The organism is Pseudomonas sp. P1_F7 (assembly GCF_056405655.1).
In genome coordinates, this window is sequence record NZ_JBFUBR010000012.1 from 227,499 (window position 1) to 311,110 (window position 83,612).

The window sequence follows — 83,612 nt, forward strand, 5'->3', positions numbered from 1 at the left end:
ACAAGTGGGCCGGTCATTAGTCCAGCCGCGCAGTCTGGAGTTTAGGCACGATCACCGGGCTCCGTGATTTTTTACAAAACATTCATGGGAAACCGCGGCGCAAGCCCGGCCCGCCTGGGGTTGGCGGATTGACGATGCTCAGGCCTGCGGCGCTCCTTGCCAGTCGGGCATGGGCAGCGCCAGAATGCTGCCATCTGCCCCGCCTGATTGTTAAGGAAGCCCGATGCCTGATCCTGTTGCTGCCAGCTTGCGTCTGTCGCCCGAAGCGCTGACCCGTCCGTTTTCCGCTGAACAGTTCAGCTTCTCTACCACCAATGATCTGGAGCCCTTTCGCGGTGTGCTTGGCCAGGAACGTGCGGTCGAAGCCTTGCAGTTCGGTGTGGCCATGCCACGCCCCGGTTACAACGTATTCGTCATGGGCGAGCCCGGCACTGGCCGGTTCTCGTTCGTCAAACGCTACCTCAAGGCCGAAGGCAAGCGCCTGCAGACCCCGGCGGACTGGGTCTATGTCAACAATTTCGATGAGCCGCGCGAACCACGTGCCCTGGAATTGCCATCGGGCACTGCCGGTAACTTCATTGGTGATATCAACGGTCTGATCGACAACCTGCTGGCGACCTTTCCGGCAGTCTTCGAGCATCCGTCTTACCAGCAGAAGAAAAGCGCCATTGACCGCGCCTTCAACCAGCGCTACGACAAGGCGCTGGACGTCATCGAGCGTCTGGCACTGGAAAAGGACGTCGCGCTCTACCGCGACGCCAGCAATATCGCCTTCACCCCAATGGGCGACGGCAAGGCGTTGGACGAAGCTGAATTCGCACAACTGCCGGAAGCCGAGCGCGATCGCTTCCACGAGGATATTTCCGTGCTGGAGGAACGCCTGAACGAAGAGCTCGCCAGCCTGCCGCAATGGAAGCGCGAATCGAGTAACCAACTGCGTCATCTGAACGAAGAAACCATCACCCTGGCCTTGCAGCCATTGTTGTCACCATTGTCGGAGAAGTACGCCGAGAACGCCGCGGTATGTGGTTATCTGCAAGCCATGCAGGTGTACTTGCTCAAGACCGTGGTCGAGCAACTGGTGGACGACAGCAAGACCGACGCTGTCGCCCGCAAGTTGCTGGAAGAACAATACGCGCCGAGCCTGGTGGTCGGTCATTCGGCCAGCGGCGGTGCGCCGGTGGTGTTCGAGCCGCACCCGACCTATGAAAACCTCTTCGGTCGTATCGAATACAGCACCGACCAGGGCGCTCTGTACACCACCTACCGCCAACTGCGGCCGGGTGCCTTGCATCGGGCCAACGGTGGTTTCCTGATCCTTGAAGCGGACAAGATGCTCAGCGAGCCATTCGTGTGGGATGCGCTGAAACGTGCCCTGCAATCGCGCAAGCTGAAAATGGAATCGCCGCTGGGCGAGATGGGGCGTTTCGCGACCGTCACCCTTACGCCGCAGCATATTCCGTTGCAGGTCAAAGTCGTCATCATCGGCGCCCGTCAGCTGTATTACACGCTGCAAGACCTCGATCCGGACTTCCAGGAAATGTTCCGCGTCCTGGTGGATTTCGATGAAGACATCCCGATGGTCGACGAGAGCCTGGAGCAGTTCGCCCAGTTGCTCAAAACCCGTACTTCCGAAGAAGGCATGGCGCCGCTCACTGCCGATGCGGTGGCACGCCTGGCGACTTACAGTGCGCGTCTGGCCGAACACCAGGGGCGCTTGTCGGCCCGTATCGGTGACTTGTTCCAACTGGTCAGCGAGGCGGATTTCATTCGTCACCTGGCTGGTGATGAAATGACCGACGCCGGGCACATCGAGCGTGCACTCAAGGCCAAGGCCACGCGGACTGGGCGGGTTTCGGCGCGGATTCTCGATGACATGCTGGCCGGGATCATCCTGATCGACACCGCGGGCGCGGCGGTCGGCAAGTGCAACGGCTTGACGGTGCTGGAAGTCGGTGATTCGGCCTTTGGTATACCTGCGCGGATTTCCGCCACGGTGTACCCCGGCGGCAGCGGCATTGTCGACATCGAGCGCGAGGTCAACCTCGGCCAGCCTATCCACTCCAAAGGCGTGATGATCCTAACCGGTTATCTGGGCAGTCGTTACGCCCAGGAGTTTCCGCTGGCGATTTCCGCGAGCATCGCCCTGGAGCAATCCTACGGTTATGTCGATGGCGACAGTGCTTCCCTGGGCGAGGCCTGCACCCTGATCTCGGCCTTGTCGAAAACCCCGCTCAAGCAGTGCTTTGCCATCACCGGTTCGATCAACCAGTTCGGCGAAGTGCAGGCGGTCGGCGGAGTCAACGAGAAGATCGAGGGCTTCTTCCGTCTGTGCGAAGCCCGCGGGTTGACCGGCGAGCAGGGAGCAATCATTCCTCATGCCAACGTCGCCACGCTGATGCTCGACGAGAAGGTGCTGGCGGCGGTGCGTGCGGGGCAGTTCCATGTCTACGCGGTCCGTCAGGCCGACGAAGCCTTGAGTTTGCTGGTCGGCGAGCCGGCCGGCGAGCCGAACGAGAATGGCGAATTCCCTGAAGGCAGCGTGAACGCACGGGTCGTGGAGCGCCTACGGGTTATCGCGGAAATGATCAGCGAAGATGATCTGAAGGAAGCCGAGAAAGAGTTGGCGCAAGAGGCGTTGGCGGAAACCAAGCCGGCCTGATGCATCGTTGATCTGAAACTATGCAATCCCCTGTGGGAGCGAGCTTGCTCGCGATAGCGGACTTTCATTCGACCAATAGGTTGAATGTTCGACCGCCATCGCGAGCAAGCTCGCTCCCACATTTTTTTTGTGGTGAGCGTCGAAAAGCGTCATCGAAATGGCGTCAATATTCACACCGTGACCATTCGGCGCCTTTCGGTCTCACCCGGCCTGCAAGGCAGACTTTTCTTCTATTCTCAGCTCAAGGATATCGACAGTAATCACAGGATCGAAACAGCCTTCACATGGGGGCTGAATACCGGATCTACCGAGGGTCGCCGCCATGTCGCGCAACCTCTGCCTCACCCGTCAATGCCTGGGCCTTGAGACCCGTATAGAGTGTGCCATCCGTCCGTTGGCGGGAGATACGGGCATGTGGACTCTGCTGTTCGCCGCCGGAATGGCCGGCGAACAACCTTCGGCCATCAAGGCCCAAGGCCCGTTTCACGGTCCGTTCGTCGCTGAATCAATCCTCGACACCATCGTTGAAAGCCTGACTTTGCACGGCTACGAGTTGGCCAACGATCCGCAAATCTGGTGCCTGCACCTGCAAGCCCAGTTGCGGGAAATCAACGGTGGTCGCTGCCGAAACATGGGCGGCTTCGAGTTTCACCCCGAGCACTGAGTCGTACTATTGATCAAGGCGTGTGATGTCGGCCTTGTCGAGTTTGACCTCGAAACCATATTGCACGGTGGCGAGGTCAATGCGCTGATAGGTTTCCAGGCACGTAGGCTGCCCGTAGTAGTAATGCACGGCAAACTGCGCCGGACCCTGTGCGCTTGCGCCATGGCTGACCGATAGAATTTCCTTCAAGTAATTGCCGCTGTCGTCCTTGGCGAAAAAGCGCCAGTCCTGGGCGGGAAACGCCTTCAAATCAACCACCAGAGCATTGGCTTTGAGCTCAAGGCCTTTGGGCAGTTGGCGGGCATCGACGTTTTTTTGCTCGACTGTGGCCAGGAACAGCGGCATCGAGCCCACTGCATAGGCCGGCGTTTCCGGAAACAGATTCAGATCGTAAGTGATGGTGCCGCGCAGGGGATCGATCTGGTACGCCTCAGGCGGCAGCTCGATCGGCTCGTCGCGTTTGCCGCGAGCGTCTTCGGTGAAGAAACTCACCGGACTTTCACCGGGGTTGAACGATGTGCCGAGCAGTTCATCGTTGAAGCTGCGCAGATGAGTGAATTCGATTCGCGCAGCGCTGGGGTCGTCGACCGATTGACTGATGCTGACGTTCTTTTTCAGTTGCTCCTTGCTCAGCGTCGCACCTTTGAGCCAGCCCGGCGCCTGGTCGTCATAGACCACCACGGGCAGGTTCAAGGGCTGGATGGACTTGTCCGTGGTATTGGCATCGAAGCGCCGGATCGGCAGGTCGAGGTCCTTGCGGGTGACCGTGACGGCGGAAAAATCCAGCATGCTGACTTCGAGAGTTTCGATCGTCCCGTTTAAGTACACCTTCGAATAATGTCGAGCCTGCTGTTTCTCAAAGTTGCGTTGTTCTTCGTCGAGCTGTTTTTCCAGGGACTCGCTCCAGCTCTTTTGCTGCTGCATCTTGGCCAGTTGCTGCTGATAGAAGGCAATTTGTACCGCGGTTTCGTTGATTGAGCCGGCGCGCGAGATGAATTGCCCGGTGCTGTCCCTTGCCTGGATGATCAGCGGGTTCAGCGGCGTTTCACTGACTTCCGGGGCCAGGGGCGCGCTGTTGTTGTATTCGATTTCCGCGTAGTTGTTCGTCAGTGTGAGCAGGGTGACGCTCAGGTTGTCATTGGTGCGAGTCTGGCCAACGTCCTTTTTCGTCAGCTCGAAGCTATAGAGGCGGCGTGGCGCGATGACTTCGACTTTACCTTGCAGGCTCACCGGTTGTGGTTGCTGCTTTCTGTCGATGTCGAGACCTTCGATGAAGGGGTAGGCCACGGTCAGGTCATCGGGGTTGGTCAGGTTGGAACTCGATGGGCTGAGTTGAATGCCGGGGTCGGTTTCCGACCATTCCGGCTGGAATGGAATCACTCGTTTATTGCTTAGGGTGACCGACTGCCATTCCAGGCCATGGGGAAACAAGAACGCGGCAGGAACGCTGAACGTGAACGGGAACACCGGTTGCAGATCGGTCAGGTAGTCGGAACTGGAGTCCTTTTGCAGCACGAACAACCCGTTGATGTAGGTATCGACCAGGGCCTGCGGGGTCGGGTAGTGCTTGAGTATGGCGAGGGCGTCTTCGCCGTATTCGGTTTCCACCGGTTTGCTGTCGAGCTTGAGTTGCGCGCGTTCGAGCAGCAGCAGTGAGCCGCCCAGCTCCGACACGGCATCCTTGCGTTTCGGATCCTGGATGGCGTCCAGCGACTTTTCGAACTGCGCGGTTTTTTCTTCGAGGCTGACCTGGCGTTTTTCATCGCTGGGTGAGCAGCCGCTTAGCAGCAGCGCCAGGCAAATTCCGGCGCTCGTCAAAGGCCATCGCACATCCATTTCCAGTCTTCCTGTCCGACATCATTGAGCAGTCAATGATTTGGACACTAGCAGAAAAACTTTGATACACAGGCGCAGGTGGCGGATTTTTCGACGGTTTCTGGCTGCTTCTGGGTATAGACGGGTGGCTGGTATACTCGCGGCCGTTTTTAGTCCACATGTGAGATTCAATGGAACGCTTTATCGAAAATACAATGTACGCCTCGCGCTGGCTGCTGGCGCCGATCTATTTCGGTCTGTCCCTCGGGCTGTTGGCGCTGGCACTGAAATTCTTCCAGGAAGTCTTCCACGTCATCCCGAACGTGTTTTCGATGGCCGAATCGGACTTGATCCTGGTGCTGCTGTCGCTGATCGACATGGCGCTGGTGGGCGGTTTGCTGGTGATGGTGATGATTTCCGGCTACGAGAACTTCGTCTCGCAACTGGACATCGACGATTCCAAGGAAAAGCTCAACTGGCTGGGCACCATGGACTCTTCGTCGCTGAAAATGAAGGTGGCGGCGTCGATCGTGGCGATTTCGTCCATTCACCTGCTGCGCATCTTCATGGACGCCAAGAACGTCGACCCTGAACATTTGCAGTGGTACGTGATCATCCACATGACTTTCGTGGTATCGGCGTTCGCCATGGGTTACCTGGATAAACTCACCAAGCACTGATCCATTGCTGGCCCCATGAAACACGCCGCCCGTCTGTTGCAAAACAGACGGGCGGCGTCGTTTGTGGCTTGTGCTTTGATGCGCCGAGGCCTATCCCTGTAAGTATGTTGGCTCGCCACTGCGTGAGGTGCGTTCATGACCCTGCATGAGTTGAATGCGTATGCCGTCGCCGGAAAGGTCGATGAGCTGAACCTGATCTCCATGGAGGGGGGCATCTACCTGCTGGAAGCACGGATGCATGGCGCGGCGTACCCCCTGAGCGATACGCACGGCCATATGATGAGCCTGCGTTCGGTGGAGCATGCCCGTGATGTGCTGCGTTCCTTTCCCAAGTTGCACTTCAACCTCGTGCACACGGTCGTGCATGACGAAATGTGCGGGTTGGTTGCCGATGTCGAGGAAAACCTGAAGGTGCCGATCGCCTGACGTCCCTCATCAATGGCATGACATCTGTGCTAGTCTGCTGGCCCTTTTGGTTCCGGGCGCTCCGGGACGCGCTGTGCACGCATGGCAAGTTCCCGAGCCGTCCGCACAGCGGAGCAGTGTCATGTCCGAAGTAAATCTGTCCACCGACGAAACCCGCGTCAGCTACGGTATTGGCCGTCAGCTGGGCGACCAACTGCGCGACAACCCGCCACCGGGTGTAAGCCTGGACGCGATCCTGGCAGGTCTGACCGACGCATTCGCCGGCAAGCCAAGCCGTGTGGGTCAGGAAGAAATGTCCGCCAGCTTCAAAGTCATCCGCGAAATCATGCAGGCCGAAGCTGCAGCCAAGGCTGAAGCGGCTGCTGGCGAAGGCCTGGCCTTCCTGGCTGAAAACGCCAAGCGTGACGGCATCACCACTCTGGCTTCCGGCCTGCAGTTCGAAGTGCTGACCGCTGGCGAAGGCGCCAAGCCATCCCGGGAAGACTCCGTGCGTACTCACTACCACGGCACCCTGATCGACGGCACTGTTTTCGACAGCTCCTATGATCGCGGCCAGCCTGCAGAATTCCCGGTTGGCGGCGTGATCGCCGGCTGGACCGAAGCCCTGCAACTGATGAACGCCGGCAGCAAATGGCGCCTGTACGTGCCGAGCGAACTGGCATACGGCGCTCAAGGCGTTGGCAGCATCCCGCCGCACAGCGTACTGGTGTTCGACGTCGAGTTGCTCGACGTTCTGTAATACCCGCTGATTACCTGTACCTGTAGGAGCGAGCTTGCTCGCGATGGGCGTCAACGATAACGCGGCCATCCTGAATGAACGCGGTGTGTTTGAGTTCTTCGCGAGCAAGCTCGCTCCTACAAAGTTTTGCAGCGTTTTTCATATCTCGATCTTATGGTTCAGATCGTGCGACGGGCGCAACGCCCGGGCATAGCAGAACAAGAACAGATTACGCACCAGTTCCTTGAGTACTACAGGCTCGCTGGAACTCAGGCCGCTGACGTCCAGGTCACCCTGATCCTGCAGTTCACTCAGGGCTTCCTCTTCCAGCACGGCACAGACTTCCCCGGTTTCCCGATGCAGGATCCTGAGGTAAGGGTGTGGGCGGTCCAGCCAGGCATCGATCAAATAAGTCATGGTTCTCATCTCCACTGAAGGTTTTATGAGAATAATTCTTATTCACTAAATAGCAAGGGCCTATTGGCGGTTTGCGTTTTTTTCCGGGTAAAGATTGCGTCAGGTCAAAACGACTGGCGTTTGGCTATTGCGAGGATTTACTGGGCGAAACGGGGGAGGGTGAGGCGCCATCCCGCGTCGGGCGCGGGATGGATAACAGCAGGTTCAGACTTTTCTGACGAACTCGGATTTGAGTTTCATCGGGCCGATGCCGTCGATCTTGCAATCGATGTCGTGATCGCCATCACACAGGCGGATGTTCTTGACCTTGGTGCCGACCTTGACCACCAAAGACGTACCCTTGACCTTGAGGTCCTTGATTACGGTGATGGTATCGCCGTCCTGAAGAACATTGCCGACCGAATCCTTTTTCACTGCGTCATCGGACGCTGCTTCGGCTTCACCGCTGGCGGACCATTCGTGGGCGCACTCGGGGCAGATTAGCTGGGCGCCGTCTTCATAGGTGTATTCGGAATTGCATTTTGGGCAGGGTGGCAACGTGCTCACTAAGGCTCCTTGGATTCAGGATCGCTAAAAAACGCACATTATATAGGGTTTTTCATGCGCGGGGAGCTGAAAGCAAAAGATCGCAGCCTTCGGCAGCTCCTACAGAGTTTGTGTAGGAGCTGCCGAAGGCTGCGATCTCTTGATCCTGCTTTAGAATCAGTGCGTACGTGCGACCGCGAACTCGCTCAGTTCAACCAGTGCATCGCGGTATTCGCTGGCGGGCAGCGTTTCGAGGCACTTGATCGCACGGGCCACATAATCGCGGGCCAGTTGCGCGGTGTACTCCAGCGAGCCCGAGGCTTCCACGGCTTCGCGGATGCTTTCCAGGTCTTCGATTCCGCCTTTCTGGATCGCCTTGCGCACCAGGGCGGCCTGCTCCGGCGTACCTTCACGCATGGTATAGATCAGCGGCAGGGTCGGCTTGCCTTCGGCCAGATCGTCACCGACGTTCTTGCCCAGGGTTTCGGCGTCGCCTTTGTAATCGAGCAGGTCGTCGACCAGCTGGAAGGCCACGCCCAAGTGATCACCGAATGTACGCAGGGCTTCGGCTTGTTCCGCCGTGGCTTCGCACAGGGCGGCGGCGCTGTGGGTCGAGGCTTCGAAGAGCATCGCGGTCTTGCCGCGGATGACTTCCATGTAGGTTTCTTCGCTGGTGCTGGCGTCACGCACCTTCGAAAGCTGCAACACTTCGCCTTCGGCGATGATGCGCGTGGCTTGCGAAAGGATCTTCATCACTGGCATGGAGCCCAGCTCGACCATCATTTCGAAGGAGCGCGAATACAGGAAGTCACCCACCAGCACGCTTGGCGCGTTGCCCCACATGGCGTTGGCGGTCGAGCGGCCACGGCGCATGCCGGACATGTCGACCACGTCGTCATGCAACAGGGTAGCGGTGTGCAGGAATTCGATGGTGGCGGCCAGCAGGCGCAGTTCGTCGCCTTCACGGCCCAGGGCCTTGCCACACAGCAACACTAATAATGGACGCAGGCGTTTGCCTCCGGCCGAGGTGATGTAATCGCCGATTTTCGATACAAGCGGCACGCGCGAAGTCAGCTGTTTCTTTATGATGCCGTCGACGGCGCTAAAATCGTCGGCCACCGCGCGGTAGAAAGCTTGGGGTTGCATCAGCGACAGTCGCTCCAGAAGGGTTGCGCGGCATGCTAGGACCCACGCTTGCAGGTGTCAAGGCGCGATGGATGGCCCCTTGCAAGGCGCTCGTGGCTTGCGTACAATCGCGCACCCTGAACTTCCTGGGCAGCACCTGCCTTACGCAATTGCAAACGGGCCTCCAGCCCCATGCAGCCATGCCAGCCAATACCTCTTCTTATAAAGAGCTGGGTGAGCAGGATTATCGGAGAAATACCATGTCTTATGCAGTAATCGTTACTGGCGGCAAGCAGTACAAAGTCGCCCCAGGTGAATACCTGAAGATCGAAAAACTGGAAATCGCTACCGGCGAATCCGTTACCTTTGATCGCGTTCTGTTGGTTGCCAACGGTGACGACGTGAATATCGGCGCTCCAGTTGTTGCTGGCGCTACCGTTGTGGCTGAAGTGATCTCCCAAGGTCGTCACGATAAAGTCCGCATCATCAAGTTCCGTCGCCGTAAGCATCACATGAAGCGTATGGGCCACCGCCAGTGGTACACCGAGATCAAAATCACCGGTATTCAGGCTTAATTTCAGCCTAATTCCTCACTAGGAGAATTGAACTCATGGCACACAAAAAAGCTGGTGGTAGTACCCGTAACGGTCGCGACTCAGAAGCCAAACGCCTTGGCGTGAAGATGTATGGCGGCCAGGCTATCAAAGCAGGCAACATCATCGTGCGTCAGCGCGGCACCCAATTCCACGCTGGCTACGGCGTTGGCATGGGTAAAGATCACACCCTCTTCGCTAAAGTCGAAGGCGTGATCAAGTTTGAAGTAAAAGGCGCCTTCGGTCGTCGTTACGTGAGCGTAGTCGCAGCTTAATTGCGCGATCGCTGGAAAAGCCCTGTCTCGCGACGGGGCTTTTTCGTTTGTGGGGTGAGTCTCTTGCAAAGCTGTTTGTATGGGCTGTCGGCGTACGATGTGGTAATCGTGGTTTGGGGTCGCTGCGCTCATTTTTGCAAGAGTCTTATGTCTTGATTGTTTTTCGGCTCGTCCGTATGGCGAGAGGCGTTTGTTATGAAGTTTGTTGATGAAGTATCGATTCGAGTAAAAGCCGGTGACGGCGGCAATGGCGCCATGAGTTTCCGTCGGGAAAAATTTATCGAGAACGGTGGCCCGAACGGCGGTGATGGCGGTGACGGCGGTTCCATCTACATGATGGCCGACGAAAACCTCAACACCCTGGTGGACTACCGTTACACCCGGCACTTCGATGCCGAGCGTGGCTCCAACGGCGGCAGCACCGACTGCACCGGCAAGAAGGGTGAAGACCTGATCCTGCGCGTTCCGGTCGGCACCACGGTGATCGACTCCGCGACTCAGGAAGTCATCGGCGACCTGACCAAGGCCGGTCAGAAATTGATGGTAGTGCAGGGCGGCTGGCACGGTCTGGGTAACACCCGTTTCAAATCCAGTACTAACCGTGCGCCGCGCCAGACCACTCCGGGCAAGCCGGGTGAGCAGCGCGACCTGAAGCTGGAAATGAAAGTACTGGCTGACGTAGGTCTGCTGGGTTTGCCGAATGCCGGTAAAAGTACCTTTATCCGTTCGGTTTCGGCTGCCAAGCCGAAAGTTGCCGACTACCCGTTCACCACGCTGGTGCCGAACCTGGGTGTGGTCAGCGTCGATCGCTGGAAGAGCTTCGTCATTGCCGATATTCCGGGTTTGATCGAAGGCGCTTCCGAAGGTGCTGGTCTGGGCATTCGCTTCCTCAAGCACTTGGCGCGTACGCGTCTGCTGCTGCACCTCGTGGACATGGCGCCGCTGGATGACGCCAGCGCACCGGATGCCGCTGAAGTGATCGTCAACGAGCTGATCAAGTTCAGCCCGTCCCTGGCGGAGCGTGATCGCTGGCTGGTCCTGAACAAATGCGACCAGATCCTTGATGAGGAGCACGATGCTCGCGTCAAGGAAATCGTTGATCGCCTGGAATGGACTGGTCCGGTCTATGTGATCTCGGCCATCTCCAAGCTCGGTACCGAGCGTCTGTGCCACGACATCATGCGTTACATGGAAGATCGTGCTGATCGCCTGGCCAATGACCCGGCTTACAAGGAAGAGCTGGCCGATCTCGATCAGCGCATCGAAGACGAAGCTCGTGCGCAACTGCAGGCGCTGGATGACAAGCGTGCCCTGCGTCGCAGCGGCGTGAAGTCGGTCCACGACATCGGCGACGATGATTGGGACGAAGAAGATGTGGATGACGAAGACGGTCCGGAAATCATTTACGTGCGTGACTGATTCGTTGCGATAAACTTAAGCGCCGCTCAATCGAGCGGCGTTTTAGTATCTGGAAATCGGCAGTCACGAATAACGTCACGGGCAGCGCTGGGTCGCGCTGCCCTCAAGCTAAGGTTGAAGATGATGCGGAGCAAGGTGACAGGTGCGCAGCGTTGGGTCGTGAAGATCGGCAGCGCTTTGCTGACGGCGGACGGCAAAGGCCTGGATCGCGCGGCAATGGGTGTCTGGGTTGAGCAGATGGTGGCCTTGCATGAGGCGGGTGTCGAGCTGGTGCTGGTGTCCTCCGGGGCGGTGGCGGCCGGTATGAGCCGTTTGGGCTGGACCTCGCGACCCAGTGCGATGCACGAGCTTCAGGCTGCTGCCGCAATCGGCCAGATGGGGTTGGTGCAGGCCTGGGAGTCGAGCTTTGCCGAGCATGGCCGGCATACCGCGCAGATTCTCCTGACTCACGACGACTTGTCCGATCGCAAGCGCTACCTGAACGCCCGCAGCACCTTGCGTGCGCTGGTCGAGCTGAAGGTTATCCCGGTGATCAACGAGAATGACACCGTGGTCACCGACGAAATCCGTTTTGGCGACAACGACACCCTGGCGGCACTGGTGGCGAACCTGGTCGAGGCTGATTTGCTGGTGATCCTGACGGATCGCGACGGCATGTTCGACGCCGACCCGCGCAACAATCCGGATGCCCAGCTGATTTACGAGGCGCGTGCCGATGATCCGGCGCTCGACGCGGTGGCGGGCGGTACTGGTGGTGCGCTGGGTCGTGGTGGCATGCAGACCAAATTGCGTGCTGCGCGTCTGGCGGCCCGCTCCGGTGCTCACACCATCATCGTTGGTGGGCGCATCGAGCGTGTGCTGGATCGCCTCAAGGCGGGCGAACGCATCGGCACCTTGCTGTCGCCGGAGCGCGGCATGCTGGCGGCACGCAAGCAGTGGCTGGCCGGTCATCTGCAAACCCGTGGCACCCTGGTGCTGGATGCTGGTGCGGTGATCGCGTTGTCCCAAGGCAACAAGAGCTTGCTACCGGTGGGCGTCAAATTGGTGCAGGGCAGCTTCCGTCGCGGTGAGATGGTGGTCTGCGTGGCGCCGGACGGTCGTGAGATTGCCCGTGGCCTGGCCAACTACAGTGCGCTGGAAGCGCAAAAAATCATCGGTCAGTCGTCTGAGGCGATTGTCGGTCTGTTGGGTTACATGGCGGAGCCGGAACTGGTTCACCGCGATAACCTGATCCTGGTCTGAAGGAATACCTGAATGCGTGTGGCAAAAGGGTTGTTGGGGTTGCTGATGGCGATGCCGCTGCTGGCTTCGGCGGAGGAAATTGGCCAGGTCTCGACGGTGTTCAAGTTTGTCGGGCCGAATGACCGGATCGTGGTCGAGGCCTTTGATGATCCCAAGGTCGATGGCGTGACTTGCTATCTGTCGCGCGCCAAGACTGGTGGGGTGAAGGGTGGTCTTGGTTTGGCCGAGGATCGTGCTGAAGCGTCTATCGCTTGCCGGCAGGTCGGGCCCATCAGCTTCAAGGGTGAGCTCAAGGATGGTGACGAGGTGTTCAAGGAGCGCACGTCCCTGGTATTCAAGACCATGCAGGTGGTGCGCTTCCTCGACAAGAAGCGCAATACGCTGGTGTATCTGGTGTATAGCGATCGCCTGATCGAGGGTAGTCCGCAGAATGCGGTAACGGCGATTCCGATTTTGCCGTGGGCGCACGCTCAGTAATCTGACGTAAATCGAACTGTGGGAGCGAGCCTTGCTCGCGATTGCGGACTGTCAGTCAACGATGATGTTGAATGTGATGGCCCCTTCGCGAGCAGGCTCGCTCCCACATTTTTTGCGTCGAATTCACTGAATCGCAGGCAATAAAAAACCGACCCTGAGGTCGGTTTTTTAATGAGCGAGTCGCTTAGGCAGCAGCGGCAACGTTCAGGGCCTTGACGTGGCCATTCAGGCGGCTCTTATGACGAGCGGCCTTGTTCTTGTGGATGATGCCTTTATCGGCCATACGGTCGATAACTGGCACAGCCAGAACGTAAGCGGCTTGAGCTTTGGCAGCGTCTTTTGCGTCGATGGCTTTAACTACATTCTTGATGTAGGTACGAACCATGGAACGCAGGCTGGCGTTGTGGCTGCGACGCTTCTCAGCCTGTTTTGCACGTTTTTTGGCGGAAGGTGAGTTGGCCACCGTCGAGCTCCTCGAAAGACTTTTTAGGAAATAGCAAACAAAATAGGCCGCGAATCATGCCGATGAGTTGAGGTCTTGTCAAGGGCGGTTGAGACGTTCCGCTAAGTGGTAGGTGAAGCAAGCTTGGAGATTTCTTTCCAGCGTGCGACCTGTAAACTCGCGAGCTTTGGCTCTGTGCTGTTGCGGCGCGGAGTATCGCACAAGTAGGCGCGTAGTTCGCCTGCTGTTTATCGACAGGCACAAACTCTTTCCATGAATCTGCTCAAATCGTTGGCCGCCGTCAGCTCTATCACAATGCTTTCCCGGATTCTGGGATTTGTTCGTGACACCCTCATCGCGCGTGCATTTGGCGCGGGAATGGCGACCGACGCCTTTTTTATCGCCTTCAAATTGCCCAATCTGCTGCGGCGGATATTTGCCGAAGGGGCGTTTTCCCAGGCGTTCGTGCCGATTCTTGCCGAATATAAAAGCCAGAAGGGTGAGGAGGCGACGCGTACGTTCATTGCCTACGTCTCGGGCCTGCTGACGCTGGTGCTGGCACTGGTCACGGTGTTGGGCATGATCGCCGCGCCGTGGGTCATCTGGGTGACCGCACCGGGTTTCACCGACACGCCGGAAAAATTCGAACTGACGTCCAGCCTGCTGCGGGTGACCTTTCCCTACATCCTGCTGATTTCCCTGTCGTCGTTGGCCGGCGCGATCCTCAATACCTGGAACCGCTTTTCGGTGCCAGCCTTCGTGCCGACCCTGCTCAACGTCAGCATGATCATCTTTTCGGTGTTTTTGACGCCGTACTTCGATCCACCCGTAATGGCGCTCGGCTGGGCGGTTCTGGCGGGCGGCCTGGCGCAGTTGCTCTATCAGCTGCCGCACCTGAAAAAGATCGGCATGCTGGTGCTGCCACGCCTGAACCTGCGCGACACCGGCGTCTGGCGCGTAATGAAGCAAATGCTGCCAGCAATCCTCGGTGTCTCGGTTAGCCAGATTTCGCTGATCATCAACACCATCTTCGCTTCGTTCCTGGTTGCCGGTTCCGTGTCGTGGATGTACTACGCCGACCGTTTGATGGAGCTGCCGTCCGGCGTGTTGGGCGTGGCGCTGGGGACGATACTGCTGCCGACCCTGGCCAAGACCTATGCCAACAAGGATCGTCACGAGTATTCGCGCATCCTCGACTGGGGCCTGCGCCTGTGCTTCGTATTGGTGCTGCCTTGCTCGCTGGCATTGGGGATTCTGGCGGAGCCGCTGACGGTTTCTTTGTTTCAGTACGGCCAGTTCAATGCATTTGATGCATCGATGACCCAGCGTGCCCTGATCGCTTATTCGGTCGGTTTACTCGGAATTATCGTGATCAAAGTGCTGGCCCCCGGCTTCTATGCGCAACAAAACATCCGTACACCGGTAAAAATTGCGATTTTCACCCTGGTGGTCACTCAGCTGTTCAACTTGATGCTGATCGGGCCGCTGGCTCACGCGGGCCTGGCTTTGGCGATCAGTGCCGGCGCCTGTCTCAATGCCGGGTTGCTGTTCTATCAACTGCGCAAGCAGCAGATGTACCAGCCGCAGCCGGGCTGGGCCAAGTTCGCGTTTAAGCTGCTGGTCGCGGTGGCGGTGATGTCCGCGGTACTGTTGGGGGTAATGCATTTCATGCCAGCCTGGGATCAGGGGCATATGCTCGAACGTTTCTTGCGTCTGGGGGCGTTGGTGGCGGCGGGTGTGGTGGCTTATTTCGGCATGTTAGTGTTGATGGGCTTCCGTTTGCGCGACTTCAATCGCAAGACGCTGGGCTGAGGTTCTGGCCTCGATAAACACGGGCGAGCTGGCGGTTTTGTCGGCTTGATCACTTTGGGTTACGGTGTTGCCTGTCGTCGGCCGCCGGGTGTGGTTATAATCGACCACTTTATGAGCAAGAAGCGCGTTATGCAGCTGGTTCGAGGCCTCCACAATCTGCGCCCCCAGCATCGGGGCTGTGTCGCCACTATTGGCAACTTTGACGGTGTTCACCGTGGTCACCAGGCTATCCTGGCGAGGCTGCGTGAGCGTGCGCTCGAGTTGGGCGTGCCCAGCTGTGTGGTGATTTTTGAGCCGCAGCCGCGAGAATTTTTCGCCCCGGACACGGCCCCGGCCCGTCTGGCCCGGCTGCGGGACAAACTGCAGCTGCTGGCCGACGAAGGTGTCGACCGCGTTCTGTGCCTGGCCTTCAACCAGCGGCTGAGCAAGCTCAGCGCCAGCGAATTCGTTGATACCATCCTGGTGGACGGCCTTGGCGTACAGCACCTTGAAGTCGGTGACGACTTCCGGTTCGGCTGCGACCGCGTAGGGGATTTCGATTTCCTGCAACAAGCCGGCATCGTTCAGGGCTTTACCGTCGAGGCAGCGCAAACCGTTGAGCTGGACGGTATTCGCGTCAGCAGCACTCAGGTCCGCAATGCCCTGGCCGCAGCTGATTTTGCCTTGGCCGAGCGACTGCTAGGTCGGCCGTTCCAGATTACCGGGCGGGTGCTGCACGGCCAGAAGCTGGCTCGCCAGTTGGGTACGCCCACGGCCAACATTCAACTCAAGCGCCGTCGCGTTCCGCTTTCCGGGGTTTACCTGGTCAACGTCGACATCGACGGCAAGACCTGGCCAGGCGTCGCCAATATTGGCGTGCGGCCAACGGTACAAGGTGATGGCAAGGCCCACCTCGAAATACATCTTTTAGATTTTGCCGGCGATCTATATGACCGGCGTTTAACGGTGGTTTTCCACCACAAGCTGCGTGAAGAGCAGCGTTTCGCCTCTCTGGAGGCGTTGAAAACGGCGATCAACGCGGATGTCGCCGCCGCCCGTGCACTAGCCGCACCTAGCGCCCATCGCTAATGAAGAGCCTTAAATGACCGACTATAAAGCCACGCTAAACCTTCCGGACACCGCCTTCCCAATGAAGGCCGGCCTGCCTCAGCGCGAACCGCAGATTCTGCAGCGCTGGGACAGCATTGGCCTGTACGGAAAGTTGCGCGAGATTGGCAAGGATCGTCCGAAGTTCGTCCTGCACGACGGCCCTCCGTACGCCAACGGCTCGATTCACATCGGTCATGCGCTGAACAAGATTCTCAAGGACATGATCATCCGCTCGAAGACCCTGTCGGGCTTCGATGCGCCTTATGTCCCGGGCTGGGACTGCCACGGCCTGCCGATCGAGCACAAGGTCGAAGTGACCCACGGCAAGAACCTGGGCGCGGACAAGACCCGCGAACTGTGCCGGGCCTATGCCACCGAGCAGATCGAAGGGCAGAAGTCCGAATTCATCCGTCTGGGTGTGCTGGGTGACTTCGCCAATCCGTACAAAACCATGGACTTCAAGAATGAGGCCGGTGAAATCCGTGCCCTCGCCGAAATCGTCAAGGGCGGTTTCGTGTTCAAGGGCCTCAAGCCTGTGAACTGGTGCTTCGACTGCGGTTCGGCCCTGGCCGAGGCGGAAGTCGAGTACGAGAACAAGAAGTCCTCCACCATCGACGTGGCCTTCCCGATTGCCGATGAAGCCAAACTGGCTGCCGCCTTCGGTCTGCCAACCCTGAGCAAACCGGCTTCGATCGTGATCTGGACCACCACCCCGTGGACCATCCCGGCCAACCAGGCGCTGAACGTCCACCCGGAGTTCAACTACGCCCTGGTCGACGTCGGCGACAAGGTGCTGGTGCTGGCTGAAGAGCTGGTCGAGTCGTGCCTGGCGCGCTATTCGCTGGAAGGCTCGGTCATTGCGACCACCACCGGTAAAGCGCTGGAACTGATCAACTTCCGTCACCCGTTCTACGACCGCCTGTCGCCGGTTTACCTGGCCGACTACGTTGAGCTGGGCGCCGGCACCGGTGTGGTTCACTCCGCTCCGGCCTACGGCGTGGACGACTTCGTGACCTGCAAGAAATACGGCATGGTCAACGATGACATCCTCAACCCGGTACAAAGCAACGGCGTTTACGTGCCGTCGCTGGAATTCTTCGGCGGCCAGTTCATCTGGAAGGCCAACCCGGCCATCGTCGACAAGCTGACCGAAGTCGGTGCGCTGCTGCACACCACCATCATCGAACACAGCTACATGCACTGCTGGCGCCACAAGACCCCGCTGATCTATCGCGCCACCGCGCAGTGGTTCATCGGCATGGACAAGCAGCCGACCACCGGCGACACCCTGCGCCAGCGCTCACTCAAAGCCATCGAAGAGACCGAGTTCGTTCCGGCCTGGGGCCAGGCGCGCCTGCACTCGATGATCGCCAACCGTCCGGACTGGTGCATCTCCCGTCAGCGCAACTGGGGCGTGCCGATCCCGTTCTTCCTGAACAAGGAAAGCGGCGAACTGCACCCGCGCACTGTCGAGCTGATGGAAGAAGTCGCCAAGCGCGTCGAAGTCGAAGGCATCGAAGCCTGGTTCAAGCTGGACGCCGCCGAGCTGCTGGGCGCTGAAGCGCCGCAGTACGACAAGATCAGCGACACCCTGGACGTCTGGTTCGACTCGGGCACCACGCACTGGCACGTCCTGCGCGGTTCGCATCCGATGGGCCACGAAACCGGACCGCGCGCCGACCTGTACCTGGAAGGCTCGGACCAGCACCGTGGCTGGTTCCACTCGTCGCTGCTGACCGGTTGCGCCATCGACAATCATGCACCGTATCGCGAACTGCTGACCCACGGCTTCACTGTCGACGAGTCCGGCCGCAAGATGTCCAAGTCTTTGGGCAACGTGATTGCGCCACAGAAAGTCAACGACACCCTGGGCGCCGACATCATGCGTCTGTGGGTTGCCTCGACCGATTACTCGGGTGAAATGGCAGTTTCCGAGCAGATCCTGCAACGCAGTGCGGACGCCTACCGGCGTATCCGTAACACCGCGCGCTTCCTGCTTTCGAACCTGACCGGCTTCAACCCGGCCACTGACCTGCTGCCGGCCGAAGAAATGCTGGCTCTGGACCGTTGGGCCGTAGACCGTACCCTGCTGCTGCAACGCGAGCTGCAAGAGCACTACGGCGAATACCGCTTCTGGAACGTGTACTCGAAGATCCACAACTTCTGCGTGCAGGAGCTGGGCGGCTTCTACCTCGACATCATCAAGGATCGCCAGTACACCACCGGCGCCGACAGCAAGGCCCGCCGTTCGTGCCAGACCGCGCTGTTCCACATCTCCGAAGCGCTGGTGCGCTGGATCGCGCCGATCCTGGCGTTCACCGCCGACGAACTGTGGCAGTACCTGCCGGGCGAGCGTAACGAGTCGGTCATGCTCAACACCTGGTACGAAGGCCTGAGCGAACTGCCGGAAGGCTTCGAGCTGGATCGCGCTTACTGGGACCGGATCATGGCGGTCAAGGTCGCGGTCAACAAGGAAATGGAAATCCAGCGTGCAGCCAAGGCTGTCGGTGGCAACCTGCAGGCCGAAGTGACGCTGTTCGCCGAAGACGCACTGACCGCCGACCTGGCCAAGCTGAGCAACGAACTGCGCTTCGTACTGATCACTTCGACCGCCAGTGTTGCACCATTGGTGCAGGCACCGGCCGATGCCGTGGTCACCGAAGTCAGCGGCCTGAAGCTGAAGATCGTCAAGTCGAGCCACGCCAAGTGCGCCCGTTGCTGGCACTGCCGTGAAGACGTCGGCGTGAACCCGGAGCATCCGGAAATCTGCGGCCGTTGCGTGGATAACATCAGCGGCGCTGGCGAGGTCCGTCACTATGCCTAATGCCGTTGGCCGTTTCGGACGGCTGAGCTGGCTCTGGTTGAGTTTGCTGGTCCTGGTCATCGACCAGGCCAGCAAGTTCTACTTCGAAGGCAAGCTCCAGATGTACCAGCAGATCGTAATCATCCCCGATTACTTCAGCTGGACCCTGGCCTACAACACTGGCGCGGCGTTCAGCTTCCTGGCTGACAGCTCCGGCTGGCAGCGCTGGCTGTTCGCGTTGATCGCTGTCGTGGTCAGTGCGGTGCTGGTGGTGTGGCTCAAGCGTCTGGGGCGCAACGATACCTGGCTGGCGGTTGCGCTGGCACTGGTGCTCGGCGGCGCACTGGGCAATCTGTATGACCGCATTGCCCTGGGCCATGTGATCGATTTCATTCTGGTGCATTGGCAGAACCGCTGGTATTTCCCGGCGTTCAACTTTGCCGACAGTGCCATCACTGTTGGTGCTGTCATGCTGGCACTGGATATGTTCAAAAGTAAAAAGACCGGAGAAGCCGTTCATGACTGAACAGGTATTGGCTGAGCAACGCATCGGCCAGAACACGGAAGTCACCTTGCATTTCGCATTGCGCCTGGAGAACGGCGACACGGTGGACAGCACTTTCGATAAAGCCCCGGCGACCTTCAAGGTCGGTGACGGCAACCTGTTGCCAGGTTTCGAAGCGGCCCTGTTCGGTTTCAAGGCCGGTGACAAGCGTACGCTGAGCATCGAGCCGGAAAACGCTTTCGGCCAGCCCAACCCGCAAAACGTACAGATCATCCCGCGCTCACAGTTTCAGGACATGGAACTGTCGCCTGGCTTGCTGGTGATCTTCAACGATGCGGCCAATACTGAATTGCCCGGCGTGGTTAAAGAGTTCGATGATGCGCAAGTGACCATTGACTTCAACCATCCGCTGGCTGGCAAGACGCTGACCTTTGACGTGGAAATCATTTCCGTCAAAGCGCAGTAACTGCTTTTCTGTAGGAGCGAGCTTGCTCGCGATGATCGTTAACGAATACGCGTTCTTCTGAATTAACGCGGTGTCCTTTAGTTTTTCGCGAGCAAGCTCGCTCCTACAGGGCAAGACACGAGGCACAGCATGCAAATCAAACTCGCCAATCCCCGTGGCTTCTGCGCCGGTGTGGACCGGGCGATCGAAATCGTCAACCGCGCCCTGGAAGTCTTCGGGCCGCCGATCTACGTGCGCCACGAAGTGGTCCACAACAAATTTGTCGTCGAAGACCTGCGCTCCCGTGGTGCGATTTTCGTCGAAGAACTGGACCAGGTGCCGGACGATGTCATCGTGATCTTCAGTGCCCACGGCGTTTCCCAGGCCGTGCGCAGCGAAGCGGCTGGTCGTGGGCTGAAAGTGTTCGACGCCACCTGCCCGCTGGTGACCAAAGTCCACATCGAAGTTGCGCGCTACAGCCGTGACGGCCGAGAGTGCATTCTCATCGGCCACGCCGGTCACCCGGAAGTTGAAGGCACCATGGGCCAGTACGATGCCAGCAGTGGTGGCGCGATCTACCTGGTCGAAGACGAGAAAGATGTCGCGGCATTGCAGGTGAGGAACCCTGAAAAGCTTGCCTTCGTGACCCAGACCACATTGTCGATGGACGATACCAGCCGTGTTATCGACGCTCTGCGTTCGCGCTTCCCGGCCATCGGTGGGCCGCGCAAGGACGACATTTGCTACGCCACGCAAAACCGTCAGGACGCGGTCAAGCAACTGGCCGACGAGTGCGACGTGGTGCTGGTGGTCGGCAGCCCGAACAGCTCCAACTCCAATCGCTTGCGCGAATTGGCAGAACGCATGTCCACGCCGGCCTACCTGATCGACGGTGCCGAAGACCTGCAAAAGAGCTGGTTCGACGGCGTCGAGCGTATCGGCATCACCGCTGGCGCATCTGCCCCGGAAGTCCTGGTGCGCGGCGTGATCCAGCAGTTGCAGGCCTGGGGTGCCACTGGTGCCGATGAACTGGCCGGTCGCGAGGAGAACATCACGTTCTCGATGCCTAAAGAACTGCGCGTTCGCTCGTTGCTCTGAGTTTTTCCCTTTCTTCGCATAATGCCTGCGCAGCTTTGTCGTTGCGCAGGCTGACGCGACCGGTCCGTGCCAACACCACTTGATGTTGGCTCACCGGTTCGCGAACCGCGCAAATGTATAATGTCCCTCCAATCATTGGCTCGCCCAGACCTCTGAATCGTATAAAGCTTTCGACCGAACGTTTCCCCACTATCGACACTCGTGCGCCGCTCTGGCGTTCGGCCAACAGTGGATTGTTGCTGTCCATATGCCCCTTGCCGCTGATATCCAGAATGATTCGCCAGCCCTGGCTCCAGTCGCCATTGATGCCGTGAATCACCACGGCCTGGTTGCGGACGATGGCTTCGGTCCGGGCGGTGCGAATACCACTGAAAAGAGCCTGTGCCGCTTGCTCTCTTTGGTTCGACTCAATCAGCGTTGCGAACGCCGGAGTGACCAGATGTAGAACAATTCCTGTAATTGCCAGTCCCATGAGCAGTTCGATCAGGCTGAAGCCTTGTTGCCGCATGACATTTCCCTCCGTGGCGTGCTGTGGCTCGCGCAATCCCTGCGCGAGAAATGGCAACGCAAACGCACCGCGTCGCTCAAGTGTTGTGCTGCGCAAGAGCAGGTATAGCCGAAGGAAGCAGAAGGCCCCGATGGATCATCCTACAAAAGGTTTCACGCTGATCGAGTTGCTGGTTGCGATCGCGATCCTTCTGATTCTGCTGACTATAGCCGTCCCGGCGTTTACCCGCTCGACGCAAACAACCAGGGCTGATACTGAAATAGCTGACCTGCGACGAGCCTTGAATTTTGCCCGGCTCGAAGCCATCGATCGGGGCAATACCACACGGGTGCGCCCGACGGCCGGTAGGGATGTCTGGAGTGGGGAGCTGGCGATTTACGACGGTACTGGCGCTTTGGCCAATGTATTACGGGTTGTTCCTGCGATGAGCAGCGGCGCAACTCTGGCGCTAACCTCTGGCGTCACTGCCATCGATTTCAACAGTATGGGCGGATTGTCATCACCGTCCTCAGAGGTGGTGATCAGCTATGGACGGGGAGCACAAAGCAGGACGCTGACAGTGTGTTTGAACGGACGAATTCTATTGGGTGGAAGTTGCGGATGAGGGCATGGAGCAAATGCACGCAGGAGGGCATGACGCTGGTCGAAGTCCTGGTGGCGTTAGTCATTCTGGGAGTAGGGTTGCTGGGGGCAGCGGCGTTACAACTCAATGCGCTGAAGTACACGGACAGCGCGCGTATGACCAGTCAGGCCAGTTTCATTGCCTACGACATGATGGACCGCATTCGCGCCAATGCCACGGCGGACTACACCATTGCGCCGCCGGCTTCGGGCAATCCAGACGTTACCCGGGATCAGGACCTGTTTGACTTCAATGCCAACATTGTCAGTTCACTGGGTGCCAGTGCGACGGGCGGTGTCACCGTCATTCAGCATGTCTACACCATCACGATTACCTGGGACGACTCACGGGCTGCGAATGCTGCCGACTCGCGGCGCAGCTTTGTCCTGACCAGTCGCACGGCCATTGATCCGGTGGTGATCCCGTGAGTCGCCGCAGCAGAGGTTTTGGTCTGGTCGAGTTGCTGATCGCCCTGGCATTGAGCCTGATCGTGGTGCTGGGCGTGGTGCAGGTTTTCATCGCGGCCAAGAACACCTATCTCAGCCAGAATGCGGCCGCGAACATGCAGGAGGACGCACGTTTCGTGTTGAGCAAAGTGATTCAGGAAGTCCGCATGGTCGGGATGTTCGGTTGTCTGGAAACGATCACCGATTCAAGTGAGAAAGGTGATTTCCATGCCAGTCAGCTAACGCCGATTCGTTGGGACAACGGCGGCCGCAAGTTGACGCTGGTTACGGCGGATGTCGGCGGCAATGGCAGCAAGCCGGACTGGACCGTGCTTTCCGATTGTCGAACCCATTCGACGGCCTACAGTGAAGGTCGGACGCCAGTGGCAGGGCAACTGGCCTTTCCGATCCGGCGGCTGACTTACAGCTTCAGCAACAACCAACTACTGATGAAAGACGGGGCCGCAGCAGGCCAGGTATTGGTGGACAACGTCAGCGCTTTCGAAGTGAGCTTCGGCTTGGCCAGCACGGCCACTGATCTGGCTGCTTCCCGCTACAGCAGCAACCCCCCGGAGCCCGCGCTGATTCGTAGCGTTCGCCTGAGCCTGACCCTCTTCGATCCAAACCACCGGGTGAGTGATCAAACCTTCAACGTGGTTGCCGCTCTGCGCAACCGCTTGCCATGAGGGGGTACCAATGAATCGTGCTCCCAAGACGTATTACACCCAACGCGGCATGGCACTATTGGTCAGCCTGGTGTTCTTGCTCTTGCTGACGTTGATTGGCCTTTCATCGATACAGAGCGCCACCCTGCAGGAAAAAATGGCTGGTAGCGTCGTCTTGCGCAATCAGTCGTTTCAGAGTGCAGAAGCCGCATTGCGGGTCGGCGAGGGTACGGTGCAGCGGGACAGTTATGCGCTACCTGTTTGCAGTGGCATCGTTCAATGTGCACCACCGTCCGAGTCTTCGACGATTATCGCTGCCGGTTTCAACGCCTCTTCCGGCGTGACCTGGATTGCATCGGACAAAGGTTTTTATGGCGTGCAAAACATCGGTGTCAGCCGAAATGCGGTGAATGTGCCAATCAATACCCCGGCAACGTTGTATCGGGTAACGGCAGTCGGCATCGCGGGTCATTCGCGCAGTGTGGTGGAGAGCATCTATGCGAAATACTGAGCGACCTGTCAGGTTGTGGTCACAACTGTTCGCAGTCGTAGTCGCGCTTGACCTGTCGGTGTCGGCGCACGCTGCCACGCCACCGGATTCGCCGGCGCTGAACCGGCCAACCTGTCTGGCCAATGGCAACTGGTACGGTTTCTACCACAGCAATCAGGGGTTGAAAGCCGTCTGCCTGAAGCTGCCCGAGGCGATCAGCGTTAAGATGCTCGACAGCAACGCCGATGGCGTGGTCGACAACAGCGACACGCTATCCGATGGCGTGATCTTTATCGGCGAGCATTCGACCCAGGACGCCAGCGACAATGGCGGGGGCGTGAACGATTCAAGTGGCGACGGTACTGCGGGGATGGAAAAGACCGGCGGTAGCCGTCGCATCATGTGGCGACAAATACAGTGAGTGAGAATTGAGGCATGCGTAGTTCCAACCGCGGTTTTACCCTGATCGAAATCATGATCGTGATTGCGATCATCGGTATTGTCATGACCATTGCTGCCCCGAGTTTCACCGAGTACCTGAACAAGGGCCGTCGCGCAGAAGTGGCCGGTCTGCTCTCGGAGCAGGCGCAGATCCTGGAGCGCTTCTACTCGCAGAAAAATGCCTACACCGATGCGACGGGCCTCAGAGCCGGCAATGATTACTACAGCATCACACCGACCCTGACCGACCAGACCTTTCTGCTGACGGCGGTGCGCAAGGCTGACTCGAGCATGGCCACTGACAAGTGCGGTGATCTGACCATCACCAACACCGGTGTGCTCGGTATGGTCAACGCGAAATCCGGCCTGACCAGCAAAGACTGCTGGGGGCGCTGAGTTTCTTTTTCGGGTGCCTTTTGCACCCTCTGTCTATTTAACGATGGGATCAGAACATGACCAGGCAACAGCAAGTGGTGATTGTCGGCGGTGGGGTAATTGGATTGCTGACGGCCTTCAATCTCGCCTCCGAAGTGCAAAGCGTTGTGCTGCTGGATCGCTCGAGTGTCGGCCAGGAATCGTCCTGGGCTGGCGGCGGCATCGTTTCGCCGCTTTACCCGTGGCGCTACAGCCCGGCGGTCACCGAATTGGCTCACTGGTCCCAGGACTTTTATCCACAGCTGGGCGAGCGCTTGTTTGCCGCCACTGGCGTTGATCCTGAAGTACACACCACCGGTCTGTACTGGCTGGATCTGGAGGACGAGGCTGAAGCGCTGGCATGGGCCGCCCGGGAAAATCGTCCGCTTAGCGCGGTGGATATTTCGGCAGCACACGACGCCGTGCCGGTGCTGGGCAGTGGTTTTTCCCGGGCGATCTACATGGCCGACGTCGCCAACGTGCGTAATCCGCGCCTGGTGAAGTCACTCAAGGCCGCGTTGCTGGCGCTGCCGAACGTGACGATCCATGAGCAGTGCGAAGTCAGCGGATTTGTTCGTGACGGCAACAAAGTGGTCGGCGTACAGACCTCCACAGGTACTGTCCTGGGCGATCAAGTCGTCCTGACGGCGGGGGCCTGGAGCGGTGATTTGCTCAAGAGTCTTGATCTGACGCTACCGGTCGAGCCGGTGAAAGGGCAGATGATTCTCTACAAGTGTGCGGCGGATTTCCTGCCGAGCATGGTCCTGGCAAAGGGCCGTTATGCGATTCCCCGGCGCGATGGACACATACTGATCGGCAGTACGCTGGAGCATGAAGGCTTTGACAAGACGCCGACCGGGTCGGCACTGGAAAGCCTGAAGGCGTCTGCGGTGGAATTGATCCCGGCGCTGGCCGATGCCGAAGTGGTGGGGCATTGGGCCGGACTGCGCCCGGGATCACCCGAGGGCATTCCTTATATCGGCCCGGTGCCGGGGTTTGACGGCCTCTGGCTCAACTGCGGGCATTACCGTAACGGGCTGGTGCTGGCGCCGGCGTCATGCCAGCTGTTTGCCGACGTGATGCTGGGCCGTGCGCCGATTATCGATCCGGCGCCTTATGCGCCTGTCGGAAGACTTTGACAAGATCGCAGCCTGCGGCAGCTCCTACAGTAGGTACGCTCCGATGTAGGAGCTGCCGCAGGCTGCGATCTTTTTAAAGCATCAATCCAGTCCTAGCTTCTTGAGCCGGTAACGCATCGATCTGAATGAAAGGTTCAACCGTTGAGCCGCCGCTGTGCGGTTCCAGCGGGTTTCCTCCAGGGCCTGGAGCAGCAGTTGGCGTTCGACGTTTTCCAGATAGGTTTCCAGATTGTCGATCCGGGTCAGGTCCGGCACGCCACCTTCAGCCCCACAGTTGCCTTCAGCCAGGCGCAGGTCTCCGGCTTCGATCTGTTTGTTCTCACACAAGGTGTGCGCCCGTTCGAGCATGTTTTCCAGTTCCCGCACATTGCCCGGGAAGCGATAGCTTTTCAGCGCATCGAGGGCTTGGGGGTGGAGTCTCGCGGCAGGTTGACCGGTATCGGCGGCCAGACGCTTGAGTATGTGGCTGGCTAGCATTTCGATGTCATCACGACGCTCGCGCAAGGGCGGCACCGGGAGTTCGATCACGTTCAAACGGTAGTAAAGATCATGACGAAATCGTCCGGCGGCAACTTCGGCGCCAAGGTCCTTGTGCGTGGCGCAGAGAATGCGCACATCCACTGCCACTTCGTGCTGCCCGCCGACGCTGCGTACGGCTTTCTCCTGAATCGCGCGCAGCAGTTTGACTTGCATGGTCAGCGGCAGGTCAGCCACTTCGTCGAGGAGCAGGGTGCCGCCGTGAGCTGTCTGGAACAGACCGGGTTTGTCTTCGATGGCGCCGCTGAAACTGCCTTTGCGATGGCCGAAAAACTCGCTCTCCAACAGTTCCGAAGGAATCGCCGCGCAGTTGATCGCAATGAACGGTTGATTGGCGCGGGGGCTTTGATCATGGATCAGGCGCGCGACCAACTCCTTGCCGCTGCCGGATTCTCCGCTGATGTATACCGTCGCATGGCTGCTGGCCAGTTTGGTGATGTGTTTGCGCAGGTTGCGCATGGGCAATGAGTCGCCCAGCAAACATCGATCGATGCCGACCCCGCGGGCAGGAACCAGCAGGGCGCTGGTGACCAGCTCACGCAGGCGCGTAAGGTCCACCGGTTTGGTCAGGAAGTCGAATGCCCCGGCCTTGAGCACATTGATCGCGGTTTCGAGACTGGCATAAGCGGTGATCATTGCCACCTGGACCTGAGGGTGGCTTTGCTGGATGTGCTGCACCAACTCCAGGCCGGTACCATCCGGCAACTGCATGTCGGTCAGGCATAGATCGAAGGTTTCGCGTTTTAGCAGGAATTGCGCTTCGCCGATGTTGCGGGCGTTGAACGTCTCCAGTTTCATCCTTCCCAGGGTGATCTCCAGGAGTTCGCGAATGTCCGGTTCGTCATCGACGATCAAGACTTTTTGTCGTGGTCTCGTGTTCAACGTGGGGTTCGTCCGTGAGCATAGGTAATGCAAAAGCAGCCACTTTCCTGGCGTGCCTTGAAGTCTAGGCGGGACAGAATGCTTTCGCCCGGCTGGCCAGACCGATAAAGCCCCAGGCCCTTGATATGGGGGGCTGGGGCTTCATTATCGAGTATTTCCAGTGATTTCAGGTCGAGCCGTAGCGGCGACATTTGCTCGCGGCACAGCAAGTGGAGGACGTTTTCGATTACCCGGTTCATTCGCAGAGAGTGATCTTGAATAATCTGCGTCAGACGTCGATCGATGCCTTTCAGTTCCTTGGGGGCGCGCGATAGTTCTCAATCGGCCGCCATTTCGGGTGACGTATCAGTGGCCTCTGGAACCCTTGTCTTGCTCGAGATGAGCCTGGCTGCAATACCATTGCTGGTCGTGGCTCAGCGCGCGGTCACGGGGTAGGTGAACGCCGCAATGGGCACAACGGACCATGGGCGCCGCTTCCCGTTCGGCAGGGGGCTTGGGGGTGGAAGCCTGCCCTTTGAATTTGCGCCAGAACCATACTGCAGCGGCAATCAGGGCAATCCAGAACAATAAACGAAGCATGGTGAGCTGCTTTTTGATTGATGAAGCGGCAGTTTAGCCAAGGACCTGACAGGCGCACAGTGTAATAAAGCGCTGAAATAAAAAAGGGAGACTCGAAAGTCTCCCTTTTTGCACAACCCGAGGTGTCAGTCGAACACGCCGAAAGTCATGTAGCTGAACCACGAGCGGTCGCTGTTGTTGCCTTGCGCTTCGTGATTTTCTTCTTCGATCGCGTCGCCATTGCCGTCCTTAGGCTTGAGCTCGGCCGGGATCGCGTCCTTGGCGTCCTGGAACTGCCTCTGTACGTCCTGGTTGGCGCGGGTTTCGCCCGGTGGCAGTGGCGGACGGGACTCGATCAGGCCCAGGGTCGCCTTGCTCAGCCACGAACGGTTGTCGGCTTCGGCTACGGTCGGCACGAACTGACCGTCCACCAGCGTCGGGTGGTTCGGGTAGTTGAGCTTCAGGGTTTCCAGGCTGGTGGCAGCCAGTTCGTCCAGGTGCAGGCGCTGGTAGGCCTCGGTCATCACCGCCAGGCCGTCGCCGACCGAAGGGGTTTCCTGGAAGTTTTCCACCACGTAACGACCGCGGTTCGCAGCGGCGACATAGGCCTGGCGGGTCAGGTAGTAGTCGGCCACGTGAATTTCGTAGGCCGCCAGCAGGTTGCGCAGATAGATCATGCGCTGCTTGGCATCTGGTGCGTAACGGCTGTTCGGGAAGCGGCTGGTCAGCTGGGCGAACTCGTTATAGGAGTCGCGGGCGGCGCCCGGGTCACGCTTGGTCATGTCCAGCGGCAGGAAGCGCGCCAGCAGGCCGACGTCCTGGTCGAAAGAAGTCAGGCCCTTGAGGTAGTAGGCGTAATCGACGTTCGGATGCTGTGGGTGCAGACGAATGAAGCGTTCAGCAGCGGACTTGGCCGCTTCTGGCTCGGTGTTCTTGTAGTTGGCGTAGATGAGTTCGAGTTGCGCCTGATCGGCATAGCGACCGAACGGATAACGCGATTCCAGAGCCTTCAGCTTGGCGATGGCACTGGTGTAGCTACTGTTGTCCAGGTCATTTTGAGCCTGTTGGTACAGCTCGACTTCACTGAGGTTTTCGTCTACGACTTCCTTCGATGAGCAAGCAGCGGTCAATGCGAGGATGGCGATCAGCAGCAGGTGTTTCACTTGCATGGCGGCTTGCGTCCCTATGACGGCCGCTGTCTTGGGCGTGGCCGTCCTGTTATGATGAGCGCCCCGTTGAATAGCCTCGGGGCAAAAGACGCAGTATTTAACCACAAGCGCGCAGCCGAAACCAAAGGCTGTGCCGACGCCTAGTCTGAGCATGTCCGATAAAATTGAACTTCGCGCAGAGGTGCCGTCCGAATTGGGCGGCCAACGCCTCGATCAAGTCGCCGCACAATTATTCGCTGAGCACTCGCGCTCGCGCCTTTCCGCCTGGATCAAAGACGGCCGCCTGACTGTGGATGGGGCGGTTATCCGCCCGCGAGACATCGTCCACGGCGGCGCCATCCTTGAGTTGACTGCCGAGCAGGAAGCTCAGGGCGAATGGGTCGCTCAAGACATTGCCCTGGACATCGTCTACGAAGACGACGACATCCTGGTGATCAACAAACCTGCGGGCCTGGTGGTGCATCCGGCTGCCGGTCATGCCGACGGCACCCTGCTCAACGCCTTGCTGCACCACGTGCCGGACATCATCAATGTGCCCCGCGCCGGTATCGTGCATCGCCTGGACAAGGACACCACCGGTCTGATGGTGGTGGCCAAGACCATTCAAGCGCAGACGCAGCTGGTTACACAGTTGCAGAGCCGCAGCGTCAGCCGGATCTACGAGTGCATCGTGATCGGTGTGGTCACTGCCGGTGGCAAGATCAATGCGCCGATCGGTCGTCACGGCCAGCAACGCCAGCGCATGGCCGTGATGGAAGGTGGCAAGCAAGCCGTCAGCCATTACCGTGTGCTCGAGCGTTTCCGCTCCCACACCCATGTGCGGGTGAAGCTGGAAACCGGTCGTACGCACCAGATTCGCGTGCACATGGCGCACATCAACTACCCGTTGGTCGGAGATCCTGCCTACGGTGGTCGTTTCCGCATTCCGCCGGCCGCCAACCCGACCATGGTCGAATCCCTGAAAAACTTCCCGCGTCAGGCGCTGCATGCGCGTTTCCTGGAACTGGATCATCCGACCACCGGTAAGCGCATGAGCTGGGAATCGCCGTTGCCGGAAGATTTCGTCTGGTTGCTGACCCTGCTCAAGCAAGACCGCGAGGCGTTCATCGGATGAGTGACTGGCTGATTCCTGACTGGCCCGCGCCGGCCGGGGTCAAAGCCTGTGTGACCACCCGTGCGGGCGGCGTCAGTGTGGCGCCGTTCGACAGCCTCAACCTCGGCGATCACGTCGATGACAGCCCTGAAGCTGTTGCCGAGAATCGCCGTCGTCTTACCGATCACTTCTCCATTCAACCGGCCTGGCTGCAGCAGGTCCATGGCATTGTCGTGGCCCATGCCGACCCAAGCCAGGTAGTCACTGCCGATGCCAGTTGGACGTCGACACCCGGTATTGCCTGCGCGGCGATGACGGCCGATTGCCTGCCGGCATTGTTTTGCGACCGTGCCGGCACCCGCGTTGCGGCAGCCCATGCCGGTTGGCGCGGGTTGGCGGCAGGTGTGCTGGAAGCCACCCTCGACAGTCTGGCGGTGCCGCCTGCCGAGGTATTGGTCTGGCTCGGTCCGGCCATCGGCCCGCAAGCCTTTGAAGTCGGCCCGGAAGTACGCGAAACCTTTGTGCAGCAGTTGCCTCAAGCGGCAGACGCCTTTGTACCGAGCCAAAAACCCGGCAAGTTCATGGCCGACATCTATATGCTGGCCCGCTTGCGTCTGGCAGCTCGTGGTGTAACGGCTGTCTATGGTGGTGGTTTCTGCACCGTAACCGACCCTCACTTCTTTTCTTATCGCCGTGCGTCCCGCACCGGTCGATTCGCCTCCCTGATCTGGCTCGCCCGCTAAGCTTCCCTGACCTGCATCAACGTCACGAAGCTTGAAACTCCCAGAATCGACCACATCTATTGTGCTATCTGGCAGGTTTCTTCATTCAGGATGTTTTATAGGTCCGGCCTGCTCAAAAGGAAGGTGACCCATGCGTATAGACCGTTTAACCAGCAAATTGCAGTTAGCGTTGTCCGATGCCCAATCCCTGGCTGTCGGCCACGATCATCCGGCCATTGAGCCGGCGCACTTGATGCAAGCCTTGCTCGAACAGCAGGGCGGCTCGATCAAGCCCCTGCTGATGCAGGTGGGCTTCGACGTCAACAGCCTGCGTAAAGAGCTGACCAAAGAGCTCGACCAGCTACCAAAAATCCAGAATCCGACCGGCGACGTGAACATGTCGCAGGATCTGGCGCGCCTGCTCAATCAGGCTGATCGTCTGGCCCAACAGAAAGGCGACCAGTTCATCTCCAGCGAGCTGGTGCTGCTCGCCGCCATGGACGAGAACAGCAAGCTCGGCAAACTGTTGCTCGGCCAGGGCGTGAGCAAGAAAGCCCTGGAAAATGCGATCAACAACCTGCGCGGTGGTGAGGCCGTCAATGACCCTAACCACGAAGAAGCGCGACAGGCGCTGGATAAATACACGGTCGACCTGACCAAGCGCGCCGAAGACGGCAAGCTCGACCCGGTGATCGGCCGTGACGATGAAATTCGCCGGACCATCCAGGTGCTGCAACGTCGGACCAAGAACAACCCGGTGCTGATCGGTGAGCCTGGCGTGGGTAAAACCGCCATCGCCGAAGGACTGGCCCAGCGCATCATCAATGGTGAAGTGCCGGACGGTCTCAAGGGCAAGCGTCTGTTGTCCCTGGACATGGGGGCGCTGATTGCCGGTGCCAAGTATCGCGGTGAGTTCGAAGAGCGGCTCAAGGCATTGCTCAATGAACTGTCGAAGCAGGAAGGGCAGATCATTCTGTTCATCGACGAACTGCACACCATGGTCGGCGCCGGTAAAGGCGAGGGCTCGATGGATGCGGGCAACATGCTCAAGCCGGCCCTGGCCCGCGGTGAGCTGCACTGCGTAGGCGCCACCACGCTCAATGAGTACCGCCAATATATAGAGAAGGACGCCGCCCTCGAGCGACGTTTCCAGAAAGTGCTGGTGGATGAGCCGAGCGAAGAAGACACCATTGCCATCCTGCGTGGCCTCAAGGAGCGTTATGAGGTTCACCACAAGGTGGCGATCACCGACGGCGCGATCATTGCCGCAGCCAGGCTCAGTCATCGTTACATCACGGACCGACAGCTTCCGGACAAGGCCATCGACCTGATCGATGAGGCTGCCAGCCGCATCCGCATGGAGATCGACTCCAAGCCGGAAGTGCTGGACCGTCTGGAGCGTCGCCTGATTCAGCTGAAGGTGGAATCCCAGGCGCTGAAGAAAGAAAGCGACGACGCGGCGAAGAAGCGTCTGGAAAAATTGCAGGAAGAAATCGCTCGTCATGAGCGTGAATACTCGGATCTGGAAGAAATCTGGAATTCGGAGAAAGCCGAGGTTCAGGGTTCTGCGCAGATCCAGCAGAAAATCGAACAGTCCCGTCAGGAACTGGAAGCAGCCCGCCGTAAAGGCGACCTGAACCGCATGGCCGAGTTGCAGTACGGGGTGATCCCGGACCTGGAGCGCAGCCTGCAAATGGTCGACCAGCATGGCAAACCCGAAAACCAGTTGCTGCGCAGCAAGGTGACTGAAGAAGAGATCGCCGAAGTCGTGTCGAAGTGGACCGGTATTCCGGTGTCGAAGATGCTCGAAGGCGAGCGCGACAAACTGATGAAGATGGAAAGCCTGTTGCACCAGCGTGTGATCGGCCAGGACGAAGCGGTGGTTGCGGTTTCCAACGCTGTGCGGCGTTCCCGCGCCGGGTTGTCCGACCCGAATCGCCCGAGCGGCTCGTTCATGTTCCTTGGCCCGACTGGTGTCGGTAAAACCGAGCTGTGCAAGGCGCTGGCCGAATTCCTCTTTGATACTGAAGAGGCGATGGTGCGGATCGACATGTCCGAGTTCATGGAGAAACATTCCGTGGCTCGCCTGATCGGTGCGCCACCGGGCTACGTGGGCTATGAAGAGGGCGGTTACTTGACCGAGGCGGTGCGTCGCAAGCCGTATTCGGTGATCCTCATGGACGAAGTCGAGAAGGCGCACCCGGATGTGTTCAACATCTTGCTGCAAGTGCTCGAAGACGGTCGCCTGACCGACAGCCATGGTCGCACGGTGGATTTCAAGAACACCGTAATTGTCATGACCTCCAACCTGGGGTCGGTGCAGATCCAGGAACTGGTCGGTGATCGTGAGGCGCAGCGTGCAGCGGTGATGGATGCGATTTCCAGCCACTTCCGGCCGGAGTTCATCAACCGGGTCGACGAAGTGGTGATCTTCGAGCCATTGGCGCGAGATCAGATTGCCGGCATTACCGAGATCCAGTTGGGTCGTCTGCGCAGCCGCCTGACCGAGCGGGAGCTGAAGCTTGAGCTCAGCCCGGAAGCCATGGACAAGCTGATCGCGGTCGGTTACGACCCAGTGTATGGCGCACGGCCGCTCAAGCGCGCGATCCAGCGCTGGATCGAGAACCCGCTGGCGCAGCTGATCCTGTCCGGTCGATTCATGCCGGGCGATACCGCTCACGGTGTGGTGGAAAACGACGAAATCGTCTTCGTCTGATCCAAAGTGGCAGCAAAATCGAAAAGGCCTCGCATTGCGAGGCCTTTTTTTCGTTAGGCTGTTGAACTCAAAGGAAAATGCTTGTAAAGTGCGCCCCGCAGTAAGTCACCCGCCAGGGTTTCCGCTCCCCAAGCAGGAATCCAAAATAAGTTGCAAATCATTAACTTGAAAGCAATTTAGGGGGTTGACAGAGGTTCTGAAGATTGTAGAATAGCGCGCCTCAGACACACGAACGCAGCGATGCGAACGGGTCGAAGAGAACGCAGTAAAGCTTCAAAGTTGTAAATTGAAATGTGTAGTTCCGTGATAGCTCAGTCGGTAGAGCAAATGACTGTTAATCATTGGGTCCCAGGTTCGAGTCCTGGTCACGGAGCCAATTTCAAACCGGGGTATAGCGCAGTCCGGTAGCGCGCCTGCTTTGGGAGCAGGATGTCAGGAGTTCGAATCCCCTTACCCCGACCATTTTTGGGTCGTTAGCTCAGTTGGTAGAGCAGTTGGCTTTTAACCAATTGGTCGTAGGTTCGAATCCCACACGACCCACCATTTTTGAAACCAGTTAGCGCTGGAATCGAATCTTAAGATCAGAGGCCAAAAGCGCTGATCGAAGAAGGCGCCTTGCAAAGGTGCCTTTTTTTTACCGGGGTATAGCGCAGTCCGGTAGCGCGCCTGCTTTGGGAGCAGGATGTCAGGAGTTCGAATCCCCTTACCCCGACCATATTAAAAATCCTCGTATCGAAAGATACGGGGATTTTTTTTGCTTTCGAAAATACTGGGCGTGCCGCAAAACCCTGTGGGAGCGAGCTTGCTCGCGATGACGGTGTATCAGGCGACATTGATATCGACAGAAAGGACGCCATCGCGAGCAAGCTCGCTCCCACAGGTTTACATCAGTGCAGCTTGAGCCGTGGCTCAGTACCGCGCCCGATCTTGCTGCCCAGCATCAGCATCGCCGTGCGGAACGGCCCGTACAGCGCCATCTGGTGCATGCGGTACAGCGACACGTAGAACATCCGCGCCAGCCAGCCTTCGAGCATCACGCTGCCGGTGAGGTTGCCCATCAAGTTACCCACAGCCGAAAAACGCGACAGCGAGATCAGTGAGCCATAGTCGGTGTACTTGTACTCCGGCAGTGCCTTGCCTTCGATGCGCAGCTTCAGCGATTTGGCCAGCAACGAAGCCTGTTGGTGCGCGGCCTGGGCACGTGGCGGAACATTGCGGTCGCTGCCTGGTTGCGGGCAGGCGGCGCAGTCACCGAAGGCGAAAATGTTCTCGTCGCGGGTGGTTTGCAGGGTCGGCAGCACTTGCAGCTGATTGATGCGGTTGGTTTCCAGGCCATCGATGTCCTTGAGGAAACCCGGTGCGCGAATCCCCGCGGCCCAGACCTTCAGGCTAGCGTTGATCACTTTGCCGTCGGCGGTGATCAGGCTGTCGGCCGTCACTTCGCTCACCGCAGCATTGGTCATGACGTTGACCCCGAGTTTCTCCAGGGTTTTATGCACAGGTCCGCCAATCCGCTCTGGCAGCGCCGGCAGCACCCGTGGTCCGGCTTCGATCAGGGTGATGTGCATGTTTTCCGGTTTGATCCGGTCCAGGCCATAGGCTGCCAGTTCGTGGGCGGCGTTGTGCAGTTCGGCGGCCAGTTCGACTCCGGTGGCACCGGCGCCGACGATGGCCACGCTGATTTGCTCGATCGTATCGGTTTGACCGGCGTGAGCGCGCAAATAGTGATTGAGTAGTTGCTGGTGGAATCGCTCGGCCTGTTTGCGGGTGTCGAGGAACAGGCAGTGTTGCGCCGCACCCTGGGTGCCGAAATCGTTGGTGGTGCTGCCGACGGAGATCACCAGCGAGTCGTAAGGCACTTCGCGGGCCGGCACCAGCTCCAGACCGGATTCGTCATAGGTGGCGGCCAGCTGGATTTTTTTCTTCGCGCGATCGAGCCCGCTCATGCGCCCCAGCTGGAACTCGAAGTGGTTCCATTTGGCCTGGGCAACATAGTTGAGTTCGTCTTCGGAAGAGTTCAGAGAACCGGCCGCCACTTCGTGCAATAACGGTTTCCAGATGTGGGTCAGGTTCGCGTCGACCAGCATCACGCTGGCCGTACCGCGCTTGCCCAGAGTCTTACCCAGGCGGGTAGCCAACTCCAGGCCGCCGGCGCCGCCGCCGACAATGACAATACGATGGGACATAAGGATAACTCGCAAGGCTAAAGGAAATCGGTGTCAGTACCTTCGCGAGCGCAAGGCAGCTCATAACGTCAGGTAACTGATAAGTCGGCTCAACAGGCCCAGACCAATGGTCACTGCCAATACCAGTACAAGGAGCATCCACGGCCGGAAAGGCCGGCGCTCGACTTGGTGCTGGGACAACTGCAGGTACTCTTCGACATGCTTCTGGTCGTCGGGGTTCAGGCGGCTGGTCATATCGGGCCTCGTCAGGGGTAGACGTTGCTGAATGTGTAGAAGCTACAGGGAAATTATTCAGCTGTGAACGGAGCTTAGCTGCTGACCGGGAAAGGCTCGAGGCTCACAGGCTGATCCCGACGTCAAAAACAATGCTGCGCCCCAGGTTGCTGCGCAAGAAGTCCGGCGCATCCGGGTGAGCGAACAGCACGCGGGCGAATGTCGGCCCAACCAATGACAGCGAACGCCAGCCCTGGCGCAGGTATTCGGTCGGCGGCGGGAAATGGCTGTTGAGGTCCAGCACTTCGCGTTTGAGGCTGGCGAAGGCAATAATGTCCAGCTCACCCAGATCCATGCCGCGTTCTTTGTAGTTGTGCGCTTTTTTGCGCAAGGTCGGCGCCAATCGCAGCAAGAACTCGTTGGCGGGGATACGTCGTGGCTTGGCCTCGCGACGCACCAGTTGGCTCAGGGAGAACGCGCTACGTCGGCGTTGCAGTTCGTCGCGCCATTCATCATTGAGGCGCCGCCCCTCGTCGAGCACGAAGAACACCTCGAAACTGGCATCGCGAAACAACACATCCGGCGGCTCCCCGGCGGGGGCGAACTCGTCGGCGCGGTAGGGGATGTTCAAACCTTGCAGCAGGCGCTGGCAAACCCAACGCTCACGCTCCCATTTGCGGGCATTGGACAGGAACGCGTTGGCTTGCTCGGCCGCGATGGTCAGCAGGCGTAAATAATCTGAGTCATCCATAGGCCCAAGCTTAGCGTTCAAATGTGATCGCAAAGAAGACAATTTGTCGGAGAGGCTCAGTGCCTCCCGTTCCCATGCCCGTTTCAGGGCCCTGCACAAAATGGATAGTGGTCTGCGCGCACTGGCTATTGCCACGTATCGGGCGGCTCTACCCTCGTCTGTACGGACGTAAGCCGTGTTACCGCCGCTCTAAAAAAACAACAACAAGAGATATATGCCATGCGCAAGATCGACGTACATGAGGTTATCGACAACGCTCGCTTCAACCGCTTTCACTGGATGGTGCTGTTCTGGTGTGCCCTGATCATCATCTTCGACGGTTACGATCTGGTGATCTACGGCGTGGTCTTGCCGATGCTGATGAAAGAGTGGGGGCTCAGTCCTCTGCAAGCCGGTGCACTGGGCAGCTATGCACTGTTCGGCATGATGTTCGGCGCGCTGTTCTTCGGTCCGCTGTCGGACAGGATCGGCCGAAAAAAAGCCATCACGATCTGCGTGATGCTCTTCAGTGGTTTCACCGTGCTCAACGGTTTCGCCCGAAACCCCACCGAGTTCGGCCTCTGTCGCTTCATTGCCGGGCTCGGCATTGGCGGCGTGATGCCTAACGTCGTGGCGCTGATGAACGAGTACGCGCCAAAAAAAATCCGCAGCACGCTGGTCGCGATCATGTTCAGCGGTTACTCGGTGGGTGGCATGCTGTCCGCCGGGCTGGGCATCGTGCTGATCCCGAGCTTCGGCTGGCAGTCGGTGTTTTACGTGGCGGTCCTGCCGTTGCTGTTGTTGCCGCTGATCATGTATTTCCTGCCCGAATCGGTGGGCTTCATGTTGCGTCAGGGGCGTAATGAAGAGGCGCGCAATATTCTTCAGCGCATCGATCCGGCCTACGTCGCGCAAACGTCTGATCAATTGCACATGGCCGAAGTGAAAGGCACGGGCACCCCGGTGTTGCAGTTGTTCCGTGAAGGCCGTGCGCTGCGCACGCTGATGCTGTGGCTGGCGTTTTTCTGCTGTCTGTTGATGGTGTACGCGCTGAGTTCCTGGCTGCCGAAACTGATGGCCAATGCCGGTTACAGCCTGGGTTCGAGCCTGTCGTTCCTGCTGGTGTTGAACTTCGGGGCGATCTTCGGCGCGGTTGGTGGCGGGGTGCTGGGCGACAAACTCAACCTGCCGCGGGTGCTGTCGGTGTTTTTCGCCATGGCGGCGGTGTCGATAACCCTGTTGGGCTTCAACAGCCCGATGCCGGTGTTGTACTTGCTGATCGCCATTGCGGGTGCCACCACCATCGGCTCGCAGATTCTTTTGTACGCCTGCGCCGCACAGTTTTATTCCATGACGATTCGTTCTACCGGTCTGGGCTGGGCGTCGGGCATTGGGCGCAACGGGGCCATCGTCGGTCCGCTGCTGGGCGGTGCCTTGCTCGGGATCAGCCTGCCCCTGCAACTGAACTTCATGGCGTTTGCCTTGCCCGGTGCGGTGGCGGCCCTGGCCATGACCGTGTTCGCCATCAGCAGCCGACGCAGCGCTGCTGGCGTCAACCCAGCGTTGTCAGCGACCGGTGCCTGAATCATGAAAGCGTTTTTCCAGGACTTCTCGTTGTCAGCCGCCGTGGCTGGATTCATCGCCACGGTGATTTCCTATGCTGGCCCGTTGGTGATCATCTTTCAGGCGGCAGAAGCGGCACATCTTTCGCGGGAAGTGTTGTCGTCCTGGATCTGGGCGATCTCCATTGGCAGCGCCGTGCTCGGTATCGGTTTGAGCCTGCGCTACCGCGTTCCGGTGATCATCGCCTGGTCGGCGCCGGGCTCGGCGTTGCTGGTGACGCTGTTGCCGGACATCTCCATGGCAGAGGCGGTGGGGGCTTATCTGGTCAGCAGCCTGATCATTTTCGTGGTTGGCCTCTCGGGGGCTTTCGACCGGATCATCAGCAAGCTGCCCGCCGCCATCGCGGCGGCGATGCTGGCGGGGATCCTGTTCAGTTTCGGTACCGGCTTGTTCGTGTCGATGCAGCACAAGCCGTTGCTGGTCCTGGCGATGTTTGCCTGCTACCTGATCTGCAAGCGTGTGATGCCGCGTTATGCGGTGATGATGGTGCTGCTGGTGGGGTGTTCGATTGCCGCGTTCACCGGTGATTTGCATCGTGAAGCACTGGTGATCGGCCTGGCCACGCCGGTGTGGATCACGCCCGAGTTCAGCCTGGGCGCGATCCTGAACATCGCCTTGCCGCTGGTGATGGTGGCGCTGACCGGGCAGTTCGTGCCCGGCATGGCGGTGCTGCGCGCCAGTGGATATCCAACGCCGGCGAGCCCGATCATCGCCAGTAGCGCGCTGGGCACGGCACTGCTGGCACCGTTTGGTTGCCATGGACTGAATCTGGCGGCGATCACCGCGGCGATCTGCACCGGTCGCGAATCCCACGAAGATCCACGCAAACGCTACGTGGCCGGGGTCGTCGGCGGTCTGTGTTACCTGCTGTTCGGGATCTTCGGCGCCACGCTGGTTTCGCTTTTTTCCGCGTTCCCCAAAGAGCTGATCGCGGCGCTGGCCGGGCTGGCCTTGTTCGCCGCCATAGCCGGAGCGTTGACGGGCGCGATGGCTGTGTCGAGCGATCGTGAAGCCGCGCTGATGACCTTTCTGGTCACGGCTTCGGGCATGTCGTTGTTCGGTTTGTCCGCGGCGTTCTGGGGGCTGATTTTCGGCATGGTCACTCATGTGCTGTTGAGCGCCCGTCATCCCGTTCCCCGTCGCAAATCCACTGCAACTGAAGTCCTTCAACCAGTCGATCAATAACAATAAGAGAAAAACGATGAAACAGATTCTCCCAACAACCGGTTCGGCGTTGTCCCTGGCTGTCGTCTCGGGTTTTTCCACGGGGACGATGGCGGCTGAAACCGGCTTTGTCGAAGACACCACCGCGACGTTGCAGGCGCGCAATTACTACTTCAGCCGCGACTATTCCGACATCGTCGGCGCCAACCAGCAATCGAAGGCTGAAGAGTGGGCCCAGGGTTTCATCCTCAACGTGAAGTCCGGATACACCCAGGGCACCGTCGGGTTTGGGGTGGATGTCATCGGCTTGCTCGGCCTCAAGCTCGACAGCGCCCCGGACCGGACCAATACCGGTTTGCTGCCGGTGCAGAGCGACGGCCGCGCGGCGGACAACTACAGCCGCCTGGAAGGCGCGTTGAAGATGCGCTACTCCAAAACCGAGCTGAAAGTCGGTGAACTGCAACCCAATCTGCCGGTGTTGGCATTCAGCGATATTCGCCTGCTGCCACCGAGTTATCAGGGCGCAAGCATCACCTCCAACGAGATCAATGGCCTGACGGTGCAGGGTGGTCACTTGAGTTCAACCAGCCTGCGCAACGAGGCTGGCGACGAAAAGATGCAAGCGATGCTGGGTCACGTGCCGCAGCGCCAGGTCAGCAGTGACGGTTTCAATTTTGCCGGCGCTGATTATGTCTTCAACGACAAGCGCAGCTCGGTCAGCGCCTGGTACGGGCAACTGGAAGATATCTACAACCAGCGTTTTCTGGGTTTAAAGCACAGTGAGCCGGTGGGCGACTGGATCCTCGGCGCCAACCTCGGTTACTACGATTCGCGCGAGGACGGCAAAAAATTGCTGGGCAACATCGACAACCAGGCGTTCTTCTCGTTGCTGTCGGCCAAGCGTGGCGGCCATACGTTTTACGTCGGCTATCAGGGCATGTTCGGAGACAGTGCGTTCCCACGGGTGTTTGCCAACATCTCACCACTGGGCAACGAAGTGCCGACCTACGAGTTCGCCTTCACCGATGAGCGTTCCTGGCAGGCGCGCTACGACTACGACTTCGCGGCGCTCGGCGTACCGGGGCTGACCAGTACCGTGCGCTACATCAGCGGCAACAATGTCGATACCGGCAAGGGTTTTGAAGGCAAGGATCGCGAGCGTGACCTGGACATCGGCTATGTGCTGCAGAGCGGCAGCCTCAAAGGTTTGGGCATTCGCGTGCGCAATGCAATGGCGCGTTCCAACTACCGCAGTGATATCGACGAGAACCGCTTGATCATCAGCTACACGTGGACCTTGCTGTGAGCCCATTGATCACAGGTTGCTGGTGCAATCACCGATGACGTTGTAGGTCACGCGGTGGGTCTGGCCCTGATGATCGACATACTCCATGGTCGCCGGTACAACCCCGCACGCGGTCGCCGTGTCGGACACAGAAACCACCTTGGCGATGTCCAGTGGCTGCGCCGGGTTGTACAGGACCGCGAGGGGGTCGTTGTCAGCGGCCATGGCCGAGGTGGCGATGACGGTCAGCAACAGGCTGATCAACGTTTTCATGTTGGCGTGCTCCGTGTCGGTTTTGATGTCTGAATTTTAGTCTTTGCCACCGACGGATAAAGGGGCTAACGGCGGATGCAGCCTTACATAAAACGTAACAGTCATCGCCTGAGGGGGGCTTATGGATGTGCTTAACAACTTGCGTGTGTTCATCCGGGTGGTGGACTGCGCCAGTTTCACCGGGGCTGCTGATGCGCTGGATCTATCGACCGCGCAGGTATCCCGACTGGTGGCGGATCTGGAGGAACATGTACAGGCTCGACTGCTGCAACGCACCACGCGGCGCTTGAGTCTGACCGACGCCGGCGAGCGCTTCCTGCTGCGCAGCCGGCAAATCGTCGAAGCCATGGATGAGGCGACGGCCGAGGCCCGTGGCGCTCATATCAATCCGGCCGGACGCCTGCGGGTGCACAGCATGAACGGCCTGGGTGTGCTGCTCACGCCGTTGATCGCCCGCTACAGCGAGCTTTATCCCGATGTGGTGTTCGAGTTGACCTTGTCGCAGCGCAATCCCGATCCGCTGGAGGAGGGGCACGATGTGGTGATTTCGATAGCTCCCGAACTGGCCGACTCGCAAATGGTTGCGCAAGCCATCGGGCAGATCTACAGCGTGCCCTGTGCCTCCCCGGCTTACTTGCAACGCCGGGGTGTGCCGCAGCAGCCGCTGGCGCTGAGCGATCATCAATGCCTGCGCATGCTCGACCCGTTGTACGGCGATCAATGGCTTTTCCAGGACGAGCACGGCGAGCACGCCGTCAGCCCGGCCAAGACCTTTCAGTGCAATGTTGCCGAGTCGATGGTCAAGGCTTCGGAGGCGGGCATGGGCATCAGCCTGCTGCCGTTCTACACCGCGACGCGGCCCTTGAGCGACGGCACTTTGCTGCGCGTGCTACCTGCATGGCGCCTGCGCGAACGCAATGTGTATGCGTTGTATCCTTCGCGACGCTTTCTCGATGCCAAGGTGCGCACCTGGGTGGACTTTCTCAAGTCAGAGCTACCGAAGCTGTTCGCCGAACATGACGCGGTGATGAACGATCCGCGGCATTGGGCTTGAAGTCGAAGGGCAGGCGAGCGGCGGTGTAGACTGAGTGTCTGTTGTTCTTCGCCTGGGGGGCGCGCGTAGCCATGATCGGTGCAGAGTTGCTGTCATCGCAAACCCTTGCGGTCGGCTGGATAATCTATGTGCCGGTGTTGATCTGGGCAATCTGTCGCGCGCCGTGGGTTGAACTGTTCACCGACAGCCGTCGTCAGCATCTGCTGTTTGGAACAGTGTTTGCGCTGTTTCTGTTGTGGCTGGTGCGGCGCGACTTTGATACCGGCGTGTCTTACCACTTCATTGGCATGACAGCGGTGACACTACTGCTGGACTGGCCACTGGCGCTGGTGGGTGGCCTGGTGGCGCAAACGGGGCTGGTGTTGCTCGGCCGACAGGACCTGGCGGCGGTCGGGGTCAATGGCGCGCTGTTGATTGCGCTGCCGGTGCTGGTCACCGAGTGCTGCGCCATTCTGGTGGAGCGGGCGCAGCCGCGAAATCCCTTCGTGTATATCTTCGTTTCCGGATTCTTTGCCGCCGCGCTGTCGGCGTTGCTGTGCCTGCTGCTGGGGCTGTGGTTGCTGTGGTTCGATGAGCGTTTCGAGATGCCGTACTGGCTTGAGGATTTTGTCGGTTACCTGTGGCTGATCATCTTTCCCGAGGCGTTTATCAACGGCATGGTGGTCAGTGCACTGGTGGTGTTCTGCCCGGAATGGCTGGAGACGTTCAACCGCACCCGCTACCTCTCGGCACCCTGGAAAGACGACGATCCCAAGCCTTGATCCGGATCAAAGCTTGAAATCGCCGCGGTCGGAATCAATGACGCGGGTCGAAGTCGCCGCTGAACATCTCGTCCTCGGCGTCGGGGGGCACTGGAATCTTGTGTTCTTCGGACGCCCAGGCACCCAGGTCGATCAGTTTGCAGCGGTCGGAGCAGAATGGCCGGAACTTGCTCTCGGCGGTCCATTCCACGGGGGCGCCACAGGTTGGGCATTCGACGGTTGTTGGTTGGCTCATGACTGGCCTCCACGCAAAGAAAGATAAAAGTGATGCAGGCGTTCGACCTCGCTGTGCAACCAGGTAAGGTCGCGGTCATTGACCACGACGTCGTCGGCATGGCTCACGCGATCCTGGCGGCTGGACTGGGCCTTGAGGATCGCCTGGACTTGCTGTTCGCTGGTCTGGTCACGTTGCAGGGTGCGTTCGATCTGCAATTGTTCGGGGGCATCGATCACCAGCACCCGTTGGGTCATGGCGTATTGCCCGGACTCGATCAGCAGCGGCGAAACCAGAATCGCATAAGGCGATTTTGCCAGCGCCAGGTGGTGAGCGATCTCCTCGCCGATCAGCGGATGCAGGAGGGCCTCCAGCCAGCGGCGCTTTTCAGGCACTTCGAAGATCAATTTGCGTAGCGCAGCGCGGTCCAGTTGCCCGTCGGCCTGCAACACGACGGCGCCGAAGTGTTCGGCGATTTGTGCCAGTGCCGGGCGACCGGGTTCCACTACCCAGCGAGCGGCATGATCGGCGTCGACCACATGCACGCCCAGATCGATGAAGTGTTGGGCGGCCGCACTTTTGCCGCTGCCGATGCCGCCGGTCAGGCCGAGAATCCAGGGTTTTTCCACAGGGCTATTCATTTCAAACCGACAAACTGCCAATAGAGGTCGGTTATTTGACCACCCCAGAGCAACGCAATCCAGCCGGCAATGGCCAGATAGGGGCCGAAAGGGATCGGCGTCGAGGTTTTTGCATTGCGCAAGCGCAACATCATCAGCCCGATAATGGCACCCACCAGTGAGGACAGCAGGATGGTCAGCGGCAAAATCTGCCAGCCGCCCCAGGCGCCCAGCATCGCCAGCAGCTTGAAATCACCGTAGCCCATGCCTTCCTTGCCCGTGATCAGCTTGAATAGCCAGTACATCGACCACAGGACGGTGTAACCGGCTATCGCACCCCATAGCGCATCGTGCAACGACACGAACAGGCTGAAACTGTTGACGATCAACCCCAGCCATATCAACGGCAGCACCAGTACGTCCGGCAATATCTGATGATCGGCGTCGATCAGGCTCATCGCCAGTAAACCCCAGCTCAGGACCAGCATCAGGCCGGCCGGCCAACCGAAGCCGAAGTGCCAGGCAACAAACGCAGACAACAGCCCGCAGGCCAGTTCGGTCAACGGATAGCGCGGGCTGATTGCTGCCGCACAGGCTGAACAGCGGCCGCGCAAAAACACATAACTGAGCAACGGGATGTTTTCCCAGGCGCGGATTCGGTGACCGCAGTGCGGGCACTGGGAGTGGGGCAGCAACAGGTTGTAGGTCGGCAGCGGCGTTTCGCCAGGCAGCCCGAGAATGTCATGGGCCTGCTCACGCCAGTCGCGTTCGAGCATTTTCGGCAGGCGCCAGATCACGACATTGAGGAAACTGCCGACCAGCAGGCCGGTGATGCCTGCGAGAAGGACAAAGGCCAGCGGAGAGTGGATCAGAATTTCATTCAAGGGCATGTCAGATCGCTGAGCCAAGTTGGAAGATGGGCAGGTACATGGCAACTACCAGTCCACCGACGATAACACCCAGCACCACCATGATGAACGGTTCCATCAGGCTGGTAAGGTTATCGACCATGTTATCGACGTTGTCTTCGTAGAACCCCGCGACTTTGTCGAGCATAGCGTCCAGGGTGCCTGACTCTTCGCCGATGGCGGTCATCTGTATCGCCATGTTCGGAAAGACGCCGGAGGTACGCATGGCGAAATTCAATTGCATGCCGGTCGAAACATCTTGGCGGATGCGCAATACCGCGCGCTTGAACACGATATTGCCGGTTGCACCGGCCACTGATTCCAGGGCCTCCACCAGCGGTACACCCGCAGCGAAAGTGGTCGACAGTGTACGGGCGAATCGGGCCACGGCGGACTTGTGCATCAGGGTGCCCACCAGCGGCAGTTTCAGCAGCCAGGTGTCCATCCGGTCACGAAAGGCCGGGGATGTCTTGAGGGCGTGGCGCACACCGAAGGACATCGCGATAAGCGCACCAAGGACCGTCCACCACCACGCCTGCATGAATTGCGACAGGCCAATGACCATCACGGTGAAGGCCGGTAGTTCGGCGCCAAAGCCTTTGAACACCGACTCGAACTGCGGCACGACATTGACCAGCAGAATCCCGGTGACAATCGCCGCGACGAATACCACCACCAGCGGGTAGGTCATGGCTTTCCTGATCCTGGCCTTGAGGCTTTCGCTTTTTTCCTTGTAGGTCGCGACCCGCTCCAAAAGGGTGTCGAGGGCACCGGCCTGCTCGCCGGCATCCACAAGGTTGCAATACAGTTCATCGAAATACCGGGGCTTCTTGCGCAGGGCGGCGGCGAAGCTGTTGCCTGCCGCGACTTCCTGTTTCAGTTCGTCCACCAGCTTGCGCATGGCCGGATTGTCGAAGCCTTCGCCGATGATGTCGAAGGACTGCAACAACGGCACGCCGGCCTTCATCATCGTCGCCATTTGCCGGGTGAACAGGGCAATGTCCTGGGCCTTGATACGCTTGCCCATGTTGAAAATCGAGTGGTTTTTTCTGCGGACCTTGCCGGGACTGATGCCTTGCTTGCGCAGTTTCGCCTTGATCAGCGCCGGGTTTTGAGCGCTGAGCTCGCCGGTTACTTTTGTGCCTTTGCGGTCGATGCCTTCCCATGCATACACGCTGATTTTCGCTGCCTTGACCGCCATGTTCAGTCCTGGGTATTCCGATTGAATTGCTCTTATAGCCTAGTCAAGGGACGGGGCCAAACCCGAAAGAGTGAGGTGACAAAAAACGTCAGATAGTGCTGATCCTGGTAGTAGGTAAGCGCTTTGCGGCCATCACACCCCCTGCCAACAGGGGCTTCTGGCCTTGGCACAGGCTGTGCTGCCATGGGGCAGGTCATGAGCCTTCGACTCATGCATGGAGCTTGTACATGAACAATCAGAAAGGTTTTACCCTGATCGAGTTGCTCGTCGTGGTGGCGATCATCGGGATCCTGGCAACACTGGGCCTGCCGATGTATTCCAAGTATCAGGCTCGGGCCAAGGTCACGGCGGCGCTGGCCGAACTGACTGCAATGAAAGTGCCGTTCGAGGATGTGATCAGCCAGGGGGAAACCCCGACAATTGCCAATGTGGCGCCTGCCGGTGAGACATCGACCAACCACTGCGCCCTGTCTGTGACGGCTACAACGCCGGCGGGAGCGGGATCAATCGTTTGTACGTTGCACAATGCCCCGGGGGTGGTCCAGGGCAAAACCGTCACCCTGACACGGGACGAAGACAAAGGCTGGACATGTAAAAGCAGCGTTTCCAAGGATTACTTGCCTAAAGGGTGTTCCGGTTCTGCGGCATGAATTGCTGAATCAAGTCCCCGCTTTTGCGGGGATTTTCCTGTTTGTTGACCCGTCGTCAAAAGCCGCAGATAAAGCTTAGAAATTCAGCATCTTAGGAACTTTCCATAAACCCGCAACTTGCATGCAGTGTTCGTGCTTCTCGTGCATTTTGCATGATTCCGAAAATTGGCTAATTTTATAACTTATTGATTAATAAGGTTTTTAGCTCTGTTTCAAAGTTGGCACAGCGTTCGCAATATCCTTGGTAACCCTGCCGACAAGACACCCGGCAGACTTTCCGAAAAACAGGAGTTACTCGTATGAAGAAGTTCGCTATCACTGCCGCTGCTGCTACCGCGTTGACCCTGACCATGGCAAACGCGGCATTCGCCCAGACCACTCAAGCCACCCAGGCTCCAATGACCCTGGCGGCGGGTGAAATGACCAAGGCTACAGAAGCTACTTCCGATACCTGGATCACCACCAAAGTCAAAGCTGACCTGATGACTGAAAAAGGCATTCCAGGTAGCGACATCAAGGTTGAAACCAACAAAGGCGTGGTATCGCTGTCGTCGACCACCGCCGTGACCGATTCGCAAAAAGAAATGGCTGTGGCCATCACCAAGAAAATCAAAGGCGTCAAAGCGGTTTCCGCTGATGGCCTGAAAGCCGAGTAAGGCAAAGCTTCTCGCCTGGACCGGGAGAGGGCGCGACAGACGAGCCGAGTCATACGTCTGTTGCAACCTGAGTGTTCATGCGAACGGCCAAAGGATGTTGGCCACTACAGGCCCCGCGCACTTTTGCCGGGGCCTGTTCTATGTGTAGCGCCGCAAATCAATTTGTAGGAGCGAGCTCGCTCCCACATTGAAGAGTGTTCACATGAATAGGGGGTGGGTTCAGTTTCCGCGTTTACTGATGATCTGCTTCAGCCGATTACCTTCGAACCGCAAGTATTGATACATGCCGCCATTCGGTCCGTAGGTCCATTCCTCGACCTGAAACTCCTCGCGCCGATCAGCGCTGCGCTTGTAGCCCAGCAGATCGCGACTGACCGGTTCACCGCATTTCTGCAGGACCTCACTCGAGCGATCGCCGACGCTGATCAATTGGCTGCCACAGCGCAGGGTATCGGCCGCCCAGGCCTGACTGGCGGAGAGCGCCAGAACCAGGCCTGCCAGCCACCGAATCATCACTCGGCATCCAGATGCATTGGTGTTACCACGCGGCCGTCACTTTGCGCCTCGCCCAGATTGGCGTCGATGAAGTACACCCGGTCGTCTTCCAGCTGCGCCTTGTCGACCAGGTAATCCTTGATGCTGCTGGCGCGTTCCTGGCCCAGTTGACGCAACAGCACGTCGCTGGAGCTCCAGAACTTGATCACCTCGGCACGCATTTTCGCGGTGCGCTCTTCCTTGCCCAGGTCCTTCCATTCGCCAGGGGGCTGGGTTTTCAGGCGGGTGCGGTAGATACCTTCGAGCAGCGGGCCTTTTTCTCCGTCCGGCACTTCCAGCAACGAAGCCTGGGCCGGGACCTTGTCACCGCGGCGCTGGAGCATTTTGTAGTAGTTGTACTGGTATTCACGCTCCAGGCGTTGTTCGGCTATCAGCGGGCCATCGCTGCTCTGGGCGGCGGTGCCTTCGATTTCCAGGCGCAGGGCTGGGCGCTCCTTGAGCGCTTTGGACAGTTTGTCCAGGGCGCCTTCGGCATCCTTGCTCAGGTCGCTGGAACCCGCGGCGAAGGAAACACTACCCAGATCTTCCGCGCCACTTCCGTTGACCAGCCCGCCAATGAGCTTGAACGGTGCTGCCGCCGCTTTGACGATCAGGTTGCGCAGGGTCTGCCAGATAATCGGCATGACGCTGAACTGCGGGTTGTTCAGGTCGCCGCTGACCGGCAGTTCGATGGAGATCTTGCCGTCGACATCCTTGAGCAAGGCAATCGCCAGTTTCAGCGGCAGGCTCACGGCATCCGGGCTGTCGACTTTTTCACCCAGTTGCAGTTGTTCGACCACCACTTTGTTTTCAGCTTTGAGCTGGCCCTTGGTGATCTGGTAGTGCAGGTCGAGATTGAGCCGGCCCTTGCGGATACGGTAGCCGGCGAACTTGCCGGAGTAGGGCGTCAGCGTGGTCAGCTCCACGCGTTTGAAGCTGGTGGCGATGTCGAGGCTGGCCATCGGGTCGAACGGATTGACGGCGCCCTTGATGGTCACCGGCGCGTAGCGATCAACCTTGCCCTTGACGTCGACACCGGCCGGTTTCGGCTGGCGGCTGTCGATGGTGCCGATCTGCCCGTTGAGTTGCTGGATGGCGGTGGCGAAGTTCGGGGTCAGGCTGAAGTCGGCGAAGTTGGCCGAACCATCATTGATGAAAATGCCGCCGATGTGGATGCCCAACGGTTTTTCGTTGCTGGCCGGTTTGCTCGCCGCCGGTTTTGCCACGGAGTCCGCCGGTTGCGGAATCAGCAGGTCATCGATGTTGGTGGTGCGATCATCGTTGATCATGAAACGCGCGTAGGGCTGGAACAGGTTGATCTTGTCAATCGACAGGCTGTCCCCATGCTGATAGTTCAGGCCTTCGACCACGACCTGTTGCCACTTGAGGAAGTCGCGGGTTTTCAGGGTGTCCAGGGTATGCAACTGATCGACCTGGGCGCGGCCGGTGACGCTGAAGGCCAGAGGCTCACTGCTTTTCAGGTCGACCGCCAGATCGCTGCCGAGCATGCCGCTGCGCAGTTCCAGGCGAATGAACGGCGTGATGTAGGACTGGGCAACCCGCAGGTCGATGTCCCTGGTCTGGACCTTCAGTCTGGCGCTGACCGGGGCCAGGTTGACCTCGCCGTCGGCCGTGATCCTGCCTTGCTTGCCCACACCGGTATCGAGCTTGAGGGTAAAGGGTGAGCCGTTGAGGCTGTCGAAGTTTTGCAGGTCGAGGTTCAGCGGGCTCAGATCCAGGGCGACGGCGGGTTGTGCCTTGCGGTCGGCCAGATGCACCTGGTAATCGCGCAGCTGCACATCCTTGAGCAGCACCTGCCAGGGTTTGTCTGGCGCGGCCGGTTCAGGCTTCGGTGAATCTGCCGCCGCCGGAGCACTGACCGGTTCGGCATCCGCCTTGGCTTTGGCCGCGGGTTTGGACGGCTGGCTGGCGAACAGTTTCTGCCAATCGAGTTGGCCGTCTGATTCCAGCGCGGCCCAGGTTTCCAGTTTGTGGCTGCGGATCTTGCCGACCACCACTTGCTGTTTAGCCAGGTCCACGGTGGTTTCACTGACATCCAGGCGCTCAAGCTTTGCCAGCGGCCGGCCATCCGGCGCCTTGATCGCGAAGGGGGCGATGCTGACCGCTACATTATTCAGCAGCAGCTCGGTTTCCTTGGCCAGGCTGAATTTGTAGTCGGTACTGATGCTCATGACGCCGTTTTCGAGGTCCAGTGGCACGGCGTCGCGCACATAGGGCCAAAAGGCTTTCATCTTGCCATCGGTGATTTTCAGCTTACCTTCGGAGGCGATCGGGATCAGGCTGAAGTTACCGGTCCAGTCGATCTGTCCGCCGTTGGGGCCGACAGCCACCAAGGTCATGTCGGCGCTGTCATCGGGCAGGGTGCTGAGGTTCTTCAGCTCGAAATCGAGTGTGTCGTAGAGAAACTCGATGGGCTCGCTCGGCCGGGCATCTTCAAAGTGCACGGCGCCGCCGGCCAGTTTGATCCGCTCGATGCGCAGCGGAAACGGCTTGGCGTTCGGGTCGGCCGGTGTGGGTTCGCTCGCTGGCAGTTTGAACAGCCCCAGCAGATTGAGTTTGCCGTCCTTGCTGAACAGGATTTCGGTCTTGGGCTTGTCCAGTTCGACATCGGAGAGGTGCACCGCCTTGGTCCACAGGCTGTCGAATTGCAGATTGGCGTACAGGCGTTCGAAAGCGACCTGCTCCTTGCCGGGCTCGCCAATGTTCAAGCCCCAAAGGGTCAGTTCAAGGCTGAGCGGATTGAATTCGATCCGCTGGATCGTGGCGGGTGTGGTGGCGTAGTTGGTCAGTTGCTGGTTGGCAACGCGCAGCGCGACTCCCGGTAAAATCAGAAAGCCCAGCAAGCTGTAGAGGGCCAGAGCAGTCAACAAGGCGCCAATGGCGCGAATCAATCCTTTGTACATGTGTGGCTTCATCTGTCTGGATCGGAGTGCCTTGGAGTATGGCACGCGTTTCCGGTTCCCAAGTGATTGGCCTGATCAGGAAGTTTCAGATTTCTCCGACAACGATCAGAGCTGCAGAATCAGGGTTTTCAGTGGTGGTTGCTGATCCATCGACGGGAAGTCGGCACCTGGTTTCATCACGGTCCACTCACGCACCGGCCGCCCGGCCTTTTCTGCACAACGCAAAACCTGCTCGCGCCAGTCGTCCATGCTGACCTTTGCCAGGTTGTTGCAGCAGATCAGCACGCCGTTGTCGGCAGTGGTCAGCAAGGCCGGCTTGAGCAGGCTCTGGTAGTCGCGCAGCAGGTCGACGGTGCCGAATGCGCTCTTGGCCCAGGCCGGAGGGTCGAGCAGCACCAGATCGTACTGACGCTGTTCCAGGCGCTGATAGCTCGGCAGTTTTTGCCCACGGCGCTGACTGATCGGCAGGCCGGCCAGTTGGCGAATGGCCGGGAAGTAGTCGGACTGGATAAATTCCATGGTCGGTAACTGCGGGTTGAGTTGGCCGTTCTCCCGACCGACCGCCAGGTTGCCTTCGGCGAAGTCCAGGTTGCATACCTCGCGCGCACCACCGGCGGCAGCACTGAGGCCGACACCACAGGTGTAGGCGAACAGGTTCAGCACGCTTTTGTTTTTGCTGTGGTCCTTGACCCAGCCACGGGTGTTGCGCAGGTCGAGGAACAGCAGCGGGTCTTGTCCGGCATGACGACCCCGCACCCGATAGTTCAGGCCCCATTCGTGGCCGACCAGGTCTTGCAGGGCGGCTTCGTCGGCGCGGTAGACGATGTCTTCGCGATCGATGCGCGAGTTGCCACGGGAGCGGTCGTTGTAAACCAGCAGGGTGTCAAAACCCAGGTGCTGATTGATCGCTTCGTGCAATTGCAGCAGCGTTTCGCGCTCCAGCGGCTGGTGGAAACTTTGCACCAGCAATTGCGGGCCGTAGCGGTCGATGGTCAGGCCCCCGGCACCTTCCTGGCTGCCGTGGAACAGGCGATAGCAATCGGTGCCCTGGCCGTGCAGCTCCGCCAGCAGATCCTGGCGACGTTCGAGGGCGGCGCGCAGCGCCTGATTCAAGGAAGACATGCTGGGCGCCTTGCAGGAGAGAATTGGGCGCGGGAGTTTAACAGTTACTGAGCTTCAAGCTTCAAGCTTCAAGCTTCAAGCTTCAAGCATGCCGCTCTGAGCTTCAACTCAGCAATCCCATCCGCCGCTTGGCCCGCTGCACCGATCCATTACGCACCGCCCAGCGCAGCATCGGCGCGCTGTGATTGACGCTGGCACGGATCAGCTTGCGTTGCAGCGGGTTCTGGCTGACGCCGAGCATATCGCTGGCCCAGTCCGGCAGCAGATCGATCCCGGCCTGCATCATCAGACCGCCGAAAGGCTTGGCCAGGCGACTGGGGGAGGGGGCGTTCAGCAACAGGCGCAGGACTTCACGACTGCGCTCGTCGCACAGCAGTTGTGGACGGATGCGCTCAAGGTAGTCGGCAATTTCCTGCCGCGAACGGGGTACATCCCTGGCCCCGAGTCGCTCGGCGACCAGGGCGATTTCAGCGTAGTAGCGATCCTGATCGGCTGGGGACAGGTGCGGGTTGCGATAGCGTAAATGTGCAGCGAGGAAGTTGCTGACTTCCGCCACGTGCACCCACGTCAGCAACTCGGGATCGCTGGCGGCGTAGGCACGTCCGTCCGGTGCCGTACCCGTAATCTGCAAATGGATGGTGCGGACTTTTTCGATCAGCCAGTCGGCGTCCTGTCGAGATCCGAACGTGGTGCCGGAGATGAACTGCCCGGTGCGGCGCAAGCGACCGAGCATGTCTTCACGAAAGTTTGAATGGTCCCAAACCCCGGCCAATGCCAGCGGGTGCAGGGCCTGCAGCATCAGGGCGCTGATGCCTCCGATCAGCATGCTGCTGAAATCGCCATGGACTTGCCAGCTCACCGAGTCTGGCCCGAACAGCCCGGGGTCGCCCTTGGGGTTTTCCAGGTCGAGTTTGCCCAGGGACAAGCCGGTCAGGCTCATGATCTGGGTTTCGATGCGGGTGCGGATGAATTCCATGGTCACTCTGTAATTTTCTGTAGGAGCGAGCCTGCTCGCGATGGACTTCAACGGTAACGCGTTTCTCCTGAATGTACGCGGCGCGCTTGAGTTCATCGCGAGCAGGCTCGCTCCTGCAAAGGCCAGTACGTTATTGATTCAAGCGTTTGTCGATCAGGCCCTGCACCACGCTCGGGTCGGCCAGGGTCGAAGTATCACCCAGGCTGTCGAGTTCATTGCAGGCGATCTTGCGCAGAATGCGCCGCATGATCTTGCCTGAGCGGGTTTTCGGCAAGGCCGGCGCCCACTGGATCAAGTCCGGTTTGGCGAAACTGCCAATTTCCTGGCTGACCAGGGCCAGCAATTCTTTCTTCAGTTCATCGTTGGTTTCGACGCCGTTCATGGGCGTGACGAAGACATAGATGCCCTGGCCCTTGATGTCGTGGGGGTAACCGACTGCAGCGGCTTCGGCGATGCTCTCGTGCAGCACCAGGGCGCTTTCCACTTCGGCGGTGCCGATGCGGTGGCCGGACACGTTGATCACATCGTCGATGCGCCCGGTGATCCAGTAGTCGCCGTCTTCATCGCGCCGTGCGCCGTCGCCGGTGAAGTAGTAGCCGGGGTAGGGTTTGAAATAGGTGTCGACCATTCGTTGCGGGTCGCGGTAGACGCTGCGGATCTGCGCCGGCCAGCTGGACTTTAAGGCGAGTACGCCGCTGCCGGCGCCTTTGATTTCCTTGCCCTGCTCGTCGAGCAATACCGGCTGCACGCCGAACATCGGTTGTGTCGCACAACCGGGTTTGATCCGCTGGGCACTGACCAGCGGGCTGAGCATGATGCCGCCGGTTTCGGTCTGCCACCAGGTATCGACGATCGGGCAGCGCTCTTCGCCGACCTCATGGAAGTACCACTCCCACGCTTCCGGATTGATCGGCTCGCCGACCGTACCGAGTAGCCTGATGCTGGCGCGGGATGTTTGTTTCAGCGGTTCGGGACCTTCACGCATCAGCGCGCGCAGCGCCGTCGGGGCGGTGTAGAAAATATTCACTTTGTGCTTGTCGATCACCTGCCAGAAGCGCGAGGTACTCGGGTAGCTCGGCACGCCTTCGAAGATCAGCGTGGTCGCACCGTTGGCCAGCGGACCGTAGACGATGTAGCTGTGGCCAGTGACCCAGCCGACGTCGGCGGTGCACCAGAAGACTTCACCGTCGCGGTAGTCCAGCACGTACTTGAAAGTCATCGCTGCTTGCAGCAGGTAGCCGCCGGTGGTGTGCAGCACGCCTTTGGGTTTGCCGGTGCTGCCGGAGGTGTAGAGGATGAACAGCGGGTCTTCGGCGTCCATTGGCTCGGGTGGGCAATCGGCGCTGGCATCGCGCAGGGCCTGCTGATACTTGATGTCCCGTCCTTCGATCCAGTTCACCGGCCCATTAGTGCGCTCGACCACCAGCACGGTGCTCACGTTCGGGCAGCTTTGCAGCGCCTTGTCGACGTTCTGCTTGAGCGGCACGACCTTGCCGCCTCGCACGCCTTCGTCCGCGGTAATCACGGTGCGGCAGTCGGCGTCGAGAATACGGTCACGCAACGAGTCCGGGGAGAAGCCGCCGAACACCACCGAGTGCACCGCGCCGATGCGGGTACAGGCAAGCATGGCGTAGGCCGCTTCGGGAATCATCGGCATGTAGATGCACACGCGGTCGCCTTTTTTCACGCCACGGCTTTTCAGCACGTTGGCCAGGCGGCAGACGCTTTCATGCAGTTTTTTGTAGGTAATGGAGGTGGAGTCGGCAGGGTCGTCGCCTTCCCAGATGATGGCGACCTGATCGCCGCGTTTTTCCAGGTGCCGGTCGATGCAGTTGTAGCTGACGTTCAATTTCGCACCGGCAAACCAGCTGGCCTCACCGGTCTTCAGGTCGTAGCGTTGGACGGTTTGCCACGGTGCGCTCCAGTCGAGGAAGCGGGTGGCCTGTTCGGCCCAGAAAGTGCTGGGGTGTTCGACGGATTCGCGATACAGGCGCTGATAGTCGTCTTGACTCAATTGTGCAGCCCGGCGGACGGCATCGGCTTTGGGGAACGTGCTGATATCGAACATGACGGTTCCTTATTCTTGTTTTGCGACAAAGATAAAGATGCGCCGAGAGGTCAATGGGTTCAAGTCAGATGCAAAACAACTGTGGGAGCGAGCCTGCTCGCGAAAGCGTTGGGTCAATCAACAACAACGTTGACTGACAAACGCCTTTGCCCAGCTCTTTGCCCAGCTCCACACCCCACTGGTCGAAGGCATTGATGCCCCAGATCACGCTTTGCACGAAAACTTTGTGTTCGTACATCGCCACCAGAGCGCCGAGGCGACGCGGGCTGATGCGTTCGACCACCAGAGTGTTGCTCGGACGGTTGCCCGGGATCACTTTGTGCGGCGCGAGCTTTTGCACATCGTCTTCGCTCATGCCTTTGTCGCGCAGTTCGGCTTCGGCCTCAGGCAGGGTCTTGCCGAGCATCAGTGCCTGGCTCTGCGACAGGCAGTTGGCGTACAGCCACTGGTGGTGGTCGGACACCGGGTTGAAGCTGACGATCGGCACGATGAAGTCGGCCGGGATCAGTTGGGTGCCCTGGTGCAGCAACTGGTGGTAGGCGTGCTGACCGTTGCAGCCAACGCCGCCCCAGATCACCGGCCCGGTGTCGGTGGACACTGGCTTGCCGTCCTGGCGCACGCTCTTGCCGTTGGATTCCATGTCCAGCTGTTGCAGGTGCTTGGTGATGTTACGCAGGTAGTGATCGTACGGCAGGATCGCGTGGCTTTGCGCGCCCCAGAAGTTGCCGTACCACACACCGAGCAAGGCCAGCAGCACTGGCATGTTCTGTTCGAACGGTGCGCTCTGGAAGTGCTGGTCCATGGTGTAGGCACCGGACAGCAATTCCTTGAAGTTGGACATGCCGATGGCCAGGGCAATCGGCAAACCGATGGCCGACCACAGCGAGTAGCGTCCGCCGACCCAGTCCCACATCGGGAAGATGTTCTCTTCGCGGATGCCGAACGCTACCGCGGCGGCGTTGTTGCTCGATACCGCGATGAAGTGGCGATACAGCTCGGCTTCCGAACCACCCTGGGCCAGGTACCAGGCACGGGCAGCCTGGGCGTTCTTCAGGGTTTCGAGGGTGTTGAAGGATTTCGACGAGACGATGAACAGCGTGGTCTCGGCGCGCAGCTTCATGGTCAGTTCGTGGAACTCGCTGCCGTCGATGTTCGCCAGGTAATGACAGCGCACGCCTTTCTGGGCGTAGGACAGCAGCGCTTCGGACACCAGCTCAGGGCCGAGGAACGAGCCGCCGATGCCGATGTTCACCACGTCGGTGATCGGCTTCTCGGTGTAACCGCGCCACAGACCATCGTGGATACGGCCGACGAGGTCGGTGATCTGGTTCAGCACCTTGTGCACTTCCGGCATCACGTTGACGCCGTTGACCGACAGCTTGTCGCCAACCGGGCGGCGCAGGGCGGTGTGCAGGGCTGGACGGCCCTCGGAAGCGTTGACGATTTCGCCGTCGAACAGCGATTTGATTGCGCCCTTGAGGTCGACTTCGTTGGCCAGGCCCACCAGCAGATTGCGGGTCTCGGCGTTGATCAGGTTTTTCGAATAGTCGAGAAACAGACCGCAGCTGCTGAGGGTGAATTGAGTAAAGCGCTGCGGGTCGGCGTTGAATGCCTCCCGCATGCTGAAATCCTGCATGGCTTGGCGGTGGTCATTCAGCGCTTGCCAGGCGGGCAGAGCGGTAACGTCGTGAGGAGTGCGGTAATACGCCATCGCTGCGGGTTTCCTTTTTACTTGAACGGCCTTTTGAACACTAAAAAGCCCGGAGCGCTGCGGGTGAGCGTCCGGTCAACTGCGTCGACACGATTTTGCGGCGCAGGGCGAATACAGTAACTCCCGCGCTGCGATCTGTCTTGATTTTGTCTGACCCGTTCCCGGTACTTTTTTGTACATCGAACAGGGAACGGTCCGACAAACGGAAGGGATATGAGCTTCGGCTCGATCAGGCGACCTGAACCGGAATGGCGTTGCTGGTGTGGCTCAGCTCATTGCCCGGCGCCATGTAGAGCATGCGCGGCTTGAAGTTGAGCAGTTCGGCTTCACTGTAATGAGCGTAAGCGCAGATGATTACGCGATCACCGACCTTGGCCTTGTGCGCGGCGGCGCCGTTGACCGAGATCATGCGCGAACCTTCTTCGCCACGAATGGCGTAGGTGGTGAAGCGCTCGCCGTTGTCGACGTTGTAGATCTGGATCTGTTCGTACTCACGGATGCCGGACAGGTCCAGCCATTCACCGTCGATGGCGCAGGAGCCTTCGTAATCGAGTACAGCGTGGGTGACTTCGGCGCGATGCAGCTTGGCTTTGAGCATGATGGCGTGCATGAGTATTTCCCAGGTCGGAATCGAACGGCGGGCAGTTTGCCCGAAGGGGTTGCGGGCGGCAATACAGTCTGTTCGGGCGCAGCGGCCCTCTGTGGGAGCGAGCTTGCTCGCGATGAGGGCCTGACATTCAACAGGTGTGTTGTCTGACAGTCCGCTATCGTCGGATCGCCGCCCGGAGCAAGCTCGCTCCTACAGGGTTTTTCGGTGTTTAGTTTGGCGCTTCGAGGTTCAGGTGCAGGTTGTCGATCAACCGCGTCGTACCGAGGAACGCCGCCACCAGAATCACCAGGTCACGATCCTGCGCCGTCGCCGGGCGCAGGGTCAGAGCATGGCGGATTTCCAGATAGTCAGGGCGCAGGCCGGCTGTTTCGAGCTGTTTGATCTGCGTGCCGATCAGCGCCGGGTAGTCGCGTTCACCCTGCTTGATCGCCTCGCCGATCGCTTTCAGCGTGCGATAGACCACCGGTGCGACAGCACGTTGCTCTTCGTTGAGAAAACCGTTGCGCGACGACAGCGCCAGGCCATCGGTTGCGCGAACAGTGGGCTCACCGATGATCTGGATCGGCATGTTCAGGTCATGTACCAGCGCGCGAATCACCGCCAGTTGCTGGAAGTCTTTCTCGCCGAAAATCGCCAGGTCCGGCTGGACCATGTTGAACAGCTTGCTGACCACCGTCGCCACGCCTTCGAAATGCCCCGGCCGGCTGGCGCCACACAGGCCCTCGGACAATTGCGGGACGCTGACGCGGGTCTGGCCGGCCATGCCGTCGGGATACATTTCTTCAACAGTGGGGGCAAACAACAAATGGCAACCGGCCTGGAGTAGTTTTTCCTGGTCGGCGGCGAGGGTGCGCGGGTATTTGTCGAGGTCTTCGCCAGCACCGAATTGCAGCGGGTTGACGAAAACGCTCGCAACCACGAAGTCCGCCCGCTGGGAGGCTTTGGTCACCAACGCCACGTGGCCGCTGTGCAGGTTGCCCATGGTCGGCACGAAGGCGATGCGCTTGCCTTCGCTACGGGCACGGGCCACGGCGGCCCGCAGTTCGCGTACGGTTTTTACGGTGTTCATGCAGAGAATCCGTGTTCGATCCCAGGGAAGGTCGCCGCTTTGACTTCAGTCACGTAGGCATTCAGTGCAGCTTCAATGCTGGTTTGGCCAGTCATGAAATTTTTTACGAATTTTGGCATGCGGCCGGTAATGGACAGCCCCAGCATGTCGTGCAGAACCAGCACCTGGCCGTCGGTGCGATTGCCGGCGCCAATACCAATCACCGGAATCTTCACCGCCTGGGTGATTTCTTCCGCCAGTTCGCTCGGGACGCACTCGAGCAGCAGCATTGCCGCGCCAGCCTGTTCCAGGGCGATCGCGTCGGCACGCATCTGCCGCGCCTGGTTTTCATTGCGACCCTGGACCTTGTAGCCGCCAAGGATATTCACCGATTGCGGCGTCAGGCCCATGTGCGCGCAGACAGGGATGCCGCGCTCGGCCAGCAGGCGGATCGAATCGGCCAGCCACAACGCTCCTTCAACCTTGACCATGTGCGCGCCGGCCTGCATCAACAGGGCGCTGTTGGTCATGGCTTGCTCGGTAGTGGCGTAGGCCATGAAAGGCAGGTCGGCGAGAATCAAGGCATCGCTGTTACCGCGTTTGACGGCAGCCACGTGGTAAGCCATTTCTGCGGTGGTGACAGGCAAGGTGCTGTCGTGTCCCTGCAAAACCATGCCGAGGGAGTCGCCCACCAGCAGCACTTCGACGCCGGCCTGATTGCAGGCATGGGCGAAGGTCGCGTCGTAGCAGGTCAGCATGGTGATCTTTTCACCTTTTTGCTTCAGACCTTGCAGGGTGGTCAGGGTGATGGCTGGCATGAAAAGTTCCTCATTCAGGCGCTGTGGAAACTACTGCGAGTAACGCGCGTGATTCTTCGTTAAATACAGGCGCACGCTCTTTCGTCGTGCTTTTAAGGCCTGGATTGCGCCCTTGAACGCCGTGTTGGCGGCAGCGGGACGCCTATAGTCGTGAGGAGAACGAGGGAAGTCAATTGCGTGTGTTACCGCATTGTTACGGGTAGGGTGTTACCGGGGTAACTGATGCGATTCAGCAGCAGATCTTGTGCGCGACACAAAACCAATGTGGGAGCGGGTCAATTTTGGGGCAGGCGTTCCAGGCCGACGAACGGGCATGTCTTGAGCAGTTCGGCCAAGGTCCGGCCATCGGCCAGGCGCAGATCCGCAGGTGCCAATTCCGCCAGCGGATACAACACAAAGGCCCGTTCCTGCATGTGGTAATGGGGAACCTTGAGGCGCGGTTCGTCGATCAGGCGATCACCGAACAGCAAGATGTCGAGGTCCAGCGTGCGCGGTCCCCAGCGCTCAAGGCGCTCGCGACCCTGGCCGTTTTCGATGGCCTGCAAAGCATCCAGCAGTTCAAGCGGCGCCAGCGTGCTGTCGAGAGCGGCCACCGCATTGGTGTAGCGCGGTTGTCCGGGAAGCAGTGAGTCACTTTGATAAAACGCAGAAACTCCGACCAGCGCCGTTTGCGGCAAATGCGCCAGCGCCTCGACGGCGCTGCGCAATTGTTCGGCGGGGTCAGCCAGGTTGCTGCCCATGCCGATGTAGATGCGTTCCATGGATTACTCGCCCGTGGTGCTCGAAGCGCCGGCGGCGCGTTTGCGCTTGGAACCACCGCTGCGGCGACGCTTGCGCGGCGCGCCGGTGCCTTCGTCCTTGCCGCTGAGGTCGCGAATCATGTCGCGGCGCTCACTTTCGTTGGCGTCCTGATAGTCCGTCCACCATTCGCCCAGGCCATCGGTCTGCTCGCCGGCGCTTTCGCGTAGCAGCAGGAAGTCGTAGCCAGCGCGGAAACGCGGGTTGTCCAGCAGCAGATCGGCACGCTTGCCGCTGCGGCGGGGCAGGCGTTCCTGCATGTCCCAGATCTCGCGGATCGGCATGGTGAAGCGTTTCGGAATCGCGATGCGCTGGCACTGTTCGGCAATCAGCTCGTGCGCCGCTTCCTGCATTGCCGGAATCGGCGGCATGCCACGCTCCTGCAGGCGCAGGACGCGGGCCGGCAGGGCAGGCCAGAGCAGGGCTGCAAACAGGAACGCCGGGGTGACCGGTTTGTTCTGCTTGATCCGCAGGTCGGTATTGATCAGGGCTTCGCTGATCAGGGTGTGGGTGTACGTCGGGTTGTATTCCAGTGCTTCGGCGCTGGCTGGGAACAGTGGATCGAACAACTGCAGGTCGACCAGCATCTCAAACGTATCGGCGGCATGGCCGGAGAGGAACAGCTTGAGCACCTCTTCGAACAGGCGGGCCGACGGGATCTCGCGCAGCATCGGCGCCAGGCCGCGGATCGGCAGGGCGCTGTGTTTTTCGATGCCGAAGTTCAGCTTGGCGGCGAAACGCACGGCCCGCAGCATCCGTACCGGGTCTTCCTGGTAGCGTTGCGTCGGATCGCCGATCAGGCGGATCAGGTGATTACGGATGTCGTGTACGCCGTTGGCGTAGTCGAGGATGCGTTCGCTGACCGGATCGTAATACAAGGCATTGATGGTGAAGTCGCGACGTTGCGCGTCTTCTTCCAGAGTGCCGTAAACGTTATCGCGCAAGATGCGCCCGCTTTCGTTGCGCGAAGACTGATTGCTGTCTTCCTCGTCTTCGTTTTGCGGGTGATTGGCACGGAAGGTCGCGACTTCGATGATTTCGCGGCCAAAGTGGATGTGCACCAGCTTGAACCGGCGCCCGATGATTCGCGCGTTACGGAATTCGGCCCGTACCTGTTCCGGTGTGGCGCTGGTGGCAACGTCGAAATCTTTCGGTGTGATACCCAGCAGCATGTCGCGCACGCAACCGCCCACCAGGTAAGCCTGATAACCGGCGCTCTGCAGGCGTTCAACGATATTCACCGCGTAACGGCTGAATTGCGCCTTCTGCAGCGAGTGTTGGCCGCTGTTGAGCACTTCAGGCGTGCTGCGAATGTGTTGCGTAGGACGCTTGGGAGTACGGAATGACTGGAACAGCTTCTTCAGCATGGGATGCACTGTTTGAAGGAATATTCGGCCATAACAGAAGAATGACCGCATGATGGGCGGGGATTCTAGCATTTAGTCGGGGGATGGTGTAGGACACAGCAGATATGAGCTGTAGGCCGCAGGCTTCAAGGCCCGAGCGAGCCGATTTGCGGGGATTTGCGAATCGCGGAAACCACAAGGGGAGCCGAAGCTCCCCAAGAAGTAGTTGCATGCTCTATTTTTATTTTTGGTTTCGGGCTTCTTGTTTTTGTTGAGTGCCCTCGCCATGAAGCTTTCCTTCATGACCCTCCCAATCGGGAGTCAAGAGCAAACGGATTGCTTTGGTCGCTGAATTGCAGTGATCTTTCGATCCAACCAGTACAGGCTCTGTCTTAAGACAGTTTTTGTTGTTCTCGGCCTGGTCGTGGGGCAAGCCCCAAATACAACGCCTCTCCAAAAGAATCAGTTAGCTGCGCCTCTCGCCGTCTTGTTTTTATTGTGCGTGAGTCGATTCGTCTTATTTTTATTGTCTTGTGCATTGCTTGTTATTGTTCTTGTACCAAACATATAGCAGGGTGCGTGCCAACTTTTGCGAAACCCAATAAAACAAGGGGTTAGGCCGGTCGGCAGGCATTTCGAGGGCCAAAAAAAGCCGGGGCTTCGTTACCGTAAGCCCCGGCTTCTGTTACGTGAAAAAGCTGAGGTAACAGTTTTTTCAGAAAGTCACGTGTTACCCGCACATGAGACAGGTGAGGTTCAGCTTTCGCTGGCCACCCCGGTCTTGCGCCGCGGGATGCCCAGGCGCTGACGGCGCTCCCACAGGCATTTGCGGCTGACCCCGAGCTTGCGGGCCAGCTCGGTTTCGGTCATGTGGTCCTGATGCTCGAGGACGAAATGCTGAAAGTAGTCTTCCAGGGAGAGGTCTTCGGTCGGTTCGTGGTTGCTGTTACTGGCGTTGCCGTTGCCCTGTTGTGGCGGCAGGCCAATGAACTCGTCGTCTTCCAGGTCGCCCAGTTCGATGTCGATGCCCAGCAGCTCGGCGGAAATTTCCGGGCTTTCGCACAGGATAACGGCGCGCTCGACGGCGTTTTCCAGTTCACGAACGTTGCCCGGCCAGGAGTAGTGACGAATGGCTTGCTCGGCATCCGCGGCGAACTTCAGGTCGGTGCGGTTGATTCGCGCACTTTGCCGCGCCAGGAAGGCGTTGGCGATTTCGTTGACGTCTGCACCGCGTTCGCGCAGGGCTGGCAGTTTCAGCGCGATAACGTGGAGGCGGTAATACAAGTCTTCGCGGAACTGGCCGATCTTTGCCAGGCTCTTGAGGTCGCGGTGTGTCGCGGCGATCAGGCGCACATCGACTTTTTGCGACTGCACCGAGCCAACGCGACGAATTTCGCCTTCTTGCAATACGCGCAGCAAGCGAGCCTGGGCTTCCAGTGGCAGTTCACCGATTTCGTCGAGGAACAAGGTGCCGCCGTCCGCTGCTTCCACCAGGCCGGCGCGCCCGGCGCTGGCGCCGGTAAATGCGCCTTTTTCGTGGCCGAACAGTTCGGATTCGATCAGGCTTTCAGGAATGGCCGCGCAGTTCACCGATATCATTGGTGCCTTGGCGCGTTTGGACAGGTTGTGCAGGGCGCGCGCCACCAGTTCTTTACCGGTACCCGATTCGCCCTGGATCAGAACGTTGGAGTCGGTCGGCGCGACTTTGCGGATCTTGCCGTACAGGTCCTGCATCGGTGGGCACGAGCCAATAATGCCGATTTCACCGTTGCTGTTGTCGGTACCGGATTTCACCGCGCCGTTGGCGGCTTTGCCGGCAACCGCTTCACCACCGGCTTGTGCCGTTTGTCGGTCACGCAGGATTCGTGCGGCGGCTTGCAGCATTTCGTCGTGGTCGAATGGCTTGGCAATGTAATCCACCGCGCCCATTTTCATCGAATCGACCGCCGAGCGCAGGCTGGCATAGCTGGTCATGATCAGCACCGGCGTGCCCTGGGCGAGCTTGATCAACTCCGTGCCAGGCGCGCCCGGCAGGCGCAGGTCACTGACGATCAGATCGAACGAGGGAATGGTGAAGCGTTCTTGTGCTTCCTGCACTGAACCGGCTTCGCTGACCTGGTACTGGTTACGTTCCAGCAGGCGGCGCAAGGCGGAGCGGATGATGGTTTCGTCTTCGACGATCAAAATGTGCGGCATTGATTCGATACTCTCGACGGTCTCAGTTCACAGCGGACGTCGCTTCGACATGACGCGGCAAGGTAACCCTGATTCGGGTGCCGCGTTGGCTTTGAACATCAGCCGGGCTGTCGATGGTGATTTGTCCATAATGCTCTTCAACGATGGAATAGACCAGTGCAAGGCCCAGACCGGTGCCTTCGCCAGGGTCCTTGGTGGTGAAGAAAGGTTCGAACAATCGGTCCATGATGCTCGACGGAATACCGCTGCCTTCGTCTTCCACGATCAGATCGACCGTGTGTTCGCCGGCTTCGCTCTTGACCCGTACCGCACTGCCGGGAGGCGAGGCGTCACGGGCGTTTGAAAGCAGATTGATCAATACCTGGGCCAGCCGTTGCGGGTCGCCTTCGACCCAGTGTTCGGGGTCGCACAGGTTGTAGAACTGCACTTCGAAATTGCGTCGGTTCAGGGCCAGCAGGCCGATGGCATCCTGAGCCACTTCGGCCAGACAGACGGGCTCGTCGCTGTGCTGATGGCTGCCGGCATGGGCAAAGCTCATCAGCGACTGGACAATGCGCGATACGCGTTTGGTCTGTTCGAGAATCTGCCCGCTGATTTCCTTCAGCTCGCCGTCTTCTTCACGTTCTTCGCGCAGATTCTGCGCCAGGCACGCGATACCGGTGATCGGGTTGCCGATTTCATGGGCCACGCCGGCCGCCAGGCGACCGATGCTGGCCAGGCGCTCGGAGTGCACCAGTTTGTCCTCGAGCATCTGGGTTTCGGTCAAGTCTTCCACCAGCAACACCAGGCCACTGTTGCCCGGCGCGAGGGGCTCGTCGATCGCCGCTTTGTGCAGGTTCAGCCAGCGGGTCTGGCCGTCGAGGGCCAGATGCTGTTTGTGCAAGTGTTCGTCCGGCAGATTGATGAAGCCTTGCAGCAGTTCTTTCCATGGATCGGCAATGGTGCTCAGGCGCGAACCGACCACGCGCTGCGCGGCGATGCCGGTCAGTTCCTCCATGGCCTTGTTCCACATGAGGATTTCCTGATCCTTGGCCAGTGAGCACACGCCCATCGGCAATTCCTGCAGGGTCTGGCGGTGGTAGCGGCGCAGGGCATCGAGTTCGGCGGCCAGGCCGGTCAGGCGCGAGTGGTAGTCCTCGAGGCGACTTTCGATGAAGTGAATGTCTTCGGTAACGTAGTTTTCACCGCCAGCCTTGTACGGCAGGAAGGTTTCGACCATGTCCTGGGCCACGCTCGGGCCCATCAGGCCGGAGAGGTTGGCTTCGATGCGGTCACGCAAGCGGCGCAGGGCATACGGTCGGCGCTCGTCGAATGGCAGATAGAGATCGCGCAGGGCCTGCTCGACTTCTTTCTGTGCCGCTTTTGCACCCAGCGGCTTGGCCAGTTGCGTGGCGAATTCCTGGGGCGAGGCGGCGTGCAGTTCCCGGCGTTGCGGGCGGCGCACGTTGTCCACGGCGCAGGCTTCGGCGGCGCTGGCCTCTTCGGTGCTGGCGTTGGTGAACAGCGAGATCAGGGTAAACATCAGCACGTTGGCTGCCAGCGAGGCAATCGCCGCCATGTGCCAACTGGTGTCGTCCAGCACATAGATCATGTTCAGCAGCGGAATGTAGAAGCCTTGCAGGTTGCCAACCAGCGGCAACAACATGGTCACCAGCCACACCAGTATCCCCGCCAGCAAGCCGGCGATGAAGCCGCGACGGTTGGCGGTCGGCCAATACAGGACCGAGAGCACGCCCGGCAGGAACTGCAACGTGGCGACGAAAGCGACGATGCCGAGGTTGGCCAGGTCCTGCTCGGCACCGAGCATCAGGTAGAAGCCGTAGCCGGCCATGATGATCGCGACAATCAGCGCCCGGCGGGTCCACTTCAGCCAGCGGTAGATGTTGCCTTCGGCTGGTGGCTGATAAAGCGGCAGCACCAGATGGTTCAAGGCCATCCCGGACAGCGCCAGCGTGGTGACAATGATCAGGCCGCTGGCGGCAGACAGCCCGCCGACATAGGCCAGCAACGCCAAAGCCTTGCTGTTGGCGGCGATGCCGATGCCCAGGGTGAAGTATTCCGGATTGGTGGTAGCGCCCAGTTTCAAGCCGGCCCAGAGAATCAGCGGCACCGCCAGGCTCATCAGCAGCAGGAACAGCGGCAGGCCCCAGCTCGCACTGACCAGCGAACGCGGGTTGAGGTTCTCGGTAAAGGTCATGTGATACATGTGCGGCATCACGATCGCCGAGGCGAAGAACACCAGCAACAGCGTACGCCACGGGCCTTCCTGCAAAGGCGTGTGCAGGGCAGCGAGCGCGGTCTGGTTTTGCAGCAGCCAAAGCTCAAGCTGTTGCGGGCCGTCGAACACGCCGTAAAGCGCATACAGCCCGACACCGCCGAGGGCGATCAGCTTGATCACCGACTCGAAGGCAATTGCGAACACTAGGCCTTCATGCTTTTCGCGGGTGGCAATGTGGCGGGAGCCGAAGAAAATCGTGAACAGCGTAATCAATGCGCAGAAGCTCAGGGCCACGCGATGCTGCACCGGCTCGCGAGTGAGGATGCCGATGGAGTCGGCGACCGCCTGAATCTGCAAGGCCAGAAGCGGCAATACGCCGATCAGCATGAAAATCGTGGTCAGCGCTCCGGCCCAGGTGCTGCGGAAGCGGAAGGCAAACAGGTCCGCCAGCGACGACAGTTGATAAGTACGGGTGATCTTCAGGATCGGGTAGAGCAGCACCGGCGCCAGCAGGAATGCCCCGGAAACGCCCAGGTAGCTGGACAGAAAACCGTAGCCGTACTGATAGGCCAGGCCCACGGTGCCGTAAAACGCCCAGGCACTGGCGTAGACGCCCAGTGACAGGGTGTAAGTCAGCGGGTGGCGAATGATCGCCCGGGGGATCATGCCCCGTTCACTGATCCAGGCCACACCGAACAGCACCGCGAGGTACGCGGCACTGATCAGGATCATCTGGGTCAGGCTAAAGCTCATCGGCATCTTTTTGGCTCTGCAGGATGAAAGTCACGACGATCAGAATCAGCCAGAGCAGATAAGGGCGATACCAGGCGCCAGTGGCGTCGATCCACCAATCCATGATGGCCGGGGAAAACAGGTAAATCCCCACTACCAAAAGCAGGACCAAGCGATAGATGTACATCCCGGCCTCTCTTTTTTATGCGCGTGCCCGAAAACGTGCGGCGATGGTAACGGATGGGCGCGCCACTGCAAGTGCGATCACAATAGCTGTGCCTCGGGCAGGCTCAGTGTGCGCGGGATCAGCGAGGCATCCCAGTGGGCAATGCCCCAATTCAGCACTTCCCGTGGCGTTGCGTAAGTCAGTTCGGTTCTCGGGTTCTGTCCCAGTGCGCGCAGCGCCCGCAGCAATAGCAACGTTGCCTGATCCTCGGTCAACGGCGGCGAGCGGTAGGACTTACCAAGTTTATTGCCATCAGGCTGAGTAATCAGCGGGATATGCAGATAACGCGGCTGCGGCAGGCCTAGCAGTTCTTGCAGGTAGAGCTGGCGGGGGGTGGAATCGAGCAGATCGGCGCCCCTCACGATATCAGTGATGCCTTGCCAGGCATCGTCCAGGACCACGGCCAATTGATAGGCGTAGAGGCCATCGCGGCGGCGAATCACGAAGTCGCCGACTTCCCGGCCCAGATGCTGGCGGTATTCGCCTTGCACCCGGTCGATGAAGTGGTACTCCAGCTCCGGAACGCGCAGGCGGATGGCGGCATCGTCGGTGCCATGGCCGGCATTGCGGCACAGCCCCGGATAAATTCCGTGATACGGCTCTAGCTGTTTGCGCGAACAGGTGCAGGCATAGGCCAGGCCATGATTGAACAGGCGATTGAGTACCTCGGCGTAGGCATCGTGCCGCTCGCTTTGGCGAACCAGGTCGCCATCCCACTCGAAGCCATAGCTTTCCAGGGCCTTGAGAATGGCCGCCTGGGCGCCGGGTTCCTCGCGGGGCGGATCAAGGTCTTCCATGCGCATCAGCCAGCGTCCGCCGACCGAGCGCGCGTCAAGGTAGGAGGCCAGTGCGGCGACCAGCGAGCCGAAGTGCAGATGGCCGCTAGGGGTGGGGGCGAAGCGCCCGATGTAAGGGGTGTTGGCGGTCATGGATGCATTTAAAGCCAAAAAAACATCAGAAACAAAAACGGAGCGTTCGCACGCTCCGTTCTTCGTTCAAGTCGCAATTATTTGCCGACTTGCTTTTCCTTGATTTCCGCCAGGGTCTTGCAGTCGATGCACAGGTCGGCGGTAGGGCGCGCTTCGAGACGCTTGACGCCGATCTCGATGCCGCAGGATTCACACCAGCCGTACTCTTCGTCTTCGATCAACTGAAGTGTCTTGTCGATCTTCTTGATCAACTTGCGTTCACGGTCGCGGGCACGCAGTTCGAGGGCGAATTCCTCTTCCTGGCTGGCACGGTCTGCCGGATCAGGGAAGTTGGCCGCTTCGTCCTTCATGTGGTCCACGGTCTTGTCGACACCTTCCATCAGCTCTTTTTTCCACTGATTCAGGACCTTGGTGAAGTGCTTGCGCATGGGCTCGCCCATGTACTCTTCGCCGGCTTTCTGAACATAGGGCTCGAAGCCGCTGATTGCCTGGTTTTGCTGCTTTGCTTGGGTGGACATGAAATAGACCGCCTCTACTCTTGTAATCCATCTGCGCAGGATTGCTCCATCACCGGCACCTGCCGGCCCTGCGGCTGCAAGCGGGCGAACTTACCAGATCAACTCGGGCCGCGCTACTCCCGGATATCGAGCTCGCGGCACATGGTGCTTGCAAATGATGACAAACCGTTGTCTGGTGGCTCTGGAACCCTGCTCAATTATTGATTTTAGTCAAACCTTGCGCGCGCGCTTGAGTCGTTTGTGATCGGGGTTACAAGGCCTCTGACCGCTTTAGGTTCTCGCTCGTTCCTGCGCTTGGGTAGAATCGGTTTTTTTTCCGTTGAAGGAAGGCCAATGGCTCAGCCCTACAGTGCCCGCAGTCGCGCGATCGAACCTTTCCATGTCATGGCGTTGTTGGCGCGGGCCAATGAATTGCAGGCCGCCGGCCACGATGTGATTCACCTGGAAATCGGCGAGCCGGACTTCACCACCGCCGAACCGATCATCCAGGCCGGCCAGGCTGCTCTGGCGGCAGGGCGGACCCGTTACACCGCCGCGCGCGGCATTCCGGAGTTGCGTGAAGCCATTTCGGGCTTTTATCAGCAGCGTTACGGTTTGAACATCGACCCGCGGCGCATACTCATCACGCCTGGCGGGTCCGGCGCGTTGCTGCTGGCCAGCGCTTTGCTGGTCGACCCCGGTAAACACTGGCTGCTGGCAGACCCGGGCTACCCGTGTAACCGGCACTTCCTGCGACTGGTCGAAGGTGCGGCGCAATTGGTGCCGGTCGGTCCGGATGTGCGTTATCAATTGACGCCTGGTCTGATCGAGCGTTATTGGGACCACGACAGCGTCGGCGCATTGGTGGCGTCGCCAGCCAATCCGACCGGCACGATCCTGACCCGCGACGAGCTGGCGAAGCTGTCTGACGCGATCAAGGAGCGCCACGGTCATCTGGTGGTCGACGAGATTTATCACGGCCTGACCTATGGCACCGATGCGGCCAGCGTGCTGGAAGTCGACGACAGTGCATTCGTTCTGAACAGTTTTTCGAAGTACTTCGGGATGACCGGTTGGCGGCTGGGATGGCTGGTGGCCCCCGACGCTGCCGTCGGTGAGCTGGAAAAGCTCGCCCAGAACCTCTACATCAGTGCTCCAAGCATGGCGCAGCACGCTGCACTGGCCTGTTTCGAGCCGGCCACCATCAGTATTCTCGAAGAGCGTCGCGCCGAATTTGGCCGGCGTCGGGATTACCTGCTGCCAGCCTTGCGAGAATTGGGCTTCGGCATTGCCGTGGAGCCGGAAGGGGCGTTCTACTTGTACGCCGATATCAGCAAGTTCGGCGGCGATGCCTTCGCGTTCTGTAAGCATTTTCTCGAGACCGAACACGTGGCATTCACCCCGGGGCTGGATTTCGGGCGTTATCAGGCCGGGCATCATGTGCGGTTTGCCTATACGCAGAATCTCGAGCGTTTGCAGGAAGCGGTCGAGCGCATTGCCCGTGGGTTGCGGAGCTGGCAAGGCTGATGCGTTTTCATCCTCCCCTCGAAGAAGGGCGCCTGATCCGACGTTATAAGCGTTTTCTCGCCGATATCGAAACCGTTGGCGGCGAGTTGCTGACCATTCACTGTCCGAACACAGGCTCGATGCTCAATTGTCAGGTCGAAGGCGGCCAGGTCTGGTTCAGTCGCTCCAACGACCCGAAACGCAAGTTGCCCGGCACCTGGGAGATCGGTGAAACCCCGCAAGGGCGGCTGTTTTGCGTGAACACCGCCCGCGCCAATGGTTTGATCGAAGAGGCGTTACGAGCGGGCGTCATCACCGAACTGAACGGTTTTACCGGGCTCAAGCGCGAAGTGGCTTATGGTCAGGAAAACAGTCGTATCGATTTCCGTCTTGATTATCCCGACGGGCCGGCCTACGTCGAAGTCAAAAGCGTGACCCTGGGCTTCGACGGAACGGCGGTGGCGGCGTTTCCCGATGCAGTCACCCAACGTGGCGCCAAGCATCTGCGGGAGCTGGCGCACTTGGCCAGGGACGGTATTCGCGCGGTGCAGTTGTACTGTGTTTGCCTGACCGATATCGAGGCCGTGCGCCCGGCGCAGGAAATCGATCCGGCTTATGCGCAGGCCTTGCGTGAGGCGATTGCCTGTGGGGTCGAGGTGTTGGCTTACGGTGTGCGGTTGAGCCACGAAGAAATGCTGGTCGACCGGCGTCTGGACGTGTTGCCGGGTGGCTAAAGGCTGATCCAGATCCCTTGTTCATCCTCGCGGCAGGTCACGCTGGTCAAGGCTTGCCCCGCGCAAGGGCCGGCGACGCATTCGCCGTCTTCGATCAGGAACAGTGCGCCATGGGTGGCGCACTGGATCAGGCTGCTGCTGGGGTCGAGAAACTGGTCGGGGTGCCACTCCAGGGCGACACCCCGGTGCGGGCAGCGATTGATGTAGACGTAAACCTGCCCGCTACGGCGCACCGCAAAAAACTTCTGGCCATCGATGTCGAACCCGCGGCTGCTGTCGTTGGCCAGCTCGGCACCTGCGCAAAGCAACTTCATGTCTATCCTCGGTCCCGCAGCTCGTCACCGGATATGTCCGAGCTTGGCGGTTAAATGCTAACAATTATCAAGTGGCCGTCTTGCCCGTCGGGTACAGGTGCCTACCGCCGAGGATACTTGGCCTGCTCATTCGATGCCCGGGAAACCTTCAAAGGAAGCTGTTTATGCGCCTGACCACCCGCGTCACCGTGATCTGCATGGAGCATCCATCTCCGGATCCGGTCAGTACTTTTCCACCGGCAAAAAAAGACCCGGCAAGAGCCGGGTCAAATAACCGTGATTAGCCTGATGAGGAGATAATCTGAGAGTCCGAACCAAGGGCTTTTCAGAATATCGACCAGTCTCGCGACCAGTTGTGATAATCATATCGATTCTCATTACCAAGTCAACCGCTGTTTTTTGATTTCTTTACGATTCGCCGAATTTACGTCTGCAGGCCTCGTAATCATTGGGTTGCAGGTTGCAAAGCTGCAGAAGTACTTGCGGGATCAATTCTTGTGGCGTGAAGAGATGGCTTCCAGCTGTTTATTCAACGCTTCCTTGCGCTCGGCAGGAATGTCGTTCCAGTGAACGTCCATCAGGGCGCCTTCGATTGCGTACAACAACACCTTGGACGCCCGAAAACCGCGCGTACGCACGGCCCGGTAAGCATCCACCGCCCCGAGGCGACGCAAGTCCGACGCGCTATGGATGCCCACGGCATGCAACCATTGCGCTGACGTCTTGCCGAGATTCTTCAGGTGTTGCAGTTCATCATTCATCAAGCCTCCTTGCGATGGCCGAATGGAGAGCGTGGGCAATCTTCTGAGGAGTGTAGCCATCAGTAGGAAAAGCGTGTTTGTTTGCTCGTTTTCGACGCAAATGCTTCTAAGAGAAGAGTATTGGCAGAGCGTGAAAAGTCCGCGAGCGCGGGAGGAAGAGGCTGGGGGAAGAATCAGGATTACGGGTGAGCATCCCCTTAGTCCAGCGCAACGGGCGTGCTGGACGTGTCAGTCCGCGACGTCGATCAGCGGGTGCGATAGCGCAGTCGTGTGCCGAAGTTCATCGACATCAGGATTTCGTCGGCACTGAGCTCCACCGGAAAGTAGGCACCGGAGATTTGCGCATGGGCCAGGCTCGCGCCTTCCAGGTTTGCTTTGCGAAAATCGATGCCGCGCAAGTCGGCGGAACGGAAGTAGGCATCGCTGAAATCCACGCCGTCAGCATTCAGTTCGCGCAGGTCCAACCCCCGGAAGTCTCCACTCACCATGTCGATGGGGCCATCCTTGGGGCGTTCACTGTTGAAGCCTCTGATGTCGTCTTTGTGCAGCAGGGCATAAAGCGGTGTGTCGAGAAGTTTCGGCTGGCTCATGTCGCATCACCTGAAGGTTTTATGACGCCAGTATAGTGCCACTATTTGACAGCCGTGAAACCGGCGCAGGCTTCACGGCTGAAATACTTCCTTACAGGCCCGGAAGACGCTGGCGAATTTGCGCGACAACGGTATCGAGCGTCCCGCTTTCATTGGTCTGGACACGCTTGCTGCAGAGGATTTCTGCGGCCGTCAGCGCTTCACGGCTGGCTTGTTGGGCTTCGATAACGGCCAGGGTGGCGTCAGACGGGTCTTTTTTGTCTGCCTGGCGCATGGCCAGCCAGCTTTCGATCACGGCCTGTGGCGCATTGCAGTCGAGGATCAGGAAGGGTGCGCCCGTGGCTTCGGCAACCTTCGCAGCACTGTCACGCTGATCACGCTTGAGGTAGGTGGCGTCGACCACTACCGGGAAGCCTGCGCGCAGAATGACATCGGCGATTTCGTGCAGGCGGGCATAGGTCGTCGCGCTGGCGTCGGCGCTATAGATGCCGGCCTGTACGTCATTCTCGACGGTTTGCTCGCCGAACAGGCGCTTGCGCTCGACATCGGAGCGCAGGCGGATCGCGCCCAGGGCTTCGACCAGACGCATGGCGACATGGCTCTTGCCAACGGCAGAAACGCCGTGGGTAATGGCCATGAAGCGTGAAGGAATGGTGCTGTAGCTTTCCGCCAGGTTGGCGTAGTTGCGGTACTGGCGCAGGGTCGTGGCGCGCTGCACCGCAGTGGCTTCGGCCGGCATGCTGAACAGCGCAACCTTGGCGCGAACCAGTGCGCGGTAGGCTTTATAGAAGTTCAGCAGTTCGAGACCGCGATAGTCACCGGTCAGCTCCAGGTACTGGCTGATGAAGCGACGCGCCAGGCACTTCAGGCCGCGATCTTCCAGGTCCATCGCCAGGAAGCCGGTGTCGGCATAAACGTCGGTAAAGCGAAACGGTTCGTTGAATTCGATGCAGTCGAAGATCACGACCTTGCCATCGATCACAGTTGCGTTGCCCAAGTGGATATCACCGTGGCATTCACGAATGAAACCTTCGGCCTTGCGCTGGGCAAACAGCGGTTTGAGGCGCTCGAAGCAGCTTTCGGCCCAGGCTTGCAGGGCGTCGAGTTGCAACAGGTCGGCTTTGTCGCTGAGGAACGGACGGATCTGTTCGAAGTTCTGCCGCACCGGCGCCATGACGCTGTCCGGTGTGCCGGCTTCGTGCTCGGCTGGCACTTTCGGTGCGCTCAGGTGGAAGCGGGCGATTTGCTCGGCCATCTCGTCGATGTGCGCGGTGGTCAGTTCGCCATTGGCTTGAAGGGTGCTGAGCAAGCCGTTTTGCGGGAACTGGCGCATTTTCAGTACATATTCGATGGCCGGGCCTTCGCCACCCAGTTGCGGAACCTCGGCGCTACCGGTGACGGGCAGCACTTCGAGGTACAAATCGTCGGTCAGGCGCTGGTTCAGGCGCAGCTCTTCAGCGCAAAAGTGTTCGCGAGCCTCAAGGCTGGTGAAGTCGAGAAAACCGAAATTGACCGGCTTCTTCACTTTATAGGCGTAGGGGCCGGTGAGCAGTACCCAGGAAATATGAGTCTCGATGACCTGGAATCCCTCTACAGGATGCGGGTAGAGGGCAGGGTTTTGCAGGGCGGCGATCAGGGACTGGCTCACAGGCGATCCTTCAGAGTCTGGGAAATTCAAGGCCGTCATTATGGCCGCAAGTCCGCTCGACGCAAACCTCGGAGCGCTCCTGTTGAGGATGAATAAAGTGCGTATAATCCGCCGCCATGACTCGTACTCGAACTCCCCGCACCCCAAAAAAACCACCCTCCAGGGGCCTGCGCCCGTGGCTGGGCTGGGCCATTAAACTCAGTCTGGTAGGCCTGGTAGTGCTGGCCGGATTCGCCGTTTACCTTGATGCGATCGTCCAGGAGAAGTTCTCCGGCAAGCGCTGGACCATCCCGGCCAAGGTTTACGCGCGCCCGCTCGAGCTGTTCGTCGGACAAAAGTTGAGCCGGGATGATTTCCTGACCGAACTCGATGCCTTGGGCTATCGCCGGGAAAGCGTGGCCAATGGTCCGGGTGCGGCGTCGGTCAACGGCAATACCGTTGATCTGAACACCCGTGGCTTCCAGTTCTATGAAGGCATGGAGCAAGCGCAACCGGTACGGGTGCGTTTCTCCGGCGATTACGTGGCCGAGTTGTCGGGAGCACAAGGGTCGAAACTGTCGGTGGTGCGCCTGGAACCGCTGCTGATCGGCGGTCTGTACCCGAAAAACCTCGAAGACCGGATTCTGATCAAGATCGATCAGGTGCCGCCATACTTGCTGGAAACGCTGGTGGCTGTCGAGGATCGCGATTTTTATCACCACTTTGGTGTTTCGCCGAAGTCGATCGCCCGGGCGATCTGGGTCAACGGTTCGTCCGGGCGCATGCGTCAGGGCGGCAGTACCCTGACTCAGCAGTTGGTGAAAAACTTCTACCTGACCAACGAGCGCAGCCTGAGCCGCAAGCTCACCGAAGCGATGATGGCGCTGCTGCTTGAGCTGCATTACGACAAGCGCGAAATCCTTGAGGCTTACCTCAACGAAGTGTTTATCGGACAGGACGGTCAGCGCGCGGTGCACGGTTTCGGTCTGGCCAGTCAGTTCTTCTTCAGTCAGCCACTGGCCGAGCTCAAGCTGCATCAAGTCGCACTGCTGGTGGGGATGGTCAAAGGGCCTTCGTCCTATAACCCCCGTCGTTATCCGGAGCGTGCCCTTGAACGGCGCAACCTGGTACTCGATGTGCTGCAAGAGCAAGGCGTTGCTACTGCCGAGCAGGTTGAGGCAGCGAAGAAAATGCCGCTGGGCGTGACCAAGCGCGGCAGCCTGGCGGACAGCTCGTTCCCCGGCTTCCTCGATCTGGTCAAGCGTCAGTTGCGCGAAGACTATCGCGACGAAGACTTGACCGAAGAAGGTCTGCGGATCTTCACCAGTTTCGACCCAATCCTGCAGATGAAGGCTGAAGCTTCGGTCAACGACACCTTCAAGCGTCTGGCGGGGCGCAAGGGTTCCGATGACGTCGAAGCGGCAATGGTCGTGACCAACCCGGAGACCGGTGAAGTGCAGGCCATGATCGGCAGTCGCCAGGCCAGTTTTGCCGGGTTCAACCGGGCGCTGGACGCTGTGCGGCCGATCGGCTCGTTGATCAAGCCGGCGGTTTATTTGACCGCGCTGGAGAAACCGAGCCAGTACACATTGACCAGTTGGCTGTCGGACGAATCCTTTTCGGTCAAAGGCGCGGATGGTCAGGTCTGGAAACCGCAGAACTATGATCGTCGTTCTCACGGTACGGTGTTCCTCTATCAAGGCCTGGCGCATTCCTACAACCTGTCGACCGCGCGTCTCGGTTTGGCGGTAGGGGTGCCGAACGTCCTGAAGACGGTGGCGCGCCTGGGTGTGACTCGTGAATTTCCGGCCTTCCCGTCGATGTTGCTCGGCGCTGGCGGCATGACGCCAATCGAAGTGGCGACCATGTACCAGACTCTCGCCAACGGCGGCTTCAACACGCCGATGCGCGGGATTCGTAGCGTGCTGACCGCCGAGGGCGAGCCGCTCAAGCGTTATCCGTTCCAGATTCAGCAGCGTTTCGATCCGGCCTCCATTTACCTGATCCAGAGCGCCATGCAGCGGGTGATGCGTGAAGGTACCGGCAGCTCGGTTTATAACGTGTTGCCAAGGACCCTGACCCTGGCAGGTAAAACCGGCACCAGTAACGACTCGCGGGACAGTTGGTTTGCCGGTTTCAGCCAGGACTTGCTAGCGGTGGTCTGGCTGGGTCGCGACGACAACGGCAAGACGCCATTCACCGGCGCCACCGGGGCCCTGCAGGTCTGGACCAGTTTCATGCGCAAGGCCGACCCGTTGCCGCTGGACATGCCGCAGCCGGATAATATCGTTCAGGCCTGGGTTGATTCGCGAACCGGGCAAGGTTCTGACGCCGGTTGCCCGGGTGCCGTGCAGATGCCGTATATTCGCGGCAGCGAACCGCCTCCCGGCGCCGCTTGCGGTGGTGAAAACCCTGCAGAGTCGGTGATGGACTGGGTCAAAGGCTGGATGAATTAAGCAAAGAGGGTTTCAAGTGAACAAGTGGTTGATTCCAGCGGTTGCCGCCGTAGCTTTGCTCAGCGGTTGTTCTAGCGTACAACGTGGCTCGATTCCGGTCGTGGATTCCGGCACCGCCGTGTCCAACAGTGAGCGGATCTCGGCCAATGGCGGTTTCCGCCAGACGACCGTCAAGCGCCCTGTACAAGGGCAGCCGAAGGCCCAGGCGATTCCGCAAGGTGACAGCGGCGTCGTGGTGATGGTGCCAGGCGCTGCAACGACTTCAACGCCGATCAGCACCACGCCGATTACCCCGGGTCCGATCACACCAGGGCCGATTGACACGTCGCCGGTCCAATCGGCGCCGATCAATCAGGGCAGCTACAGCATGCCGTCGTCGCCAAGCGGGATTCCATCGGCCAGTTCGGGCGGGCTTTCGGCCGACGAGCAGCTGGACGGCCCCGTATTGGCTTTGCTGACCACCGCTCAACAGCAACAGGCGAGCGGTGATCTCAATGGTGCCTCCTCCAGCCTCGAACGCGCCCAGCGCGTTGCTCCGCGTGAACCACAGGTGCTTTACCGTCTGGCACTGGTGCGGATGGCTCAAGGCGATGCGGCCCAGGCCGAGCAGTTCGCTCGCCGTGGGCTGACCCTTGCCAATGGCCGTCCAGCCCTTCAGGCCAACATGTGGGAGCTGATTGGTCAGGCGCGCGAAAAGCAGGGTGACTCCCAGGGCGCGGCATTGGCTCGTCAGAAGGCCAAGGTAACGCTGTGATGGATGCGCGCTTTCTGAAAATCGCCGATCAACTGTTGTTGATCGAGCGCGAGTTGCGGGTGCAAGGATGGTGGGATGAAGTCTCGCCATCTGCTGAAGCGCTTTCCAGTGTCGAGCCGTTTTCGGTCGATACACTGGATTTCGAGCAATGGCTGCAATGGATCTTCCTGCCACGCATGAAGATGATCCTTGAGCAGGATTTGCCGCTACCCAATGCTTCGGGCATTCAGGAAATGGCCGAAATGGTCTTTGCCGGACGCAATGTCCAGGGCAAGGATCGGCAGTTACAGGTGCTGCTCAAAGAATTCGATCAACTGATCACCGCGTCCCGCTGAGCCAGAAGCTGCCAGCGTCCGCTGGCAGTTGTTCACAATATCTCTCTATTTTGTCCGCCGCTGCAGGGTAAGTGCATTCGCGTGCCAATTTTTTGCTAAAAGTTGCGCAATCGAAGCTAACACAGGGCTGATTTACGGGTTTTTTCTTGCGTTCTCATGTGCTTAGTAGAATAAAGCACATAGACGACTTGACTTGCGAAGGACGAAACAGAAGAATCCAAAGTCCGCTGTACAGGGACTGCCAGAAGCAGACCCTCTCAGCAGATCATGAGGCGCATATCCGCGTCGACCTGTTACACCCGCAACGCGTTACCTCGCGCTGGGTGGGAAAGCCCCGCAACACTTGGGACGATCCCAATACTTGCTCAGTCAGTGCTGACGTAGTCGGCGACCACCGTCGCTCATGCTCTGCCGAGAAGTAAACCTATTAAGACCCGTCCCATTTTTCGTGGGCGGTATTCTGGCGTTTTAGAGGTGAGCAACGTGGAGCTTTTATCTGGCGGTGAGATGCTCGTCCGCTTCTTGCGTGACGAAGGCGTCAAATATATCTACGGGTACCCGGGTGGTGCTCTTCTTCATGTTTACGATGCCCTGTTCAAAGAACCGGAAGTGACCCACATCCTGGTTCGTCATGAGCAAGCGGCTACCCATATGGCTGACGGCTACGCCCGTGCCACCGGTAAAGCCGGTGTGGTACTGGTGACTTCCGGTCCTGGCGCAACAAACGCCATCACCGGTATCGCCACCGCCTACATGGACTCCATTCCGATGGTGATCATTTCCGGCCAGGTGCCTAGCACCATGGTGGGTACCGATGCGTTCCAGGAAACCGACATGATCGGTATCTCCCGGCCGATCGTGAAGCACAGCTTCATGATCAAGCACGCGTCGGAAATCCCGGAAGTCATGAAGAAGGCGTTCTACCTGGCGCAATCCGGTCGTCCTGGTCCGGTCGTTGTCGATATCCCGAAAGACATGACCAACCCGGCCGAGAAGTTCGAATACGTCTTCCCGAAAAAAGCCAAGCTGCGTTCATACAGCCCGGCTGTTCGCGGTCACTCCGGTCAAATTCGCAAGGCGGCAGAAATGCTCCTGGCGGCCAAGCGCCCAGTGTTGTACTCGGGCGGCGGCGTGATCCTCGGCGGTGGTTCCGCACCACTGACCGAACTGGCGAAGATGCTCAACCTGCCAGTGACCAATACCCTGATGGGCCTCGGTGGCTATCCTGGCACCGACCGTCAGTTCATCGGCATGCTCGGCATGCACGGCAGCTACACCGCCAACCTGGCGATGCATCATGCTGACGTGATCCTCGCTGTCGGCGCACGTTTCGACGACCGTGTCATCAATGGCGCGTCGAAGTTCTGCCCGAACGCCAAGATCATTCATATCGACATCGACCCGGCTTCGATCTCCAAGACGATCAAGGCCGACGTGCCTATCGTTGGTCCGGTTGAGAGTGTCCTGACCGAAATGGTCGCGATCCTCAAGGAAATCGGCGAGACCCCGAACAAGGAGTCCGTTGCCAGCTGGTGGAAGCAGGTTGACGAGTGGCGTGGTGATCGCGGCCTGTTCCCTTACGACAAGGGCGACGGCAGTGTCATCAAGCCGCAGACCGTAATCGAAACCCTGTGCGAAGTGACCAAGGGCGACGCCTTTGTGACCTCCGACGTGGGCCAGCACCAGATGTTTGCTGCGCAGTACTACAAGTTCAACAAGCCGAACCGCTGGATCAACTCCGGTGGTCTGGGCACCATGGGCTTCGGTTTCCCGGCGGCCATGGGCATTCAGTTGAGCTATCCGGATGCCGACGTCGCCTGTGTGACGGGTGAAGGCAGTATCCAGATGAACATCCAGGAACTGTCCACCTGCCTGCAGTACGGTTTGCCGGTGAAAATCGTCATCCTGAACAACGGCGTTCTGGGTATGGTTCGCCAGTGGCAAGACATGAGCTACGGCAGCCGTCACTCGCACTCCTACATGGAGTCGTTGCCTGACTTCGTCAAGCTGGCAGAAGCCTATGGTCACGTTGGCGTGCGCATCACTGAATCGAAAGATTTGAAGTCGAAGATGGAAGAAGCGTTCGCCATGAAAGATCGCCTGGTGGTGATCGATATTTCGGTCGATACCAGCGAGCACGTCTACCCGATGCAGATCAAAGACGGCTCCATGCGCGATATGTGGCTGAGCAAGACGGAGCGTACCTAATCATGCGGCACATTATTTCCTTGCTTCTGGAAAACGAACCCGGCGCTCTGTCTCGTGTGGTTGGCCTGTTCTCGCAGCGCAACTACAACATCGAAAGTCTGACCGTGGCCCCAACCGAAGACCCGACCCTGTCGCGTCTGACGCTGACCACGGTTGGTCATGATGAGGTCATCGAGCAGATCACCAAGAACCTGAACAAGCTGATCGAAGTGGTAAAACTGGTCGACCTGTCGGAGAGTGCTCACATCGAGCGCGAACTGATGCTGGTCAAGGTCAAGGCCACCGGCGCCCAGCGTGCCGAGATCAAGCGCACTACCGATATTTACCGTGGACAGATCGTCGATGTCAGCGCCAGCGTGTATACCGTTCAACTGACCGGTACCAGCGACAAGCTCGACAGCTTCATTCAGTCCATTGGCACCGCATCGATTCTGGAAACCGTCCGTAGTGGCGTGACCGGCATTGCCCGCGGCGACAAAGTACTCAGCATCTAAACCAAATTAGCGAACGGCCTGAACGGCCTGATATAGGGGAAATTCATGAAAGTTTTCTACGATAAAGACTGCGACCTGTCGATCATCCAGGGCAAGAAAGTTGCCATCATCGGTTACGGTTCCCAAGGCCACGCTCAAGCGTGCAACCTGAAAGATTCCGGCGTTGACGTGACTGTCGGCCTGCGTAAAGGTTCGGCTACCGTTGCCAAGGCTGAGGCCCATGGCCTGAAAGTGACCGACGTTGCTTCCGCTGTTGCAGCTGCTGACCTGGTCATGATCCTGACTCCGGACGAATTCCAGTCCTCCCTGTACAAGAATGAAATCGAGCCGAACATCAAGAAAGGCGCCACCCTGGCCTTCTCCCACGGCTTCGCGATCCACTACAACCAGGTTGTACCGCGCGCTGACCTCGACGTGATCATGATCGCGCCGAAGGCTCCAGGCCACACCGTACGTTCCGAGTTCGTGAAGGGCGGCGGTATCCCTGACCTGATCGCTATCTACCAGGACGCCTCGGGCAACGCTAAAAACGTAGCACTGTCCTACGCTGCCGGCGTTGGCGGTGGTCGTACCGGCATCATCGAAACCACTTTCAAGGACGAGACTGAAACCGACCTGTTCGGCGAACAAGCCGTTCTGTGCGGCGGTACCGTTGAGCTGGTCAAAGCCGGTTTCGAAACCCTGGTTGAAGCTGGCTACGCGCCGGAAATGGCTTACTTTGAGTGCCTGCACGAACTGAAGCTGATCGTTGACCTCATGTACGAAGGCGGTATCGCCAACATGAACTACTCGATCTCCAACAACGCCGAATACGGCGAGTACGTGACCGGTCCAGAAGTGATCAACGCCGAATCCCGTCAGGCCATGCGCAACGCCCTGAAACGTATTCAGGACGGCGAATACGCCAAGATGTTCATCAGCGAAGGCGCTACCGGCTATCCTTCGATGACCGCCAAGCGTCGTAACAACGCCGCTCACGGTATCGAAATCATCGGCGAGCAACTGCGCTCCATGATGCCGTGGATCGGTGCCAACAAGATCGTCGACAAAGCCAAAAACTAAGTCACGCGCTTGTACGAAAAACGCGGCTTAGGCCGCGTTTTTTCGTTTGGGAGGCCGGTTCTGGTATAAAGCTGCATCGTTTGCGGCCGAACCGTCGTCCCAGACACCAGTCCAAACTTTCCACCCGTTGCAAGGTAATGTCCATGAGCGAACGCCCCGAAGAGCCAAACCAGGCTTCTGACGCCGAAAGCCTGCTGCCCATCGATGAACATGTCGAGGAAGGGCATGACGCGGAAGGTCGTAAAGTCCGGCATCGTGGTATCTATCTTCTGCCGAATCTGTTCACCACTGCGAACCTGTTCGCAGGGTTCTATTCCATCATCAACTCGATGAGTGCCCAGGCGGCCCTGAGTGCTGGTGACTCGGCCAATGCGAGCAAGTATTTCGCGTTTGCGGCCATCGCGATCTTCGTCGCCATGGTGCTCGATGGCCTTGATGGCCGCGTAGCCCGTATGACCAATACCCAGAGCGCCTTTGGTGCCGAGTACGACTCGCTGTCGGACATGGTTGCTTTTGGTGTCGCCCCGGCATTGCTGGCCTTCGGTTGGGCCTTGGGTGATATGGGCAAGGTCGGCTGGATGGTCGCCTTCATCTATGTGGCGGGCGCGGCATTGCGTCTCGCACGCTTCAATACGCAGGTCGGTACAGCGGACAAGCGCTACTTCATCGGTCTGGCCAGTCCCGCCGCTGCGGGTGTGGTTGCAGGTATCGTTTGGGCGTTCAGCGATTACGGCATCCAGGGTTCCAAGATGTCCTTCCTGGTTGCACTGATGGTGGCGGCGGCCGGCATGCTGATGGTCAGCAACATCAAGTACAACAGCTTCAAGGAGCTGGACCTGAAGGGGCGAGTGCCTTTCGTGGCGATTCTCGCCGTGGTGCTGGTGTTCGCAGTGGTGTTCAGTGACCCGCCGCGCATCCTGCTGCTGGTGTTTCTCGCCTATGCAGCCTCTGGCCCGGTTCAATACCTGTTACGTCTTCGCCGTAACAAGAGCGCGTAATTTCCCTCATACTCCGCAGTCTATGGGTGCATCTGTCCTCCAAAGCTGCGGAGTAACCATGCTGATCAAAGTCTCCAGAGCGTCCGACTGCCACGAGTCGGACGTCACGCCTGAATCACTCTATCTAACTCGACGCAATGTGCTCGGCGCCACGGTTGCCGGCTTCGCTCTGGGCAGCCTGCCGCAATGGGCCAGCGCTGGCGATGCTGCGCGTTACCCGGATGTCGAGCCCGGCAAGGCGCCTGCCTGGTTCAGCGAAAAACTTCCGGCTACCCAGTGGGGTGCGGTCAGCGTCAAGGATGAGGCAATCACACCCTTCAAGGATGCGACCCACTACAACAACTTCTATGAGTTCGGCACCGAGAAAGGTGATCCGGCTGCCAATGCCGGCACGCTGAAGACGGAGCCGTGGTCGGTGGTGGTGGATGGGGAGGTGGGCAAGCCTGGGCGGTATGCGATCGAAGACTTCATGAAACCGTATCAGCTGGAGGAGCGAATCTACCGTTTGCGCTGTGTGGAGGCCTGGTCGATGGTCATTCCCTGGATCGGTTTTCCCCTCTCGGCCTTGCTCAAGGAGGTCGAGCCGACCTCGAAAGCCAGATTCATCCGCTTCGAAACCCTGCAGGATCCCAAAAGCATGCCGGGGCAGCGCTCCGGTTTTGCCTTGATCGACTGGCCATATATAGAGGGGCTGCGTCTGGATGAGGCGATGAACCCGTTGGCGATTCTTGCGGTAGGCATGTACGGGCGAGAATTGCCTAATCAGAACGGCGCGCCGTTGCGTTTGGTGGTGCCCTGGAAATATGGCTTCAAGAGCATCAAGTCCATTGTGCGCATCAGTCTGGTCAGCGAGCAGCTGAAAACCACCTGGCAGAGCATTGCTGCGGATGAATATGGCTTTTATGCGAACGTGAATCCCACTGTTGATCATCCTCGCTGGACTCAGGCTCGTGAACGCCGCCTGCCCAGTGGCTTGTTCAAGCCCAATATACGTGACACGCAAATGTTCAACGGCTATTCAGAGGAAGTCGCCTCTCTATATACGGGGCTCGACCTGAGGAAGAACTACTGATGTGCTATCCGTTTTGGCGTATCGGTGTCTTTGTCGTGGTGCTGGTGTGGCCGCTGCTGTGGTTGTATCAGGCCTGGGAAGATGTTCTCGGGCCGGATCCGGGCAAGGTACTGGTCGACCGGCTGGGTTTGGGGGCGCTTGTTCTGCTGCTCGTAATCTTGAGCTTGACGCCGTTGCAGAAACTCACCGGTTGGGCGGGGTGGAATGCCGTGCGGCGGCAGTTGGGATTGTGGTGCTTTGCCTATGTGCTGCTCCACCTCAGTAGTTATTGTGCATTCATTCTCGGTTTTGACTGGTCGCAGCTGGGTGTCGAGTTGCGCAAGCGGCCTTACATTATTGTCGGGGTGTTGGGTTTTCTTGGTTTGCTGGCATTGTCAGTGACTTCCAATCGATACAGTCAGCGACGATTGGGTTCCCGCTGGAAGAAGTTGCATCGCCTGGCGTATGTCATTCTCGGGCTTGGATTACTGCATATGCTCTGGATTGTGCGCGCCGACCTGAAGGAGTGGGCGATTTATGCCTCTATAGGTGCATTGCTGTTAGTGCTGCGGCTACCGCCTTTGGCTCGTCGAATCCCGCGTCTAATGGCTAAAAAGGGCTCTTCCGCCAAAAAGGCGTAAATAGTGGTTGACGGCAGATTCCAGGTGTCTATAATTCGCCCCACTTCCGGCGCAGTCGAAACGGAAAACTCCTTGGTAAACAACGAGTTACTCGGTTTTCGACAGCAGGTGCTTCAGTTCATCGAAGCCAAAAGGGAGTTGAAAAAGAGGTGTTGA

The 83,612-nt window shown here is 59.1% G+C and carries 82 protein-coding genes, 4 tRNA genes and 1 pseudogene; 48 read left to right on the forward strand and 39 right to left on the reverse strand.

Translation table 11 applies throughout. The features are described 5' to 3' along the window. The first annotated feature begins 223 nt into the window (after positions 1-223). A complete protein-coding gene (locus tag AC1D1M_RS19050; RefSeq protein ID WP_477776826.1) occupies positions 224-2,662 on the forward strand; it encodes a Lon protease family protein in 2,439 nt (812 codons plus the stop codon). 322 nt (positions 2,663-2,984) lie between these two features. Further along, positions 2,985-3,326: a PA4575 family protein gene (locus AC1D1M_RS19055; protein WP_218432480.1), complete on the forward strand. Its 342-nt coding sequence runs from the start codon at positions 2,985-2,987 to the stop codon at positions 3,324-3,326. Between the two features lie 6 nt (positions 3,327-3,332). Here AC1D1M_RS19055 and AC1D1M_RS19060 read toward each other — a convergent pair whose 3' ends face one another. Then, positions 3,333-5,162, reverse strand: a complete 1,830-nt coding sequence (locus AC1D1M_RS19060; protein WP_477776827.1) for a hypothetical protein — start codon at positions 5,160-5,162, stop codon at positions 3,333-3,335. 170 nt (positions 5,163-5,332) lie between these two features. Between AC1D1M_RS19060 and AC1D1M_RS19065 the strand changes: the two genes are divergently transcribed. From AC1D1M_RS19065 to AC1D1M_RS19075, 3 genes are all read left to right on the forward strand, one after another. Next, on the forward strand, positions 5,333-5,821 hold the full coding sequence (locus AC1D1M_RS19065; protein WP_128605940.1) for a TIGR00645 family protein: 489 nt from the start codon (positions 5,333-5,335) through the stop codon (positions 5,819-5,821). A gap of 135 nt (positions 5,822-5,956) precedes the next feature. After that, positions 5,957-6,247, forward strand: a complete 291-nt coding sequence (locus tag AC1D1M_RS19070) for a DUF6482 family protein (RefSeq protein WP_008022513.1) — start codon at positions 5,957-5,959, stop codon at positions 6,245-6,247. Positions 6,248-6,368: 121 nt separating this feature from the next. Continuing rightward, positions 6,369-6,986 (forward strand): FKBP-type peptidyl-prolyl cis-trans isomerase, encoded by a 618-nt coding sequence (locus AC1D1M_RS19075; RefSeq protein WP_477776828.1) that lies wholly within the window; start codon positions 6,369-6,371, stop codon positions 6,984-6,986. Positions 6,987-7,124: 138 nt separating this feature from the next. Here the strand turns inward: AC1D1M_RS19075 and AC1D1M_RS19080 are convergent, their stop codons facing one another. The 3 genes from AC1D1M_RS19080 to AC1D1M_RS19090 form a co-directional block, all read right to left on the reverse strand. Continuing rightward, positions 7,125-7,382 (reverse strand): PA4570 family protein, encoded by a 258-nt coding sequence (locus tag AC1D1M_RS19080; protein ID WP_150716723.1) that lies wholly within the window; start codon positions 7,380-7,382, stop codon positions 7,125-7,127. Between the two features lie 204 nt (positions 7,383-7,586). Then, entirely contained in the window at positions 7,587-7,928 is a 342-nt protein-coding gene (locus AC1D1M_RS19085) for a zinc ribbon domain-containing protein YjdM (RefSeq protein ID WP_008028840.1), read from the reverse strand. Positions 7,929-8,084: 156 nt separating this feature from the next. Continuing rightward, on the reverse strand, positions 8,085-9,053 hold the full coding sequence (locus AC1D1M_RS19090; protein ID WP_477776829.1) for a polyprenyl synthetase family protein: 969 nt from the start codon (positions 9,051-9,053) through the stop codon (positions 8,085-8,087). Positions 9,054-9,292: 239 nt separating this feature from the next. On the opposite strand from AC1D1M_RS19090, the gene rplU reads away from it, so the two are divergent. The 5 genes from rplU (at position 9,293) to AC1D1M_RS19115 (ending at position 13,038) form a co-directional block, all read left to right on the forward strand. Beyond that, on the forward strand, positions 9,293-9,607 hold the full coding sequence (gene rplU / locus AC1D1M_RS19095; RefSeq protein WP_003176051.1) for a 50S ribosomal protein L21: 315 nt from the start codon (positions 9,293-9,295) through the stop codon (positions 9,605-9,607). 35 nt (positions 9,608-9,642) lie between these two features. Continuing rightward, positions 9,643-9,900, forward strand: coding sequence for a 50S ribosomal protein L27 (gene rpmA, locus AC1D1M_RS19100; protein ID WP_003281574.1), 258 nt, complete (start codon positions 9,643-9,645; stop codon positions 9,898-9,900). 195 nt (positions 9,901-10,095) lie between these two features. Next, positions 10,096-11,319, forward strand: a complete 1,224-nt coding sequence (cgtA, locus tag AC1D1M_RS19105) for an Obg family GTPase CgtA (protein WP_008052064.1) — start codon at positions 10,096-10,098, stop codon at positions 11,317-11,319. 123 nt (positions 11,320-11,442) lie between these two features. Further along, positions 11,443-12,561 (forward strand): glutamate 5-kinase, encoded by a 1,119-nt coding sequence (gene proB / locus AC1D1M_RS19110; protein ID WP_150727089.1) that lies wholly within the window; start codon positions 11,443-11,445, stop codon positions 12,559-12,561. Positions 12,562-12,573: 12 nt separating this feature from the next. Beyond that, entirely contained in the window at positions 12,574-13,038 is a 465-nt protein-coding gene (locus AC1D1M_RS19115) for a CreA family protein (protein ID WP_046041772.1), read from the forward strand. A gap of 184 nt (positions 13,039-13,222) precedes the next feature. Here the strand turns inward: AC1D1M_RS19115 and rpsT are convergent, their stop codons facing one another. After that, positions 13,223-13,501, reverse strand: coding sequence for a 30S ribosomal protein S20 (rpsT, locus tag AC1D1M_RS19120; RefSeq protein WP_007970922.1), 279 nt, complete (start codon positions 13,499-13,501; stop codon positions 13,223-13,225). A 252-nt stretch (positions 13,502-13,753) separates the two neighbouring features. Between rpsT and murJ the strand changes: the two genes are divergently transcribed. Next, complete coding sequence (murJ, locus tag AC1D1M_RS19125) at positions 13,754-15,292, forward strand: murein biosynthesis integral membrane protein MurJ (protein ID WP_477776830.1); 1,539 nt, start codon at positions 13,754-13,756, stop codon at positions 15,290-15,292. Here murJ and AC1D1M_RS19130 read toward each other — a convergent pair. Next, entirely contained in the window at positions 15,239-15,514 is a 276-nt protein-coding gene (locus AC1D1M_RS19130; RefSeq protein ID WP_477776882.1) for a hypothetical protein, read from the reverse strand. The two genes, murJ and AC1D1M_RS19130, sit on opposite strands and share 54 nt — an antisense overlap. Here AC1D1M_RS19130 and ribF point away from each other — a divergent pair. From ribF to ispH, 5 genes are all read left to right on the forward strand, one after another. Beyond that, a complete protein-coding gene (gene ribF, locus AC1D1M_RS19135; protein ID WP_477753715.1) occupies positions 15,422-16,360 on the forward strand; it encodes a bifunctional riboflavin kinase/FAD synthetase in 939 nt (312 codons plus the stop codon). The genes AC1D1M_RS19130 and ribF overlap by 93 nt on opposite strands. 13 nt (positions 16,361-16,373) lie before the next feature. Next, on the forward strand, positions 16,374-19,205 hold the full coding sequence (ileS, locus tag AC1D1M_RS19140) for an isoleucine--tRNA ligase (protein ID WP_477776831.1): 2,832 nt from the start codon (positions 16,374-16,376) through the stop codon (positions 19,203-19,205). Next, on the forward strand, positions 19,198-19,710 hold the full coding sequence (gene lspA, locus AC1D1M_RS19145) for a signal peptidase II (protein WP_477776832.1): 513 nt from the start codon (positions 19,198-19,200) through the stop codon (positions 19,708-19,710). The genes ileS and lspA overlap by 8 nt, the downstream gene beginning before the upstream one ends. Before the next feature lie 7 nt (positions 19,711-19,717). Beyond that, complete coding sequence (gene fkpB, locus AC1D1M_RS19150) at positions 19,718-20,155, forward strand: FKBP-type peptidyl-prolyl cis-trans isomerase (protein WP_477776878.1); 438 nt, start codon at positions 19,718-19,720, stop codon at positions 20,153-20,155. A gap of 129 nt (positions 20,156-20,284) precedes the next feature. Beyond that, positions 20,285-21,232, forward strand: coding sequence for a 4-hydroxy-3-methylbut-2-enyl diphosphate reductase (ispH, locus tag AC1D1M_RS19155; protein WP_223449008.1), 948 nt, complete (start codon positions 20,285-20,287; stop codon positions 21,230-21,232). Here ispH and AC1D1M_RS19160 read toward each other — a convergent pair. Further along, positions 21,201-21,740 (reverse strand): GspH/FimT family pseudopilin, encoded by a 540-nt coding sequence (locus AC1D1M_RS19160; protein WP_477776833.1) that lies wholly within the window; start codon positions 21,738-21,740, stop codon positions 21,201-21,203. The genes ispH and AC1D1M_RS19160 overlap by 32 nt on opposite strands. Before the next feature lie 130 nt (positions 21,741-21,870). On the opposite strand from AC1D1M_RS19160, the gene AC1D1M_RS19165 reads away from it, so the two are divergent. From AC1D1M_RS19165 to thiO, 7 genes are read left to right on the forward strand one after another with little or no spacing between them, the layout of a single operon-like run. Continuing rightward, positions 21,871-22,344, forward strand: coding sequence for a GspH/FimT family pseudopilin (locus AC1D1M_RS19165; protein ID WP_477776834.1), 474 nt, complete (start codon positions 21,871-21,873; stop codon positions 22,342-22,344). Continuing rightward, positions 22,341-22,790 carry a type IV pilus modification protein PilV gene (gene pilV / locus AC1D1M_RS19170; RefSeq protein ID WP_477776835.1) on the forward strand — a complete coding sequence of 150 codons (450 nt, stop codon included), beginning with the start codon at positions 22,341-22,343 and terminating at the stop codon, positions 22,788-22,790. The genes AC1D1M_RS19165 and pilV overlap by 4 nt, the downstream gene beginning before the upstream one ends. Then, positions 22,787-23,494 (forward strand): PilW family protein, encoded by a 708-nt coding sequence (locus AC1D1M_RS19175; RefSeq protein ID WP_477776836.1) that lies wholly within the window; start codon positions 22,787-22,789, stop codon positions 23,492-23,494. Before pilV ends, AC1D1M_RS19175 begins: the two co-directional genes overlap by 4 nt. A 10-nt stretch (positions 23,495-23,504) precedes the next feature. After that, positions 23,505-23,984, forward strand: a complete 480-nt coding sequence (locus tag AC1D1M_RS19180; protein ID WP_477776837.1) for a pilus assembly PilX family protein — start codon at positions 23,505-23,507, stop codon at positions 23,982-23,984. After that, a complete protein-coding gene (locus AC1D1M_RS19185; protein WP_477776838.1) occupies positions 23,971-24,384 on the forward strand; it encodes a hypothetical protein in 414 nt (137 codons plus the stop codon). The genes AC1D1M_RS19180 and AC1D1M_RS19185 overlap by 14 nt, the downstream gene beginning before the upstream one ends. 14 nt (positions 24,385-24,398) lie before the next feature. Further along, on the forward strand, positions 24,399-24,800 hold the full coding sequence (locus AC1D1M_RS19190; protein ID WP_477776839.1) for a type IV pilin protein: 402 nt from the start codon (positions 24,399-24,401) through the stop codon (positions 24,798-24,800). 56 nt (positions 24,801-24,856) lie between these two features. Next, entirely contained in the window at positions 24,857-25,957 is a 1,101-nt protein-coding gene (thiO, locus tag AC1D1M_RS19195; RefSeq protein WP_477776840.1) for a glycine oxidase ThiO, read from the forward strand. A gap of 81 nt (positions 25,958-26,038) precedes the next feature. Here thiO and AC1D1M_RS19200 read toward each other — a convergent pair whose 3' ends face one another. The 4 genes and pseudogenes from AC1D1M_RS19200 to AC1D1M_RS19215 all read right to left on the reverse strand — a co-directional run bounded on the left by AC1D1M_RS19200 (position 26,039) and on the right by AC1D1M_RS19215 (position 29,103). Next, positions 26,039-27,376, reverse strand: a complete 1,338-nt coding sequence (locus AC1D1M_RS19200; protein WP_477776841.1) for a sigma-54-dependent transcriptional regulator — start codon at positions 27,374-27,376, stop codon at positions 26,039-26,041. After that, a pseudogene (locus AC1D1M_RS19205) lies at positions 27,373-27,693 on the reverse strand (hypothetical protein); the annotation flags it as partial. The pseudogene AC1D1M_RS19205 and the gene AC1D1M_RS19200, both read right to left, overlap by 4 nt. A 28-nt stretch (positions 27,694-27,721) precedes the next feature. After that, entirely contained in the window at positions 27,722-27,955 is a 234-nt protein-coding gene (locus AC1D1M_RS19210) for a PP0621 family protein (protein ID WP_477776842.1), read from the reverse strand. Positions 27,956-28,080: 125 nt separating this feature from the next. After that, positions 28,081-29,103 carry an outer membrane protein assembly factor BamD gene (locus AC1D1M_RS19215; RefSeq protein WP_477776843.1) on the reverse strand — a complete coding sequence of 341 codons (1,023 nt, stop codon included), beginning with the start codon at positions 29,101-29,103 and terminating at the stop codon, positions 28,081-28,083. A 151-nt stretch (positions 29,104-29,254) separates the two neighbouring features. On the opposite strand from AC1D1M_RS19215, the gene rluD reads away from it, so the two are divergent. The 7 genes from rluD (at position 29,255) to AC1D1M_RS19250 (ending at position 34,349) form a co-directional block, all read left to right on the forward strand. Then, on the forward strand, positions 29,255-30,217 hold the full coding sequence (rluD, locus tag AC1D1M_RS19220) for a 23S rRNA pseudouridine(1911/1915/1917) synthase RluD (protein WP_007990414.1): 963 nt from the start codon (positions 29,255-29,257) through the stop codon (positions 30,215-30,217). Further along, on the forward strand, positions 30,214-30,939 hold the full coding sequence (gene pgeF / locus AC1D1M_RS19225; RefSeq protein ID WP_477776844.1) for a peptidoglycan editing factor PgeF: 726 nt from the start codon (positions 30,214-30,216) through the stop codon (positions 30,937-30,939). The genes rluD and pgeF overlap by 4 nt, the downstream gene beginning before the upstream one ends. A 130-nt stretch (positions 30,940-31,069) precedes the next feature. Next, positions 31,070-33,634 carry an ATP-dependent chaperone ClpB gene (gene clpB, locus AC1D1M_RS19230; protein ID WP_477776845.1) on the forward strand — a complete coding sequence of 855 codons (2,565 nt, stop codon included), beginning with the start codon at positions 31,070-31,072 and terminating at the stop codon, positions 33,632-33,634. Between the two features lie 300 nt (positions 33,635-33,934). Further along, positions 33,935-34,010 (forward strand) — tRNA-Asn (locus AC1D1M_RS19235). Between the two features lie 9 nt (positions 34,011-34,019). Further along, a tRNA-Pro gene (locus AC1D1M_RS19240) sits at positions 34,020-34,096 on the forward strand. 5 nt (positions 34,097-34,101) lie between these two features. Beyond that, a tRNA-Lys gene (locus tag AC1D1M_RS19245) sits at positions 34,102-34,177 on the forward strand. 95 nt (positions 34,178-34,272) lie between these two features. Continuing rightward, positions 34,273-34,349 (forward strand) — tRNA-Pro (locus AC1D1M_RS19250). 172 nt (positions 34,350-34,521) lie between these two features. On the opposite strand, the gene AC1D1M_RS19255 is transcribed toward AC1D1M_RS19250, so the two are convergent. The 3 genes from AC1D1M_RS19255 to AC1D1M_RS19265 all read right to left on the reverse strand — a co-directional run bounded on the left by AC1D1M_RS19255 (position 34,522) and on the right by AC1D1M_RS19265 (position 36,784). Next, entirely contained in the window at positions 34,522-35,820 is a 1,299-nt protein-coding gene (locus AC1D1M_RS19255) for an NAD(P)/FAD-dependent oxidoreductase (protein WP_477776846.1), read from the reverse strand. Positions 35,821-35,880: 60 nt separating this feature from the next. Further along, positions 35,881-36,054 carry a DUF3094 domain-containing protein gene (locus AC1D1M_RS19260; protein ID WP_007970531.1) on the reverse strand — a complete coding sequence of 58 codons (174 nt, stop codon included), beginning with the start codon at positions 36,052-36,054 and terminating at the stop codon, positions 35,881-35,883. A 103-nt stretch (positions 36,055-36,157) separates the two neighbouring features. After that, positions 36,158-36,784 carry a DUF1780 domain-containing protein gene (locus AC1D1M_RS19265; protein ID WP_007970534.1) on the reverse strand — a complete coding sequence of 209 codons (627 nt, stop codon included), beginning with the start codon at positions 36,782-36,784 and terminating at the stop codon, positions 36,158-36,160. A gap of 219 nt (positions 36,785-37,003) precedes the next feature. On the opposite strand from AC1D1M_RS19265, the gene AC1D1M_RS19270 reads away from it, so the two are divergent. The 3 genes from AC1D1M_RS19270 to AC1D1M_RS19280 are packed head-to-tail and all read left to right on the forward strand — an operon-like array spanning position 37,004 to position 40,856. Further along, positions 37,004-38,347, forward strand: a complete 1,344-nt coding sequence (locus AC1D1M_RS19270; protein WP_150727052.1) for an aromatic acid/H+ symport family MFS transporter — start codon at positions 37,004-37,006, stop codon at positions 38,345-38,347. Positions 38,348-38,350: 3 nt separating this feature from the next. Beyond that, entirely contained in the window at positions 38,351-39,571 is a 1,221-nt protein-coding gene (locus AC1D1M_RS19275) for a benzoate/H(+) symporter BenE family transporter (RefSeq protein WP_477776847.1), read from the forward strand. A 16-nt stretch (positions 39,572-39,587) separates the two neighbouring features. Beyond that, the gene (locus AC1D1M_RS19280) at positions 39,588-40,856 is read left to right on the forward strand and encodes an OprD family porin (RefSeq protein WP_477776848.1); all 1,269 of its coding nucleotides are present in this window, start codon (positions 39,588-39,590) and stop codon (positions 40,854-40,856) included. 9 nt (positions 40,857-40,865) lie between these two features. On the opposite strand, the gene AC1D1M_RS19285 is transcribed toward AC1D1M_RS19280, so the two are convergent. Beyond that, positions 40,866-41,108: a DUF2790 domain-containing protein gene (locus tag AC1D1M_RS19285; protein ID WP_477776849.1), complete on the reverse strand. Its 243-nt coding sequence runs from the start codon at positions 41,106-41,108 to the stop codon at positions 40,866-40,868. Between the two features lie 121 nt (positions 41,109-41,229). Between AC1D1M_RS19285 and AC1D1M_RS19290 the strand changes: the two genes are divergently transcribed. Next, complete coding sequence (locus AC1D1M_RS19290) at positions 41,230-42,162, forward strand: LysR family transcriptional regulator (protein WP_477776850.1); 933 nt, start codon at positions 41,230-41,232, stop codon at positions 42,160-42,162. Between the two features lie 71 nt (positions 42,163-42,233). Then, positions 42,234-42,923 (forward strand): energy-coupling factor ABC transporter permease, encoded by a 690-nt coding sequence (locus tag AC1D1M_RS19295; protein ID WP_477776879.1) that lies wholly within the window; start codon positions 42,234-42,236, stop codon positions 42,921-42,923. Between the two features lie 34 nt (positions 42,924-42,957). On the opposite strand, the gene yacG is transcribed toward AC1D1M_RS19295, so the two are convergent. The 4 genes from yacG to AC1D1M_RS19315 are packed head-to-tail and all read right to left on the reverse strand — an operon-like array spanning position 42,958 to position 45,866. Continuing rightward, positions 42,958-43,158 carry a DNA gyrase inhibitor YacG gene (gene yacG, locus AC1D1M_RS19300; protein WP_218432541.1) on the reverse strand — a complete coding sequence of 67 codons (201 nt, stop codon included), beginning with the start codon at positions 43,156-43,158 and terminating at the stop codon, positions 42,958-42,960. Then, on the reverse strand, positions 43,155-43,778 hold the full coding sequence (gene coaE / locus AC1D1M_RS19305) for a dephospho-CoA kinase (RefSeq protein WP_477776851.1): 624 nt from the start codon (positions 43,776-43,778) through the stop codon (positions 43,155-43,157). The genes yacG and coaE overlap by 4 nt, the downstream gene beginning before the upstream one ends. Further along, positions 43,775-44,647: a prepilin peptidase gene (locus AC1D1M_RS19310; protein WP_477776852.1), complete on the reverse strand. Its 873-nt coding sequence runs from the start codon at positions 44,645-44,647 to the stop codon at positions 43,775-43,777. Before AC1D1M_RS19310 ends, coaE begins: the two co-directional genes overlap by 4 nt. Before the next feature lies 1 nt (position 44,648). After that, the gene (locus AC1D1M_RS19315) at positions 44,649-45,866 is read right to left on the reverse strand and encodes a type II secretion system F family protein (RefSeq protein WP_477776853.1); all 1,218 of its coding nucleotides are present in this window, start codon (positions 45,864-45,866) and stop codon (positions 44,649-44,651) included. Between the two features lie 227 nt (positions 45,867-46,093). On the opposite strand from AC1D1M_RS19315, the gene AC1D1M_RS19320 reads away from it, so the two are divergent. Both AC1D1M_RS19320 and AC1D1M_RS19325 read left to right on the forward strand, forming a co-directional pair. Next, positions 46,094-46,516 (forward strand): pilin, encoded by a 423-nt coding sequence (locus AC1D1M_RS19320; RefSeq protein ID WP_477776854.1) that lies wholly within the window; start codon positions 46,094-46,096, stop codon positions 46,514-46,516. A 299-nt stretch (positions 46,517-46,815) separates the two neighbouring features. Next, positions 46,816-47,172, forward strand: coding sequence for a BON domain-containing protein (locus AC1D1M_RS19325; protein WP_007970546.1), 357 nt, complete (start codon positions 46,816-46,818; stop codon positions 47,170-47,172). Between the two features lie 219 nt (positions 47,173-47,391). Here AC1D1M_RS19325 and AC1D1M_RS19330 read toward each other — a convergent pair whose 3' ends face one another. The 16 genes from AC1D1M_RS19330 to dksA all read right to left on the reverse strand — a co-directional run bounded on the left by AC1D1M_RS19330 (position 47,392) and on the right by dksA (position 67,946). Beyond that, positions 47,392-47,685, reverse strand: a complete 294-nt coding sequence (locus AC1D1M_RS19330) for a DUF2845 domain-containing protein (RefSeq protein ID WP_477776855.1) — start codon at positions 47,683-47,685, stop codon at positions 47,392-47,394. Next, a complete protein-coding gene (locus tag AC1D1M_RS19335) occupies positions 47,685-50,642 on the reverse strand; it encodes a DUF748 domain-containing protein (protein ID WP_477776856.1) in 2,958 nt (985 codons plus the stop codon). Before AC1D1M_RS19335 ends, AC1D1M_RS19330 begins: the two co-directional genes overlap by 1 nt. A 93-nt stretch (positions 50,643-50,735) precedes the next feature. Further along, complete coding sequence (locus tag AC1D1M_RS19340) at positions 50,736-51,752, reverse strand: class I SAM-dependent rRNA methyltransferase (protein ID WP_477776857.1); 1,017 nt, start codon at positions 51,750-51,752, stop codon at positions 50,736-50,738. A 103-nt stretch (positions 51,753-51,855) separates the two neighbouring features. Then, a complete protein-coding gene (locus AC1D1M_RS19345) occupies positions 51,856-52,728 on the reverse strand; it encodes an oxygenase MpaB family protein (protein ID WP_477776858.1) in 873 nt (290 codons plus the stop codon). Positions 52,729-52,858: 130 nt separating this feature from the next. After that, a complete protein-coding gene (acs, locus tag AC1D1M_RS19350) occupies positions 52,859-54,796 on the reverse strand; it encodes an acetate--CoA ligase (RefSeq protein ID WP_477776859.1) in 1,938 nt (645 codons plus the stop codon). A 64-nt stretch (positions 54,797-54,860) separates the two neighbouring features. After that, positions 54,861-56,507 (reverse strand): glucose-6-phosphate isomerase, encoded by a 1,647-nt coding sequence (pgi, locus tag AC1D1M_RS19355; RefSeq protein ID WP_477776860.1) that lies wholly within the window; start codon positions 56,505-56,507, stop codon positions 54,861-54,863. 229 nt (positions 56,508-56,736) lie between these two features. Next, complete coding sequence (gene panD, locus AC1D1M_RS19360; RefSeq protein WP_003228271.1) at positions 56,737-57,117, reverse strand: aspartate 1-decarboxylase; 381 nt, start codon at positions 57,115-57,117, stop codon at positions 56,737-56,739. A 208-nt stretch (positions 57,118-57,325) separates the two neighbouring features. Continuing rightward, a complete protein-coding gene (gene panC / locus AC1D1M_RS19365; protein ID WP_477776861.1) occupies positions 57,326-58,186 on the reverse strand; it encodes a pantoate--beta-alanine ligase in 861 nt (286 codons plus the stop codon). Beyond that, positions 58,183-58,983: a 3-methyl-2-oxobutanoate hydroxymethyltransferase gene (gene panB, locus AC1D1M_RS19370; RefSeq protein WP_015096862.1), complete on the reverse strand. Its 801-nt coding sequence runs from the start codon at positions 58,981-58,983 to the stop codon at positions 58,183-58,185. The genes panC and panB overlap by 4 nt, the downstream gene beginning before the upstream one ends. A gap of 275 nt (positions 58,984-59,258) precedes the next feature. Beyond that, positions 59,259-59,744, reverse strand: coding sequence for a 2-amino-4-hydroxy-6-hydroxymethyldihydropteridine diphosphokinase (folK, locus tag AC1D1M_RS19375; protein WP_477776862.1), 486 nt, complete (start codon positions 59,742-59,744; stop codon positions 59,259-59,261). A gap of 3 nt (positions 59,745-59,747) precedes the next feature. After that, positions 59,748-61,148 carry a polynucleotide adenylyltransferase PcnB gene (locus AC1D1M_RS19380; RefSeq protein ID WP_347909088.1) on the reverse strand — a complete coding sequence of 467 codons (1,401 nt, stop codon included), beginning with the start codon at positions 61,146-61,148 and terminating at the stop codon, positions 59,748-59,750. Between the two features lie 735 nt (positions 61,149-61,883). Continuing rightward, a complete protein-coding gene (locus AC1D1M_RS19385; RefSeq protein ID WP_477776863.1) occupies positions 61,884-63,323 on the reverse strand; it encodes a sigma-54-dependent transcriptional regulator in 1,440 nt (479 codons plus the stop codon). Between the two features lie 22 nt (positions 63,324-63,345). Beyond that, positions 63,346-66,300: a sensor histidine kinase gene (locus AC1D1M_RS19390; RefSeq protein WP_165798740.1), complete on the reverse strand. Its 2,955-nt coding sequence runs from the start codon at positions 66,298-66,300 to the stop codon at positions 63,346-63,348. Then, entirely contained in the window at positions 66,284-66,460 is a 177-nt protein-coding gene (locus AC1D1M_RS19395; protein WP_003176118.1) for a hypothetical protein, read from the reverse strand. Before AC1D1M_RS19395 ends, AC1D1M_RS19390 begins: the two co-directional genes overlap by 17 nt. A gap of 77 nt (positions 66,461-66,537) precedes the next feature. After that, positions 66,538-67,428 carry a tRNA glutamyl-Q(34) synthetase GluQRS gene (gene gluQRS / locus AC1D1M_RS19400; RefSeq protein ID WP_477776864.1) on the reverse strand — a complete coding sequence of 297 codons (891 nt, stop codon included), beginning with the start codon at positions 67,426-67,428 and terminating at the stop codon, positions 66,538-66,540. Positions 67,429-67,505: 77 nt separating this feature from the next. Then, positions 67,506-67,946 (reverse strand): RNA polymerase-binding protein DksA, encoded by a 441-nt coding sequence (gene dksA / locus AC1D1M_RS19405; protein WP_007971100.1) that lies wholly within the window; start codon positions 67,944-67,946, stop codon positions 67,506-67,508. Positions 67,947-68,279: 333 nt separating this feature from the next. On the opposite strand from dksA, the gene AC1D1M_RS19410 reads away from it, so the two are divergent. Further along, on the forward strand, positions 68,280-69,452 hold the full coding sequence (locus tag AC1D1M_RS19410) for a pyridoxal phosphate-dependent aminotransferase (protein ID WP_477776865.1): 1,173 nt from the start codon (positions 68,280-68,282) through the stop codon (positions 69,450-69,452). Further along, positions 69,452-70,165, forward strand: a complete 714-nt coding sequence (sfsA, locus tag AC1D1M_RS19415) for a DNA/RNA nuclease SfsA (protein ID WP_477776866.1) — start codon at positions 69,452-69,454, stop codon at positions 70,163-70,165. The genes AC1D1M_RS19410 and sfsA overlap by 1 nt, the downstream gene beginning before the upstream one ends. Here the strand turns inward: sfsA and AC1D1M_RS19420 are convergent. From AC1D1M_RS19420 to AC1D1M_RS19435, 4 genes are all read right to left on the reverse strand, one after another. Then, positions 70,162-70,479, reverse strand: coding sequence for a Rieske (2Fe-2S) protein (locus AC1D1M_RS19420; RefSeq protein ID WP_477776867.1), 318 nt, complete (start codon positions 70,477-70,479; stop codon positions 70,162-70,164). The genes sfsA and AC1D1M_RS19420 overlap by 4 nt on opposite strands. 488 nt (positions 70,480-70,967) lie before the next feature. Then, positions 70,968-71,240, reverse strand: a complete 273-nt coding sequence (locus tag AC1D1M_RS19425; RefSeq protein ID WP_007971093.1) for a TfoX/Sxy family protein — start codon at positions 71,238-71,240, stop codon at positions 70,968-70,970. Positions 71,241-71,485: 245 nt separating this feature from the next. Next, positions 71,486-71,830, reverse strand: a complete 345-nt coding sequence (locus AC1D1M_RS19430) for a pentapeptide repeat-containing protein (RefSeq protein ID WP_477776868.1) — start codon at positions 71,828-71,830, stop codon at positions 71,486-71,488. Between the two features lie 91 nt (positions 71,831-71,921). After that, a complete protein-coding gene (locus tag AC1D1M_RS19435; RefSeq protein WP_477776869.1) occupies positions 71,922-73,478 on the reverse strand; it encodes a bifunctional aminoglycoside phosphotransferase/ATP-binding protein in 1,557 nt (518 codons plus the stop codon). Positions 73,479-73,594: 116 nt separating this feature from the next. Here AC1D1M_RS19435 and mrcB point away from each other — a divergent pair, with 116 nt between their 5' ends. From mrcB to msrQ, 9 genes are all read left to right on the forward strand, one after another. Then, positions 73,595-75,913 carry a penicillin-binding protein 1B gene (mrcB, locus tag AC1D1M_RS19440; protein WP_477776870.1) on the forward strand — a complete coding sequence of 773 codons (2,319 nt, stop codon included), beginning with the start codon at positions 73,595-73,597 and terminating at the stop codon, positions 75,911-75,913. 16 nt (positions 75,914-75,929) lie between these two features. Next, entirely contained in the window at positions 75,930-76,667 is a 738-nt protein-coding gene (locus AC1D1M_RS19445; RefSeq protein WP_477776871.1) for a hypothetical protein, read from the forward strand. After that, entirely contained in the window at positions 76,667-77,002 is a 336-nt protein-coding gene (locus AC1D1M_RS19450) for a YqcC family protein (RefSeq protein WP_126047562.1), read from the forward strand. Before AC1D1M_RS19445 ends, AC1D1M_RS19450 begins: the two co-directional genes overlap by 1 nt. Before the next feature lie 483 nt (positions 77,003-77,485). Beyond that, entirely contained in the window at positions 77,486-79,210 is a 1,725-nt protein-coding gene (locus tag AC1D1M_RS19455) for an acetolactate synthase 3 large subunit (RefSeq protein ID WP_477776872.1), read from the forward strand. Positions 79,211-79,212: 2 nt separating this feature from the next. Then, a complete protein-coding gene (gene ilvN / locus AC1D1M_RS19460) occupies positions 79,213-79,704 on the forward strand; it encodes an acetolactate synthase small subunit (RefSeq protein ID WP_003176102.1) in 492 nt (163 codons plus the stop codon). A gap of 45 nt (positions 79,705-79,749) precedes the next feature. After that, complete coding sequence (gene ilvC / locus AC1D1M_RS19465) at positions 79,750-80,766, forward strand: ketol-acid reductoisomerase (protein WP_003228216.1); 1,017 nt, start codon at positions 79,750-79,752, stop codon at positions 80,764-80,766. 143 nt (positions 80,767-80,909) lie between these two features. Then, positions 80,910-81,764 (forward strand): CDP-diacylglycerol--serine O-phosphatidyltransferase, encoded by an 855-nt coding sequence (gene pssA, locus AC1D1M_RS19470; protein WP_007971084.1) that lies wholly within the window; start codon positions 80,910-80,912, stop codon positions 81,762-81,764. Positions 81,765-81,822: 58 nt separating this feature from the next. Next, complete coding sequence (gene msrP / locus AC1D1M_RS19475) at positions 81,823-82,836, forward strand: protein-methionine-sulfoxide reductase catalytic subunit MsrP (protein ID WP_477776873.1); 1,014 nt, start codon at positions 81,823-81,825, stop codon at positions 82,834-82,836. Further along, positions 82,836-83,456: a protein-methionine-sulfoxide reductase heme-binding subunit MsrQ gene (gene msrQ, locus AC1D1M_RS19480; protein WP_477776874.1), complete on the forward strand. Its 621-nt coding sequence runs from the start codon at positions 82,836-82,838 to the stop codon at positions 83,454-83,456. Before msrP ends, msrQ begins: the two co-directional genes overlap by 1 nt. The last annotated feature ends 156 nt before the right edge of the window (positions 83,457-83,612 follow it).

Excerpts from the sequence above, each read along its gene's own strand:
- AC1D1M_RS19050 (WP_477776826.1), top strand. The coding sequence starts at position 224 with ATGCCTGATCCTGTTGCTGCCAGCTTGCGTCTGTCGCCCGAAGCGCTG.
- AC1D1M_RS19055 (WP_218432480.1), top strand. The coding sequence starts at position 2,985 with ATGTCGCGCAACCTCTGCCTCACCCGTCAATGCCTGGGCCTTGAGACC.
- AC1D1M_RS19060 (WP_477776827.1), bottom strand. The coding sequence starts at position 5,162 with ATGGATGTGCGATGGCCTTTGACGAGCGCCGGAATTTGCCTGGCGCTG.
- AC1D1M_RS19065 (WP_128605940.1), top strand. The coding sequence starts at position 5,333 with ATGGAACGCTTTATCGAAAATACAATGTACGCCTCGCGCTGGCTGCTG.
- AC1D1M_RS19070 (WP_008022513.1), top strand. The coding sequence starts at position 5,957 with ATGACCCTGCATGAGTTGAATGCGTATGCCGTCGCCGGAAAGGTCGAT.
- AC1D1M_RS19075 (WP_477776828.1), top strand. The coding sequence starts at position 6,369 with ATGTCCGAAGTAAATCTGTCCACCGACGAAACCCGCGTCAGCTACGGT.
- AC1D1M_RS19080 (WP_150716723.1), bottom strand. The coding sequence starts at position 7,382 with ATGACTTATTTGATCGATGCCTGGCTGGACCGCCCACACCCTTACCTC.
- AC1D1M_RS19090 (WP_477776829.1), bottom strand. The coding sequence starts at position 9,053 with ATGCAACCCCAAGCTTTCTACCGCGCGGTGGCCGACGATTTTAGCGCC.
- rplU (WP_003176051.1), top strand. The coding sequence starts at position 9,293 with ATGTCTTATGCAGTAATCGTTACTGGCGGCAAGCAGTACAAAGTCGCC.
- rpmA (WP_003281574.1), top strand. The coding sequence starts at position 9,643 with ATGGCACACAAAAAAGCTGGTGGTAGTACCCGTAACGGTCGCGACTCA.
- cgtA (WP_008052064.1), top strand. The coding sequence starts at position 10,096 with ATGAAGTTTGTTGATGAAGTATCGATTCGAGTAAAAGCCGGTGACGGC.
- proB (WP_150727089.1), top strand. The coding sequence starts at position 11,443 with ATGCGGAGCAAGGTGACAGGTGCGCAGCGTTGGGTCGTGAAGATCGGC.
- AC1D1M_RS19115 (WP_046041772.1), top strand. The coding sequence starts at position 12,574 with ATGCGTGTGGCAAAAGGGTTGTTGGGGTTGCTGATGGCGATGCCGCTG.
- murJ (WP_477776830.1), top strand. The coding sequence starts at position 13,754 with ATGAATCTGCTCAAATCGTTGGCCGCCGTCAGCTCTATCACAATGCTT.
- ribF (WP_477753715.1), top strand. The coding sequence starts at position 15,422 with ATGCAGCTGGTTCGAGGCCTCCACAATCTGCGCCCCCAGCATCGGGGC.
- ileS (WP_477776831.1), top strand. The coding sequence starts at position 16,374 with ATGACCGACTATAAAGCCACGCTAAACCTTCCGGACACCGCCTTCCCA.
- lspA (WP_477776832.1), top strand. The coding sequence starts at position 19,198 with ATGCCTAATGCCGTTGGCCGTTTCGGACGGCTGAGCTGGCTCTGGTTG.
- ispH (WP_223449008.1), top strand. The coding sequence starts at position 20,285 with ATGCAAATCAAACTCGCCAATCCCCGTGGCTTCTGCGCCGGTGTGGAC.
- AC1D1M_RS19160 (WP_477776833.1), bottom strand. The coding sequence starts at position 21,740 with ATGCGGCAACAAGGCTTCAGCCTGATCGAACTGCTCATGGGACTGGCA.
- AC1D1M_RS19165 (WP_477776834.1), top strand. The coding sequence starts at position 21,871 with ATGGATCATCCTACAAAAGGTTTCACGCTGATCGAGTTGCTGGTTGCG.
- pilV (WP_477776835.1), top strand. The coding sequence starts at position 22,341 with ATGAGGGCATGGAGCAAATGCACGCAGGAGGGCATGACGCTGGTCGAA.
- AC1D1M_RS19180 (WP_477776837.1), top strand. The coding sequence starts at position 23,505 with ATGAATCGTGCTCCCAAGACGTATTACACCCAACGCGGCATGGCACTA.
- AC1D1M_RS19185 (WP_477776838.1), top strand. The coding sequence starts at position 23,971 with ATGCGAAATACTGAGCGACCTGTCAGGTTGTGGTCACAACTGTTCGCA.
- AC1D1M_RS19190 (WP_477776839.1), top strand. The coding sequence starts at position 24,399 with ATGCGTAGTTCCAACCGCGGTTTTACCCTGATCGAAATCATGATCGTG.
- thiO (WP_477776840.1), top strand. The coding sequence starts at position 24,857 with ATGACCAGGCAACAGCAAGTGGTGATTGTCGGCGGTGGGGTAATTGGA.
- AC1D1M_RS19210 (WP_477776842.1), bottom strand. The coding sequence starts at position 27,955 with ATGCTTCGTTTATTGTTCTGGATTGCCCTGATTGCCGCTGCAGTATGG.
- AC1D1M_RS19215 (WP_477776843.1), bottom strand. The coding sequence starts at position 29,103 with ATGCAAGTGAAACACCTGCTGCTGATCGCCATCCTCGCATTGACCGCT.
- rluD (WP_007990414.1), top strand. The coding sequence starts at position 29,255 with ATGTCCGATAAAATTGAACTTCGCGCAGAGGTGCCGTCCGAATTGGGC.
- pgeF (WP_477776844.1), top strand. The coding sequence starts at position 30,214 with ATGAGTGACTGGCTGATTCCTGACTGGCCCGCGCCGGCCGGGGTCAAA.
- clpB (WP_477776845.1), top strand. The coding sequence starts at position 31,070 with ATGCGTATAGACCGTTTAACCAGCAAATTGCAGTTAGCGTTGTCCGAT.
- AC1D1M_RS19255 (WP_477776846.1), bottom strand. The coding sequence starts at position 35,820 with ATGTCCCATCGTATTGTCATTGTCGGCGGCGGCGCCGGCGGCCTGGAG.
- AC1D1M_RS19260 (WP_007970531.1), bottom strand. The coding sequence starts at position 36,054 with ATGACCAGCCGCCTGAACCCCGACGACCAGAAGCATGTCGAAGAGTAC.
- AC1D1M_RS19265 (WP_007970534.1), bottom strand. The coding sequence starts at position 36,784 with ATGGATGACTCAGATTATTTACGCCTGCTGACCATCGCGGCCGAGCAA.
- AC1D1M_RS19270 (WP_150727052.1), top strand. The coding sequence starts at position 37,004 with ATGCGCAAGATCGACGTACATGAGGTTATCGACAACGCTCGCTTCAAC.
- AC1D1M_RS19275 (WP_477776847.1), top strand. The coding sequence starts at position 38,351 with ATGAAAGCGTTTTTCCAGGACTTCTCGTTGTCAGCCGCCGTGGCTGGA.
- AC1D1M_RS19280 (WP_477776848.1), top strand. The coding sequence starts at position 39,588 with ATGAAACAGATTCTCCCAACAACCGGTTCGGCGTTGTCCCTGGCTGTC.
- AC1D1M_RS19285 (WP_477776849.1), bottom strand. The coding sequence starts at position 41,108 with ATGAAAACGTTGATCAGCCTGTTGCTGACCGTCATCGCCACCTCGGCC.
- AC1D1M_RS19290 (WP_477776850.1), top strand. The coding sequence starts at position 41,230 with ATGGATGTGCTTAACAACTTGCGTGTGTTCATCCGGGTGGTGGACTGC.
- AC1D1M_RS19295 (WP_477776879.1), top strand. The coding sequence starts at position 42,234 with ATGATCGGTGCAGAGTTGCTGTCATCGCAAACCCTTGCGGTCGGCTGG.
- yacG (WP_218432541.1), bottom strand. The coding sequence starts at position 43,158 with ATGAGCCAACCAACAACCGTCGAATGCCCAACCTGTGGCGCCCCCGTG.
- coaE (WP_477776851.1), bottom strand. The coding sequence starts at position 43,778 with ATGAATAGCCCTGTGGAAAAACCCTGGATTCTCGGCCTGACCGGCGGC.
- AC1D1M_RS19310 (WP_477776852.1), bottom strand. The coding sequence starts at position 44,647 with ATGCCCTTGAATGAAATTCTGATCCACTCTCCGCTGGCCTTTGTCCTT.
- AC1D1M_RS19315 (WP_477776853.1), bottom strand. The coding sequence starts at position 45,866 with ATGGCGGTCAAGGCAGCGAAAATCAGCGTGTATGCATGGGAAGGCATC.
- AC1D1M_RS19320 (WP_477776854.1), top strand. The coding sequence starts at position 46,094 with ATGAACAATCAGAAAGGTTTTACCCTGATCGAGTTGCTCGTCGTGGTG.
- AC1D1M_RS19325 (WP_007970546.1), top strand. The coding sequence starts at position 46,816 with ATGAAGAAGTTCGCTATCACTGCCGCTGCTGCTACCGCGTTGACCCTG.
- AC1D1M_RS19330 (WP_477776855.1), bottom strand. The coding sequence starts at position 47,685 with ATGATTCGGTGGCTGGCAGGCCTGGTTCTGGCGCTCTCCGCCAGTCAG.
- AC1D1M_RS19335 (WP_477776856.1), bottom strand. The coding sequence starts at position 50,642 with ATGAAGCCACACATGTACAAAGGATTGATTCGCGCCATTGGCGCCTTG.
- AC1D1M_RS19340 (WP_477776857.1), bottom strand. The coding sequence starts at position 51,752 with ATGTCTTCCTTGAATCAGGCGCTGCGCGCCGCCCTCGAACGTCGCCAG.
- AC1D1M_RS19345 (WP_477776858.1), bottom strand. The coding sequence starts at position 52,728 with ATGGAATTCATCCGCACCCGCATCGAAACCCAGATCATGAGCCTGACC.
- acs (WP_477776859.1), bottom strand. The coding sequence starts at position 54,796 with ATGTTCGATATCAGCACGTTCCCCAAAGCCGATGCCGTCCGCCGGGCT.
- pgi (WP_477776860.1), bottom strand. The coding sequence starts at position 56,507 with ATGGCGTATTACCGCACTCCTCACGACGTTACCGCTCTGCCCGCCTGG.
- panD (WP_003228271.1), bottom strand. The coding sequence starts at position 57,117 with ATGCACGCCATCATGCTCAAAGCCAAGCTGCATCGCGCCGAAGTCACC.
- panC (WP_477776861.1), bottom strand. The coding sequence starts at position 58,186 with ATGAACACCGTAAAAACCGTACGCGAACTGCGGGCCGCCGTGGCCCGT.
- panB (WP_015096862.1), bottom strand. The coding sequence starts at position 58,983 with ATGCCAGCCATCACCCTGACCACCCTGCAAGGTCTGAAGCAAAAAGGT.
- folK (WP_477776862.1), bottom strand. The coding sequence starts at position 59,744 with ATGGAACGCATCTACATCGGCATGGGCAGCAACCTGGCTGACCCCGCC.
- AC1D1M_RS19380 (WP_347909088.1), bottom strand. The coding sequence starts at position 61,148 with ATGCTGAAGAAGCTGTTCCAGTCATTCCGTACTCCCAAGCGTCCTACG.
- AC1D1M_RS19385 (WP_477776863.1), bottom strand. The coding sequence starts at position 63,323 with ATGCCGCACATTTTGATCGTCGAAGACGAAACCATCATCCGCTCCGCC.
- AC1D1M_RS19390 (WP_165798740.1), bottom strand. The coding sequence starts at position 66,300 with ATGCCGATGAGCTTTAGCCTGACCCAGATGATCCTGATCAGTGCCGCG.
- AC1D1M_RS19395 (WP_003176118.1), bottom strand. The coding sequence starts at position 66,460 with ATGTACATCTATCGCTTGGTCCTGCTTTTGGTAGTGGGGATTTACCTG.
- gluQRS (WP_477776864.1), bottom strand. The coding sequence starts at position 67,428 with ATGACCGCCAACACCCCTTACATCGGGCGCTTCGCCCCCACCCCTAGC.
- dksA (WP_007971100.1), bottom strand. The coding sequence starts at position 67,946 with ATGTCCACCCAAGCAAAGCAGCAAAACCAGGCAATCAGCGGCTTCGAG.
- AC1D1M_RS19410 (WP_477776865.1), top strand. The coding sequence starts at position 68,280 with ATGGCTCAGCCCTACAGTGCCCGCAGTCGCGCGATCGAACCTTTCCAT.
- sfsA (WP_477776866.1), top strand. The coding sequence starts at position 69,452 with ATGCGTTTTCATCCTCCCCTCGAAGAAGGGCGCCTGATCCGACGTTAT.
- AC1D1M_RS19420 (WP_477776867.1), bottom strand. The coding sequence starts at position 70,479 with ATGAAGTTGCTTTGCGCAGGTGCCGAGCTGGCCAACGACAGCAGCCGC.
- AC1D1M_RS19425 (WP_007971093.1), bottom strand. The coding sequence starts at position 71,240 with ATGAATGATGAACTGCAACACCTGAAGAATCTCGGCAAGACGTCAGCG.
- AC1D1M_RS19430 (WP_477776868.1), bottom strand. The coding sequence starts at position 71,830 with ATGAGCCAGCCGAAACTTCTCGACACACCGCTTTATGCCCTGCTGCAC.
- mrcB (WP_477776870.1), top strand. The coding sequence starts at position 73,595 with ATGACTCGTACTCGAACTCCCCGCACCCCAAAAAAACCACCCTCCAGG.
- AC1D1M_RS19450 (WP_126047562.1), top strand. The coding sequence starts at position 76,667 with ATGGATGCGCGCTTTCTGAAAATCGCCGATCAACTGTTGTTGATCGAG.
- ilvN (WP_003176102.1), top strand. The coding sequence starts at position 79,213 with ATGCGGCACATTATTTCCTTGCTTCTGGAAAACGAACCCGGCGCTCTG.
- ilvC (WP_003228216.1), top strand. The coding sequence starts at position 79,750 with ATGAAAGTTTTCTACGATAAAGACTGCGACCTGTCGATCATCCAGGGC.
- pssA (WP_007971084.1), top strand. The coding sequence starts at position 80,910 with ATGAGCGAACGCCCCGAAGAGCCAAACCAGGCTTCTGACGCCGAAAGC.
- msrP (WP_477776873.1), top strand. The coding sequence starts at position 81,823 with ATGCTGATCAAAGTCTCCAGAGCGTCCGACTGCCACGAGTCGGACGTC.
- msrQ (WP_477776874.1), top strand. The coding sequence starts at position 82,836 with ATGTGCTATCCGTTTTGGCGTATCGGTGTCTTTGTCGTGGTGCTGGTG.